General features: G+C 42.6%; 104 protein-coding genes and 1 CRISPR repeat array (2 of these 105 cut by a window edge). Of the genes, 30 read left to right on the top strand and 74 right to left on the bottom strand.

All coding sequences use genetic code 11. The annotated features are described in order from the left end of the window. The 18 genes from NYR25_02105 to NYR25_02020 all read right to left on the bottom strand — a co-directional run. Nucleotides 1-355 carry the start of an NAD(P)H-dependent glycerol-3-phosphate dehydrogenase gene (locus tag NYR25_02105; GenBank protein ID UWF34225.1) on the bottom strand. It extends 662 nt beyond the left edge of the window, so only the first 355 of its 1,017 coding nucleotides appear in the window; it begins with the start codon at nt 353-355; its stop codon lies off the left edge, out of view. 76 nt (nt 356-431) lie between these two features. Beyond that, nucleotides 432-1,277, bottom strand: coding sequence for a prolipoprotein diacylglyceryl transferase (lgt, locus tag NYR25_02100; GenBank protein ID UWF34224.1), 846 nt, complete (start codon nt 1,275-1,277; stop codon nt 432-434). 12 nt (nt 1,278-1,289) lie between these two features. Beyond that, nucleotides 1,290-2,228, bottom strand: a complete 939-nt coding sequence (gene hprK / locus NYR25_02095; GenBank protein UWF34223.1) for an HPr(Ser) kinase/phosphatase — start codon at nt 2,226-2,228, stop codon at nt 1,290-1,292. Nucleotides 2,229-2,243: 15 nt separating this feature from the next. Further along, nucleotides 2,244-2,603 (bottom strand): phage holin family protein, encoded by a 360-nt coding sequence (locus tag NYR25_02090; GenBank protein UWF34222.1) that lies wholly within the window; start codon nt 2,601-2,603, stop codon nt 2,244-2,246. A gap of 18 nt (nt 2,604-2,621) precedes the next feature. Beyond that, nucleotides 2,622-2,945 (bottom strand): PspC domain-containing protein, encoded by a 324-nt coding sequence (locus NYR25_02085; GenBank protein UWF34221.1) that lies wholly within the window; start codon nt 2,943-2,945, stop codon nt 2,622-2,624. A gap of 200 nt (nt 2,946-3,145) precedes the next feature. Beyond that, nucleotides 3,146-3,808 carry a phosphate signaling complex protein PhoU gene (phoU, locus tag NYR25_02080; GenBank protein ID UWF34220.1) on the bottom strand — a complete coding sequence of 221 codons (663 nt, stop codon included), beginning with the start codon at nt 3,806-3,808 and terminating at the stop codon, nt 3,146-3,148. A 12-nt stretch (nt 3,809-3,820) separates the two neighbouring features. Then, nucleotides 3,821-4,579: a phosphate ABC transporter ATP-binding protein PstB gene (gene pstB, locus NYR25_02075; GenBank protein ID UWF34219.1), complete on the bottom strand. Its 759-nt coding sequence runs from the start codon at nt 4,577-4,579 to the stop codon at nt 3,821-3,823. 12 nt (nt 4,580-4,591) lie between these two features. Continuing rightward, on the bottom strand, nt 4,592-5,389 hold the full coding sequence (gene pstB, locus NYR25_02070; protein UWF34218.1) for a phosphate ABC transporter ATP-binding protein PstB: 798 nt from the start codon (nt 5,387-5,389) through the stop codon (nt 4,592-4,594). Nucleotides 5,390-5,400: 11 nt separating this feature from the next. Beyond that, nucleotides 5,401-6,288 carry a phosphate ABC transporter permease PstA gene (gene pstA / locus NYR25_02065; GenBank protein UWF34217.1) on the bottom strand — a complete coding sequence of 296 codons (888 nt, stop codon included), beginning with the start codon at nt 6,286-6,288 and terminating at the stop codon, nt 5,401-5,403. Beyond that, the gene (gene pstC / locus NYR25_02060) at nt 6,285-7,196 is read right to left on the bottom strand and encodes a phosphate ABC transporter permease subunit PstC (GenBank protein UWF34708.1); all 912 of its coding nucleotides are present in this window, start codon (nt 7,194-7,196) and stop codon (nt 6,285-6,287) included. Before pstC ends, pstA begins: the two co-directional genes overlap by 4 nt. Then, on the bottom strand, nt 7,192-8,073 hold the full coding sequence (locus NYR25_02055; GenBank protein ID UWF34216.1) for a phosphate ABC transporter substrate-binding protein PstS family protein: 882 nt from the start codon (nt 8,071-8,073) through the stop codon (nt 7,192-7,194). The genes pstC and NYR25_02055 overlap by 5 nt, the downstream gene beginning before the upstream one ends. A gap of 337 nt (nt 8,074-8,410) precedes the next feature. Further along, entirely contained in the window at nt 8,411-9,799 is a 1,389-nt protein-coding gene (locus tag NYR25_02050) for an ATP-binding protein (protein UWF34215.1), read from the bottom strand. Beyond that, nucleotides 9,771-10,475: a response regulator transcription factor gene (locus tag NYR25_02045; GenBank protein ID UWF34214.1), complete on the bottom strand. Its 705-nt coding sequence runs from the start codon at nt 10,473-10,475 to the stop codon at nt 9,771-9,773. The genes NYR25_02050 and NYR25_02045 overlap by 29 nt, the downstream gene beginning before the upstream one ends. A gap of 11 nt (nt 10,476-10,486) precedes the next feature. After that, nucleotides 10,487-11,603 (bottom strand): peptide chain release factor 2 gene (prfB, locus tag NYR25_02040; protein ID UWF34213.1). Its coding sequence is split into 2 segments (ribosomal slippage): nt 10,487-11,530 and nt 11,532-11,603, totalling 1,116 coding nucleotides; the frame shifts between segments, so codons are not numbered across the junction. Between the two features lie 77 nt (nt 11,604-11,680). Next, nucleotides 11,681-14,041 carry a preprotein translocase subunit SecA gene (secA, locus tag NYR25_02035; GenBank protein ID UWF34212.1) on the bottom strand — a complete coding sequence of 787 codons (2,361 nt, stop codon included), beginning with the start codon at nt 14,039-14,041 and terminating at the stop codon, nt 11,681-11,683. Nucleotides 14,042-14,190: 149 nt separating this feature from the next. Next, nucleotides 14,191-14,745, bottom strand: a complete 555-nt coding sequence (gene raiA, locus NYR25_02030; protein UWF34211.1) for a ribosome-associated translation inhibitor RaiA — start codon at nt 14,743-14,745, stop codon at nt 14,191-14,193. Nucleotides 14,746-14,873: 128 nt separating this feature from the next. Further along, nucleotides 14,874-15,548, bottom strand: a complete 675-nt coding sequence (locus NYR25_02025) for a phosphoribosyltransferase family protein (GenBank protein UWF34210.1) — start codon at nt 15,546-15,548, stop codon at nt 14,874-14,876. After that, a complete protein-coding gene (locus tag NYR25_02020; GenBank protein UWF34209.1) occupies nt 15,548-16,864 on the bottom strand; it encodes a helicase-related protein in 1,317 nt (438 codons plus the stop codon). The genes NYR25_02025 and NYR25_02020 overlap by 1 nt, the downstream gene beginning before the upstream one ends. Before the next feature lie 32 nt (nt 16,865-16,896). Here NYR25_02020 and NYR25_02015 point away from each other — a divergent pair, with 32 nt between their 5' ends. Next, nucleotides 16,897-17,535 carry a YigZ family protein gene (locus NYR25_02015; GenBank protein ID UWF34208.1) on the top strand — a complete coding sequence of 213 codons (639 nt, stop codon included), beginning with the start codon at nt 16,897-16,899 and terminating at the stop codon, nt 17,533-17,535. A gap of 26 nt (nt 17,536-17,561) precedes the next feature. Here the strand turns inward: NYR25_02015 and NYR25_02010 are convergent, their stop codons facing one another. From NYR25_02010 to groES, 4 genes are all read right to left on the bottom strand, one after another. After that, a complete protein-coding gene (locus NYR25_02010; protein UWF34207.1) occupies nt 17,562-18,737 on the bottom strand; it encodes an undecaprenyl/decaprenyl-phosphate alpha-N-acetylglucosaminyl 1-phosphate transferase in 1,176 nt (391 codons plus the stop codon). Between the two features lie 223 nt (nt 18,738-18,960). Continuing rightward, nucleotides 18,961-20,793 carry an APC family permease gene (locus tag NYR25_02005; GenBank protein ID UWF34206.1) on the bottom strand — a complete coding sequence of 611 codons (1,833 nt, stop codon included), beginning with the start codon at nt 20,791-20,793 and terminating at the stop codon, nt 18,961-18,963. Between the two features lie 299 nt (nt 20,794-21,092). Continuing rightward, a complete protein-coding gene (gene groL, locus NYR25_02000; GenBank protein UWF34205.1) occupies nt 21,093-22,715 on the bottom strand; it encodes a chaperonin GroEL in 1,623 nt (540 codons plus the stop codon). A 22-nt stretch (nt 22,716-22,737) separates the two neighbouring features. Continuing rightward, nucleotides 22,738-23,022 (bottom strand): co-chaperone GroES, encoded by a 285-nt coding sequence (groES, locus tag NYR25_01995; GenBank protein UWF34204.1) that lies wholly within the window; start codon nt 23,020-23,022, stop codon nt 22,738-22,740. 189 nt (nt 23,023-23,211) lie between these two features. On the opposite strand from groES, the gene NYR25_01990 reads away from it, so the two are divergent. After that, on the top strand, nt 23,212-23,859 hold the full coding sequence (locus NYR25_01990; GenBank protein ID UWF34203.1) for a CPBP family intramembrane metalloprotease: 648 nt from the start codon (nt 23,212-23,214) through the stop codon (nt 23,857-23,859). Between the two features lie 682 nt (nt 23,860-24,541). On the opposite strand, the gene NYR25_01985 is transcribed toward NYR25_01990, so the two are convergent. The 5 genes from NYR25_01985 to cas9 form a co-directional block, all read right to left on the bottom strand. Continuing rightward, nucleotides 24,542-24,754, bottom strand: a complete 213-nt coding sequence (locus NYR25_01985; protein ID UWF34202.1) for a hypothetical protein — start codon at nt 24,752-24,754, stop codon at nt 24,542-24,544. A 308-nt stretch (nt 24,755-25,062) separates the two neighbouring features. After that, a CRISPR array of direct repeats spans nt 25,063-27,078; the repeat unit is 36 nt; unit sequence GATCTTAACCTTATTGATTTAACATCCTTCTGAAAC. A gap of 28 nt (nt 27,079-27,106) precedes the next feature. After that, nucleotides 27,107-27,778: a type II-A CRISPR-associated protein Csn2 gene (gene csn2 / locus NYR25_01980; GenBank protein ID UWF34201.1), complete on the bottom strand. Its 672-nt coding sequence runs from the start codon at nt 27,776-27,778 to the stop codon at nt 27,107-27,109. Beyond that, nucleotides 27,775-28,080, bottom strand: coding sequence for a CRISPR-associated endonuclease Cas2 (cas2, locus tag NYR25_01975; protein ID UWF34200.1), 306 nt, complete (start codon nt 28,078-28,080; stop codon nt 27,775-27,777). The genes csn2 and cas2 overlap by 4 nt, the downstream gene beginning before the upstream one ends. Then, nucleotides 28,058-28,963: a type II CRISPR-associated endonuclease Cas1 gene (gene cas1, locus NYR25_01970; GenBank protein ID UWF34199.1), complete on the bottom strand. Its 906-nt coding sequence runs from the start codon at nt 28,961-28,963 to the stop codon at nt 28,058-28,060. The genes cas2 and cas1 overlap by 23 nt, the downstream gene beginning before the upstream one ends. Before the next feature lie 217 nt (nt 28,964-29,180). Beyond that, nucleotides 29,181-33,281, bottom strand: a complete 4,101-nt coding sequence (gene cas9 / locus NYR25_01965; GenBank protein ID UWF34198.1) for a type II CRISPR RNA-guided endonuclease Cas9 — start codon at nt 33,279-33,281, stop codon at nt 29,181-29,183. Nucleotides 33,282-33,464: 183 nt separating this feature from the next. On the opposite strand from cas9, the gene NYR25_01960 reads away from it, so the two are divergent. After that, nucleotides 33,465-34,028, top strand: coding sequence for a hypothetical protein (locus tag NYR25_01960; protein UWF34197.1), 564 nt, complete (start codon nt 33,465-33,467; stop codon nt 34,026-34,028). A 226-nt stretch (nt 34,029-34,254) separates the two neighbouring features. On the opposite strand, the gene NYR25_01955 is transcribed toward NYR25_01960, so the two are convergent. The 3 genes from NYR25_01955 to NYR25_01945 form a co-directional block, all read right to left on the bottom strand. Next, entirely contained in the window at nt 34,255-36,789 is a 2,535-nt protein-coding gene (locus NYR25_01955) for a M1 family metallopeptidase (protein UWF34196.1), read from the bottom strand. A gap of 26 nt (nt 36,790-36,815) precedes the next feature. Beyond that, nucleotides 36,816-38,225: an MFS transporter gene (locus NYR25_01950; GenBank protein ID UWF34195.1), complete on the bottom strand. Its 1,410-nt coding sequence runs from the start codon at nt 38,223-38,225 to the stop codon at nt 36,816-36,818. A gap of 192 nt (nt 38,226-38,417) precedes the next feature. Continuing rightward, nucleotides 38,418-39,062, bottom strand: a complete 645-nt coding sequence (locus tag NYR25_01945) for an SDR family oxidoreductase (protein ID UWF34194.1) — start codon at nt 39,060-39,062, stop codon at nt 38,418-38,420. Between the two features lie 468 nt (nt 39,063-39,530). Between NYR25_01945 and NYR25_01940 the strand changes: the two genes are divergently transcribed. Together NYR25_01940 and NYR25_01935 are read left to right on the top strand one after the other, a co-directional pair. Continuing rightward, nucleotides 39,531-40,280 carry a hypothetical protein gene (locus NYR25_01940; protein UWF34193.1) on the top strand — a complete coding sequence of 250 codons (750 nt, stop codon included), beginning with the start codon at nt 39,531-39,533 and terminating at the stop codon, nt 40,278-40,280. Nucleotides 40,281-40,344: 64 nt separating this feature from the next. Further along, the gene (locus tag NYR25_01935; GenBank protein UWF34192.1) at nt 40,345-40,782 is read left to right on the top strand and encodes a hypothetical protein; all 438 of its coding nucleotides are present in this window, start codon (nt 40,345-40,347) and stop codon (nt 40,780-40,782) included. Nucleotides 40,783-40,891: 109 nt separating this feature from the next. Here NYR25_01935 and NYR25_01930 read toward each other — a convergent pair whose 3' ends face one another. Genes NYR25_01930 through NYR25_01920 form a run of 3 tightly spaced genes read right to left on the bottom strand, consistent with a single transcriptional unit; the run spans nt 40,892 to nt 45,061 of the window. Next, the gene (locus NYR25_01930) at nt 40,892-41,296 is read right to left on the bottom strand and encodes a hypothetical protein (GenBank protein UWF34191.1); all 405 of its coding nucleotides are present in this window, start codon (nt 41,294-41,296) and stop codon (nt 40,892-40,894) included. An 18-nt stretch (nt 41,297-41,314) separates the two neighbouring features. Continuing rightward, nucleotides 41,315-42,340 carry a DUF4767 domain-containing protein gene (locus NYR25_01925; protein UWF34190.1) on the bottom strand — a complete coding sequence of 342 codons (1,026 nt, stop codon included), beginning with the start codon at nt 42,338-42,340 and terminating at the stop codon, nt 41,315-41,317. A 33-nt stretch (nt 42,341-42,373) separates the two neighbouring features. Then, complete coding sequence (locus tag NYR25_01920) at nt 42,374-45,061, bottom strand: SEC10/PgrA surface exclusion domain-containing protein (GenBank protein UWF34189.1); 2,688 nt, start codon at nt 45,059-45,061, stop codon at nt 42,374-42,376. 246 nt (nt 45,062-45,307) lie between these two features. Between NYR25_01920 and NYR25_01915 the strand changes: the two genes are divergently transcribed. Beyond that, a complete protein-coding gene (locus NYR25_01915) occupies nt 45,308-45,613 on the top strand; it encodes a helix-turn-helix domain-containing protein (GenBank protein ID UWF34188.1) in 306 nt (101 codons plus the stop codon). A gap of 540 nt (nt 45,614-46,153) precedes the next feature. Here NYR25_01915 and NYR25_01910 read toward each other — a convergent pair. The 6 genes from NYR25_01910 to NYR25_01885 all read right to left on the bottom strand — a co-directional run bounded on the left by NYR25_01910 (nt 46,154) and on the right by NYR25_01885 (nt 54,281). Further along, nucleotides 46,154-48,928 (bottom strand): N-6 DNA methylase, encoded by a 2,775-nt coding sequence (locus tag NYR25_01910; GenBank protein ID UWF34187.1) that lies wholly within the window; start codon nt 48,926-48,928, stop codon nt 46,154-46,156. Beyond that, nucleotides 48,921-49,802, bottom strand: coding sequence for a site-specific DNA-methyltransferase (locus NYR25_01905; protein ID UWF34186.1), 882 nt, complete (start codon nt 49,800-49,802; stop codon nt 48,921-48,923). The genes NYR25_01910 and NYR25_01905 overlap by 8 nt, the downstream gene beginning before the upstream one ends. Before the next feature lie 168 nt (nt 49,803-49,970). After that, on the bottom strand, nt 49,971-51,524 hold the full coding sequence (gene guaA, locus NYR25_01900; GenBank protein UWF34185.1) for a glutamine-hydrolyzing GMP synthase: 1,554 nt from the start codon (nt 51,522-51,524) through the stop codon (nt 49,971-49,973). Nucleotides 51,525-51,596: 72 nt separating this feature from the next. After that, nucleotides 51,597-53,513 (bottom strand): heavy metal translocating P-type ATPase, encoded by a 1,917-nt coding sequence (locus NYR25_01895; GenBank protein ID UWF34184.1) that lies wholly within the window; start codon nt 53,511-53,513, stop codon nt 51,597-51,599. Further along, nucleotides 53,506-54,051 carry a ferritin-like domain-containing protein gene (locus NYR25_01890; protein UWF34183.1) on the bottom strand — a complete coding sequence of 182 codons (546 nt, stop codon included), beginning with the start codon at nt 54,049-54,051 and terminating at the stop codon, nt 53,506-53,508. Before NYR25_01890 ends, NYR25_01895 begins: the two co-directional genes overlap by 8 nt. Further along, nucleotides 54,051-54,281, bottom strand: coding sequence for a heavy-metal-associated domain-containing protein (locus tag NYR25_01885; GenBank protein UWF34182.1), 231 nt, complete (start codon nt 54,279-54,281; stop codon nt 54,051-54,053). The genes NYR25_01890 and NYR25_01885 overlap by 1 nt, the downstream gene beginning before the upstream one ends. A gap of 114 nt (nt 54,282-54,395) precedes the next feature. Here NYR25_01885 and NYR25_01880 point away from each other — a divergent pair, with 114 nt between their 5' ends. Beyond that, on the top strand, nt 54,396-55,073 hold the full coding sequence (locus NYR25_01880; GenBank protein ID UWF34181.1) for a Crp/Fnr family transcriptional regulator: 678 nt from the start codon (nt 54,396-54,398) through the stop codon (nt 55,071-55,073). A gap of 150 nt (nt 55,074-55,223) precedes the next feature. Here the strand turns inward: NYR25_01880 and NYR25_01875 are convergent, their stop codons facing one another. From NYR25_01875 to NYR25_01855, 5 genes are all read right to left on the bottom strand, one after another. Beyond that, nucleotides 55,224-56,609 (bottom strand): cation:dicarboxylase symporter family transporter, encoded by a 1,386-nt coding sequence (locus NYR25_01875; GenBank protein ID UWF34180.1) that lies wholly within the window; start codon nt 56,607-56,609, stop codon nt 55,224-55,226. 845 nt (nt 56,610-57,454) lie between these two features. Then, nucleotides 57,455-58,372, bottom strand: a complete 918-nt coding sequence (gene coaA, locus NYR25_01870; protein UWF34179.1) for a type I pantothenate kinase — start codon at nt 58,370-58,372, stop codon at nt 57,455-57,457. A gap of 36 nt (nt 58,373-58,408) precedes the next feature. Next, entirely contained in the window at nt 58,409-59,113 is a 705-nt protein-coding gene (gene budA, locus NYR25_01865) for an acetolactate decarboxylase (GenBank protein UWF34178.1), read from the bottom strand. Nucleotides 59,114-59,124: 11 nt separating this feature from the next. Continuing rightward, nucleotides 59,125-60,801, bottom strand: coding sequence for an acetolactate synthase AlsS (gene alsS, locus NYR25_01860; GenBank protein ID UWF34177.1), 1,677 nt, complete (start codon nt 60,799-60,801; stop codon nt 59,125-59,127). Nucleotides 60,802-60,942: 141 nt separating this feature from the next. After that, entirely contained in the window at nt 60,943-63,240 is a 2,298-nt protein-coding gene (locus tag NYR25_01855) for an AAA family ATPase (protein ID UWF34176.1), read from the bottom strand. 139 nt (nt 63,241-63,379) lie between these two features. Between NYR25_01855 and NYR25_01850 the strand changes: the two genes are divergently transcribed. The 4 genes from NYR25_01850 (at nt 63,380) to hflX (ending at nt 67,941) form a co-directional block, all read left to right on the top strand. Continuing rightward, entirely contained in the window at nt 63,380-64,027 is a 648-nt protein-coding gene (locus tag NYR25_01850; protein ID UWF34175.1) for a histidine phosphatase family protein, read from the top strand. A gap of 47 nt (nt 64,028-64,074) precedes the next feature. After that, a complete protein-coding gene (locus NYR25_01845; protein ID UWF34174.1) occupies nt 64,075-65,706 on the top strand; it encodes an APC family permease in 1,632 nt (543 codons plus the stop codon). A 4-nt stretch (nt 65,707-65,710) separates the two neighbouring features. Next, nucleotides 65,711-66,391, top strand: a complete 681-nt coding sequence (locus NYR25_01840) for a histidine phosphatase family protein (GenBank protein ID UWF34173.1) — start codon at nt 65,711-65,713, stop codon at nt 66,389-66,391. A gap of 257 nt (nt 66,392-66,648) precedes the next feature. After that, a complete protein-coding gene (gene hflX, locus NYR25_01835) occupies nt 66,649-67,941 on the top strand; it encodes a GTPase HflX (GenBank protein ID UWF34172.1) in 1,293 nt (430 codons plus the stop codon). Nucleotides 67,942-68,031: 90 nt separating this feature from the next. Here the strand turns inward: hflX and NYR25_01830 are convergent, their stop codons facing one another. The 8 genes from NYR25_01830 to NYR25_01795 form a co-directional block, all read right to left on the bottom strand. Next, nucleotides 68,032-68,685, bottom strand: coding sequence for an amino acid ABC transporter permease (locus tag NYR25_01830; protein ID UWF34171.1), 654 nt, complete (start codon nt 68,683-68,685; stop codon nt 68,032-68,034). Next, nucleotides 68,685-69,335, bottom strand: coding sequence for an amino acid ABC transporter permease (locus NYR25_01825; protein UWF34170.1), 651 nt, complete (start codon nt 69,333-69,335; stop codon nt 68,685-68,687). Before NYR25_01825 ends, NYR25_01830 begins: the two co-directional genes overlap by 1 nt. After that, the gene (locus tag NYR25_01820) at nt 69,332-70,165 is read right to left on the bottom strand and encodes a glutamate ABC transporter substrate-binding protein (protein UWF34169.1); all 834 of its coding nucleotides are present in this window, start codon (nt 70,163-70,165) and stop codon (nt 69,332-69,334) included. Before NYR25_01820 ends, NYR25_01825 begins: the two co-directional genes overlap by 4 nt. Nucleotides 70,166-70,177: 12 nt before the next feature. Continuing rightward, on the bottom strand, nt 70,178-70,912 hold the full coding sequence (locus NYR25_01815) for an amino acid ABC transporter ATP-binding protein (GenBank protein UWF34707.1): 735 nt from the start codon (nt 70,910-70,912) through the stop codon (nt 70,178-70,180). Between the two features lie 148 nt (nt 70,913-71,060). Then, nucleotides 71,061-71,909, bottom strand: a complete 849-nt coding sequence (locus NYR25_01810; GenBank protein ID UWF34168.1) for a hypothetical protein — start codon at nt 71,907-71,909, stop codon at nt 71,061-71,063. A gap of 12 nt (nt 71,910-71,921) precedes the next feature. Then, on the bottom strand, nt 71,922-72,443 hold the full coding sequence (locus NYR25_01805; GenBank protein UWF34167.1) for a hypothetical protein: 522 nt from the start codon (nt 72,441-72,443) through the stop codon (nt 71,922-71,924). A 117-nt stretch (nt 72,444-72,560) separates the two neighbouring features. Further along, complete coding sequence (locus tag NYR25_01800) at nt 72,561-73,013, bottom strand: transcriptional repressor (protein ID UWF34166.1); 453 nt, start codon at nt 73,011-73,013, stop codon at nt 72,561-72,563. A gap of 60 nt (nt 73,014-73,073) precedes the next feature. Next, nucleotides 73,074-73,643: a guanylate kinase gene (locus NYR25_01795; GenBank protein UWF34165.1), complete on the bottom strand. Its 570-nt coding sequence runs from the start codon at nt 73,641-73,643 to the stop codon at nt 73,074-73,076. A gap of 120 nt (nt 73,644-73,763) precedes the next feature. Here NYR25_01795 and NYR25_01790 point away from each other — a divergent pair, with 120 nt between their 5' ends. After that, a complete protein-coding gene (locus NYR25_01790) occupies nt 73,764-73,940 on the top strand; it encodes a hypothetical protein (GenBank protein ID UWF34164.1) in 177 nt (58 codons plus the stop codon). 94 nt (nt 73,941-74,034) lie between these two features. Here NYR25_01790 and NYR25_01785 read toward each other — a convergent pair whose 3' ends face one another. Then, a complete protein-coding gene (locus NYR25_01785; GenBank protein ID UWF34163.1) occupies nt 74,035-74,454 on the bottom strand; it encodes an NUDIX domain-containing protein in 420 nt (139 codons plus the stop codon). Between the two features lie 152 nt (nt 74,455-74,606). Between NYR25_01785 and NYR25_01780 the strand changes: the two genes are divergently transcribed. Next, the gene (locus NYR25_01780) at nt 74,607-75,995 is read left to right on the top strand and encodes an amino acid permease (protein UWF34162.1); all 1,389 of its coding nucleotides are present in this window, start codon (nt 74,607-74,609) and stop codon (nt 75,993-75,995) included. A 72-nt stretch (nt 75,996-76,067) separates the two neighbouring features. Here the strand turns inward: NYR25_01780 and NYR25_01775 are convergent, their stop codons facing one another. Then, the gene (locus NYR25_01775) at nt 76,068-77,375 is read right to left on the bottom strand and encodes an NCS2 family permease (protein UWF34706.1); all 1,308 of its coding nucleotides are present in this window, start codon (nt 77,373-77,375) and stop codon (nt 76,068-76,070) included. Between the two features lie 280 nt (nt 77,376-77,655). Between NYR25_01775 and NYR25_01770 the strand changes: the two genes are divergently transcribed. Then, nucleotides 77,656-80,112, top strand: a complete 2,457-nt coding sequence (locus NYR25_01770; GenBank protein UWF34161.1) for a Xaa-Pro dipeptidyl-peptidase — start codon at nt 77,656-77,658, stop codon at nt 80,110-80,112. Here the strand turns inward: NYR25_01770 and NYR25_01765 are convergent. Then, nucleotides 80,057-80,839 (bottom strand): biotin--[acetyl-CoA-carboxylase] ligase, encoded by a 783-nt coding sequence (locus NYR25_01765; GenBank protein ID UWF34160.1) that lies wholly within the window; start codon nt 80,837-80,839, stop codon nt 80,057-80,059. The two genes, NYR25_01770 and NYR25_01765, sit on opposite strands and share 56 nt — an antisense overlap. Nucleotides 80,840-81,023: 184 nt before the next feature. Here NYR25_01765 and NYR25_01760 point away from each other — a divergent pair, with 184 nt between their 5' ends. Next, on the top strand, nt 81,024-81,938 hold the full coding sequence (locus NYR25_01760) for a proline-specific peptidase family protein (protein UWF34159.1): 915 nt from the start codon (nt 81,024-81,026) through the stop codon (nt 81,936-81,938). A 160-nt stretch (nt 81,939-82,098) separates the two neighbouring features. Next, nucleotides 82,099-82,950, top strand: coding sequence for an aldo/keto reductase (locus tag NYR25_01755; protein ID UWF34158.1), 852 nt, complete (start codon nt 82,099-82,101; stop codon nt 82,948-82,950). A gap of 80 nt (nt 82,951-83,030) precedes the next feature. Here NYR25_01755 and NYR25_01750 read toward each other — a convergent pair whose 3' ends face one another. Further along, nucleotides 83,031-84,578, bottom strand: a complete 1,548-nt coding sequence (locus tag NYR25_01750; protein UWF34157.1) for an ATP-binding cassette domain-containing protein — start codon at nt 84,576-84,578, stop codon at nt 83,031-83,033. A 118-nt stretch (nt 84,579-84,696) separates the two neighbouring features. Here NYR25_01750 and NYR25_01745 point away from each other — a divergent pair, with 118 nt between their 5' ends. Next, complete coding sequence (locus NYR25_01745) at nt 84,697-85,071, top strand: VOC family protein (GenBank protein UWF34156.1); 375 nt, start codon at nt 84,697-84,699, stop codon at nt 85,069-85,071. Between the two features lie 420 nt (nt 85,072-85,491). On the opposite strand, the gene map is transcribed toward NYR25_01745, so the two are convergent. Genes map through NYR25_01725 form a run of 4 tightly spaced genes read right to left on the bottom strand, consistent with a single transcriptional unit; the run spans nt 85,492 to nt 88,266 of the window. Further along, on the bottom strand, nt 85,492-86,274 hold the full coding sequence (gene map / locus NYR25_01740; protein ID UWF34155.1) for a type I methionyl aminopeptidase: 783 nt from the start codon (nt 86,272-86,274) through the stop codon (nt 85,492-85,494). 40 nt (nt 86,275-86,314) lie between these two features. Beyond that, entirely contained in the window at nt 86,315-87,175 is an 861-nt protein-coding gene (locus tag NYR25_01735; GenBank protein UWF34154.1) for a DegV family protein, read from the bottom strand. Beyond that, complete coding sequence (gene trxA / locus NYR25_01730; protein ID UWF34153.1) at nt 87,162-87,491, bottom strand: thioredoxin; 330 nt, start codon at nt 87,489-87,491, stop codon at nt 87,162-87,164. The genes NYR25_01735 and trxA overlap by 14 nt, the downstream gene beginning before the upstream one ends. A 40-nt stretch (nt 87,492-87,531) precedes the next feature. Beyond that, complete coding sequence (locus NYR25_01725; protein UWF34152.1) at nt 87,532-88,266, bottom strand: TerC family protein; 735 nt, start codon at nt 88,264-88,266, stop codon at nt 87,532-87,534. 108 nt (nt 88,267-88,374) lie between these two features. Between NYR25_01725 and NYR25_01720 the strand changes: the two genes are divergently transcribed. Further along, nucleotides 88,375-89,313: a magnesium transporter CorA family protein gene (locus NYR25_01720; GenBank protein UWF34151.1), complete on the top strand. Its 939-nt coding sequence runs from the start codon at nt 88,375-88,377 to the stop codon at nt 89,311-89,313. Nucleotides 89,314-89,597: 284 nt separating this feature from the next. On the opposite strand, the gene NYR25_01715 is transcribed toward NYR25_01720, so the two are convergent. Genes NYR25_01715 through NYR25_01705 form a run of 3 tightly spaced genes read right to left on the bottom strand, consistent with a single transcriptional unit; the run spans nt 89,598 to nt 91,895 of the window. Then, nucleotides 89,598-90,362 carry a YibE/F family protein gene (locus NYR25_01715; protein ID UWF34150.1) on the bottom strand — a complete coding sequence of 255 codons (765 nt, stop codon included), beginning with the start codon at nt 90,360-90,362 and terminating at the stop codon, nt 89,598-89,600. Then, nucleotides 90,355-91,464 (bottom strand): YibE/F family protein, encoded by a 1,110-nt coding sequence (locus tag NYR25_01710; GenBank protein ID UWF34149.1) that lies wholly within the window; start codon nt 91,462-91,464, stop codon nt 90,355-90,357. Before NYR25_01710 ends, NYR25_01715 begins: the two co-directional genes overlap by 8 nt. Beyond that, nucleotides 91,464-91,895, bottom strand: a complete 432-nt coding sequence (locus NYR25_01705; protein ID UWF34148.1) for a GNAT family N-acetyltransferase — start codon at nt 91,893-91,895, stop codon at nt 91,464-91,466. Before NYR25_01705 ends, NYR25_01710 begins: the two co-directional genes overlap by 1 nt. A 186-nt stretch (nt 91,896-92,081) precedes the next feature. Here NYR25_01705 and NYR25_01700 point away from each other — a divergent pair, with 186 nt between their 5' ends. Further along, nucleotides 92,082-94,238 carry an LTA synthase family protein gene (locus NYR25_01700; GenBank protein ID UWF34147.1) on the top strand — a complete coding sequence of 719 codons (2,157 nt, stop codon included), beginning with the start codon at nt 92,082-92,084 and terminating at the stop codon, nt 94,236-94,238. 223 nt (nt 94,239-94,461) lie between these two features. Here the strand turns inward: NYR25_01700 and NYR25_01695 are convergent, their stop codons facing one another. Next, nucleotides 94,462-95,445 (bottom strand): NAD(P)/FAD-dependent oxidoreductase, encoded by a 984-nt coding sequence (locus NYR25_01695; protein ID UWF34146.1) that lies wholly within the window; start codon nt 95,443-95,445, stop codon nt 94,462-94,464. A gap of 160 nt (nt 95,446-95,605) precedes the next feature. Between NYR25_01695 and NYR25_01690 the strand changes: the two genes are divergently transcribed. Together NYR25_01690 and NYR25_01685 are read left to right on the top strand one after the other, a co-directional pair. Continuing rightward, entirely contained in the window at nt 95,606-96,562 is a 957-nt protein-coding gene (locus NYR25_01690; GenBank protein UWF34145.1) for a nucleoside hydrolase, read from the top strand. A gap of 92 nt (nt 96,563-96,654) precedes the next feature. Further along, nucleotides 96,655-98,631 (top strand): sodium:proton antiporter, encoded by a 1,977-nt coding sequence (locus NYR25_01685; GenBank protein UWF34144.1) that lies wholly within the window; start codon nt 96,655-96,657, stop codon nt 98,629-98,631. A 109-nt stretch (nt 98,632-98,740) separates the two neighbouring features. On the opposite strand, the gene NYR25_01680 is transcribed toward NYR25_01685, so the two are convergent. Beyond that, the gene (locus NYR25_01680; GenBank protein ID UWF34143.1) at nt 98,741-99,673 is read right to left on the bottom strand and encodes an alpha/beta hydrolase; all 933 of its coding nucleotides are present in this window, start codon (nt 99,671-99,673) and stop codon (nt 98,741-98,743) included. A gap of 174 nt (nt 99,674-99,847) precedes the next feature. Between NYR25_01680 and NYR25_01675 the strand changes: the two genes are divergently transcribed. From NYR25_01675 to NYR25_01665, 3 genes are all read left to right on the top strand, one after another. Then, nucleotides 99,848-100,267, top strand: coding sequence for a helix-turn-helix domain-containing protein (locus tag NYR25_01675; GenBank protein ID UWF34142.1), 420 nt, complete (start codon nt 99,848-99,850; stop codon nt 100,265-100,267). Nucleotides 100,268-100,270: 3 nt separating this feature from the next. Beyond that, on the top strand, nt 100,271-101,122 hold the full coding sequence (locus NYR25_01670; protein ID UWF34141.1) for an SAM-dependent methyltransferase: 852 nt from the start codon (nt 100,271-100,273) through the stop codon (nt 101,120-101,122). 336 nt (nt 101,123-101,458) lie between these two features. Next, on the top strand, nt 101,459-102,103 hold the full coding sequence (locus tag NYR25_01665) for a VTT domain-containing protein (protein ID UWF34140.1): 645 nt from the start codon (nt 101,459-101,461) through the stop codon (nt 102,101-102,103). Nucleotides 102,104-102,139: 36 nt separating this feature from the next. Here the strand turns inward: NYR25_01665 and NYR25_01660 are convergent, their stop codons facing one another. Genes NYR25_01660 through NYR25_01650 form a run of 3 tightly spaced genes read right to left on the bottom strand, consistent with a single transcriptional unit; the run spans nt 102,140 to nt 103,509 of the window. Beyond that, nucleotides 102,140-102,370 carry a hypothetical protein gene (locus tag NYR25_01660; GenBank protein UWF34139.1) on the bottom strand — a complete coding sequence of 77 codons (231 nt, stop codon included), beginning with the start codon at nt 102,368-102,370 and terminating at the stop codon, nt 102,140-102,142. After that, nucleotides 102,357-103,031 carry a L,D-transpeptidase gene (locus tag NYR25_01655; GenBank protein UWF34138.1) on the bottom strand — a complete coding sequence of 225 codons (675 nt, stop codon included), beginning with the start codon at nt 103,029-103,031 and terminating at the stop codon, nt 102,357-102,359. Before NYR25_01655 ends, NYR25_01660 begins: the two co-directional genes overlap by 14 nt. Before the next feature lie 13 nt (nt 103,032-103,044). Then, nucleotides 103,045-103,509 (bottom strand): hypothetical protein, encoded by a 465-nt coding sequence (locus NYR25_01650; protein ID UWF34137.1) that lies wholly within the window; start codon nt 103,507-103,509, stop codon nt 103,045-103,047. 125 nt (nt 103,510-103,634) lie between these two features. On the opposite strand from NYR25_01650, the gene NYR25_01645 reads away from it, so the two are divergent. Next, nucleotides 103,635-104,498 (top strand): NAD(P)-dependent oxidoreductase, encoded by an 864-nt coding sequence (locus tag NYR25_01645; protein UWF34136.1) that lies wholly within the window; start codon nt 103,635-103,637, stop codon nt 104,496-104,498. 45 nt (nt 104,499-104,543) lie between these two features. Here the strand turns inward: NYR25_01645 and NYR25_01640 are convergent, their stop codons facing one another. Next, nucleotides 104,544-105,470 (bottom strand): LysR family transcriptional regulator, encoded by a 927-nt coding sequence (locus tag NYR25_01640; GenBank protein ID UWF34135.1) that lies wholly within the window; start codon nt 105,468-105,470, stop codon nt 104,544-104,546. A 118-nt stretch (nt 105,471-105,588) separates the two neighbouring features. Here NYR25_01640 and NYR25_01635 point away from each other — a divergent pair, with 118 nt between their 5' ends. Next, the gene (locus NYR25_01635) at nt 105,589-106,326 is read left to right on the top strand and encodes a DUF554 domain-containing protein (protein ID UWF34134.1); all 738 of its coding nucleotides are present in this window, start codon (nt 105,589-105,591) and stop codon (nt 106,324-106,326) included. A 130-nt stretch (nt 106,327-106,456) separates the two neighbouring features. Here the strand turns inward: NYR25_01635 and NYR25_01630 are convergent, their stop codons facing one another. After that, entirely contained in the window at nt 106,457-107,329 is an 873-nt protein-coding gene (locus tag NYR25_01630; GenBank protein ID UWF34133.1) for an ROK family protein, read from the bottom strand. 224 nt (nt 107,330-107,553) lie between these two features. Between NYR25_01630 and NYR25_01625 the strand changes: the two genes are divergently transcribed. The 3 genes from NYR25_01625 (at nt 107,554) to NYR25_01615 (ending at nt 109,615) form a co-directional block, all read left to right on the top strand. Further along, nucleotides 107,554-108,015 (top strand): universal stress protein, encoded by a 462-nt coding sequence (locus NYR25_01625; GenBank protein UWF34132.1) that lies wholly within the window; start codon nt 107,554-107,556, stop codon nt 108,013-108,015. Nucleotides 108,016-108,081: 66 nt separating this feature from the next. Continuing rightward, nucleotides 108,082-108,996, top strand: coding sequence for an RluA family pseudouridine synthase (locus NYR25_01620; GenBank protein UWF34131.1), 915 nt, complete (start codon nt 108,082-108,084; stop codon nt 108,994-108,996). A gap of 25 nt (nt 108,997-109,021) precedes the next feature. Next, on the top strand, nt 109,022-109,615 hold the full coding sequence (locus tag NYR25_01615; protein ID UWF34130.1) for an NUDIX hydrolase: 594 nt from the start codon (nt 109,022-109,024) through the stop codon (nt 109,613-109,615). 118 nt (nt 109,616-109,733) lie between these two features. On the opposite strand, the gene NYR25_01610 is transcribed toward NYR25_01615, so the two are convergent. Both NYR25_01610 and NYR25_01605 read right to left on the bottom strand, forming a co-directional pair. Next, nucleotides 109,734-112,097 carry a phosphoketolase family protein gene (locus NYR25_01610; protein UWF34129.1) on the bottom strand — a complete coding sequence of 788 codons (2,364 nt, stop codon included), beginning with the start codon at nt 112,095-112,097 and terminating at the stop codon, nt 109,734-109,736. A 237-nt stretch (nt 112,098-112,334) separates the two neighbouring features. Continuing rightward, nucleotides 112,335-113,057, bottom strand: a complete 723-nt coding sequence (locus NYR25_01605) for a GntR family transcriptional regulator (GenBank protein UWF34128.1) — start codon at nt 113,055-113,057, stop codon at nt 112,335-112,337. Nucleotides 113,058-113,165: 108 nt separating this feature from the next. On the opposite strand from NYR25_01605, the gene ybaK reads away from it, so the two are divergent. Beyond that, the gene (gene ybaK / locus NYR25_01600; GenBank protein ID UWF34127.1) at nt 113,166-113,669 is read left to right on the top strand and encodes a Cys-tRNA(Pro) deacylase; all 504 of its coding nucleotides are present in this window, start codon (nt 113,166-113,168) and stop codon (nt 113,667-113,669) included. Between the two features lie 52 nt (nt 113,670-113,721). On the opposite strand, the gene NYR25_01595 is transcribed toward ybaK, so the two are convergent. After that, nucleotides 113,722-114,897, bottom strand: a complete 1,176-nt coding sequence (locus tag NYR25_01595; GenBank protein ID UWF34126.1) for a pyridoxal phosphate-dependent aminotransferase — start codon at nt 114,895-114,897, stop codon at nt 113,722-113,724. Between the two features lie 40 nt (nt 114,898-114,937). Continuing rightward, nucleotides 114,938-115,343, bottom strand: the 3' portion of a protein-coding gene (locus NYR25_01590) for a PTS glucose transporter subunit IIA (protein UWF34705.1). It continues 14 nt past the right edge of the window; only the last 406 of its 420 coding nucleotides appear in the window; its start codon lies beyond the right edge, outside the window — the gene reads right to left on this strand; it ends in the stop codon at nt 114,938-114,940.

Here is a 115,343-nt window from a genome sequence, read left to right as displayed (position 1 = left end):
GTTTGTGAGTTCCTAACTCAAGTCCCTTACTTGCATGAATAATTACTGGTTGTTGCTTTGTTTTTTCTAAAACGGCAACCATTTGTTGAGCAACTAAGCGCATTACCTTAGTAGGAACAACGAAAAGTACCGCGTCAACATCCTTCAACGCGAATTCCAAATCGGTTGTCGCTACTAAACGTTCATCATACTTAAAACCTGGCACGTAATGCTCGTTAGTGTGTTGGTCGTTAAGTTCTTGAGCTTGCGCCTCCATGTTTGTCCAAGCAACTACATCATTGCCATTTTGAACCAACATGTTTGCTAAAATACTGCCCCATGAACCGGCTCCTAACACTGCAACTTTTTTTGCCATTATTAATCCCCTTACAATCTATAAAATATAATTATTAAAAAATATGTACCCCTTCATTATCGTATATAAAGGTACTTTACTCAAGGTCTTTTGGTGCGAACTGGTTTCCATCCAAGTAGTCGGGGACCGAGTTTTGGACCCGCGTCCGACGCCAAATTAATAGAACAATTGCACCCATAAATAACGCTACCGACAGCCACTGGGAAACCCGAATTCCTAATAACATAAGGCTATCCGTTCGCATTCCTTCCACGAAGAACCGTCCGAAAGAATACCAAATCACGTAGCTCAAAAAGATTTCACCTTGTTTAAAAAGTTTTGGAACGTGACGCAAACTCATTAACACAATAAAGCCTAAAATGTCCCATACGGATTCGTACAGGAAGGTTGGTTGGCGAAACGCACCGTTGATCCACATCTGCTGAATGATAAAGTGCGGCAGGTGCAAACTTTGTAGAAAAGCCAGGCTGGTCACCCGGCCGAAGGCTTCTTGATTCATAAAATTGCCCCACCGCCCAATTCCTTGAGCCATGATCAACACCGGAGCGATGATATCCAACATCAACCAAACCGGAATCCAGTAGTACCGACAAAATAGGTAAACCACGATTCCGGCCCCAATCAACGCGCCGTAAATCGCAATTCCACCATCCCAAACCCGAATAATTTCGGAGAGGTGGTTTTGATAGTAACCCCATTCAAAAATCACGTAGTAGGCGCGTGCACTAACAATGGCCACCGGTAGCGACCACAAAATCAAATCGTAAATGCGATCAGGGTCGACGCGCCGTCGTCGTGCCTCCCGAACCGCTAAAATGGTTGCCAAGACTACCGCGGACGCAATGATAATTCCGTACCAATGCACCTGGAGACTCCCCCACGTAAACGCAATCGGATTTAAAGCTCCGACACTTAAATTCACAAAATCCACTTCCTATGCTTGCGAGTTATCTTTAATCAACGCGTTAAGGTTTTGGTCGAAAACTTTCGTAGCGTCGTAACCCATATTTTTAGCCCTAAAGTTCATTGCAGCGGCTTCAATGATGTCCCCGAGGTTCCGTCCAACACGAACCGGAATCGTAATTTTGGGGATGTCTAAATCAAAGAAATGCCGGGTTTGTTCACCATTACCGAGCCGATCAAAATGGGTTTCTTTATCCCAATTTTGCAAGTGGACGATTAGGTTAATATCGGTGCTGTTCTTAACTGAACTAGCCCCGAACAAATTCATTACGTCGATAATTCCCACTCCCCGAATTTCTAACAAATGACGCAGAATGCGGGGTGCTTCCCCAATTAAGGTCTGTTCATCCTGTTGGTAAATATCGACCCGGTCATCCGCAATCAACCGGTGACCGCGCTTAATAAGGTCGAGAGCCGTTTCACTCTTCCCGATTCCGGAATCACCAGTAATTAAGACCCCTAACCCGTAAATTTCCACGAGTTCGCCATGCACCGAATCCCGTTCAGCTAAGCGATCCTCTAGGTAGTTGGTCATGTTACTTAATAATCGGGAAGTCGGCAGGGTCGACGTTAAAATCGGCACCCCGTTGTCCTTCGCCGCCTTAATTAACTCCTTAGGAACCGGCAGGCCCCGCGAAATTACAAAGGCGGGGGTTTGCTTATCGGCCATTTGACTGTAGACGACCGTGCGATCCGCACTCGTCATACTATCCTTTGCGTACGAAATTTCAGTTTGACCGAACAACTGAATTCGCTCCCGCGGATAGAACTTAAAGTAGTTAGTTAATTCTAGCCCTGGACGCGAAATATCGCTGACCGTAACCTGTTTTTTATCTAACAGATCCTCCCCGTAAAACACGTCGAGCCTGATTTTTTTTACTAATTCTGTAATTGAAACACTATCGGCCATTACAATGGGCCTCCTTTAATAACGATTGGAAAAATGATTTGAAATAATCATGTTACAAATCGACAAAATCACCGATATCAACATCGTCATCCCGAATGACGAAAAATAAAAGTTAGCGGGACCAACCAGTGCCGACGTAAACGTCAGCATCAACGCGTTAATCACGATGCTGAAAAATCCTAAGGTCAATAACGTGATTGGTAGCGAAATAATTTGTAAAACTGGCCGGACGCTAGCATTTAAAATTGCCAACACGAGGCTTGCCGCTAACGCAATCCAAATGTTAGAAACGTAGAAATTTCCACTATTTTGGAAAAATCCCGTTAAAGCGACAAATAAAATTCCATTCACTAATACTCGTTGCCAAAAGCGCATTTGCATTCTCCTAATCTTTTATTCATCGACGTCGTGTACTTCGGCGTCCTTAATTTCTTTTCTTTGCCGTGATTGCTTTTGTCCGGGAGCTTTTCCCGAAAAGCCAGTCCAGTTGGCAAATTGTTGAAAGAATCCCGTATTTTGGCTTGGCATGTACCAAGCTAAAATAAAGTACGGAATCAACAACAACCCGTGTGATAGTAAAATTAGTACTAACGCAATGATTCGGGTAAGGGACTTATCCCAGCCAAAATGCTCCGCAATGCCGCCACATACTCCAGCAACAAAACGGTCGTTAGACTTTGTAAACTTTGATTTGAAATCTGATTTCAAACATTTCACCTCTAAGCTTTTTAATTATCTGTAATTTTACAGCTTTTCACTTTCGATTAGCAAACTTTATCCCCATAAAAAGTACGGGTATTACCAAAATTTTAAATTAATTTGCTTTTAAAGGGAACACCGCCCCATTATGGTTGGTAGTTTTCTTACCTAAAATAAAAAAGCAGAAATCACCATCGCAATTTCCACCCCGTTTAAGCCTAATTATCCCCAGACAATTCTGTAATTCTTCCAGTTTGGTTGTACATGATCCACTCCACCACGTTAATTACGTGGTCGCCGATCCGTTCCAAATAGCTAGCAACCATCAAGTATCCGGTTCCCCCGGTAACCACTTTGGCATCGCTCTTCATTTTACTAGCAATATTCTGACGTATTTTCTTAAAGCTCGTTTCAATTTGGTGGTTAGCCGCAATAATTTCCTTAGCTAACCGCCCATCCTCCTTAACGTAAGCGTCAATCGTGGCATCCAACATTCCACGTACTAAGTGAGTCATCTCCGCAAGCTCTGCTTCAATTATCGCGTCTCGTTGATGGCCCTTGATTCGAATGGTTTCCTTAGCAATCCCCACTGCATGGTCGCCGATTCGTTCCAGTTCCGAACTTGCCTTTAAAACTACGATCACCTGCCGAAAATCATTAGCAACCGGTTGTTGTAAGGCCATCAAATTAATTGCCTGGTCTTCTAACCGCACTTCGGCAACGTTGACCTGCTCATCGTGATCAATCACGGATTGAGCTAGCTCGCGATCGTGGTCAATAAAAGATTTAGTCGCCTGATAAATTTGTTCCCCCACGTCCAGCCCCATTTCCGTGAACTGTTCTAACAACCGTTTGAGTTCTTCTTTAAAAATTCCTTGCATGCCAATTCCCCCTTAACCAAATTTACCGTTCAAGTAATCATTCGTTGCCGTTTGGTCTGGATTTAAAAATAGTTTAGCAGTCGGCCCCGCTTCCACTAACTGACCGTTTAAAAAGAACGCCGTCTGGTCTGAAATTCGAGAAGCCTGTTGCATATTGTGGGTCACTATCGCTAAAGTGTAATCTTCTTTCAAAGCCACCAAGCTTTCTTCCACCTTCCCCGCCGAAATCGGGTCTAGCGCACTAGTTGGTTCGTCTAAAAGAATAATTTCTGGTTGGACCGCTAACACCCGGGCAATGCAGATCCGTTGTTGCTGACCGCCCGAAAAAGAAAGGGCGTTGCTTTTTAAATGGTCTTTCGTTTCTTGCCAAACCGCTGCCTGTTTTAAACTCGTCTCCACCCGCTCCGCTAAAACTTGTGGGTCGGTGATTCCCGCAAGTCGGAGGCCGTAGGTGACGTTATCATAAACCGAAAACGGAAATGGGTTAGGCTGTTGAAAAACCATGCCGACCCGTCGTCTTAAATCCGCTTCGTCAGTTTGGGCATCGTAAATGTCTTTGCCCGCGACCCGAATCGTTCCAGTCACCCGTACATCTGGAATTAAATCATTCATCCGGTTCAAGCAACGTAAAAAGGTTGATTTACCACTTCCCGACGGACCAATTAACGCCGTAATTTGGTTTTGTGGCAAGTTAAGGTTAATCCCGTGCAAAGCCTCCGTTTCCCCATAAGATAAGCGCACGTCTTTTGCAGTCACCACGTTATTACTCATTACCCTTCTCCTTTAACCAAAGTTTCCTGAGATATAATCTTCCGTCAATTTTTCGCGGGGGTTGGTAAAAATATTTTTAGTGGTATCAAATTCCACGATTTTACCTAAATGCATGAACGCCGTATAGTCGCTTAGCCGCGAAGCTTGTTCCATGCTGTGTGTGACGATGATGATCGTATACCGCTTTTTCAATTCCCGCAGCGTGGTCTCAATCTTAGCCGTCGACACCGGATCCAGCGCGCTAGCCGGCTCATCCAACAATAGAATGTCGGGATTCATCGCCAACGCCCGGGCAATGCACAAACGTTGTTGCTGTCCTCCCGAAAGGGCTAAGGCGCTCCCGTTTAACCGGTCCTGCACTTCATCCCACAATGCGGCCTGCCGTAAGCTCGTTTCAGTTACTTCAGCTAATTGCGCAGAATCTCGCACTCCATGTTCGCGTAATGGAAAGGTAACGTTACGTTCAATTGACTTGGCAAACGGGTTCGGTCGCTGAAAAACCATCCCGATTCGCCGCCGCATTTGGTAAATATCGACGTTATCCGTGTTAATGTCTAACCCCCGGTACATGATGCTTCCAGTCACCCGCGCAATCCCATCATTCATCCGGTTTAAACTACGCAAGTAAGTCGATTTTCCCGAACCAGACGCACCGATCAACGCGGTAATCGAATATCGCGGGAATTGCAACGAAGCGTCGAAAAGTGCCTGCTTATCACCATAGAACACTTCTAAGCTATGTGTTTCCAACGCAATTTCACGGTCAGTTGGAAACTTCAAGATTGAGTTTTCATTTACGTTTGTTTGCATTCTGTTTCCCCCTATCGGCTCGCGGTAATCCGCCGGTATACCCAATTTCCTATACGACGGGCACTGAAGTTAAAGATCAGTACCACGATAATCAAGACTGCGGAAGCTCCCGCTGAAACTTGACTAGCATCGGGCATAATTCCTTCCGTGTTAATTTTCCAAATGTGAACGGCGAGGGTTTCTGCCGGGCGAAAAATGTTCAGCGGGCTAGTACTGCTGAGTGGATTCCAATCTGCGTAATTTAAGCTTGGCGCACTTTGTCCGGCGGTAAAGATTAGCGCGGCTGCTTCACCGAACACCCGTCCCGCACTTAGAATCACGCCGGTTAAGATTCCGGGCAAGGCAGCTGGAAGGATCACCTTAGTAATCGTGTGCCACCGGGAAATTCCTAACGCCAATCCAGCTTCCCGTTGCAAATCGGGCACCCCCGCCAGGGCGTTTTCAATACTTCGGGTTAACAACGGAAGATTGAAAAGCGTTAGGGCAATTGCGCCTGAAAGGATGGAAAAGCCTAACTGAAAGTGCACCACGAAAAGTAAAAACCCAAACAATCCCACCACCACTGAAGGTAGCGAACTTAAAACTTCGATCATAATTCGCATAATTTCGGTGATTTTATTTTGGGGAGCGTACTCATTCAAATAAATTGCCGCCCCTAATGCGATTGGGAGGGATAGTATGAGGGTCAATACTAACAAGTAAAACGAGTTAAATAGTTGGTCGCCAATGCCGCCACCCGCACTAAACGCGGTTGCCGAAGAGGTTAAGAACCGCCACGAAACGTGTGGCAATCCCGTCACTAAGATAAAGCCTAGCAACCCGATTAGAATCAAAACCACCAATCCCACCATTGCGTAAATCACGCCGGTCGCAATTCGGTCAATACGTTTCGCCTTCATTTAAACGCCCCCTTTTTACCAATCAACCGAATTAACAGGTTGAAAATTAGTGACATTATCAACAGTACCAGTGCCAAGGACCATAAGGCGTTATTTGGCAAAGTGTCTAATACCGTGTTTCCGATTCCGGTGGTTAGAACGCTGGTTAAGGTAGCCGCTGGAGTAAGAACGTCCTTTGGCAAAACCGCAGCATTCCCAATTACCATTTGGACCGCGAGCGCTTCCCCAAAAGCACGCGCCATTCCAAAAATAATCGCCGTCAACAACCCGGGTAAGGAAGCCCGGACCACCACTTTAGAAATTGTTTGCCACCGGGTTGCTCCTAGCGCTAGCGAGGCTTCTCGGTAGTGCCGCGGAACGGCTTGTAAGCTATCCACGTACATTGCGGTTACGGTCGGCAAAATCATCACTAATAAAACTAAGGCGCCGGCTAAAATCCCAAAACCGGTTCCACCAAAAATGCTACGCAGCGCGGGCACCACCACCGTTAAGCCCACGAATCCGTAAACTACCGATGGGATTCCTACCAATAGTTCAATCACCGCTTGAAGTAGTCCGCGGCGGCGTTTGTTCGCAATTTCTACCATAAAGATGGCCGTTGCCATTGCTAAAGGGGCTGCTAAAAGCGCCGACCCTAGGGTAACCGCAAAAGAGCCCACAATCATTGGTAACGCTCCGACTAACGGCGTTGGTTTAGCCGTGGGATTCCAAATCGTTTTAGTGAAAAATTCCCCCACGCTAATTTTATTTTCTGAAAAGGTGGCTAAACCTTTGGAAGTAATCATAAACAGGATGGCTAACACTACTAGCATGATTACCCCGACGCAAATCCGCGCAATCAACTTGCCAACTTGATCTTGCCGCGCCGCCCGCGACTTTTGCGTCAATTCTTTTTGGATTTCATCAATCATTTTGCTCCCCCCTGACTGGAATTACCTTTCCGTCCATGGTTCGTTTTACCTGCATATCATGAATCGAAATATACCCTAAATCACTCACCAAATTCTTTTGCACCGGTTGGGACGTCATGTATTTAAGAAAGTCTCGAGTCGCTGCATTGGTCTTTAACTGCGTATACATGTGCTCATAAGACCAAATCTTCCACCGGTTCGTTTGCACGTTTGCCGCGGTGGGCTGGACTCCGTCAATCGCTACCGGTTGTAATTGCTTGTTGAAATACGAAAAGGATAGGTAACTGATGGCTCCGGGAGTTGCTTGTACCACCTTTTGTACGGTACCGTTAGCATCCTGTTCTTGAGCATTTACCGCTCCGCCATTAGGTAGGACCGTCTGCTCAAAAGTCTTTCGAATTCCGCTACCTTGCGCCCGGTTAATTACCACAATCTTTTCGTCCGGCCCGCCCAACTGCTTCCAGTTCGTTAGCTTTCCGGTAAAAATCTTTTGCAGCTCGGACATGGTAAGGTTCTTGATCCCCACGTCCTTATTGACTACCGGTGCCACACCAACCACTGCCACCCGGTGGTCCTTTAATTGGCTAGCCCGGATTCCATCTTGTTGTCCGGCATAAACGTCAGAGTTTCCAATCTGTACTGCACCTTGTTGCACTTGTCCCAGACCAGTTCCTGAGCCCCCGCCCTGCACGGTAATTTGTGCTTCTGGGTGGGTGACTTGGTAGTCGGCCGCCGCCTTTTCCACTAAAGGTTGCAACGCGGTCGAACCAACAATCGTCACTTTTTGGGTTGCATCCTTATTTTGACAACCCGCAAGTAACCCGATCCCCAAAATCAATCCGCAACTAAGCAGCAATTTTAGCCATTTATTCATTAGCGAACCTCCCGTTTTCCTGTTCCTTGCTTACATGATTAGCTTACGTAAACTAGGTAAAGGTTCGATATGGGTAATGTAAAGATTATGTAAAGATGTTAGCAGGGGGAAAGCCGAAAATTTTAACGAGTACGAATACTTAGCTAGCATCCGTTTAATCGGAATTGCCCCAAATTGGAGGGATAACCAGCACCAACTAGTTTTTCCCCATTTTGGCCGTACAAAAACAAAAAAAGCGCTCCTCAAAAATTTTTTAGATTCTTGAGAAGCACTAATTTTGCATTTTTTATAAGAAACGTCGGAATTTTCCAACGCTTTAATGGCACTAATTATTGCATTAAACTCGTCGCTTAAACCGAACCACGACGGTAGTACCATTGTCGTCATCCCCCGATTCAATCCGTACGCTACCGCCCATATCTACAACGGCTTCCTTGACAATTGCTAACCCGAGGCCGGTACCGCCCTTCACCGCGTTGTTAACCCGGTAAAAGCGTTCGAAGACCCGTTCGGACTGGTCTAATGGAATACCAATCCCGGTATCACTGACCGACAATTCCCAACTATCATGGTGCGAAGCGTATTCGACCTTAATTTTTCCACCATGACGGTTGTAACTAATCGCGTTAGTAATTAAGTTCTTGGTAATTTGGAAAAGGTCGTTTTCTACCACGGTTTCCATTGCCGTTTCCGGAATTTTATTTTCCACCGTCAACTGCATTTCTTGTAAATTGTTTTGTAACATGTGGAATTGCTGTTCCACGTAGGCGTACAAGTTAACCTTTTTCCACGTTTTCGGCTCGTTTTTAACCTGTGACATGGTTAGGATGTCATCTGCCAAACGCACCAATTTATCACTTTCAGATTTGATGATGTGTAGAAAATTATCCAGCGTTTCGGGGTCATCCTTGGCACCTTCCAACAACGTTTCCGCAAATCCGGCAATTGAGGTAATTGGGGTCCGTAGTTCATGAGAGGCATTGTTAACGAAGTCTTGTTCAATTCGTTTGGACCGTACGCTTTCAGTTACGTCATAAAGTAACACGATAATTTCAAATTTGTGGTGCACCTTGGGGCTGTAAACCACGTTAGTTTCAAAAATATACGATTGACCGCCGTCTTCTAATTCAAGCGTTTTGGTGACGCTTTGCCGACTCTGGAAAACTTGGTCAACTAGGTTTCTTAACTCCTGGTTTCGGACATCCAGCGTATAGGGATGCGGAATGTCTAATCCCGTGATGCCCAACCGGTTAATGGCGTACGTATTTGCCACTTGTAATTCCCGGTGCCGGTTAATTACTAACACCCCTACCGGCAGGTTATCCATAATCGCCTTCAATTCGTTTTGCTGATTGGTCAGCTCGTGAATTTGGTGGCGCTCGTGTTTGCTAATCTCATTAACAGCCTTCGATAATTTATAAAACGGGTCGTCCGGGTCCAAGTAGATTTTAGGAACCTTATTTCCCTTAATGGTTTCTTCCAGATTAATCCGGAATTGGTGTTGCCGTTCAATGATGTTCTTTTGGTTACTCCAAAAAACAATCACTTCAATTACGGTAATCAGTAAAATTACCGCAATCATCAAAGTCATGTCGACCCGGGTAACCCGCGGATTTTCCTTGACAATTAACTTATAAACCAGAAAGGCCATGAATGCATTTCCAATCAAACTTGCTAGCCCAAACTGGATGGTTTTTCTAATGCCCTTCTTTTGTGAAGAACTCATAACCGAACCCCCTAATAGTTTTAATCAGCCGTGGATGTTTTGGATCGTCTTCTAGCTTATCGCGTAAATGGCTAATGTGCATATCCACAATGCGCGTTTGTCCGCCATACTCATATCCCCAAACTTGTTCAAGGATTTGATCCCGTGATAAAACTTGGTTACTATTTTGAAACAAAAATTTCAGTAATCGAAATTCATTAGGCGTTAAAGCCACCGGCTGCCCATTTTTTTGTACCGTTAGTCGCTTAAAGTCAATCGTAATCCCCGTCGCGGGTAATTCAGGGGCGATTTCCTTTAAATCAACCGCCCGGTTAGTGCGCCGCAAAATAGCTTTAATCCGCGAAATCAATTCTTGTGGGCTAAACGGCTTGGTTAAGTAGTCGTCCGCTCCTAACTCTAACCCTAAAATTTTGTCCACTTCGCTAGATTTAGCCGTCAACATAATTATGGGGATTTGTTCATTGAACTTACGAATTTGTTTGGTGGCTTCGACCCCGTCCAGTTGGGGCAACATCAAATCCATGATTACAAAGTCAACCTTCCCGTGTTGCACTTCTTTAACGGCATCAACTCCGTTATCTACACTGATCACTTGGTAATTAGCCTGCTTTAAATTATACGTTAAGAGCGTAACGATTGCCGGTTCATCATCGACCACTAAAATTGTCATTGCCATGAAAAAATCTCCTATTTAGGATTACGTTTCTGCAACTTCCATTGTAAATACGCGTTAATAAAGTCATCTAAATCACCGTCCATCACGCCCTGAACGTTCGCGGTTTCTAGGTTAGTTCGGTGATCCTTGACCATCGAATACGGATGGAAAACGTAAGAACGGATTTGAGAGCCCCAGCCGATTTCTAGCTGGGTGCCCTCTAACTTAGCCTTTTCTTCAGCTTTCTTCTGTTCTTCTAATTCGAACAGCTTAGCCTTCAACATGTTCATTGCGGTAACCCGGTTTTGCAATTGGGAGCGTTCTGCTTGGCTAGCGACCACGATTCCGGTTGGCAAATGGGTAATCCGAACGGCTGAAGAAGTTTTATTAATGTGCTGTCCACCAGCCCCACTAGAGCGGTAAACGTCCACCCGTAAGTCATCCGGGTTAATGTTAACTTCTACCGAGTCGTCCAATTCGGGCATTACGTCTACCGAAGCAAACGAGGTGTGCCGTCGGCCAGCTGAATCAAATGGTGATAGCCGTACGAGACGGTGCACCCCTTTTTCCGAGCGAAGGTATCCGTAGGCATTATGACCCATCACCCGAATTGTAACACTACTAATTCCGGCAACTTCGCCGGCTTGGTAATCTTCAATTTGTACCTTAAACTGGTGTTGTTCTGCCCAACGGGTGTACATCCGTAGTAACATGGACCCCCAATCCTGAGATTCGGTTCCGCCCGCTCCCGGATGGATTTCCAAAATAGCGTTATTGGCGTCATACTTTCCGTTTAACAATAATCCTAGTCGGTAATCGCGTAATAGTTTAGCCGTTTGCGTAAGCTCATCTTCAAATTCTGCCTGCACGTCGGCGTCTGCTTCCATTTCTAACAGTTCCAGAGTTACCTCTAAGTTTTCCACATGGTCAGTTAAATTTTTAAAATTATCATACTTCGCTTTTAATACATTGGTTTCGTTAATTATTTTTTGGGCTTTTTCCTGATCATTCCAGAAATCAGGTTCTGCCATCTTAGCCTCGTTAACACTGATGCTTTCGTTCAACGCATCTAAGTCAAAGAGACCTCCCGAAGTCTGCGACCTCTTTTTGCATATCTTCAATTTGATGTTTTGCGTCCGTTAGCTCCATTTCATCTACTCCTTTTTTCGTTTAACTAAAAAAACTGGGTCAGCTTTGCCGCCTCCCCAGTTTATATTATAAAGCTACTATCGTTCAAGGTTTTGTCGAATTTCTGACTTCATGAATAGTCGGGTAGTTTCGTATTCAATATCCGTAACCATTTCGTTGAACATCCGGTAACCTTCTTGTTGGTATTCAACTAGTGGGTTTAATTGGCCGTAACCCCGTAGCCCAACTGATTGACGCAATTGATCCATCGCATCAATGTGGTCGGTCCAGTGTTGGTCAACCACTCGTAAAATAACTACCTTTTCAAATTCAAGAATTTGTTCAGGAGCGTACAACGCGTCTTCCTTTTGTTTGTACATTTGGTCCGCCAACTGCTTCAAGTAATCCTTGATTTCGTTAGCCGATTTGCCTTCCAAATCCTCACGCTTAATGTCATTTTCGTTTACTAAGGTGGTCCGAGCAAATTCCACAATCGTGTCTAGGTCATAGCTCTTCTTCGTCTTGGCCGTATGTGCGTCCACTACCCGGTCAATCGTCCGGTAAACCATTGGCATTAACACATCTTTTAGACTATGTTCTTCCATAATCACTTGTTGCCGTTCCGCGTAGATAACTTCCCGTTGTGCCCGCATTACGTCATCATATTGTAAAACGTTCTTCCGGGCATCGTAGTTGTTACCTTCAACCCGTTTTTGGGCTGATTCCACTTGCCGACTAATTAGCCGACTTTGGATAACCGCATCTTCGTCCGCAACCTTCATCCGGGAAAGTAAATCTTTGATTCGTTCAGAACCAAACCGAATCATCAAGTCGTCTTCTAGGGAAAGGTAGAATTGTGACATCCCGACGTCCCCTTGACGTCCAGAACGTCCCCGCAACTGATTGTCAATCCGGCGAGATTCGTGACGTTCGGTACCAATTACGGCTAACCCGCCTAGTTCAACTACGCCAGGTCCTAATTTAATATCGGTTCCCCGACCAGCCATGTTAGTCGCGATGGTTACGGCACCTTTTTGACCCGCATTGGCAACAATTTCAGCTTCCCGAGCATGGTTTTTCGCGTTCAAAACTACGTGAGGAATCCGTTCACGGTCTAGCAACCGCGATAGATATTCGGAAGTTTCAACCGCTACGGTACCAACCAACACTGGTTGTCCCTTAGTGTGCAATTTTTTAATTTCCTTAACTACGGCTTTAAACTTGCTTTCCAAAGTTGGGTAAAGTAAGTCAGGACGGTCATCCCGAACCACTGGCCGGTTAGTTGGCACACTAACTACTTCCATGTTATAGATTTCGCGGAATTCTTCCGCTTCGGTTTGCGCCGTACCAGTCATCCCGGACAACTTCTTGTACATCCGAAACAAGTTTTGGTAGGTAATGTTAGCCATGGTCTTAGAACCATCTTGAATTTCAACGTGTTCCTTAGCTTCAATTGCTTGGTGAAGGCCGTCAGAAAAACGCCGGCCCTCCATTACCCGTCCGGTAAATGAATCAACGATCAACACTTCCCCGTCGGAAACTACGTAGTCCTTATCTTTGGTCATAATGTAGTTGGCCCGGAGTGCTTGGTCAATATGGTGATTTAAAGCACTGTTTTCCACGTCATATAAGTTATCCGTGTTGAAGTACTTTTCCCCGCGCCGAATTCCGTTTTCGGTTAATGAAATTGACTTAGATTCCCAATCAATCGTGTAGTCGCCGTCAGTAAGCGTCTTTACAAACCGGTCTGCACGTTGGTAAAGGTTAACTGAGGGTTCGGTCTGTCCAGAAATAATCAACGGAGTCCGCGCCTCATCAATCAATACCGAGTCGACCTCATCAATTAACGCGAAGTTTAATGGTCGTTGTACCATATCTTCCTTATATACAACCATGTTATCCCGTAGGTAGTCGAACCCGATTTCACTATTAGTGGAGTAGGTAATGTCGCAATTGTAGGCTGCCCGCTTTTCGTCAGGAGACATATCGGCAGTATTCACTCCGACTGTCAAACCAAGCCACTTGTACAATTCACCCATTTCAGTGGAGTCCCGTTCCGCCAAGTATTCGTTAACAGTAACTACGTGAACCCCTTCGCCACCTAGGGCATTTAGGTAAACTGGCAACGTAGCGGTCAAAGTCTTTCCTTCACCAGTCTTCATTTCGGCAATGTTCCCACCGTGAAGAACCATTCCACCAATCAACTGAACCCGGAAAGGAAAGAGCCCTAACACACGTTTTGCGGCTTCCCGTGCGACCGCGAAGGCTTCAATTAAAATATCATCAAGGGTTTCCCCGTTTTTTAAACGTTCCTTAAATTCTGGCGTTTTTGCCTTTAATTCTTCGTCACTTAATTGTGCCATTTGGTCCTTAAGGGCATCAATTTTGTCGGCTTTCTTTCCCAGCCGTTTGATTTCACGGGCATCACTTTCAACCCATTTTTTTAAAATGTTTGCCATGTATAATTCCTTCCGTACTCTTTTAAATCGTATCCACGATAAACTTGTCTAAGTTTATCATTTTTTTCTATATTATCAAAGTTCATCAAAAAAAGCTTAACAAACCTTGTGTGGTCTATTAAGCAATCCTTATTTTTTAACATTTACAATTATTCGTTAGCGGATTCAATTAAACCATAGCGACCGTCGTGACGCCGATAAACAATGTCAACCGATCCTGTATCAGCGTCTTCGTAAATAAAGAAGTTATGACCTAACATGTCCATCTGCAAGATTGCTTCTTCAGCTCCCATTGGTTTCAAGGATACTTGCTTAGTCCGCACAATGTCAAATTCATTGGTCTCTTCTTCGTCTTCGCGAGTGTCTTCTTGAGGGATTTCAACACCCTTATAACCCGTTTCCCGTGACTTGCGATTAATTTTAGTTTTGTATTTACGAATTTGTCGTTCCAATTTGTCCGTCACTAAATCTACGCTAGCGTACAAATCAGGCGATGTCTCTTCTGCTCGTAATACCAAGTATGGTAATGGAATGGTAACTTCTACTTTAGCTGTCCGATCTTGGTATACCTTCAAATTTACGTGTGCTTTTGGATTAGCACCTTGATCAAAGTACTTTTCGATTTTACCAATTCTCTTTTCAACGTAATCTCGAATTGATTCTGTTACTTCAATATTTTCACCACGTACATTAAAATCAAGCATAAGACTCTCTCCTTTCAACTGTGAACAAAGTGCGTCCACGTGCAGAAATATAAGTTTTACTTCATGTATTTCTGTACACTTATATTATAAATGAAAACGCTATAATAAACAATTGATACACTCAAAATCTATCGGCAAAGCGTAATCGAGCGGACGTGGCGGGCCCCATGGCTGCTAAGCACTGCTCCCGCCTGGCGGACGGTCACACCGGTAGTGTAAATATCATCAATAATTACCCATTTAGTTCCCGCAATTTTTTGCGGCTCAACGACCCGAAAAGGATTTTCCCGTTGAAGTCGTTCCTGCCGGTTGCGCTGGAATTGATGGCGGGCTTTTTCAGAGCGATGACTGGTTAAAACCGGCTCAAATTTCAAGCCTTCAATTAGACCAATCACCTGGTTAAATCCCCGCACCCTCATTGTACCTTGATCAACGGGAATTGGTACTAAATGTTCGTCTTCTTTAACTAAACTTTGAATAAAATTGACAAATTCGTTGCAAAACGCGCGCCGTAACCAATAGTCTCCTTGGAATTTATAACGTTGAAAATATTCCTTCATTATCGCATTGTACTGAAAAAGAGCGTGATTAGTAAATTGATCAGCCCATTTTTGACAATCGGCACACTGTAACTGATTAGCCAGTCGGCCACAACTTACGCACACCTTCCGTCCCCGCAAATCTACCAACTGTTCTTGACAGTCCTGACAGAGCACCCGTGGCTTAGCTCGTCGAAAGCTAAGGATAAAGGACAAATTGACCCGCGAGTTAAGCCGCCGGTTACATAATAAACACTGTTGCATTACTTAAAAGCCTGCCGGTTCATAAATTTAATTTGCCGCTGAGCCCTTTTAATTCGACGAGTGAGCATTTGACAGATAAACAAAACGGTCCCCGTTGGCCGTTGGGGACTCCGTCCTACCCGACCGGCGATTTGCACAAGGGCTGCCATTGAAAAGACCTCGTCGTCAGCTCCCAAAACCGCTACGTCGATTCCTGGAAAGGTAACCCCCCGCTCTAGAATTGTCGTCGTAATTAAGCCGGTCAACCGCCCTTCTCGCATTGCCGAAACCTTTTCAAGGCGTTCGGGATCTTCCGCGTACACCGTTGCTAGTTTAAGGTCTGGAAATTGCTTTTGCACGGCTTTCAAAACCAAGGGTAACTGTTCAATTCGCGGAACAAACAGCAAAAACTGGTGCTGGGCGCTAACTTGAGCAGCTAAAAACTGCCGTAATCGTTGCGGGAGTCGTTGTTGATGCATTAATTTTAACCAGTCTCGTCCACTATCCACCTTAATTTTAGGAAGCGGGTGTCCGTGAAACCGGCGAGTCAAATAACTCGTGGGCAGCCGGTGTGCACGACTATCCTTTAACAATTGCCCGTCTGGCGTGGCCGTTAAGTAGACGGTGGTGCCCGCTTGCTTGCGTGCGTGGCGAGCCGCATAATGTAGCTCCGGATTCATCGCAAAAGGAAACGAATCCACCTCATCAATGATTAAAACATCAAAGGCGTGGTAAAATCGAAGTAGCTGGTGCGCGGTACATAAGACTAGCTGCGTATACGTATACGGAGCCGTGGTGCGACCGTGCAACAACGCAATGGCAACTTCCGGGAAGGCCGCTTGGATTCGTGGGTAGAGCTCCAGAACCACGTCAATACGCGGTGATGCAATTGCGACCCGAAGTGCCTTTTTTAAGGCAAAATCAATTCCCGGAAAAAGCATCTCAGTTTTTCCGGCCCCCGTTACCGCCCATAATAAGCGGTCATTTTTTTGGGTGATCGACGCAATAATTTCATTGGCACAGCGTTGTTGCGCTTTGGTTAACTGACCTTTCCACTTCAAATACGACCGCCCCGCAGGAAAATGGTTCGGTTCGGGTAAAGTCCCTAATTGCACTAATGTAGACATCCGGCCGAGGTTTAGACAATGTCGACAATAATACTGTTGATTAGGTAAGCTGCCCTCCTTTAACGAAGTGGTAGCCCCGCAGCGTTGACACTGGATGCGTTGCTTTTGCACGATAACCGCGGGAAAATAATTCAACGTCGGATCGGTAGCCTCCGCCCGGTTAACCGGTACTAGCCGGCCATAATACTTTTCTTTAAGATTTGCTTCCATACTATAAAGATACTTAAAAAGGAGACCTTTTCTTGAAATTAATTTTATCCGTCAAAGAAGCGGTTATTACCGAACAAGATATAAAAAAATCGCGCTTCATCAGCCGGATCATTCCGGTAAAAACCGAAGAAGATGCCCAAGCTAAAATTGCGGCTATCCGAGAAACCGAAGCTAAAGCCACCCATAATTGCTTTGCTTACGTGCTTGGCGACCACCAGGATATTCAACGCGCTTCCGATGATGGTGAACCTTCTGGTACGGCGGGCGCTCCCATCCTGGAAGTTTTAAAACGTGAACACCTTACTAACGTGTTGGTGGTGGTCACCCGGTACTTCGGTGGAATTAAGTTAGGCGCCGGCGGGTTAATTCGGGCTTATGGTTCAAGCACGTCCCTTGCCGTACAAGCCGCTACCCTAATGGAGTCGGTAGACCAAGAATTGCTAATAATTACCGTTGATTACCAAAATAACGACCAATTAACTTACTATTTAGAACAACATCAAATTACCCAGGTAGATCATGAATATACCACCCAAGTGATTACTACCGTCGCGGTGGACCAGGATCAAGTGACTAATTTGAAGAAAGAATTAACCGGACTCTTTAGCGGCAACGTTAGTTTTAAAGACGGCGGGCAACAACGGGTTCAAGTCCCGTATCAACCCCAATAGTTACTTAACTAAAAAAGCATCACGACTTAATCGTGATGCTTTTTTTGGTGGTGCCGTTCACTACGCGAACGCACCCGGTCTTTTAAAGTATCTTCTTCTTTAAATTCATTGCTGGCAGTTTTAGAAGTGGTCGTTCGGACGAGCCGTTTGATCCAACTTAACATTGGGGTCCGATTTTCTCCCACTAGGCCAATTGCTTCAACAAATAATTCAATTCCAACTAAAATTCCCACCGTTAGCAGTACCGAGCCCCACAATGTGGAAAGTGGATAAAGTAACGCGATGAAGGAAAAAATCATTGAAATGCCATAAATCACCAATACAGTTTGTCGATGGGTGAGCCCCATTTGCATTAAGCGGTGGTGTAGATGCCGTTTGTCGGCGTGAGCAATCGACTGTTTATTTAACAACCGCCTTAAAATCGCGTATATCGTATCGGTCAACGGTACTCCCAAAATCATTACCGGAATCAATACCGAAATGAAGGTGGCGTTTTTTAATCCTGAAAGTGAAAAGACCGCGATCATAAATCCAATAAATAGTGCCCCGGTATCTCCCAAATAAATGCGAGCCGGAAAGAAATTATAAGGTAAAAAGCCCACTTCTGCAGCAACTAACGTAAAAATCATAATTACGATGTAAATATTTGTGGATGGTAAAAAGAACAGGCCGGTGAACCCGGTCGTAAATAGCGCAATGATGGTGACCCCGGTAGCCAAACCGTCCAGGCCGTCCAACAGGTTAATTGCGTTAGTAATCGCCGCAATCCATAGCAAAGTAATTGGAAGCGATAGCCATCCTAAGCTAACGATCCCGATAAACGGTAAGGTCAAGGTCGTCATTTGCACTTCCGCGAACCAATACACTACCAAAGCCGCGAGTAAGATTCCAATCATTTTCTGCGAAGGTTTTAATTCAAAAATATCATCAATAATTCCGGTTAACATAATTATACATTCGCCGAAGAAGATTCCGTAAAATTGCGGGTTAGGAATTTGATTTCTTAACAAGAAGAAAAGTGAAAAATTAAACGCCATAAAGATTGCTAACCCGCCCATCGTTGGCATCGGCACTTTATTAACCCGTCGAGCATTCGGCTTATCAACCGCCCCAATTTTAAAAGCAATTCTTCGGACAAATGGTGTTAAAATCGCCGAAATGATCATGGTTGCAAACAAACTGACCACTATTTCAAATCGCATAATTTGTCCTCTTTTATGTTCATAATAAGTTCATTATACCGAAATTCGCATGCCTTATACAGTAACTTCACTGAAAACTCACATAATTTAACGGTATTTTTCATTTTAAAACGACAACGTTTCCCCCAGAAAAACAACATCTATTCACTTCAACGAAGCTTTTCCCGGAGTCTTTGCACAAAAAAACGGACCAAGCAGGTTGCCCTTCTCGATCCGTTTACTTTTATTTCAAATGATAATTATACGTAGAAACAATGATATTTTCCCGTGAATTTAATGCTGCCCGTAACCGTAAACCAGTTTGGTTATGCAAGATGTTTTGCCATGGCTTGCGTGGGACGAATTGTGGGACCAATACCGTCGTGGTGTAATTTCGTTCTGCCGCCCGCTTAGCGATTACGTCACAGAAACGAAGTGTCGGATTGGTAATCGAACGGTATGACGAATGAATATCGATAAACCGCACATCCGGATATTCGGCTTTGAATTCCATTGCCGTTTTATGCTCTTTTTCTGGGTTAGCATCAAACGAAACGTGCATGGCGATTACGTAGTCCCCGATTGACCGAGCGTAGTTGATTGCACCCGAAGTCACTTGGGTAACGTTGCTAACCAACACAATTACGGTTGAACCATCGTAGTCGTGTAAGTTAACCTTGCCCTTTTCCACAACCCGCAGTTGATCAGCAACTTCGTCGTAGTGTTTACGGATCTTGTAGAACATCCGTAATAGTAGTGGCATAACCACGAAGTATGGCCAAACGTTGCTAAAGTGTAGGAATAGCAAGCAGACTACTAAGACTGCCGATAGTAGCGCTCCTAATAAGTTAGCAGAAGCGTTTATCCACCAATGAGCGCCGCCTTCCCGTTTCCAATGCACGATCATTCCGGATTGTGACAGTGTGAACGGTACGAAAACCCCGATTGCATAAAGAGGGATTAAGAGTCCGGTTTGTCCACCGAAGATCAAGATCAACACGATTGCACCCGCCGCTAACGAAATGATTCCGTTAGAGTAGCCGAGTCGGTCGCCCCGATCCATATAAGCATGGGGCATGAACTTATCCTTGGCCAAGTTGTAGGCCAACATTGGAAAGGCCGAGAACCCGGTGTTTGCGGCTACCGCCAAAATCAACGCGGTTGACAATTGTAGGATATAGTAGAAAATCCCGTGGCCGAAGACCGTAACCCCGATTTGGGAAAGCACGGTTTGCGAACTCATCGGCGTAATTCCGCTGTAGTAAGCTAAGAACGTGATTCCCGCGAAGAACGAAGCCAAAATCAACGACATGATTGCCAAAGTAGCTGCCGCATTTTTCCGCCGGGGTTTCTTGAAGTTAGGCACCGCGTTACTAATCGCTTCCACCCCAGTCAGGGAAGAAGAACCAGAAGATAACGCCCGCATGAAGAGCACGAAGGTCATTCCCGGCACGGTCGAGCCAATTGCTGCCGCCGCGTGATAAGTAACTTGTCCGGTAACGATGTTATATAACCCTACGATAATCATTATCGAGATTACCACTACGAACAGGTAAACCGGGATGGTAAGGAAACTTGCCGATTCCCGTAACCCCCGCAAGTTCAGGGCCATAATTCCGAGAACAATCAGCACCGCGATGGCCACGTGGTACTTCTGCAACGCCGGAATTGCCGAAGTGATCGCTTCGGTCCCGGAAGTCACACTTACGGCCACCGTCAGCATGTAATCAACTAACAGTGACCCCCCGGCGACTAGCCCGGCTGAAGTCCCCCAGTTCTTACTAGCAACTACGTAAGCACCGCCTCCCGAAGGATACGCCTTAATAATCTGACGATATGACACCGTAATTGCAAATAATAGCACTAACACAATTGCTGCGATCGGGATTGAATACCAAGTTGCCGCAGCTGATAAAACAATTAAAACCGAAAGAATTTCTTCGGTACCATATGCGATAGATGATAAAGCATCTGAAGATAGCAGAGCGAGCGCCTTAAATTTCGTTAACGCTTGGCCACTTTCATCTAACGTCTTCAGTGGTTTACCAATTAAAATACGTTTCAAATACGAAAACATTTTTTACTCTCCGTTTTTAAAAATATGCAAGTGAAATTCTACTCCAAAACCAGTAAATTAGCTAGCATATTTTTGGATTCTCACTCATATACTGATAATAACAGAATTTAGGCAAATAAAACAAAATTCCTGATTAACTTTTGAGGAGATTTTGCGATAGTCCTCTATCCCGGCATTTGGACACAAAAAAAGACGCGAAATTCGCGTCTTTTCCTGGATTATTCAGTTGCCTTCAGTGATTAATTGCGGGGATGGTTTACCATTTTCGGTAAGCATCTCCATCAGTCACGAAAGTTTGATTACATCATTCCGCCCATACCTGGGTTTGGAGCTGCTGGAGCTGCCGGCTTTTCTTCTGGTAAGTCAGCAACTACCGCTTCCGTTGTTAATAACAATGCGGATACACTAGCAGCGTTTTGAAGTGCTGAACGAGTAACCTTAGTTGGGTCAACGATACCAGCTTCGATCATATCAACCCATTCGTCAGTTGCGGCGTTGTAACCAACACCATCTTTTTGTGTCTTAAGTTTTGTAACGATGACGGAACCTTCTTCACCAGCGTTTTCAGCAATTTGGCGAACTGGTTCTTCAAGAGCACGACGAACGATGTTGATACCAGTTAATTCGTCGCCTTCTGCGTCAAGATCTTCCAAGGAAGCAATCACGTTAACAAGTGCTGTACCACCACCAGGAACGAATCCTTCTTCAACAGCAGCACGAGTAGCGTTCAAAGCATCTTCGATACGGTACTTCTTTTCCTTCAATTCGGTTTCAGTAGCAGCACCAACGCGGATAACTGCAACCCCACCAGCTAACTTAGCAAGGCGTTCTTGAAGTTTTTCCTTGTCAAAGTCAGAAGTTGTTTCACTGATTTGTTGCTTGATCATTGCAACCCGTTCAGCGATTTGTTCTTGGCTACCAGAACCTTCAACGATGGTTGTGTCGTCCTTAGTAACCGTAACCTTGTTTGCTTGACCTAATTGTTCGATTGTAACATCCTTCAAGTTCAAGCCAAGGTCGTCAGTGATAACTGTACCACCAGTTAAGATGGCAATATCTTCAAGTTGTTCCTTACGACGGTCACCAAAGCCAGGTGCCTTAACAGCAACCACGTTGAAAGTACCACGCATCTTGTTCAATACCAAGGTTGGCAATGCTTCACCAGTGATGTCATCAGCAATGATCAAAAGTGAACGGCTTTGTTCAACCACTGATTGAAGTAATGGCAAGATGTCTTGGATGTTAGCAATCTTCTTGTCAGTAATCAAAATGTATGGGTTGTCGAGGTTAGCTTCCATCTTGTCGTTGTCAGTAACCATGTATTGTGACATGTAACCACGATCGAATTGCATACCTTCAACAACGTCGAGAGTTGTGTCAACTCCACGAGATTCTTCGATAGTGATAACTCCGTCGTTACCAACCTTTTCCATTGCATCCGCAATCAACTTACCAACTTCTGGGTTAGCAGAAGAAATTGAAGCGATTTGTGCAATGTCATCCTTTGTCTTTACTTCGTGTGACATGTTGTGCAATGCGGCAACTGCTTTTTCAGTAGCCTTTTCAATACCACGGCGAATACCAACTGGGTTAGCACCAGCAGTAACGTTCTTCATACCTTCGTTAACAATTGCTTGGGTAAGTACTGTCGCAGTTGTGGTACCATCACCAGCAATGTCGTTTGTCTTAGAAGCAACTTCGGATACTAACTTAGCACCCATGTTTTCAAAGTGGTCTTCTAATTCAATTGACTTAGCGATTGTTACACCATCGTTAGTGATTGTTGGTGAACCGTATGATTGTTCCAAAACAACGTTACGTCCTTTTGGTCCAATAGTCGACTTAACGGTATCTGCTAATTTGTCAACCCCTTTTAGCATCTTTGTGCGTGCATCTTCTGAAAACTTAATTTCTTTAGCCATGATCAACACTCCTTTAAATTAATTATTCAACAACTGCAACTAAGTCCTTTTCATGGACAACTAAATATTTTTGGTCTTCGTATGTTACTTCTGTTCCTGCATATTTATCGTAAACTACTGTGTCGCCTACTTTAACGTTCATTGGTAATGTCTTTCCGTCATCTAAAACGCGACCGTTACCTACAGCGACAACTTTACCGGTTTGGGACTTTTCTTTAGCATTGCTTGCCAGAACGATGCCTCCGACAGTTTGTTCTTCTTCGTCTTTAGCTTCTAAAATAACGCGATCTCCTAAAGGTTTTAACACGTGAATCCCTCCAAATTTCTGATAATTAAATGCATGATTGATTTAGCACTCGTTAACCCTAAGTGCTAACTACACTGATAACTATATCATGTTTTTAATAGAATGCAAGTGTTTTTGACCAATATTAACCAATCAAATATAACAACCGTTCAAATATGCTATACTTACAGGAAATAAAGGAGTGTCATGATGAAAATTAGTAAAAGTTCTTTATTAACTTTAATCACTTATTTAGCAATTTTCTTGCTACCGAGCATCATCAACCTGTTCGTTCGATTAGGAGCATCATTCATTTGGGTGGAAACTATCGATTACCTTGTCGGAGCTGCCCTACTGGTGATCATTAACCTAAAAAATAGCGAAATCAATCAAATTGAAACCCGGCGAATTCCCTTTTTCCGAGCAATTGCGTGGGGAATCATCGGAACTGCGTTAGTAATTGTGCTTCAATTTGCAGTTAGCTACCTTACCTTCGTCCTTGGGCAAAACCCTGCTTCCGCAAACACGGCTACGTTAGTTACCCTAGCGAAAATCAATCCATTTTTTGTGTTGGCAATCACCGTCGGGGCTCCCATTATGGAAGAGTTAGTTTTTCGGAAAGTTTTGTTTGGCAATTTAAGTACTCTGTTCGGGATGCGCTCGAACTTAGGTTTGACGATCATGGCGATTATTTCTAGCTTAGCGTTCGCATTTATGCATAACGACAGCCACATCTTTTTGTACGCCGCGATTGGGCTGCTATTTTGCTGGCTGTACCATAAAACGGGACGCATCCAAACTTCAATGATTGCGCACATTTTGATGAACGGCCTAGTGGTATTGCCGCTGGTGATGTAGGAAATTTTAGACGGTCTGACTGGATTGGGATTCGGTTGGGCTGTTTTTTATTGTCTGTAGGGGGTTCTTGCTTTTAGTTATGGTTCGATCACGATCTACTAAATGAAATATAAAGTTGCTACACTCACTTTATTGCGGTTTTTTAGTTTAAAGGGTATACTAACAATTAAAATGATGTTTACCTTTATTAGGAATTTACTAAGGAGACAACTTATTATGAAAAAACATTTTAAATTAGGATTTGCAAATAAACTTATCTTTCTCCTATTTTTCTTTGAGGGGTGCTCAAAAATTGATGTTAATTTCATCTTTAATTTTAAATAACGTTGTTTATCATCTAATATGGTACACATCTTTTCAATTATTTAATACTCCAGATACACAAAACGCTCCTAAAGTTAAAGCAAACTATAGGAGCGTTTATTTTTGCAAATAAAGCTTTCCAACCTTATTCTTATTGATTTAACATCCTTCTGAAACAATAAAGGTAACTTATTTTTATAGTGTAAATGCGTATCTAATAAAATCCGTTCCTAATTGTTATTATGAATTATAACAAAACTACACAAAATTTACATTATAGTATCAATCTTATGATCTAGTGTTCCTTCGAAACTATTAATAGGACCTCGGTCGTTAATGTTCAGCCTCATTGTTTGTTTTCGTCCCCTTTTGAAACAAATTAGGGAATGAAATCTATTAATTTTTCAACTAATAACCCAATGTCGTTCAGTTCGTCGTTAGATGTACGGCCCTTTAAAACTAGAATGTCATGTAGCTTGTCGTCTAATATACACCAATCATCATCAGTATACTCACTGCCAATATCAATATCTGGAATGAACTTTAATAAAGCTTCTAATTCAGCTTCAGAATAAACGTCTTTAACTTTCATTATCGTTCCTTACACACTTGTTAATTTTGAACACTATTATGATTTTTCCAGTTTCAAGGTTGAAAATTACAATAGCTTGCTTTTCTTATAGAAGCGTTTCGCTATTCTTTCTAGAGCTATCTTCAATGTACATTGTTTTTACTGATTTAACAATTTTATCATTGTACGTACACCTTTGATATATTTTCTCGACAGTATGCGTACTTAAGCCCTTTAGTCCGACACCCTTCTGCATCCTCAACTTTTCGATTTTATCTTCGTATCACTATACAGTTCTCTTTACCAAAAACGTCGCTCTTCGCCATTATGATCCTAACCTTATTGATTTAACATCCTTCTGAAACAAAATAATCAGCGAACGTTTCTTGCTGATCGATCTTAACCTTATTGATTTAACATCCTTCTGAAACATCGTTGGCGACATCCTTCCAGAGCCGTTCGATCTTAACCTTATTGATTTAACATCCTTCTGAAACCAATAAACCTCTCTAAATCGCTAATTGGTAGATCTTAACCTTATTGATTTAACATCCTTCTGAAACTCATTGCAATTAACAGCCCACAATTTTGGGGATCTTAACCTTATTGATTTAACATCCTTCTGAAACCACCCGAATTAGCGTTATTCATTGTAATTAGATCTTAACCTTATTGATTTAACATCCTTCTGAAACGGATGATTCCTTTTCTGACTGCGAAACGGAGATCTTAACCTTATTGATTTAACATCCTTCTGAAACCCAAGATAAAACTATAACATGGTCAAGATTGATCTTAACCTTATTGATTTAACATCCTTCTGAAACTGAAGCGATGGAATTTATAGAAAAAGTGAAGATCTTAACCTTATTGATTTAACATCCTTCTGAAACTTGTTTTAAAGCTTGATAGTCGCCTTTCTGGATCTTAACCTTATTGATTTAACATCCTTCTGAAACTGGCGATTACACCGACGTGATGAAAGGACGGATCTTAACCTTATTGATTTAACATCCTTCTGAAACCGATATACAATTATCAGTGTTAAGAAATGTGATCTTAACCTTATTGATTTAACATCCTTCTGAAACCGATATACAATTATCAGTGTTAAGAAATGTGATCTTAACCTTATTGATTTAACATCCTTCTGAAACCGATATACAATTATCAGTGTTAAGAAATGTGATCTTAACCTTATTGATTTAACATCCTTCTGAAACCATCTAATCCCTCCTCCCCAACTAAATAATGATCTTAACCTTATTGATTTAACATCCTTCTGAAACCATCAGTATAATCAATGTGTAGTTCATCCAGATCTTAACCTTATTGATTTAACATCCTTCTGAAACGACAACGAGAGCAATGAACCGTTATTAAAAGATCTTAACCTTATTGATTTAACATCCTTCTGAAACGCCAAAGGTAGATGGCGCTGAAGGTGAACGGATCTTAACCTTATTGATTTAACATCCTTCTGAAACTGTAAACCTAGCTTATCAAGCTATGACAAAGATCTTAACCTTATTGATTTAACATCCTTCTGAAACGCCAAAGGTAGATGGCGCTGAAGGTGAACGGATCTTAACCTTATTGATTTAACATCCTTCTGAAACTTTCCATTCTGCCGACTTATAGTCGATTACGATCTTAACCTTATTGATTTAACATCCTTCTGAAACTTTCAGACCGTTTACGCGGTGTTCCAACCTGATCTTAACCTTATTGATTTAACATCCTTCTGAAACCACAGTATAAAGTTTACGAGCAACACTCAAGATCTTAACCTTATTGATTTAACATCCTTCTGAAACAGACTTTATCTTATCTATAAACAATAAAAAGATCTTAACCTTATTGATTTAACATCCTTCTGAAACTAGCATGTTCACTAGGAACATCATTACTAAGATCTTAACCTTATTGATTTAACATCCTTCTGAAACATCAAAATCCAATATCTACCAAAACAACTTGATCTTAACCTTATTGATTTAACATCCTTCTGAAACAGCCGATGTGGAGCTTCTCACGGCTTTAGTGATCTTAACCTTATTGATTTAACATCCTTCTGAAACACGACATGACCGAAATTGAACAATTGGAACGATCTTAACCTTATTGATTTAACATCCTTCTGAAACTCTGGAGTGTATTCAAACATGCTATCCGTAGATCTTAACCTTATTGATTTAACATCCTTCTGAAACTTATCCCAATTTCCTTTGCTAACCATTTTTGATCTTAACCTTATTGATTTAACATCCTTCTGAAACGGATTATCACCACAATTTACATGATTCCAAGATCTTAACCTTATTGATTTAACATCCTTCTGAAACCGTTATTTTCTAACTAAAATTTCATCAATTATCGATGCCAATCAACAAAGTCATTGTCAATGTAGTAGAATTCGCTATTTCCATAGGCCTCCTGATTGCCTATTTCTGTGAATTCGATTAGTAAGAGTGCTTGATTCGTTTGACTTACTAGCTGGGTAAGTTCTTCAATTTGGGTTGCCGTTAAATAATGCGCGACATTAGTTAACACAACACACGAATTAATCGCACACTCCTCGTGGATCTTCAAAATCGCTTCAATTATACCATACGGGTTACCAGAACTTAGCGGATCAAAGTGCACTCCACAATATTTCAATAATTTTTTCAAATCAAAATCATAATTAACGCTAATCGGTAAATCTAGCATAAATAATTGTTCAGCAACCGTATTAAATAGTTGGTTGACTTGATCGTGAATTTGGTTACGTTGCTCATCCACCAATCCTTCGGCAAAAACCCGTTCAATCTTAGTTAAATACTTTTGAATAACTAAGTCTTGGGTTCCTACGTCGCCAACCCAATCGAAAACTTTACTAATTTCGAGCTCTTTGTAGTTTTCATCAAAAGCTAAAATCAATTCGTTGCGTTCCTGCATGCCATTTACTAAATCGGTATAAACCGTGGGATTATTGGTTCCTAAAACCGTAATTGCTTGAGGTTTAAGTTCCACCGGTTCATGGGTTCGATACGTTAGCTTCATAGGATCACCGTCCGATCAGAGGTATTACGCACGTCTTTTACCCGTTCACCAACCAAAAAGTGCATGTCATTATATTGCTTTTCAGTTAACGTGAGGGCCTGAATTGTGCCATTTTCGGGTAAATAAGTTTTGATGCGGTTTTCCATAAACGTCGCCGATTTTTTATTCACGCATACGCGAACATAAACAGAATATTGAATCATCAAAAAGCCTTCGTTAATTAACGCTTTTCTAAACTGCCGGTATTGTTTTCTTTGCGCCGCTGTCTCAACTGGTAAATCAAACATTATCATTAATCGCATTATTCGGTACCTCATCGCTTAACTCCATTTCAATCGTAAAACTGTTAGCTTTCCCCGCTAAATACTTCAAACAATTCCGTACGTGATCGGTAATCGCATTACGTAAAATCGTCTTCTTACCGTTGTACTTAAGTTCCAAACTCAAAAGTTCCACCAACCCATACTTAATGTCAGGCGTAAGTTGATTAAATTTTTGATTTGCCACCCAGCAATCCACAACCGGCCGAAAGGGTTCCATCAAGTCTGAAGCCAAGTTAAACTGGTTTTCCTCGCTATCATGATGAATCCCTAAATATGTAACGTAGCCATTCGCCACGATTTCCTGGTTTACGGCCGATAATAAAATTGAGTAACCATAATTCAACGCCGCGTTAACAACCGAACCGTCCCTCCTCGTAAAACCGCTTTCAAACAATAACGGAAAATATTTGTGCGCTACCACCGCTTCCCGATTGGTTAAATCATTCAATTCCAATTTTTCCAATTCCGCTACTAGTTCATCGGTCGAATGATCTAATAAATTCAAAACGTTAATTTGATTGATGATTTTATTAGCCACTAACTTCGTCCACAATATTTGTTGTAACTGTGAGTCCCAGTTAACTTGTTCTCGTAGCAGCTGGGCGGTCCGGTTAGCGGGATAATAGCCGTAAATTTCGCTAATCGGTTCCCGCGCTTCATCGGTAAATATAATTTTGACGTTTTTCTTTGATAGCTCACTAATTAACGCCGTCGTGATTACCGCTTGCGTCGTTGAAATTAGCAACAGACTAACGTCGTCAACCGGAATTTGATTAATTCCGTCGTTGGTCTGCACGATCATCGCATGTGCCGAATACGACAATTTAGCGTGCTGGGTGATGATTACTGATCTCCATCCCATATTTTTAAAACCTCCTTGATTTTACCAGTATTCTGGTTTATATTAATGGTGTTGGGTAGCTCCCAACTTTTAACCTTATTGATTTAACATCCTGTTTTTTGAAATCAAACAATGCACTTTGTGCGGAGTTTATCCATTTGTTCCAGCTATCTGGGCAATACATAGTGAAAGAGGAACCGACCCTTAATGGGACGGCTCCTCTTTTTTGCTGCTCTCATTAAAGATCGCTTAATTTAATTTTACGTTCAAATAATCCTGATGGTGATTGGTGAATTAGAATCGCATTTTCTGATAATTCAATACCATTTTGCGCTTGCATTTTACCAAATGGAGTCGCAATTCCAATTGGCTTTAAATTGCCAAGTGTTGCGTTAGCATGCAATCCCTTCAAAATCTCCAGAATCATTTCACGCTTACCGTGTGCAACTACTTTCCGTCCCTCATACTTGGTTTCGGCTGGTAAATCAATAAATTGATTCCGATTATCGTTTAATTTCTTCCGGAAACCGTTGATATCGTATAAATCAAAAGATTGATTAACAATTGATAAGATTTCATCGTAAACTGCGATTAAATTATCGTCTTTCTGCGTCTCATCAAATTTTCGGTCATCCTTAATTACTTGCAGAGCTTTTTCTGACAAAACTAGTTGCTTAGCATTATATTTATACGTCGAACTGCCCAACATCATTTTAACGGGACCATCTTGAACTAATTGCCGGTAGTGCACCTTATCCAGTACTATTCGGAATTCTGTTTTCTTGATTCCCTTTTTAGTACTCTTTGTAAATTGTGGCGCGATAACTTCATGAAGCGCCTGTAAATACTGCTGTGAATCTTGTTGCTTTAACTTCTCTAATTTGGCAGCCGCCCGAGTTGGAATTCCGACCACCTTGAAATATTTGCCCTTCTTTTTATCTTCTAAGGCAACGATTGCAAGATAGGCGTCCGTATTTCCACTATAACCACCATATAAATCCGTAGGCCGGTCTTCTTTAATCGGAATTAGTTTTCCACGGTAATTCTTTGGATAAACAGTTTGGTTAAATAATTCTGCTCTTCGAGTGGTGATTTCCCGAGAAACAATCATAAACTTATAGTTATAAACCTTCTTAATCTGCTTGATGGTCTCATTCGGTGCCACGTTTGACCACAAGATTTCACCAGTTTCGGGATCTGTAACATTTTTCAACCGTTCGATCCGATTCAAAAAGTTAAATCGTCCGTCTCCAACCTCGATATCTTCATTGTCACTAAATTTTTTGAACTTGCCATAGACAAAGTATGGCCGTAATTTTGGATAACATTTATACAGATAATTTCCAATAAAGATGGTTAAATAAGCGTCAAAGGCATGGTGATAGTCGTTAACTTCCCGCACCTTAACCAAATCAAACATTTTCCGCATTTGAGAGTTCATTTTCGCTGGAACTTCGATAATTTCGGTATCCTTATCGTAAATCCCATTTAAAATATTAGCCGTCAGTTTGATAACTTGACTGGTTTCCACAAGTTGCCGGTTAATAAATCCCTTTTGGGCGTATTTACTGATATTATCCGGATCGGTAATTAAGTTATTATACTTTCGTTTGGAAATCATCCCATTATCCAGCAAGCGTCGCCAAAACGAGCTCATTTTCTTACCAAACAGTTCAACTGGTACGTTATCGCTTTTTCCGTTGTTAACCGCCCGAATCGTCAATACCCGGTTGTCCAAACTATCGTCTTTAATAAACGACTGCGGCAAAATGTGGTCAACATCGTAATCGTTCAACCTATCTAGACTAATAGTGTCCCCAGTATAAACATCCCGGCCTAATTGAGTAAAGTACAGGTAGTACTTATCTGATAAAACGTGCTTATTTTCCTTAAATTCAGCTAGTTCGGCAGTTAACCCCGCATCTACAACTTCTTCGGCACTTTCATAAAGTTTTTCCAAGGTCCGCAAACGGCTTTGCGTCCGTTGAGGGTTCGCCGCGGCTTCACGGGTAAACTCAATCGCGATTTTTTCAGGTGGGTTACCCACTGCTTTTTCAATATCTTGGACAACCTTCACCACTTGACGGATTGCCTTCTTATTTTGTGGCGAAGTGTACGCATCCCCCAAAATATTTTCAATATTCTCCCAAACATTATTCGGGTCATTGCCCTCAAATTGTTTTTCGTTGGCCTGTTGAATCAGTGCCGCAAATTCTGGGCGACTTTGAATTTGCATGAAGTTTTCGGTCGAACGCCACATTTCGTCTAAAATTGAGTATCCTTCCGCGTTCTTTAGCCCAGTTAAGAGCTTCTTGGAAAGCCGGCCCCATCCTTTGTAACGTTTAGCCACCAGTTGTTGAATCTGCTTTTCAGATAGCCAACCCAGGGCTTGTAATTTTGCCTTGAAGATTCCCCGATCCTCAAAAATTGTCGACCATTCCACGATTTGTTCTAAATCCTCTTGGAATTGTGGATCGTTTACCCGCTCTCCAAACATGTCTTTGAAACCAATATAAGTTGACAGACTTGATAAAAATTTCTTTGGATCGGCCAATCCGCCCACGGTAGGCGCGGTCGCAGCCTTCTTTTCGTTAACGTAATAATTTTGGAGTGCTTTAATGGAAACCGTTCTTTGTTGCTTAAACAAATCATTATAAACGTCTTGCTTATCCTTAAGTGTCAAATGCCGCCCATTAATTTTTAAATTATTCAGTTCATTAAGCACCACAAATTTTTGATAAATCATGCTTTCCGCAGGTAAGACATCTTCGCCAAAAAGATACGTATCTTTGGTAGTCATCCGACGAATAAATCGGTTTGCGGATTCCATCCGGTCAACTTTTTCGTCAAAATTCCATGGTGTAATTGGGCCAGCAGCCTTCCGTTTCATCCATGCAAACACGTTTTCTTTATTTTGAGCTTGTTCTTCCGGCGTTACCAACGGCCCCACGTAGTACGGGATCTTAAAGGCAATCAATTCGTCTAGTTTGTAAGGGGCATCTTTACGGCGCTTAACGTTCGGATTCGGCTCCGCCAAAAATGGATAATATTTAGATTGCTTTTCAATAATTTGGTCGAGCTCCTGTTGATGCAGTTGATGAGGGATTGCCCCATTTTGCCCAGTCCGTTGCTTAGGCATGAACTGGTCTAGCTGAATTAAACGTTTAATTTCTTTTGCTTCTGTTGAATCATCTAAGTTCTTTTCCACAGCCTTGTAGAAATCGTCTTTGTTTTGGGTTTTGTCGTCCGTCTTACCAACATAGGCCGTGTACGTTTCCTTCAGCGCTTTTGCTTTCTTAGCATCCGGATGATACTCAATCACCTTTTTCAATAGTTCTAGATGGTGACGGTGGTCTTTATATTTTTCAACCATCGCCGCAGACAACGAATTACCATCTTTTGTAATTTCATTTAATGAAAACCAGTTATGTAATCTTTGCAAAAGGTCAACAATTTCCAAACGGTTTTCATCTAAACCGGCCGTAAATTCTTCTAATTTATCGTCCGCCCCCTCGTCGTTTAACTTCAAGGACCAGTCCATGTCCGTCTCAACTTGGAGGAGCACGTCAAGCTTGAACTTATAGTTCAAAATCGCATTAACAAACTGCGTAACGATTTTCTTGTTTTCACTCTGTAACGCCTTGTTGCTTGCGGGAAGCAGCATCACCTTTACTAGTTGTTTTTTCTTATCCATTTTATAGATGGTTGTGCTGCTAAGAACTTCCTTAACATCCGCCACTTGTTCTAAATCAAAGGCCAGCTCATTGTCGGGAATAATCTCTTCATAAAGCTGGTTTAGCCGATCAAATAACGTATCGAGCTCAATATTTTCTACTTTAAACGACCGCATCGGCGTTCCGTTTAAGAAATTCCCCCGATACTTAATAATGTGATGGACCGCTAAATAAATTTCCCGAATATCAAACTTCCGGTCTTCTTCCATCAACGCCTTTCGTAAATGGTAAATTGTGGGATATTCCTCATAGAATTGATAATCTTTCCGTTCTGGGAATAAAAGTGAGCCCTGAAAAGACTTCTTTGGATCCAAATTTGACCGGTTCGATTCTTTTAGCCGTGCCAAAAAGGTGGGGTCCACCTCGGCAAGGTGCGCATCAAAAATTTCATTTAATAAATTGATCCGCCACCGGCGCCGGGATAATCTCCGCCGCGTAGTCCGAAAGCCACGCCGATCCGCCGCCGTTTTGCCCTCTTCAAAAAGGCGTACCCCAATTGCCGTCTTTCCCTTAACTCGAATGGGTTGGTTATTTTCGTCAACTGCCGCAAAGCCAATTGATGACGTCCCGATATCGAGACCAAGGTTATACTTTCTGTCACCCATATAAAATTCCTCCTCAACGTTATTAATCTCACTATATCGTTTTTTCCCCGATTACTCAACGGATTTTAAGCGGTTTCAACGTTATTAAATTAATCTTTTGCGTACCTTGAAGTTTTGCTTGAGTATGCTAGAATTAACTAAATTATTAGCATTAAATTCATCGATCCGGGGGAGGATTTTACCATGAAAAAAATCGCGTCAATCGCTATCTTAGCAGTCCTACCATTAACTTTGGCAAGCTGTGGCACCCATTCTACTTCTAACTCTGATACATCTTCCAAGTCTAGTAAGACCGAAAAGGTGGCCAAGTTATCAAGTAAGTCGGCGGCTAGCAAGGACACTAAATCGAGTTCAACTGATAAAGATACTAACTCGTCGGCTAGCGCAAATTCTTCAAAAAATTCGACTAGCTCCAGTTCCGCATCATCTTCGAAGAGTGCAACTACTAACTCAAGTAGTTCTACCGACAACCAAATGTCCCGTAGCGACTTAACGAAGGCAGAAAAGAAGAATGGCAATCGGCCCCTTGCTGACGAAAAAATTCAAAATGAACAAGCAGCAGTTGCCCTCCTAACTGAAAAATACGGCAACCAAAATTGGAAAGTGGCCTTTAGTTCCATTGGCAAGTCTTCACCAATTTATTTCCACATCACCTCCCCTAAACACGGGTCTTACTACGTTTACGCAAATGGCGACGTCCAAAGCGCGGACGGGGACCTTTCCAACCACCAAATCGTTAACAAATAACTACACCGCACTTTAGGCAAATTAAAAACGAGCGCATTGGCCAAAAGTCGGGTAGTTTGCAAGCACTAACTAAAAAGCGACCATTATTATGTCTAAATTTAGCATAATAATGGTCGCTTTTAGGTTAAGCGGGACAAACTAGCTTTTGGTGTGTGTTGACTCTAATAGAACCAACCCGCAAAAGGAACTTTCAGTTTTTTCGCAGTCGCTCGCTTTATTTATCACGTTACTTAATTGCTTGGGCTACCGCAGCTTGTACAGCATCCCTTTCTGTTTCAATTAGTGCGACTCGGGTTTCAATTACCTTAATATCCATCGTAATTTCCCGAGTTAATCCTGGAGTTGCTAGTTTTGGTTCAAAGAATGTTTTGAATTCGGCTAGACGCGTCGGTGTTTGGAAAATTCCCGCAATCACCGTAATGTAGGTGGCAAATTCCATGTCGCCGCCCACCGTGTCTTCTAGCCATTGCCATTCGTCACGAATCCAGTTCCATGCCGGGCCTTGTCCTTGAGGGTTAGCCAATACGCCACGGAACCACGCCCGCAAGTCTTGCGGTTTGATTACTTGCGCATTTTCAAACTGTTGAACTAGTTGTTGAATCAATGGTAAGGATGGTGTGGACGTAAGCGCCTGGCAAAGGTCACTCTTGTAGCTCGCGTCGCTTGTCCGTTGATATTCTTTAAGCAACCGATCAAAAAGCTCAGGGCTACCAAAGTGTTCAACTTCATTTCGGATCACTAAGGAACGAATTGCAGCCGGTAATTTTGGCAACTGCGCTTCATTTTCCACAAATAATTGGTGAGCTTGTGCGGTAACTGCTGGATTTTCCGCATACAAAGCCGCCTTCAACACCATCGGACGCATCAACTGGTCGTCGTTGGTTTCACCAGCCGCCGCTTGCCAGCCTAACCGTTGGGCTGGTGCTTGACTTAATTCATCAAAGAACTTCTTAAGTTGTTTTTCTGCCGAACTTTGTGGAGCAACGAACTTCTTTAAACCATTTGCCACCCGGTATAACATCTCGGTTACGAGCGCAGAATCGGTTTTCGCAAAGCGTGGTAATAAAGGCACGATCTCCGCGTAGGAAATCTGTTTGCCTTCCGCCAACAAACGGAGGTCTTGCAACAGTTGAAGCTGGTCGATTGCGGTCAGTTGCTCCCAATCAGCTAAAATATCGTCTAATAACCGTTGGTCGTAGCGCACGATGAAATGCGAACTGTTGCCCACGTTCAAACGGAACGGTTGTTGGTTTCGGTCTCGTAAGTCTTGGTAATCTCCTAAATTCAAGGTTTTCGTCTGTAGTAAGGCCGGAACCTCTGAGTAGTTTCCGTTCAGCGGAATCTGCCATAGGCGTTGTTGATCTTGTCCTTCACCAATGAAGAATTGTTGTTGTTCAAGTACCAGGTCACCATTTTCAACTTGGGCGGTCACCACTGGGTATCCCGGTTGATCTAGCCACGTATGCATGATGTCGCCAATTGGCATGTTCGCGGCTTCCCCGAGTGCTTGCCACAAATCGTTTCCGGTAGCATTTCCGTACTGGTGGTTTGCAAAGTACTTTTGCAGTCCTTGACGGAGAGCGTCGTCGCCAATCAAAGCGCGGACCATTACCAACATTCGGGCTCCCTTTGCATAAACGATGGCTCCATCAAAGAGGGCGTCAATCTCAGCCGGATCATTGACTTGGACGTGTACGGATTGCACTCCGTCCGTGGCATCCCGTTGCAAGGCTGCGCCTGCTTCAGAATTTTGGAACAATTCCCAAATTTGCCAATCGGGTTCCAAAGCGTCAACGGCCACGTATTCCATCATGTTGGCAAAACTTTCGTTTAACCAAAGGTCGTCCCACCACTGCATGGTTACTAAGTCACCAAACCACTGGTGCGCTAACTCGTGAGCAATTACCGTGGCCACCACCTGTTTAGTGCGTAAAGTGGTGTTCTTTGGATCGAGCAAGAGGTAGGCTTCCCGATAAGTTACCAAGCCCCAGTTTTCCATCGCACCGGCTGAAAAATCTGGCAAGGCTAGTTGCCATGAATGTGGTAGTGGATACGGGGTTTGGTAGAAGTCTTCGTAAAATTCAATCGCTCGTTTGGCAATGTCCAAAGCAAAATCCAATTCTTGCGGTTGATGAGCCTTCGTAGCGAAAACGCCCACTTGAACGCCACTCTTAGTTTTAGTTTGCTTACTTTGCAAATCACCAAAGGCAAACGCGATTAAGTACGTAGACATTTTTACCGTACGTTCAAAATAGTGGTAACCATCCTCGACCTTAGTTTCTGGCATGTTGCTCAATACCACTTCGCCCGGATGTTCGTCGAACTTAATTGCTAAATCAAAGGTGGCCTTGGCTTCCGGTTCGTCCACGCACGGAAAGGCTTGCCGCGCAAAGGTGGTTTCAAACTGGGTTCCCACCAATTGCTTGGTTTCCCCGTTCACTTCGTAATATGAAGGATAAATCCCCATCATCGTGTCAGTTAACTTGGTGGTGTATTTGATTTCCAAAGTTACCGTTCCGGTCTGCGGTAATTTAACGTGAATTGCTTCCGCGGCTTGATCAACGGTAAAGTCGCCTGTTGCACCATTTACCTGCAGTTCTTCAATTTGCAGGTCCTTTTGGTGGATGTCAATTTGGGAACTTAACGCCTCCCCAGTAATGGTGGTCGTTCCTTTAATTTCCTTTGTTTCCCGACTAATTGCTAACTTAATTTGATAATTAGTTGGGTGAAATTTAGTATAAAATCGTTCAATATTCGCCATGCTGCTCCTCCTATTTTGCCCGGCGCCTATAAATCAACGCCCTTTTCTTCTGGCAAATTCTTTAAATTAACCAAATGGTGGAAAAACACAAAGATTACGCAACCGAAAATCACTAGCAAAATAAATGCTAGCTGACTCCCTGCGCTTACGTTTTGCGCGTGGGTGTAGCCCGGGCGCTTAACCGATCCCATCAATAGCGCTAAGATAGTCGTTCCGATTGCTCCGGTAACCTGTTGCCCAGTATTATACAACGCGTTGGCGTCGTTTTGAAATTCTTTGTCAATATGTTTTAGTCCGTACGCGACCGAATTTCCAAACGCCATCGAGCGGCCAATCGCAAAAATTAAGTAGGCAATCGTGATTCCAACCACCCCTAATTGAGGTCCCCAGCACATTAAGCCGACCAGCGCTAAGGTAAATAAAATGTCTCCGGTATACAAGGGCACTTTTCCGCCAAACCGATCCAACAGCCATCCATACAATGGTTGTCCAAACCCGTTAAACAAACTCCCCGGCAGTAAGATTAGCCCGCCAACTAACGAAGTCGCCTGAAAAACATCCTGCACGTAATTAGGTAACAGGAAGTTAATCCCTACGTTTGCAAATTGCAGCATTATATATGGTAGAAAACTGTATAAAAAGGCCGGTTGTTTAAAAACTTGCAGTGAAAATAAAGCTTTGGTTGCGGTGTGCGAGCGTTTAACAAATAGCATGGTTAAACCAATGCTGACGACCAGCAACCCTACAAAAGTCCCCAATTGCATTTCTCCGAGGGCGTTCAATCCGACAATCAAACTAACTAACGCCAGCCCCAACAAAAGGAATCGGGTCCAGTCAAACGCGTAGTGCTGGTCAGTAGGCGCGTACTGCTTGATGACCTTCATGCCAAGCAACATTAGCACTAACGCAACGGGTAAAGTTGACCAAAAAATCATCCGCCAACTGTTGAACGCGACTACCGCCCCGCCAAACGTGGGACCAAGTGCCGGTGCAATCAAAATAATCAAGTTTGCCATTCCAATGTAAGTCCCCAATTTATGCTGGGGGACTACGTCTAGAATGATGTTGACCATCAAGGGCGTGCATAGCCCCACACACCCTGCCTGAATTAACCGACCGGCTAGTAAAACCCAAAAGTTAGTCGCAAGCCCACAAATTAGATCACCGCTACTAAATAAGATTGCCGCAGCGGTGAACAACTGCCGGTTGGTAAATCGACGTTTCATGTAAGCTGACGTTAACATTACTAAGGCCGCCATCAATAAGTATCCAGCGGTCACCCACTGAACCGTGTTGAGGGATACGTGAAACTCTTTCATTAAAGCTGGGAAAGTTACGTTCATTGAGGTTTCCGTCAAAATCCCCATAAAGGACATCAACGCCACTACCGCCACCACGATCATCGGATTGGTGTGCCGCGTATTTTGTGCTTCCATATTTTTCTTCCTCTCTCATTTTCATCAAACGTGCTTCTACCATAATGAAAATAATTCAGGAAAATGTCAAATCTATAATGAAAAGTCCAATTCATTTTCACAAACAAAATATTTTATGGATAAAATATAAAACGCCAAGAATCACGTTAATGGATTCTTGGCGTACTGGGGGATATTCTAGTTGGTTAAAATTTATACGTTAGCCAACGCTTGGTCGATCGTTTGACTACCACTGCTCATCATAAATACTTTTTTAACAGTATTTGGATGTTTCAAAACGTCTGCTAGAACCTTTGCCACGTCTGGAATTGGGTTGGTCTTTTGTGGGAAATCTTTACCGATGTAAATTTGGCCAGTTCCCTCTTCCTCGGTCAAACTAGTTGGCTGAACAATGGTGTAATCCAAATCAGTGTCATGAACGAGGTAGTTGTCCGCAAAGAACTTGGCAGTGGTGTAATCCAAGAGGTCTGCCAAACCGTCTTCATGCCACTTACGTTCCGATTCCAATGTGTATAGTGAACTTAGCATGACGTAGCGTTTGATTCCTAATTTTTCCGCCGCTTGCATGGTTTTAACTGCGCCCATTGCGTCAGTTTGCAATAAGTCGGCGCCTCGCGAACCAGCAGTGAAGTAAACGGCGTCGCTTCCCTTCATTAAGTCGGCGATGGCATCTACCCCGTCGTGCAAATCAAGTTTTACCGCAGACACGTGATCCATCTCAACAACGTTTTCAGGATGCCGCGCTCCAGCAACCACTTCGTTACCATCCGCAACTAAATTCTTAATTAAGGCGGTAGCAACCCGACCAGAGCCACCCGCAATAAATATCTTTGCCATTTTCCGTTCCTCCTAATTAGCTAATCTTAATCTACGCTATCTATGATAGCTAACTTTTTGTAAGCATTCAAGCAACTACACTTTGGTAACTTAGTTTTATCGTAGTAATTATAAAAAGTCAGTTAATTAATGCTGACGATATCACATTAGTTCATTTTTAATGATCTCGCGTTTTATAAACTATATAACTTAAGTTTTCATGAATATATTAAGTGATTTTTGCACATCAGTAGAAAATTCCGGCAAAACGATATTTAAAAACCACAACATTGCGCTGATTTTTCAAACCGTTTTGGGTTATTGTTATATCATTTTCATTCTAATTTTTATATGCATATATTATTTGATATACTAACATTATAAAATTAGGCAATTATCTTTTTGAAAGGAGTTGGTTTTGAAAAACATTTATTGCTACGTATTTTAGAATCCACTCGTATTAACTATTTACTTTTTGGAGGAGTTTAAATGAAGAAAAGTTACGTCTTAGTCGCATTACTTACCATTCCATTAATGTTGGGATCCTGCGGCAGCCAAGCTAAAACAAAGCAATCATCTTCAGTAACTAGTAAAACTAACAAAGTCGCTAAACAATCGCGGTCAAGTAGTTCAACAACTACTAAAAAGGCCCGAAAGCATTCTGCCCAGAACACTGCCATCAAAACTCAGGATAAAGAGAAAATTGCGGTAATGCTTTTCCAAATGTGTTACCCCGATGATGATATCATGCAAGAAATCAATTTTGGGATTTGGCAAAATGATGGCGGAAACTTTGTTGGAAATGGTGGGCCCGTTTGCATCGTTTCATATCAAATTGAAGGCAACAACGTAAAATATTCTCGCAAAGCTAATAAACACTACCCCCCATTTAAAACTATTAGTTTAGCTGAATTAGAACAACGCTACTACTCTACACCTGCACAGGTTAAGCAGGTCGACGACATCATCGTTAAAATTCACCAAGGTCAAAAAAGTCCCCAAAGTTTTGACAGTACCCACGGCAAGGTTCATCTGACTACTGACGCTGAAGCAATTGCTTACGCAACCAAAAAACAAGGTGATCAAGGCTGGACCGTCCACGTAAAAAACGTTGAAGGTGGTAACACATATTGGTCTTTGGACAATGCCGATGGAAAAAACATTGGGTTAAAATCGGATGGTACTTTTGCTTCTGATACTGACGGAGACGGCAGCTATAACGTACCTGCGGGTTGGTGATCCCGCACATCTCAACTTAAGATATACCATGTGAAAATACATAAAAAGAACGGAGAAATGATCAATGGATAAACTTAAAGAAACTTTGAACGGAAAAAATGGCAAGACTATCAAGCTTGTTGGAGTGATTGTTATAGTACTCTGTGTATTTTTTGCATTTAAAACGCTGAATAACCCTGCGCGGGACTTTAATGGGCATTCTTATTATGTTGTAACTGAAAGCGAAAAGCCTGAAAGTTATGATGATGCTAAAAATGATAGTGAAGGCTACGTACGTTTTCATAACGATGGAACTACTAGTGGCTTCTTAGCTAGTGGAGACTGGAAAATTAAAGATCACAAAATGTACATCCATTTTGATGCTGAAGAAGAAACTGGCTCAGAATCGGAAGACGATGACTACGTCGATTTAAGTGCTAAAACTAAAATTAATGGTCATGTTGCTTTTCCAGAAAAAGATTCATCTGGAGAGATCAGTGAATGGTGGGTTCAAGCAAAATAAGGATGAACAACATCAACACCTCACTCTAGCCCAGCTTAACTTATAAAAAAATGCACGCCGAGAAAATATTATCGGCGTGCATTTTATTTGGGATTTATATCTCTTTAATTTAATCCTTTTTTACATATTGGTCCCCATCTTGGAGGGTCAACACTCTTTTATCTTTGGATAATTTTGCCGTTGCTGAATGTGGGAAGTCACCCGAAAAAGTCACTTCTCTATCAGTAACTTTATAAGTTCCAGAATATCTTTTTACTTCTTTTGATTCTGACCCCCCAAATAAACCTGTATCAACTGTAGTTACGGTTTCTCTATAGTTTTTTCCACTAAAAACAATTGTATCCGTATCCTTACCAACCACGTAATTTTTACTTAATTCATAAGTTCCATTTAAACCCTTAGGCATTAGGGCAAAAATTACCCCAATCACTAAAATAATTCCCGCTAAAATCTCAATAATCTGCTTTTTTGACAGATTCTTTGATTCTACCCAATTTTTTAACTTCGAATCCATAATCTACTCCCATATAATTTAGTTTTCAGCGATCCGGTTAAAACCGGCATTTAATTGAGCATTTTGTGTCTCAGTAAGATCCGGCGTACCATCTCGACTTTGGTCGACCAATACTACCGGTTCGCCATTATGATAAGCAAAGAAATAAGTAATATGGTTTGGTAATGGCGGCACGTCTCCATCGTGATTGTAAATCGCCACTACATTATATTCATAATCACCTTTTCCATCTTTACTCCATCCAATTGAACTGCTCTGTCCGTTAACCGTTACATTAGATAAATCGCGTGGATAGGTGGTTCCCGTCGAGGTTTCTATATCATTTACCCCATCATATTTATCGTAATCTTGATCCATCGTTACCGACCATTTGTCAATAAATGACGATAATTTTTCGTCCTTGCTAGCGTTCCATAAACTACTGCTTTTTGTTTTTTTCTTAGTCATGAAACTTGATTTACTGTTATTATCCGAATTTTGTTCCTCAAAGACCTCGGTGTAATTATCATCACTCATCCAAACAGTAATTAAGTTTTTACTGCCATTGTTGTACTCATTTGATGTACCTGCTGGATAGAAAGTTACAGACCAGTTTTTTTCATCAGTATTGTTAGTTGAAATAGATAACGTCTTTCCGTTATTTTGGACCTCGGCAATTTCTTCATTACCATCAACCGATACGCTATTACGTTTTAGAGTTAATGGTCCATCAACAATCTTATCCCTCGTGATTGATATTTGACCATCTACTTGGCTTCGATCAAATTCAAGGCCATTCCCCTTATGGTAGTTAACCTTAGCTCCAATCATTTTCCAATCACCATGAAGTAAACTACTATAATCACCCTTTTGAATCTGTTTAAGATTCATTGTGATATCTTCATGTTTTTTTACCGATTCATGACTACTTTTTGATGAAGACTTAGTAGCCGATGATTGTGTAGACTGAGACTGCGTATCGTTACTTTTTGAACTTTGTTTACCACAAGCTGCCAACAGAACCATTGAGCAAATCATAACTGGAAGTAAAATTTTTTTATTCATATTAATGAATCCTCTCAAACTAATCTACTATTATTAATGCATCCGACGCCGGCTAGTTTTTGCCAGTCCAAACGCACCTAATAATGAAAGTAAAGCCAGTCCAATCATCGAGCCTTCGTTATTATTAGTTTCACCAGTTTGAGGTAATATTGAAGCTTTAACCACTTGAGGACGTGAACGATTCGACATTGCACGGGCTGCAACCATTGCTGGGGTAACTACGGCAGATGAGCCATTAGATATTGCACTGTTGTTTGATACGGTTGGATCATCCCATATATTGCTTGTGTTTGATGAATTTGATTCGTTAGAAGCATTTGAACCATTGTGGTTACTGTTTCCATCCCGATTCTTGTCGGAATCTTTTGAACCGTTATCAACATCGTCAATCGCATCGTTGATGTCGCGTTGATGTTCTAATTGAGCCAAACGAGCTTTCGCATCCGCCAAGGCTTTGGCAGCTTTATCAGCAATTGATTGAAGACGTTCATAAGTTGCTTCGTCAGCATCAGCTTGAGCTTGAGCCTTGTCAACTGCAGTCTTAGCATTGTCATAAGCCTTTTGAGCCGCTTCAACAGCCGCTTTAGCATCAGCAAGAGCCTTATCAGCGTTCTTCAAGTCATTTAACTTAGCTTCTTTATCCGCTAAAGCTTGTTGACCAGCGGCAAGAACTGCTTGGGCAGCTGCTAATTTAGCTTTCGCATCATCTAATGCCTTATTAGCTTTCGCGAGTTTAGCGTTCGCGTCATTTAAAATGGCATGCTTTTGAGCTTGGTTGGCTTTCGCAGCCGCCAATTTAGCTTTGGCATCATCCAACGCTTTTTGCTTAGCGGCATGGTTAGCATTTGCTTCATCAAGAGCCTTTTGAGCCGCAGTAACCGCTGCTTGAGCATCTTTAACGGCAGCTTGAGCTTGAGTTAAGTTAGCATGGGCTTTAGCTTGGTTAGCTTTAGCCGCATTTAAAGCTGCATTAGCGGCATTTAGGGCAGCTTGAGCTTTTGCGTTATTAGCTTTAGCGGTTGCCAAAGCATTATTAGCAGCACTTGCATCCGCTTGCTTTGTTTTCAAGTCGTTCGTTAATTGGTCAATCGTCGATTGGGAAGGGACGTCAGACTTGATTGGGGTGGTGTCAAATTCCGAGTTTTCTGGAATCATGTAATCATAAGTTAAATTCAACATCGTATCTAACCGGAACATACCATCGCTGTTTGGAATTCCCATATAATCGCCATCCGGATTAAATTTCCAGAATCCAATTCCAATATATTGTGTGTAATCGGAATCCAAAGTATCCAAGCCAGCAACACTAGTAGCGTGACCCCATTCACTAATTTCATCATCAAACATCCACTTAATAACCGAATCATATAAAGCTTTCATAAAGTCATCGAGTGTGAAGCTCCAATCCCCGTGTGTGTTAGACGTGAAAAAACCAGAAGCAAGGTCTTGCGCACTGCTACCATCAAGTCCCATTCCATTAGCGACTTCAGTATTTGTAGTAGCATCATGACCATTAGCCATGCCATCCCAATTGTTATTTGTGTATGCATCAGATAACCGGCGGCTTAATTCTTCAGAACCCTTTGAAAGTTCAACACCTTTAGTGCCCAATTGGTCACGGATACCATTAATCAATTGTTGAGCATATTGGTTTAATTCGTTAAGATACTTATCCAAATCAGCTTGACTGTTAATTTTGATTTGGGTATTACCATCAACGGAAACATACCCAGTTGCTTCATAATTCTTTTGAGCAGCCTTTGCCAAGTTATCTAACAAAGTTTGATAATTTGGGTCACCATAATAAGAATTACTAAAGGCTTTTAACGCATCAAGATAATCTTGACTTAAATGCACTTGATTTGGATTACCTTGATGACTCTTAGCATCATCCAACGCCTTTTGAGCATCATCTTTAGCCTTGTTAGCGGCATCCGCCTTATGTTGGGCATCGTTTTGCGCTTTAGTAGCATCGTCAGCTTTCTTCTTCGCATCATTAGCTTTCTTAGCCGCATCATTTTCAGCTTGGTCCGCTTGATTGGCACCGTTTTCAGCCTTAGATGCGTTGTCTTTAGCACGGTTTAAATCATCTTGCGCTTGGTCTAAATCCGCTTGAGCATGGTTGCCCTTATCAAGGTCAGCTTGGGCATTATTCACATCATCTTGCGCTTTAGATGCCGCATCATCCGCTTGATTAGCATCGTTTTGCGCTTGGTTAGCATTTGACTTGGCGTCATTGACGTTGTCTTGGGCATGGTTAACGTCATTTTGGGCGTTTTCAACGTCTTGGTTAGCTTGGTCATTTTGCTTCTTTTGGTCATCAACATCATTTTGCGCTTGGTTAATGGCGTCATCAGTAGCATGGTCAGCCTTATCTTGAGCGGCTTGTTCATTAGATTTGGCGTCATTTAAATCGTTTTGTGCTTGGTTAGCTTGGTCAGATGCTTGGTCAGCATGCTTTTGAGAATCATCAGCAGTTTGCTTAGCATCGTTAGCCGCGTTTTGGGTTTGATCAGCATTCTTTTGAGCATCGTTAACGTCGTTTTGCGCTTGGTTGATGTCATCATCTAGTTTTTGGTCTTGGGCCTTAACCGTTTGCACTTGTTCAGGGGTGGATGCTTTAACCGTGTCCGCATGCACATTTGTACCAGTGCCAACTACAACCGCGCCAGTAGCAGCAATCGTAGTAGTTAATATAGTAAGATTCGATTTATTCGACATATTATTCCTCCAAAATAAAATATTGTCTTTATGTATTTCCAACTTTTACCGTCAAGTGCGGGTTAAAAAAAGCATAAATTAAGCAAACAAATTAATATGCTTAATTTGTTTGCTACTAATAACAAAATAACCAACACTTAATACCCTTTATACTATCAAAAAAGAAATTTTATATCAATATTACATGCATTTGATACATGCAATGCTTGTACATGTTTTTGCTAACCTGAACGGAGGGCAAAACATATGAATATTACTTCTTTCAATACTCGCTTAAAATCTGTTAGAAAATTAAAACATTTCACACAGCTTGATTTAGCCAAAAGATTAGATGTTAGTAAAGGTACAATCTCAGCATACGAACAAGGATTGTCATATCCATCACTAGAGACACTTGTAAAAATATGTAACATTTTAGATACATCAGCCGATTACCTTTTAGGGCTTTCTGATGAGTTACCCTTCAAAATGGGTGGCTTAACTGATGAACAGACCGAAAGCATCTTACAATTTATATCCCTTATTGAAAAAGCCAATGAAACACTTCAATAAAATATCTATGAAAGTACAAAACAGGAATTTAGAATGAAAAATTTTTCATTCTAAATTCCTGTTTTTATTCTTAGGTATATTTAAATCTTAAAAAAGCTTTGACAAAATAATTGTCAAAGCTTTTTATGAAGGTAACCCCGCACACATTCCCACCAATTTTGGCAAGGTTTTGGTAGGGAAATATATAAATCTATTGGGAATCGATCATTTTCGAAATATAAAACGTTGATTTATAAGCCTTTCCCATTCACCTAAATTAGATGTTTATTCTCATACTATGGCGACTTCTTTTACGGAGATTTTGACGAATTTTTATTGGATAACGATGCATTAGCTCTGGAGGGCATGATTAAGGATTTATCCGTTAACATATTTGAAGCAAAAAAATCAATACCAGCTACATTGAATTTCTATCAAAAATAAAAATGGAATTTAATTCGTTGTTAAACGTAATGCCTTCCTTAGTAGCTTCTATACACACCCATTGCTATTGCTAGATAACCCATTTATTGTCCATACTGTATTTTTATTTTGACAAAATTAACCAACAATATTTTTAGCAGATGCTCTTCGTTCAAGTAATTCCAACAGGTTTCTTGACATTTTCTTAAAGTTATCGAAATCGACTTTGTATAAATTAAAGACAATCCTATTAAATTCAATCCAATCGGGATCATAAACTTGTTCTTCTACTGTCGGAACAGGTTTTAATTTAACTTTTTGCCAGGCTTTAATCAGCATTTTTTTGTCTAAAAAGTTAAGCTCATCTAAACTAGGAATATAGATTTGCATAATACCATCTTTAGTTAAATCTGTCACTCCTTGTCCTCGCCCAAAACCCGAAGCCGCTAGCATATATTGTACTGGTAAACTATTTAGCAAAGCATGTAGAGATTCTATATCCTTTGCATACTCTTCTTTTATTTTAAAGGCCGTCACACGTTGATTAACAGCAATCTTCGCGTTTATTCTACTCCAAAAGTATCTATTTTGAGGATTAATAGAAGTAATAAAATCAGCGTACTTAGGGGCCTGATCAGCATTAAACCATTTATCTCCCAATTTTTTCTTTCTACTTATAGCTATTTTAGAGTTCTTTACTGTTTCTAAGTATTTAATTGTTTTATACATCCCTTTTTGCTTAAGAGTTTGCATATCGTCTTTTAAATAGAAATAAAAATACTCTGTTTTGTTAATTTCAAAAGTTTGGACATCCTGAATAGTTTTTAGATACGGAATCATATATGTTTCATCTACATTCTGATTTTTCATGATAAAAAGCTGATCGCCACCAGTTCGTGTCCCTCGTCCCCCTTCCAAATATCTATTAAGGGGTGCCATTTTTGTTTTGAATTCATCAATCCAATCTAAATTATCGAACATTGCTTCAACAGAAATCCCTAAATTAATTTTCTCAATAACGTTTGAAGCATCAATCTGTTGTTCTATATACAAGTCATTTTGCTCTCCTAATTTAATATCATCAAGCAATTCTCCAAAATGTCCTCCATATTTATCAGGAGACGTTAATCCATTTTTTATCATGATAAATCTTATTGGTTTCGAACGCTCTTTGGACTTACGCTTTAAAATAAGGATATTCGCCACTACCTTCGCATTTTGGAACCACCGCCCTCTTAAAGGTTGAATAATAAATTCAATATCAAAAATAGAATTTAGGACTTTAAAAAAAGATTTGTAGTCTCTTTGGACTTTAGTCCAAGAATTTGAAACTATGACTCCAATTCTAGCACTATCTTCTTTGCTTAGTAGAGTTTCTAAATGGAGTATAATTGCTTGATATAAATCAATCTTGTCATCTAACTCAGAATATTTTTCTAAAATCGCATTAATATATCCTTGATCTTCCTCATTTCGATTGTTGCTACCAACGAATGGTAAATTTGAAATTATATAATTAAATGCAGGGATTTCAATGTTTTCATTCATACCTGTTGAAGGATTCACAATACTTATCTTCTCACCAATTTTTAAATCAAGAGCATTATGTTGAAATACTATATTTTTCAAATTGAGACTGTCTGATGTAGTAAGATTAAGATTAGCAATCTGAAGGGGATACCCATATCTATCAGATGCCCAAATATGGTCATGAATGTACTCTTCAGATTTTGAATAATTCCTAAGTAAATTTTGAATGGTGTGCGCGATCGTTCCTGAGCCAGTTGTTATATCTGCAAAATTTCCATCTGCATTTTTAACCGTTAAGCTAACAAGTAATTTGGCTAAATTTGGTGGAGTCGTGTATAACCCCATCAACTCACGAGTTGTTACACTAATCACACTTTCTAATAGTTGTGATACAAATGTTCTACTCATTTTTGAAAAATCAGTGTTCGCAAGATATTTATTAAATTCATTTAAACTTGCAGTGACTCGTCCAGGTAACCGATCCTCATATTTATTCACATGAAAGATTGTATAAAAATCGGTTTTCTCCACTACTGAATTTAAATCGACAGTTAACCTATGTATATCTGACGTATTAGAAAAATGAACTAATATGTCATTAACAATATTTTGCTTGTCACGAAGTAAATGAGCAAAAATAATTCGATTAACCCAACGAATCACAACATTTCTAGCAAATGAATTAGCTATTTTGACATCAGGTTCGTTTTCCTTTACTAAAGTGAGTTCAGCTTGTTCTGTTCTACGCCACTTTCTCATTCTTGCTTTTAATTCCGTATCTGAGCTTTGAAGATAATTGACCGCCACTGCAGGAGTTAGTACATCAGCAATTGTAGAAATATAATTTCCAATGTTAAATTCAATTGGTGCAGACTCAAATTTTTCTGCTATCAATTCATTATTCAAATATACAAGGACATTAAATAATTGTTTCTTCCATAAATCCTCATTTTCGTGCACAGACTTCCTACTTACTAATTTGTCTGCATAGTCATTAAAAAACTTTGTCGGCTGAGAACTCCATTTCCCATTTTCCTTTATATATATTGCCACATATTGAAAATTCCATAGCACAAAAGCTTGTGTCCCCATTCGGTTCGCTTTGTCCAACGCATTTTCATACAATTCATCATCATTAATAGAAACGTCAGGCATCTTAAATTCCCATCCCATGAGAGCTTCACTTTTTGCGTTGTCAGCAAAAATAACAGCATCGGGAAAAAGTGTTCCATTTCGATTATCACTTGCAAATTCTGTTTTAAGTGAAAGTTCGCCAACAGCTGACTTCATCCCCCAATTGTAGCGATTAAATAGTAAGTTCATTTCTACAATTAATTCACCTCCCTCACTACGCTCATTAGCTAGTAACTTGGACTCATTCATTGATATGCGCCTCCTTAGTCAAGTTTACAGCAATAACATTTTTTAAAGTTTCTTTTTCATTTATTTTCATTGTTGTAATCGCTTCTTTTATTCTACGCTTTGTCACTTCAATATAGTCTACCGGATGCTTCTTAAATAAAGCAACATCCTTATTTTTTTCAATACCAATAAAATTACGCCCTTCTTTCAACGCAGCTACTAAGAACGATCCTGATCCAGAAGTATTATCAAGAACTATATCGCCAGGGTCAGTGAATGTTCTAATAAGATATCGACCAAGTTCTACAGGTTTCTGCGTAGGATGCAGAACTGGGCCTTCAGCTTCTGCAGTTTTAAAATAAAGTACATCAACCGGGTATCGACTACCTTTGCTTTTAACAAACGTCGGTTGAAAGTCACCATATGATCCAGTTACCTGATCTTTTCGTATTCCTTTAGAGTAGGCTTCTCCATAAGTCATCTGAGGATGATATGTTGGTTGTCTTCTATAAAATACAAGAATATCTTCATGCTTTCTCAAAGGTTGCTTTTTTGCATTTAAAAAGTTCGTAGCTTTAGACTTTTCCCAAACATATTTATACTTATATTCATTTACATTTGAAAGCATTAAACGGGCAGTAAACACCCCAGATGCCGTAAATACCATAGCTCCATTCAACTTTACAATCCGATGATATTGTTCCCAAAGTTTATCCAAGGGTATAACACTATCCCATTTATTTTGGGTTGTTCCGTAGGGTAAGTCAACTAAAACCATATCCACGGAATCATCTGGAATTTTAGACATTTTTTCTATAGAATCACCTTGTATAATGTTATTTAAAAAGCCTCTTTTGGCTAGTGTTTCTTGAGATTTTGTTCTAAATTCTATCACGTCGACTTTTCCTCCGTATCCTAAACTCATTGATCATATTTTATCATGATATACATATCTAAAAAGCCGTAATTACTAGCGTAACAACGGCTTTTTTCTTATAAAATTTATTAAATTCACTAACAAAACGTCTAATTAACTTATAAAATATTTTTTGTCACTTACCAATTATTCCCATTCCACTGTTGCCGGCGGCTTGGACGTAATATCGTACACTACGCGGTTAACGTGGTCAACTTCGTTTACGATTCGTACCGAAATTTTTTGGAGTACATCCCATGGGATCCGCGCGAAGTCGGCGGTCATTCCGTCGATTGAGTTAACTGCACGAATTCCGACTGTGTAGTCGTAAGTCCGGCCGTCACCCATTACCCCAACACTGCGAATTCCTGGTAATACGGTGAAGTATTGCCAAATGTCGCGGTCTAAACCAGCGTTCTTGATTTCTTCACGTAGAATCAAGTCACTATCGCGAACGATTTGCAATTTATCTTCGGTGATTTCACCTAACACCCGAATTCCTAGACCAGGACCAGGGAAAGGTTGCCGCCAAACTAGATCTTCTGGCATTCCCAACTTTTCACCTAGGTCACGTGCTTCATCCTTAAACAAGGTCCGAAGCGGTTCGATTAGTTCGAAGTGCATGTCTTCTGGCAATCCACCCACGTTATGGTGGGATTTGATTGTTTGCGCAGTATCCGTTCCACTTTCAATTACGTCAGTGTAAAGGGTACCTTGAGCTAAGAAATCAATCCCCTTAAGCTTTTGAGCTTCGTCATTGAAGACTTCGATGAATTCGTTACCGATAATCTTCCGTTTTTGTTCAGGATCAGTAACTCCGGCTAACTTGCTTAAGAAGCGGTCTTGTGCGTCAACCTTGATAATGTTCAAGCCGAATTTGCCTTCTAGGCTATCCATAACTTGCTTTGCTTCACCTTTACGTAACAAACCGTGATCCACAAAGATACATACTAATTGATCGCCAATGGCTTTGTTCAACAATACGCCGACAACGCTTGAGTCAACCCCACCAGAAAGTCCGAGAAGCACTTTACGATCGCCAACTTCTTCGCGAATCTTTTCCACTTGCATGTCAATGAAGTCGTTCATCGACCAATTTGCTTGAGCTTGACAAACATCAAAGGCAAAGTGCCGTAAAATATCGTTACCGTATTGTGTATTCCGTACTTCTGCGTGGAATTGAACCCCATAAAACTTCCGTTCGTCATCCGCCATGGAAGCGATTGGACAGTTTGCGCTAGTAGCCACCGTCTTAAAACCGGCTGGAACTTCGCGAACCAAGTCACCGTGGCTCATCCAAACCGTTTGGGTAGCTGGCAGGTCTTTAAACAACGCTGCTTGGTCGTCAGTCACGTTAATGTCTGCATGGCCGTATTCACGGTTATCCGCAGATTCAACCCGACCGCCCAAGTTGTAAGCCATCAATTGCATTCCGTAACAAATTCCTAAAATTGGAATTCCTAATTGATAAATTTCAGGATCAACTCGAAAAGCATCGTCATCATAAACACTGTTCGGTCCTCCAGAGAAAATAATTCCCTTAGGATTAATCTGCTTAATTTCTTCCGCAGTGATTTTATGAGAAAGAAGCTCTGAGTAAACCCCAAATTCACGGATTCTGCGTGTAATCAATTGGTTGTATTGACTACCAAAATCCAAAACAATGATTTTATCAAAATTTGATAAATCTGTGTTTGCCAAGTCCTTCACCTCATCTTTTCATTCTTATCCTCTATCATACAGGAAAATTGTGAAAAACCATAGCCCTATCACTTAGATAGTTTCACTGGAAGGGCTCTCACCGCTAGTTTTTGTGGAAAAAACTTCCCAAGTTGGCCGTCTTAATTTCAGCAAACGCATCGCGTTGAAAATTACTACTAAAATGCTAACCTCGTGAAAAAACATCCCGCTTGCCATATTTACCCAACCTAAACTGACTCCTAACATTAATAATGCCACCGTACCAACCGCAATTATCACGTTTTCCATCATGTTACGTACCGTCGCTTGCGCAAGTTGTCGTGCAAAAACAATGTTTTTAAAATCGGGATTAATCAGCACCACGTCCGAGGTTCCGATCGCGACGTCGGTACCGCTCCCCATCGCAATTCCCACCGCCGCCTGGGCAATCGCGGGACTATCGTTAATTCCGTCGCCAACAAACAGTACTGGTTGGCCGTTTGCTTGGAGTTCATTCAAGAATTGGGCCTTTTCGTTGGGCAACTTGCCTGCCTTAACCTGGGTCACCCCTACCGCCTTTGCAACGGATTCGGCAACCATTTGCTGGTCGCCAGTTACCATCCATTGATCCGTCACTCCAGCTTGACGAAGTTGCTTAAGCGCGCTAGCTACGCCGGGCCGAATTTGGTCGGATAAGCCGATTGCCAATACTAAAAGACCGTCTACCGTCATTAAAATTATCGATTGTCTAGCTTCCTGCAGTTTTTGTAAATCAGTCGCCTGTTTTTTTGAAAGTGGCTGGGAACCTAGTTCTAAAATTCGCGGACTTCCTAATTTTACCTGATGGCCGTGCCAAGTTGCGGCAATCCCGATTCCCTTAATGGTGGAAATCTGGACATCTTGGTTTTGCACAGACTGGGCCGCCCGTTGTTCATAAAATTCCACCACGGCCGCGGCTAAAGGATGGTTAGTTTGTGATTCTAATTGGGCCGCCACCATTAACCAATCTTGTTGCGTATATGGATAAAAGCTCTGAACACTTGGCTTTCCGGTAGTCACCGTTCCGGTTTTATCCATGAGAATGGTATTCACCTTTGCCAATTGATCAATGACTTGGCCTCCCTTAATCAAGATCCCGCTTTGGGCTCCTCGTCCAATCCCCGCAACGTTGGAGACCGGCGTTCCAATTACTAATGCGCCTGGACACGCTAATACCAAAATCGTAATCGCTAAACGAAAGTCTTGGGTCACCAATCCCGTTAAGATCGCCAACACTAAGACTATTGGCGTATAAAACCGGGCGAAGCGATCAATAAATCGACTGACCGGAGCCTGATTATCCTGTGCTTCTTCTACCAATTCAATTATCTTGCCAAACGTGGTGGCTTCCCCAACCTTCTGCGCTTCAACTACGATTGAGCCGTTTTCCACAACCGTCCCCATGTACACCAAATCTGTAGGCACTTTGTTAACTAACCGTGCTTCCCCAGTAATCACGGCTTCGTTGACGGTTGCCGTTCCTGAAACCACCTGTCCGTCGACCGGGATTTGATCACCAATGCGTACTAACAAATGGTCGCCAGCCGCAACATCGTCAACCGCAATTGCCCGGGTTTGCCCCGCCTCCACTAGGATCGCCTGCGTGGGTTGCATTTCGGTTAAGTTGGTTAACGCTTGGTGGGTCTTTTTTAAAGTGCGCTGTTCCAGGTAATTTCCTAAGCCAAATAACAAGGTCACCATCGCCGCCTCTTCAAATTCTCCAATTGCCAAAGCGCCCACCACGGCAATGCTTACCAACAGCTCAATGCTAATTATTCGGGCGCGCACCGCGCTGATTGCCTTTAAAAGAATTGGCATCCCCGCTGCTAACGTGGCTAAGCTGTACGCAATCATTCCCCATTCTAGAGAAAATTTGCCGTGTTGTAATAGCCAGCCCATTACGGTTAAAACAGCCGCCATTCCCGTCAACCAATTACCGTTTTTAGCAAACCACTGTTGGATTTTAATCATCGTCTTCGTCCTCTTCTAGGCCCTCCAACGGTTCCTTTCCTAACCGGGCTTGTAATTCTCGTGAGACTTGGTTAAATTGCCCGTTAAGTTCAATTAGAAAGTTAGCTAAGGGGAGCTTATTTTCCTGGTTAGCCAAGGTCACGGCCCGTTGAATAAACATCAAACTAGTTTGACAATCCGCTACCAGCTCCTCCAAAATGGCTTCCGTCGTATAATACTTGATCCGCGGATCCTCGCTTAGCATACTATATTCACTAAATTCCGCAGTGACCGAGGCTGGCTTGGCACCCACGGCCCGGAGCTGTTCACCTAACTCAAGAAAGGCACGGTCAACTTTTGGCTGCCACCGGAGTAAGAATTCGCGATCCGCAAAATAGTTTGGTCCCTTCACATACCAAACCGCCTGGATTAACTTGTTAGATAACACCCGTAAATTTGCTAAAACGTGGTCAGTCATCGCTCCAGCCGTTGGTTGGTGATGATCAATTTCAGCTTGCTTTTGTTCGGCTAGGTACTGTTCTTCAATTGATTGAGCCATTATCCAACAACCTCCCTTGTTTTCACGTTTTGCACCTGATAGCCCAGCTTTTCAACCGTCCGTTTTAAGTCTTCCCCGCTCAGCTGGTCGTCAACTAGGACTTTAACCTTGCTAGCGTTAAATAGGACCTTAACGTTTTGGACCCCTGCTAATTTAGTAATCGCACTTTGAATTTTTGTCATGCAACTTGGACAGGTTAACGTATCCAACTGCAGAATAACTTTAGTCATTTTATATTTCCTCCTTGCTTTGATATATTAAGCATAGAAGCGAACGTCCGGACTGAAATTGACCCCGGTCAATTTTTGACAAAAATTTGGTTCATTAAACAAAGGAGAATTCTAATGACCACTCTCGTCGACGCACACCACTGCGTACCTTTAGTTCCCATCTTTAAAAATCTGTCCGCTGACCAAAGTCAGCAAATCGAAGCAATTGTCCATCACCATCACGTTGCGGCTCAGCAAAATCTCTATCACGCCGGCGATTCCGTGGACGCCCTCACCATCATTGCTAAGGGACAGGTTAAGGTGGTACGCCCTGCTGAAAATGGTAAAGAACACCTGCTGTACCTATTGCAAAGTGGCGACATCAATGGCGAAGCCGCCTTATTTAACCAGCTTGAACACCACTCTACAGCTACGGCCCTGACCCCGACCACCGTTTGTACGATTGCTCGCACGGATTTTCAACGTTTATTGACCCAAAACCCACAAATTGCCGTAAACGTGATGAATACCCTCGGCAACCGGTTGTTAACTCTCGAGGCCCAAGCAACCAAGACCAATACGGCTTCGGTCGCTGAACGCCTAGCCGATTACCTTATTGAAACTTCAGCTGGCTTACAAGCCAACCCCTTCACCCTACCGCTCAAAAATAAAGATTTGGCGACGTTGTTAGGAACTACTCCAGAAACCATCAGCCGTTATTTCAAGCGTTGGGAAAACCGCCATTTGATTAAAAAGCTCCCCGGCCACCAACTACAAATTCTTGATACAACGGGCTTAACGTTAATTGAATAGGTTATTTTTAGTTATCCCATCAATACTTCATCGAACTAGCATTTAAGAAATAACGTTTTTAGTTAAAATAAAAAAGACCCTTTCAGAATCTAAAAATTCCTGAAAGGGTCCTTTAATTAAGATTATAAAAAACTAATTCATTTCACTTAACTAAGCTTGCTCAATTTTTTCTTTTCCGTTGAAAACGTCCTCGTTAAACATATCGCTTCGTTTAGCGGTTACCAATCCTGCTAAGATACTATCGTTAACGTTCACCAGCGTGCGTCCCATGTCGATAATCGGATCAATTGCCAACACAATTCCCATAACCCCCACGGGTAAGTTTAAGGTCCCTAGGACGATTAAAGCGGCAAAGGTTGCACCGCCGCCCGAGCCCGCGACCCCGAAGGATGAGATGGTTACGATAACGATTAGCGTTAGAATAAACTTCACCGAAACAATGTTGATCCCCACTACGGGAGCCGTTATTGACGCAATCATCGCTGGATAAATACCGGCACACCCGTTTTGCCCAATGCTAAGTCCTAAACTGGCCGAAAAATCCGCGATTGCCTTGTTAATTCCCAATTGCTTAGTTTGTACCTCGACGTTCATTGGTAACGTCCCCGCGCTATTTCGTGAGGTAAATGCAAAGATCAGGGTCGGCCATACTTTTTTGTAGTATTCAATTGGGTTAGTGTGCATGAAGAGCAAAATGATGGTATGCACCATTAACACTAGCAATAGGGCTACGTAAACAGCCACAATAAAGTACGCCAAGCCCATAATAGTCTTAATGCTATTCACCGCAATCGTCTTCACCATCAACGAAAAAATTCCGTACGGGGTCAAATTAATAACTATGCGTACCATTCTGGATATCAATTTATCCAGAATATCGGTGCCCCGTGCAAAAGCCGCGGCATCGTTAGGATAGTGTTCTTTTAACCATATATACGCCATCCCCACGATTAAAGAGAAGATCACTACCGCAATCGTACTGGTTGCGCGCGTACCGGCAAGGTCTTCAAAAATATTTTGTGGCAAGAAGCTCACAATTTTTTGCGGGATCGTCAACTCGCTCAGCGCGTGTTGGTGTTGTTGTAAGAAGGCCAGGTTATCTTTTGACGCCGTTCCCTTTACAAACGACGCTCCTTGCAAATTAAAAGCGATAACGGTAATTGCTCCAATAAACGCTGCAATTGCAGTGGTAGACAATAGTACCGTTAACACATTTCTCGCGATTTTTCCCAGATTTTTAGCGTTTCCTAGCTTAGTAAACGCACTGATTAAGGAGATTACGATTAACGGAATCACGAGCATTTGCAGCAACGAAATGTAGCCATTTCCCACAATTCCGATCCAATCAACTGCCGTAGTGACGATTTTACTCGTCGCCCCAAAAAGGACCTGGTTGATTGCCCCAAAACTCAATCCAAGAATTAATCCCAGCAGCACTAATTTGTTAAAGCTGACGTTCTTTCGCTGTAAAAAAGCCAAAATAAACAGTATCAGGGCGGCACTTCCAACAACCGCCATGGTTATCAAATCATTCATATTATACTCATTCCCTCTTATTAATTAAGTTATTATAAAAGTCGTTTAAATTGTTTTATAGCTAGACTTAATCAACAAGTTTGGCCTCCACGATGCTTACCCAGTAGTTTAACTAATCTTTTATTTACCATAATTTTTCTTCCTAACAAAAAAGAGTTGGGATCTATTCAAATAGACACCAACCCTTATTGCACAGTAAAAAAATTAATAGAAGGTATGTTGATGATCGATATGAATTTCCCTTGAAATGAAAACAAGTTAGTTCGCTAACAAATAAGAGAATCCATATTTTGATCACTTATTTATTAGACTGATATCAAACAACAACACATCTTCATAGTAATTAGCTCCCTTAGCGTTTTTATGTATTTTTAGTAAGTTTAGCATCATCATCTTAAAAAGAAAAGCATTTAGTACTCTCTAGTTAATAATTCCAACCGGGTTGGTCTTTCGATTTGTGATGCTAAGCCTTATCCAGAGTACCTAATTAAAAGAGTTCGTAAAGCCCCATCTCCTACCGTTCAAGCTGGCTAGCACCCCTAGATAGTTTAATCTCCATTGAGTTTTTGCACAAAAAAGAAGCCGAGAAAAAAATCGTTTTTACGGATGCAAACTCTTCTAAAAATCGTTTTGGCGTTTCACCTTTAATCCAGCCAAATATCAGTCTGATCTGCTTAACCAAAAACGACCACTATGCTAAATTCAAGCATAATGGTCGTTTTTCAGTAATATTCACAAACTCCCCAACTGTTGTGCCACTTTCTTCTCTAGTTAAGTTAGCCCACTTTTGGATAGCCGTCAGTACGGGGAGCCATTTTTTGTACCCATTTAGACACCGGTGTTGCCTACACCCGCACTAAAATATTATCCATCACGTGCCCCTCCGTTTTATGCAGGATCATGTCCGCTCTAAAACGGGTTGGCAAAATGTATTCCTTTAAATTTTTCAAATCGATGTCACGCCAAATCTTTTTCGCGTAGGCAAAGGCTTCCTCGCGGGGCATCTGGGCATACTGATAGTAATAGTTGCTCGGATCGTGGAATGCCGTATCCAATAACACGCCGAACCGCTCCAAGAACCACTTTTCAATCAAATCCGCCTCTGCGTCCACATAAATCGACCAATCGAAAAAGTCGCTGACGTAAATGGTTTCGTTAGCCGGCAATTGGAGCACGTTAATGCCTTCCACAATTAAAATATCGGGCTGGTCAATTACGTCGTATTCGTCCTTAATAACGTCATAGACTTGGTGGGAATACTTGGGCACCTTAATTTGCTTTTGCCCCGTTTTCACCGCGTTTAAAAAGTGGATCAATTCCTTCATGTTGTAACTTTCAGGAAATCCTTTCCGACTCATTAGGTGGCGTCGCTTTAATTCAGCGTTGGGGTACAAAAAACCATCCGTGGTAATCAACTGGGTCTTCAAATCACTAAACCAGTTGCTTAATAGCACCTGCAGCAGACGGGCAGTGGTGCTTTTGCCTACCGCCACGCTCCCCGAAATTCCCACAATAAACGGTGTCTTTTTAACCGGAATTTGTAAAAAGTCCAATTTATCGCAATTCCATTTTTCAAAATCAGCGTACTTCTTTTGCAGTAACCGTACCAACGGAACGTAAACGTCCTGGACGTCTTCTAAGGAAATCCGGTCGTTAAGTGCCTTAATATCGGCTAATTGCTGCTGAGTCAGCGGTAATTCGGCCCGATTTGATAAATTTTGCCACGCGGTACGGTCAAACGTGAAATATCCTTGTGCCTGCATGATTACTAAATCCTCGTCTTCGATTAATTCCTTTAACTATTCTGACTCAGCGATGGATCGTTGAATCTCCCGGATATCGCTAGCTTGGTGTTTCATAAATTGAGAATCTTTAATCGGTAAACTCAAGTCAATGCCGTCTAGCAGCTGCCAGGAAAGTTTAACTTGATCAGCCTTAAAATCTAACAAGTGACCGCCAAATTGGTGCTGATCATCGATGAAATGCAAATGCATTCCGGCAACGCTTGCTCCGTGGAATAGTTTCGGACTATAGTATCCCACAACGGTCCCCTTAATGTTTTGTGCATCAAAGACTTGTTGCTTCGCGGCGGTCTCGCTTAGCGTTGGGTAAGGACGCTGTTGGCCCTTAACCACGCGGGTTTGCACCCGCGAGAAGGTCCCACTGATTTTAATTGCCACAAACGTATTTTGGTATGACAATTCCTTAGCTAGTGTCGCAGCTACTTCAGTCATTTCAATTTCTGGCAAAACCACGTGCCCTTCGAAATCTGCCGGGTTAACGTCGGCAAAGGGCAACATGGCGTCGGATGCCAAAATTCGGACGGTGCCGTCAGCTAAAGCTTGGTAAGCCACTCCGTCTAAGATAATGATTTCCCCATCGAGACCTTCAGCAGTCCCAATTCCAAAATCGCCATGTTTTAGTAACTCTTCGGCAGTCAACGTACCGCCAAAAAGGCCGTCCACTAGCATTGCTAACGTACCGTGTTGAAATAATTTTGCCATATTTAATCCCCCTATAGTTGATCTGGCAGCAAAGATTGTCCTAACTTCACGTTGTCCCGATAATCAACTGGAATGTCGACCACTACCGGTCCCTTTGTTTGAAACGCTTCGTCAAGCTTCTTTCCTAAATCTGCTGGTCCATCAACTCGTAAGCCTTTGGCGCCGTAACTTTCAGCCAGTTTAACAAAGTCAACTGGTCCGAAGTTTACCCCCGCAGCCTTACCATATTTTAGTTCTTCTTGGAACTTAACCATGTCGTAGTGCCCATCGTTCCAAATAATGTGCACAATATCTAGATTTTCCCGCACGGCCGTTTCTAATTCTTGGGCGGAGAACAGGAAGCCCCCGTCGCCTGAAACGGAAACTGACTTGTGTCCTGGACGTAACAATGCCGCTGAAATCGCCCATGGTAAGGCAACTCCTAGAGTTTGCATTCCGTTACTAAATAGGAGGTGCCGTGGTTGATAACTTCTAAAGTGCCGCGCCATCCAAATGTAGAAACTCCCCACGTCTACCGAAACCGTCATTTCATCGTCGACCCGGTATTGTAGCGCCGAAATTAGTGATAACGGATGAATCCGTTGGGTATCGGCCTCTGCTTCGGGTGGTAAGTCCTGTTGGTTTTGTTGTTCCCGTAACTGCTCTAAGTACTGCTCTCCGTCATTACTAATTTGGTAACCCGTAAGGTGTGGTGTTAAGAGGTTAATAGTTTGGGCAATGTCGCCCACTAATTCTTTTTCAGGTTCAAAGTTATGATCAATTTCGGATGGTGAGTCATCGATTACGAGAATCTTGCCATCCCCTTCCGCGTTCCAGTTGCGCGGTTCATATTCGATTGCATCGTACCCGACCGTAATAACCAGGTCACTATGCTTCAACAGTTTATCCCCAGGTTGGTTGCGGAAAAGTCCGACCCGACCGTAGAAGTGATCTTCCAAATCATGGGAAATAATTCCCGCCCCTTGGAAAGTTTCCACAACCGGTAAATCAGATTCCTTGACTAACTGGCGCACTGCTTGGGTAACCTCTGGTGAAGAAGCCCGCATTCCTAGTAATAACACGGGGAGTTGGGCGTTTTTAATGGCTTCCGCCAATTTCTTGATTTCATCAGGACTCGCCGGCCCTAAAATGGGCTTTTTCAAGGGCTGGATTGGCTGGGTGCTAACTGGCGCGTTCACCACGTCTTGTGGAAAACTCACAAAACTTGCCCCTTGTTTAGACGACTCGGCTGCCCGATAAGCATTTGCCAAGACTTCCGAGATGTTTTCTGGTTCTTGCACTTCCACACTGTACTTGGTGATTGGTTCAAATAAGGCCGCGTTGCGCATGCTTTGGTGGGTTAACCTCAAAAGGTCGTTACGCGGAACTTGTCCACCGATCGCTAACACCGGATCCCCTTCTGCCGTCGCGGTAACTAATCCGGTAGCTAAGTTTCCCACGCCGGGACCGGAGGTGGTCAAGACCACTCCTGGTTTTCCGGTAATCCGGCCGACCGCAGCCGCCATAAAGGCTGCATTTTGTTCGTGCCGGGTAATAATTAACCGTGGCTTACGCGCCCGATTAGAATGCTCTAACTGCTCGAATAGTAAGTCGATTTTGGCACCTGGAATCCCAAAAATATAATCCACATCGTGGTTGATGAGGCTGTCCAAAATCGAATCCGCTCCCGTATAACTGCTTTGAATCATCATTTTCCTCCTTAGGGGGTCTTGAAAGTGTTTACATAACTACTATATCAGAATTTTATTACCGTGGATCGGGTAAATGCCGCTTTTTTAACTTCTACTAACTCTATTTGCTAGAATCCCATTTATCCACCTGTGAAAAACCTAGTCGATCGTTTGGTATAACGATTGGGGAATTTTTGCGATCAGCGGACTTAATTGTCCTTCTGCCACCACTAACAACCGGTGCATAGCCCGAGAACAGATGGTGTATAACAACTGCTCGTCACGATGACTTTGGTAATTCTTCGCGTTCGCATCCCAAACGATTACCGAATCAAATTCCAATCCCTTCGCTAGGAAGGAAGGTACCACGAGGGTTCCTTCAACCAACCGTTGATTTTCCGTGCGAATCAAGGTGACCTTTTCGCCCGCAGCTTGCAATTGCTTCGTAATTTGCTCGCACTCTGCTAAACTCCGACCAATAATTGCGGTGGTTTCATGGTCTTGGCGATCGCGGGCTAATTGAGCTTGGACCACCTTAAGCATTTTAGCTTGGTCTTGCGTAACGGCGACTCGGGGCAATTCCCCTTGGCGATTAAACGCTTCGATTGCTTCGCCTTCTTCTAAAATTTCCTTGGTGAAGTCCGTAATTGGTTGCGTTGAACGGTACGACTTCGCCAATTGAACTACCTTAGTCTTTTCTGGATCAAACATGGTCGAAAGTTCCGCTAAGAGCGTCTTGCTGGTTTCGTTTGCGTAAATTGACTGGTTTAAATCCCCCAGTAAAGTAAACTTCGCCCGTGGGAAGTTGTACCGCAAATAAGCTAACTGAAAGGCGTTATAGTCTTGAATTTCATCAATAAATACGTAGCGCATTGAGCGGTCGCCCCGTTTACCAGTAATTAAATCATATAGGTAAAGGTAGGCCGTGGTATCCACCATCGATAGTTGCCGATTTTTGAGGTTTTCCACCATTTTTTCCACGTGGGCTTGCCATTGTGCTTCGGTAACCCCAATTTTTTCCAGCTTATACCACTTTGGTAAGGTACGAAGCATGTGTACGTACTGCGCGTTAATGCTTAAGAAGCGGTTCCGCATAATTGCATTACGAACCGGTTTTAACTCCTTAACCACGATTTGCCGGGCTAAAAACTTAAATTCTTCGTCATTATCCTTGAACTCACGGGGTTCGTTCTTAAACAACTCGTGGATTTCTTCCTGACTCAAGTTTTGCACCGCTTCTTCAACCCACTTCGTCCGCAGTTCACTGCCGACCTTTTGGTTAAGCATCCGAATTAGGGCTTCTCGGGTGCCGTCAATTCGGTTGCTCAAACTATAGGTATCGTTAAAGGAGTAGTAGATTTCCTTGATCTTCTCTTTACTAGCGAAGGGTTTGTCCTTAAATAGGATGTTTCTAAACCGCATCCCACCCTTTCCAAGGTGTTGTGCGTAACGAGTTAACGCTTTAAAGAACTGTAAACTTCCCTTAAACTGGTCAATTTTTCGTTCCGCGTCGGTAAGTTGTTTATCAAAACGCTGCTGCAAGTTTTCCACATCTAAGTTAGGAATCCGCCGCCGGGCAAATTGGTAATAGGTCATTTGGACCATGTTTTGTTCCCCTAATTCAGGCAACACTTGGTCTACGTAGTCGTTAAACAGCTGGTTTGGCGAGAACATAATAACTTGGCCCGCCGTTAGCTTTCCCCGGTAACGGTATAACAAGAACGCGACCCGTTGTAAAATTGCCGCCGTTTTTCCTGAACCAGCCGCCCCTTGGACAAATAAAAGGTCCGCGGACGTGTTTCGAATAATTTGATTTTGTTCCCGTTGAATAGTGGAAACGATGCTCTTCATCTTCACGTCCGATTGTGAACCTAAAGCGTTCAATAACATTTGATCGCCAATCGTTTCGTCCGTGTCGTAAACCGAAATTAGCTTACCGTCTTCGATTGTAAATTGCCGTTTCAACTTTAGATCCACGGATTGTTGCCCATCCGGGGTTGAATACTCAACGTGGCCCATTTTGCCATCATAATAGACGCTCGAAATTGGCGCCCGCCAATCATAAATTAAGAAGTGGTCTGGAGTATCCGAAAACGACCCCAACCCAATATAGATGGTTTCGTCGTTCTTCTCGCCCTCTTCGTGGAAATCAATCCGTGCAAAATAAGGCCTTTTTTTCATTTGTTTAAGTGTTTTAATTTGTTTGGTTGCGTGTTGCCAACTATTTTCACGCTCTTCAAGTAGTTGTTGCTGTTGGCGAATTGAAATTGCTGTATCCATCATTCCCGAATAACTAGAAGTGTTGATCCGGACATCGTTGTAAAAATTATCTTGGATTGCTCCGCGATCATTTTCGGCATTCTTAGCATCTTTTTGGGCCTTTTGCATGGCAATATCCACCTTGTCCAAGACCTCTGCTAAATGTTTTTCTTCATATTTAAAAATTTCGTCTGCCAATCTATCTCACCTCTCGGTTTTGTTAGACATAAATTTTACTCCTTTTTATGCGTTTTCACAAAGAAATAAGCCATTTTGGGAATTTATTTTATGATAGAATGATTGAGGTTTTACAAAAAATAAGGAAGGACAGAAGCTGATGAAACAAGTAAAGCTGTACTTTGTTCGTCACGGACAAACCATTTTTAATAAGTACAATCGGATGCAAGGCTGGTCCGACTCCCCCTTAACCGAAAAGGGGTACGCAGACGCCCACCAAGCTGGCGTTCGCTTAAGTGACACCAAGTTTGACGCAGTATACGCATCAGATACCACTCGGGCAATGAACACCGCCCGGGCCATTTTAGCTGAAAATAAGCAAACTACCGCCGAAATCCAACCGAAATCTGAATTTCGGGAAGAATTCTACGGTTATTTTGAAGGTAACGATTCAGCCCAAACTTGGTTCGAAGTTTTGATGCCAATCTCTGGGAAACGCTCGTTCCACGAATTTCTTGAAGAACGCCCCATCGCGGAAACTAAGGACGCTATTAAAGCTGCCGATCCTTTTCACGATGCAGAAAATAACGCCGAGTTCTGGGAACGAATCAACCGCGGATTTAATGATTTGCTAACGTCCGCTAACGATGGCGATCAAATCCTCATCGTCAGCCACGGAACGACAATCCGTTCGATTGCTGCGAAGGCTGATCCCGAACTAGATATTACCTGGGGGCCTAAAAACGGAAGCATTACCCGGTTTACCCTCGATGACGATGGAATTCATTTAATTGAATACAACAATTAAGATAGTAGATTTAGGATCTAAAAAATTTACATAGGAGAGACTTAAGAATGGAAAATTCACCTTTAGATGCAAAAAAAAGGTACATTAGCTGGCCGGTAGTTGCTCTAATGGACTTTGTTACCGTAATTGGCTTTGACGATTTAATTTATAATTTTCACAACCAAGGTTTAGCAATTGTTTCTACTTGGGTTTTAATGATTTTACTTTTTGTTTGGCCTTACGAAATGATGGTTGGCCAACTTGGCGGAACTTTCAACGAAGACGGTGGTGGTTTAGCGTCCTGGGTTCGCGCAACTAACGGGGACCTCGCCGGATACATCGTGGCCTTCTTCTATTGGATTGCGGGATTACCATACGTAGTTGACGTTGCTAACTCCGTGGTGGTTTCGATTAGTTGGTTAGTTAAGGGTAACGGAGATTTACAATCCTACATGCCCACGATTGCCTTTGCCCTCTTCACCGCGGTAGTCTTCTTAGTTTTCATTTGGTTCCAGCACTTTTTCCGCAACCGCTCGTTGGAGATCCTTAGTACTTTGGGCGGCGGGGCCATGTTCGTAATGACGATCCTCTTCGTGGTAATGACGGTTGCTGCTTTGATGCACGGTCGCCACATTGCCACACAACCCTTTAACGTAAAAGCATTCATCCCTAAAATTGACGGTCATTTCCTTTCTACCTTTGGGTTGTTAATTTTCGCGATTAACGGTGCTGAACTAGCCGCCCCATACGTTAAGGAAATGAAGGATGGTAAACGGGACTTCCCGAAAGCCATGATGATGCTCCTATTAATGACGATTTTCCTCACCGTCTTTGGTTCGTTCTCGTTAGCGGTGTTCTTTAACGCTCACCACCTCCCTTACGATTTGAAGATGAACGGTTCCTACTACGCCTTCCAAGCGTTAGGAAAGGAATTTGGAATTGGGGACACCCTCATGTACATCTTTGCAGTGAGCCAAGCCCTTTACATGTTTGCCCAGTTGGCGGTTATTTTGGACGCCAGCACGCGGATCTTCTTGTCTGACGTCGCTATGAAGTACCTGCCTAAATCATTAGGTAAGTTAAATAGCGATGGTTTGCCAATCAACGGATACTGGTTAACTACCGGAATCGTTTCGCTGGTACTCTTCCTCAGTAACTGGCTACCAAGCATTAACGACATGTTCAATTGGCTTTTGAACATCAACGGAATTGTTTCACCGTTCGTAACCAGTTTTGTCTTCTTTGCCTTCATGCGCATTCGGCAAAAGAGTAAAGAATTCCACAGTGATTACGTCTTCATTAAAAACGACGTTCTTGCTTGGTTAGTGGGAGCTTGGTGCTTTGTAATCACCATCGTCTTCTCATTATTAGGGGTTCGTCCAACCGACGCGACGCCAGGAACCGCTTTGTACGATAAGGAATTAGCCTTGAACATTATCATACCGGTAATTTTCATTGCCCTATCCGCGTTGCTTCCTTACATGGCCTGGGTAGAACGGAACCATTTGAAGAAGACTTCTCGGGCTTCCTACCCATTTGCAATCTTAACCTTCATTGTGGGCGCCTACCTAGTAATTAAGGGTCACTACAGTGCCGACGTTTGGTCTGGCGTGATTGCTTGGGGAATTATCGTGGTCATTACCTTAGCGGTTTACTTCCTCTTCTTTAACATCTTTAGAAAATCATTTAAGAAAGCATAGATTCATGAAAACTGTTAACTATTACTTTGTACGTCACGGACAAACCTTATTCAACCGGTACCGTCATTTACAAGGCTGGTCCGATTCACCACTTACCGAAAAAGGGGTGCACGACGCCCAACAAGCAGGTGATTTCTTAGCGAATGTGGATTTTGCCCGCGCTTACTGTTCGGATACTACCCGGGCAATTAAAACAGCTCGGTTCATCAACCAACGAAATCACCACCCGCTACCCGAAAAAAGCATTGAACCAATTGCAGCTTTTCGGGAACAATTTTTTGGTTATTTCGAAGGTGCTAATTCGGTAGAAACCGAATTTAAACTTTATCAACAACATTCCACAATTGAACCGACCCTGAACGCCATGACCGCTTTGCATGGTATCAAGGCGGCCATCGACGTGTGGAAAAACGTGGATCCGTTCCACGATGCCGAAAGCTATACGGAAATCACCACCCGTTTGCAACAAGGCTTGGACTACACATTTGACCAAGCTAACGATGGTGATAACGTGTTAGTGGTATCGCACGGAACTTTGATTCGAATTTTGACTTCTATGTTCAACCCAGAAATTGACGTGTCCCATAGCCCCCGCAACGGGAGTGTTACCAAATTGAAATTGAGGGACCAAGATGGAGTGGTGGAATATTTTGGCAGAGTGTTCCCAGCCCCGGGTAACTCGTGAGGATTAACTGAGAAATAGATCTAATTGTCGAGACAATTAGGTCTATTTTTTAGTTAACCGGAAGGAGTTGGGGCTGGGAACACGTTTCAACTGTACCTCCACGACCCCAAACAAATACAGCCACCGCCACACTGCTCGTTTTTGATCACTTAACGAATTCGCAGTTTATCACCCCATAAAATGCTTATTTTTTTACGCCCGCTTAATCCATGATATAATTATATAAACGTTTTCAATAATTTGGAGGCCATTCTTATATGAACGAAGAAATTAACGAAGAACCAATTATTATTGCCGGTCTAGAACTTCCTGGCGTTAACTTGGATTACGCCATGGCAGAGCTTAAGTCGTTAGCGTCTGCTAACCACATGAGTGTGATGGACCAGCTTACCCAAAAGTTAGAACGGCCTAACGCCGCAACCTATTTTGGTAAGGGAAAGATTGAAGAATTAACCCAAGTAGCTGCGGCTCGCGAAGTCGAAACCCTGGTGGTTAATGACGAATTAACCCCTAGTCAGCTTAGTAATTTAGAAAAGGAAACCCAGCTGCGGGTTATCGACCGCACCGGTTTGATTTTAGAAATCTTTGCTAACCGGGCTCGTTCAAAAGAGGCCCGTCTCCAAGTTGAACTTGCCAAGTTGCAATATCAGCTCCCCCGTTTGCGGACTAGCGCTACCCAGCGTCTTGACCAACAAACTGCCGGAAATACCGGCGGTGGCTTCACTAACCGGGGGGCTGGTGAAACTAAGCTAGAATTAAATCGGCGGACGATCCGCAACCGGATCAACCACATCAACCAGGAACTTAAAGAAATGTCCACTTCGGCCAACGTGCAACGCCAGCGCCGGGATAAAAAGGACATCCCTAGCGTGGCCTTGGTGGGGTACACCAATACTGGAAAGTCGACCACGATGAATGGATTGATTAGTATGTACGGCCGCAATGAAGACAAGCAGGTGTTCGAAAAGGACATGTTGTTTGCCACCTTGGACACTAGTGTGCGTAAACTAACCTTCCCGGACCAAAAGGAACTGATTCTCAGTGATACGGTTGGGTTTGTCAGCAATTTACCGCACCAGTTGGTAAAGGCCTTTCGTTCTACCCTATCGGAAGCTGCTAAAGCGGACCTCCTTGTGCAAGTTGTGGACGTATCCGACCCGCATTATCGGGAAATGATGCAAACTACTGCAGATACCCTCCAAGAAATCGGGGTTACCGACGTTCCCATGATCTACGCCTTTAACAAGGCCGACCGGGCAGGCATCGCTTACCCTACGCTGGATGGAACCGAACTCACCTACTCGGCCAAGCAGCTTCAATCACTTGAAATGCTAACTTCGTTAATTAAAAAGCAAGTATTTAAAAACTACGTACGTGCTGATTTCTTAATTCCTTTTGATGAAGGTCAAGTGGTCAACTTCTTAAACGGCAACGCCGACGTAAAGAAAACTTCCTACACCGATCAAGGAACTAAAATCACCGCCGAACTAAAGGACAGTGATTATCAACGGCTTGCCCAGTACGTTGTCCAACCGGAAGATCAAATTTAAAATTTCGTTAGCACTTAACGCAAAAACGGCATTCAACCCTGTTTCGATAACGAATGGGTTTGAATGCCGTTTTTATTAATCTTAAAAAGCTTAGGCTAATTTCTTCTCTAGTTTTCGCGAGACGATCGACAACGTATAGCAGACCACGAAGTACATTCCTGCTAGAGCTACAAACATTGGAATAATATAGTTTGTGTTTTGCCCGTAAATGATTTGCGCGTGATACATCATCTCCGGAAGCATGATGATCGTCGCTAAAGAGGTATCCTTAATCAACGAAATGAATTGGCTAACCAAAGCGGGAATCATCCGGACCTGCGCCTGTGGCAAAATAATGTAACGCATTGCTTGCCAATACGATAACCCGTTCGCCCGGGCGCCTTCCATTTGGCCTTTATCGATCGAAACAATTCCGCCCCGAATAATTTCCGCAATCATGGCTGATTCAAACACCGTTAGTGCCAAAATTGAAGATGGTAAGATTCCCAACCGAATTCCTAAATTAGGCAATCCAAAGTAGACGAAGAAAAACATTAGCAAAAGGGGTAAATTCCGAATTACGTCGATCACAAGCCCCACAAATGCTGATAAATAACGCACGTTAAGGTACCGAATTAATCCAAGAATACCACCGAGCACGTAGCTAAAAATAATCGAAATCACCGAAACTTCAATAGTTATCCACAGCCCCTTTAACAAGAACGCTAAATTTACCGCGGAATAGGCTTCCATAAATGCGTGCATTAGGCGACACCTCGATTCGTCCGTTTTTCTAGGTACCGCATGTAGTAACTTAGCGGCATCGTAATAATTAGATACAGTACTCCCACTACTAGGTAGGAGTTAATCGTGTCAAAAGTGGTGGAGGCAATGTCGTTACCCACGTACATTAGGTCAAATCCAGCCACGAAAGCTAACACTGAGGAGTTCTTAACTAGGTTAATAAATTGGTTCCCGAGGGGTGGAATCACGATTTTAAAGGCCTGGGGCAAAACAATATAACGCATTGCTTGGCTAAACGTCATTCCGTTTGACCGGGCTGCTTCCATTTGGCCCCCACTTACCGATTGAATTCCCGCCCGCACCGTTTCGGCAATGAAAGCCGAAGTGTAAATGGTCAATCCAATGGTTCCGGCGGTAAAGCCGTTCACGGCGGGAATGTACCGGGGAATCACGATGTAAAAGAACATGGTCACTACCAGTAGCGGAATGTTTCGAACCACTTCCACATAAATACGTCCAATGGTCCGTGCTAACCGGCTGGGTAAAACTTCCATGATAGCAAAAAGGGAACCGATTATTAAACTAAAAAATAACGCAATCAAACTACAAAGTAGCGTTTGTCCGAGTCCACTAAAGAGCTCTGCACTATGATTAGTTAAAATGTTAATCATCGTTCCACCTCCCGGTAATTAAATCCAGGAATATCGCCAAACCATTTCTTGATGAGTCGGTTATACTCCCCGTTTGCAATAATTTCTTGCAACGCTTGGTTAATGTGTTTCTTCAATGCTGGTTGGTTTTGGTTAATGGCGATCCCATAAGGTTCCTTAGTGAACGCCTTCCCGACTACTTTAAATTGGGGGTTATCAACCGCCATCCCAAATAAAATACCGTTATCCGTAGTTAAAGCCGCTCCCTGTCCGGATTTTAGTGCCGTAAGTGCTTGAGCATAATCTTGCAGCTGAATTACCTGTGCCTTAGGAGCAACTTTTTTAACGTTGCTGACCGAATTAGCACCAACCACTCCAATCACCTTAGTCCCCGGATGGTTTAAATCCTTTACACTGTGGATCTTACTGTCTTTAGGAACTAACAGGGATTGTCCGGCATCAAAATAGGAGTCTGAAAAATCAACTACTTTTTGCCGGTCCTTAGTGATCGTCATCGTCGCAATCACTGCATCCAAATTACCATTCTTCAGCAGTGGAATCCGGGTTTGACTAGTTACTTGAACAAACTTAGCCTGCGCGTCTTTTCCCAGCATTTGCTTCGTCAACGCTTTAGCAATGTCAATATCAAACCCCTTAATTTGGGAGTCCTTTACGTCCATTAACCCAAACAGCTTGGTATCGGCCTTCACGCCCCAAGTAAGGGTTTTAGTTTGCTGAGCGGCTTGCCAAGCGTCACGTTGTTTTGCTTCCTGCTTTGTACAACCGCTTAAAAAGCCTAGACAAAGCAACGCCGTCAGCCCCATAAAAAGCATTTTAAAACGTCTGCGCATGGGACCCACCTCCTAGTGTTTGATAATTTTACTGAGAAATTGCCGAGCCCGTTCGTTAGATGGTTGCCCGTCAAAGAACTCTTCCTTACGGTCATCCTCTAGAATTCGTCCGCCGTCCATGAAAATTACCCGATCCCCTACTTCGCGAGCAAAGCCCATTTCGTGGGTTACTACCACCATCGTCATGGCCGAATCACGAGCAATTTGCTTCATTACGTTTAAAACATCGTCGATCATTTCGGGATCAAGCGCAGAAGTTGGTTCGTCAAATAAGATGCATTTGGGTTGCATAGCTAAACTGCGAGCAATCGCAATCCGTTGCTTTTGACCTCCTGACAACATGGCAGGCATGCTATCAGCCTTTTCTGCTAGTCCCACTCGGTCAAGCAATTCCATAGCTAACTGCCGGTTCTGCTCTTCGGGCCGTTTAAGCACGACCCGGGGAGCTAACATAATGTTTTCTAAAACGGACTTGTTATCGTACAAGTTAAAATGCTGGAAAACCATCCCCACTTCTCGCCGAATCTTATTAATATTGGTTTGTCGGTTAGCCAAGTCAAATCCGTTGACAATTAATTGACCACTATCGATACTCTCTAAACCGTTAATGGTTCGAATCAAGGTACTTTTTCCTGAACCAGATGGTCCAATCAACACCACCGTTTCTCCCTTTTCAATGGTTAGATTAACGTTGGTTAAGGCATGAAACTTTCCGTAATACTTTTCCACATTATGAAATTCGATCATCGACATCTTGATCCCTCCATTTCCATTTACCCGTTTGCATTAATAAAAGATTAAAATTAGATAAATTTTTGGTTATATTGACTATACTGGACAAAAAAAGACCTGTCAAAGTAAATACATTGACAGGTCTTAATAATTACGCGCCTAATCACTTAGAAAGTGAGGATTGGCGCCGTTTATAAGCAATATTAATTTTTAAGCGGTATGGTTCATTTTCCACAATCATTCCAGAACGACCGCGCACTTTTTTCTCGCCACCAACTAAAAAGGCGTTTGCTAAATACAAATGGTTTTCAGCTTTAGCAGCTTGATAACTAGATAAGCCAACTTTGGTAATTTCCCCCACCGGAACGGCTTCCATTCGGTTCATTCCGGCCATGATGGTGGGTTTACCATTGACAAGTTGAACTTCTGCATACGGGATGGTGACCCCCATATCACCGATTGCGTACGTCTCAGTTTGTTGCGCAGGCATTTCCGTCCGTAACTCATCGTCAGTACGTCCTCCGTAATCCACAAAGGCCATTCCCGTTTGGATCATCTTTTCCGCAATTTGTTGAATGTTTTTTTGTTGCTGAGCAGATGAAGTGATGGTTGCCGGCAGTAACGCCTTTTGGTCAAAAAACCCGCCTGGGCTTGCAACTTGGCGACTTTGCCTTTCTACCCGCGAAAGGCGGCGCCGAAACTCTTCTTTTTCCCGCACTTCTTCAGGTGCGCCCCCGATGTATTTTTCCAAAATTGGAGAAATATCAAACGGCGCTTGCTTATTGGTGAAATAATAGTAAATGTTCATAATTGAGAAATAAAGGAAAATCAAGAAAATTGCTAGTAGCAATAATCCTCGCGTATATCCGCCATTTTGGATAAAGCGAATCCCAATGTATAACAAATACCAATTTCCCACAAAGGCCATGATGGTGTAAATTTGGTTTTTCAACTTACTCTTAACGCTAATCATGCCCATGTAATGGCTTAATAATGTTAGAAATGAAATCACATTTATCCCCCCTTATTGGCCGGCATTCGCGGTGTTAGTATTGGTAGTCGTAGCCTTTTGGACGGCAGCTTTTTGATTCGTTGCTGGTTGGGAACTGCCTTGACCTTCTGAAGTAGCTGCCCCCGATCCTGAACTAGCATCTGCTGAATTATCCGTCGTGGTTTGGTCATCATTGTTTGCGCCACTCGTTGTATTATCGTTTCCATTGGCGTCTTTGGTCGTTGTTGAGGAAGAGTTGTCCTGGGTTTGATTATCAGTCGGTTGAGAACTTTCCTCACTGCTTGAAGTATCTTCACTCGGTTTGCTGCTCTCTTCAGCACTAGATGATGATTCTGCTGATTTATCCTTAGAATGTTCATCATCACTCGAAGGTTTCTTTTCTGGTTCGCTGCTTTCAACAACTTTTGAAGAACGCACTGGAGCCCCTTCAGAAGTATTAGTAGCTTTATTAACAATTACGTTCGTCGCACTCAGCGCAATTACCATGGTAACGATGGCAATTGGCGTTAAAAAAGGTGGTGTTCTGTATGCCATTCTATCTCCCTCCATATTTCCAAACGTTAGCATACCAAAAAAACGCGCTTGGGTAACCAAATCTTCCCCAAGTTTGCAATAACTTTAAAACTTTCTTCGATAAAATTGACAATTTATTTATTTTGTTACGCGGGCATTTTCTGCACACTCCGCACAAACGCCGTACAATTCAAAATGGTGTCCGGTGATCTCAGCACCTGGGAGCTGATCGCTAAAAAAGCTTAATGGACACATTTTTAACTCCTGTACTTTTCCACATTGGTTGCAGATAAAGTGATGATGGTGCGCGTGGTGTTCGTTACAATCCAACTTTACTTCCGTCTTTCCATCACTTTCATTTTGGTTTTCTTCAACAATCCCCAGCGCCGCAAATTCTTTAACGTTTCGGTAAATCGTGTTGTGACTCATTTTTGGAAATTCTAGGCGCATCAAGCGGTCTAATTCGGTTAATTCCAGATAACGATCACCACTTTGTGCAAGTAGCTCTAACAAACTCTGCCGTTGACGCGTAATTTTATAGCCATTCGCTTTCAATATTTTAATCGCAATCGCAATTGGGCTTTTATCCACTGTTTGCCACCTCGTAAATAGTAATTATTACGCTTTACATTAACATATTTAGGGGCGCATTTAAACGTCCAACGTCTGCTTTTTAATTTCCATATAAAATGCATCAAGCTTTTGTTTAGTAGTTTGCCAATCATCGTTGTCGATTACGGTTGCTTTCCCTTGTAGTTCTTTTGGCAATTCCATATCACGACGATATTCGGGACTATTAATTCGTTTAGTAATTGATGCTAAACTATCGCCCCGCTTTAACAACCTTTTTTTCAGCGTGTCCTCTTTTTGAACTCGCAAAAATAAAATTGCTACTTGATCACCTAATTTTTGTTGGTAGGTAATCGCACCGGCCGTATCCAACACTATGCAAGCAACCGGATTCTTTTGCCACGCTTGGGTGAGCCCTTCATAAGAGGAACCGTACCGGTAATGCGCGTATTGAACTTGTTCCAAATAATGATTCTGGTCGAACGACTCCGCCGTTTCAAAATAATAATCTACCCCCTGCCTTTCGTTAGTTCTTTGAGGGCGAGTGGTGTGGGTAATTACTTTTGCAACTCCGTAACGTTGGTTAAAATAATCTGCCACCGTGGTTTTTCCCGAACCCGTAGGCCCTGCTATTACAATAATCTTATTCATTTCCCTTACTCCAAGCTTAAATATTTGCATTTTTGTTTAAAATATTGTAAATTAAGGTATCGTATCAATTGGAAGCGCTTTTCCCGCTTCTAAAATTCATGATTTAGGAGGTTTATCATTATGCAATTTAAAAAGTACAGTACAGCTTGGTACAGTATCGCACTTGATACTGAAAAACAGGTTTTTATCGCTAATGATAAAGCCCAACCAGAGTTTCAAGCTACAGGCGTAACCATTGAAGAAGCGATTCAAAATCTTCAAAGCCTCGAAGAAAATTCATTCAGCAAGTTAGCATAACTTTAACTCTTAAAAAGCTTTATCAAACGCAAGCAAGGAGGCCATGACCCGCGATGTCATGGCCTCTTTTTGTTTGCTTTGAAAGTCGAAGCTCTTATTGCTGCTCGGCTTTCCGAACATATTGGTCTGCGTTGTCTAACGCCTGCTTTAAGTTGAGGTAGGTTAGCCTTTTTCTCGCAGCTGCATAATCAAGCCACGCCGCCATACTGATTTCTTCTTTTTGCAAACGCACCACCGTGTCTTCTGGAACCCGGGCCGTAAACAAAGTTACTTTTTTATCATTTTCGCCAACCCGATAGTTTAAAACATCGTAGAACCGGTCGTCGACCCTAGTAACAATGCCCGTTTCTTCCCTAATTTCTCGTTCGGCCGCTTCAATCGCTGATTCCGTGTTTTCTAAATGTCCCTTAGGAAAGCCCCAAAAGCCGCTTGTAGCGCTCTTTAATAATAAATAATACGGAATTCCCGCACGCATTTGGTAAACTACTGCTCCACCATCCAATTCTAAAGCCATCGCCATTCCTCCGTTTTTTGCTTACTTTTTTAATTATACCAGTCTCTAATTGCACTAGTTTAGCAAATTTAACCTGCACAGATTTTTGGTTTCCGTTGACAGCCTTAACTTTGTCCCGTATTATTAGAAAAACATTAGAGAGGAAGTGGCCTATGCAACTAAAACATAATATTTTTCGTAAAGAATCGTTAGCTAATTATCTGAAAGTAGATTCTCAATTTGAAAAGACGCTAGGTGCTAAGGATCTCTTAGCCTTAGGAATTGGTGCGGTGATTGGGACCGGGATTTTTATCCTTCCTGGAACCGTGGCGGCGTTAAAAGCCGGTCCTTCAATCACCCTTTCATTCGTGATTGCTGCCTTAGTTTGTGCTCTGGCAGGGATGTGTTACGCAGAATTTGCCGCTTCAATTCCCGTTGCAGGAAGTGCCTACTCCTACGGAACCATTATTTACGGCGAACTACTCGGCTGGCTGCTAGGTTGGGCATTGATTTTAGAGTACGTCCTGGCGGTGGCGGCAGTTTCCACCGGGTGGTCCGCTTACTTCGGATCTTTAGTTAAGGGATTTGGTGGTCATCTGCCCGCCGCGATTGCTGGACCATTTGATCCGCAACACGGAACCTATATTAATTTATTTGCCGTAATCATCGTACTTTTAATCGGTTTTCTACTCAACCGAGGTTTTAAATCTTCGATTCGAATTAATAATTTAATGGTTTTCGTCAAAATTGCGATTATTTTGATCTTTATCGGTGTGGGTATTTTTTACGTTAAACCAAGTAACTGGCAACCGTACTTTCCATTTGGAATTCACGGGACCTTGGCCGGTGCATCCACCGTCTTCTTTGCTTACTTAGGTTTTGACACCGTTTCGGCATCCGCAGCAGAAGTTAAAAATCCAGCTAAAAACATGCCTATTGGAATCATCGGTACATTGATTGTTGCCACAATCTTTTACGTAGCGGTAGCAGTGGTCCTAACTGGAATGGTGCCTTATAGCCAACTCAACGTGGCCAACCCCGTATCCTTCGCCTTACAACTAGTCCACCAAAATTGGATTGCTGGATTGCTATCTGTAGGTGCCTTGGCTGGGATGACCACCATGATGATTTCCATGATTTATGGTAGTTCTCGTTTAGTTTACGCAACCGGGCGGGACGGTCTCTTGCCGCGCTTGCTAGGCCAACTAGAAGGCCCGCACCGGTCTCCTAAAAACGCTTTGGTAGTCGTTACGATTTTCATCGCGCTACTCGGCGGTTTCGTTCCCCTTGACCAGCTTACCAACCTAGTAAACATGGGAACGCTGTTTGCCTTCGGACTAATTTCGTTAGGGGTAATCCCCTTACGTCGCCGAACTGACATCCCAGGGACCGGCTTTAAAGTACCTGGTTACCCAGTGATCCCAATCATTTCAGTTATCGCGTGTGTTTACTTGATTTCGACCCTTTCATTAGAAACTTGGATTGGTTCGGCAATCTGGTTTGCAATCGGCTTAATCATTTACTTTAGCTATGGCATGCGACATAGTAAATTGGCTGAATAACCTATATAGATGCGAAAGAACAGGCTCCTCTCCTAAATTTAGGAGGGGAGCCTGTTCTTTTTATTGGTTTAATTATTTTGGTAACATATTCAATACGTAAAGCATTAACACGAAGGCAAACATTAATATCCAAACAATATAGTTAACTTCCTTGCGCCGACCTGCTACGGTCATAAGGATTGGGTAAGTTAGAAAACCAAATGCCATCCCATAGGAAATATTATACGTTAATGGCATACCGATAATTGTCAAGAACGCTGGCATCGCAATTTCAAACTTATCCCATTGAATCTCTCTTAATGCTGAAGCCATCAACACCCCAACAATAATTAATGCTGGTGCAGTAACTTGCGTGGTAACTACCGTTAATAGTGGAGAAAATAGCATACTGAAGACGAAGAGCACTCCCACCGTTAATGAGGTTAATCCAGTTTTCCCACCTACGGCAATTCCCGCAGAAGACTCTACGTAAGCTGAGGTAGGGGTCGTTCCCATTACGGAACCAGCAAGCATTGAAAATGAGTCTGCCATGAGCGCTTGACCAATCCGAGGCATCTTATTATTTTTCATAATTCCAGCTTGTTGCGCCAAACCAATTAGTGTCCCTGCAGTATCAAAGAAAGCAACTAATAACAAAATCAGCACAACTGCCCACATTTGTGGGTCAAGGATCGAAGGCAAGTTGTGAATTCCTACTCCAAAGGTTGGTTTCATACTAGGAGCGAGTGAAATGATGCTAGTTGGCATTTTAATTAAACCCGTAATTAAGCCTAATAATGCGGTTGCTACTAGTCCAATAAAAATTGAGCCAGGAACTTTACGCGCCATTAAAATTGCAATTACAAACACACCAAAAATTGTTAGCCAAGTCGTTGGCACCGACAATGACCCCATTTCAACTAGGGACGTTTTACTAGCCGTGACTAATCCCCCACCTTGTAGGCCAATAAATGCAATAAAAATACCAATTCCAGCAGCCATTGCCAACTTTAAATCTTGCGAGATTGCGTCAATCACCATTTCACGAACTTTCACCAAAGAAAGAATCGTAAATAACACCGAAGCAATAAATACTCCAGCCATTGCCTTAGGCCACGGAATCCCCATTCCTAAAACCACGGAAAAGGTAAAAAAGGCATTATCCCCCAAACCGGGAGCGACCGCGATTGGATAATTAGCTAAAAACGCCATTAGTACACAACCAATAATTGCGGAAAGTGCCGTTGCAGTAAATACTGCACCCTTATCCATCCCAGCCTGCCCCAAAATACTAGGATTTACAAATAAAATATACGCCATCGAAACAAACGTTGTTAACCCTGCTAAAACTTCCCGTTTCACAGTGGTTTGGTTTTCACTTAGATGAAACGTTTTGTCCAAAATCCCTAATGATGAGACTTCCTTTAAGTTTTGTTCCACGATTTGACCCTCCGTGTGATAAATTGTTTTATTTACAAACTGATTATTCCATACTTTATTTCATTTATCAACCTCTATAGTTCGTGTTTTACTATAAAACGGATGTTTTTTTGCATTATTTTTATAAAAAATCAGCATTATATAAACTTTTTTATTCTTCCCGAACTGTAAACTTCCTAAATTAGCTGTTTTATCAGTAAGGCGTATAATATGAACCATAAACCACTGTGGAGGATTTTTTATGAAAAACAATCAATTTGGCCGAATCGATATTGACCAAGATGAAGAAATTAAAGAACTAAAGGCAATTCATTTTATCGATCAGGAATTGCTTGCCAATCCTAAGGCACAGTTTGAGGATTTTCTCAGACGCTCCTTTTTAATCAGCACCCAAGAGTCCACTTTTCAACAAAAGTTAGGCAACCTACTTGCAACGCCTAACCAAACTGCGGCAGATTTTTTTGCGGGTGCCGAACCCTTAACTCTGGACATTTTTTATTTGATCTCTTTGCAGCTTTTACAATTCGAAGCCGGAATTGATTTTGCAGTTACCGACCCCCGAGCCGCAGTTGCTAAAATCAACTTACCTCGGATTGCTCTTGATGCTCTTGAAACTAGCGCAGACGTCGCCCATGCCTGGTACGCCATTTTAACGACTCACACCAAAAATGGAGAAACCTACCTTGATCACCTTACCCAACAAGGTTATTTCACCCCATTTTATGCAACCACGACCGCTCCGTTATTCTTTAATGGAAAGGCTCAAGCCGTTTTTGATCCTCACCAGATTATTCGGGAGGTCGTTTACGTAGAAGCTCCGTTAGATACCGACCACGATGGCAAACGTGATTTACTAAAAGCAGAAATTTTACGCCCAGCTCAAACTAATCAGGATTACCGAGCTCCGATTTTGTATACCGCAAGCCCCTACAACCAAGGAACTAACGACCATTGGGGAGAGCAAGTAACTCATGATGTTGACGTACCTTTAACTGAAAAACCAGTCAACCGCCTCACTCGTGAAGACGTAACGGCTAAACCTTACGCTCCAGAACTACCACCCGAACGACAAGTTAAGGGGCAAGCTGAACATGCTTGCGAACACTTTGCCCGCGAACAACCTTACACCTTAAATAATTATTTTCTAACTCGTGGGTTTGCGGTAGTTTACGCGGCGGGGATTGGAACTCGTGATTCAGAAGGACTTCGAGATACCGGTTCGGTTGCGGAAACCATTTCTACCACGGCAATTATTGAATGGCTTGCGGGAAATCGGCGAGCGTTCACTAACAAAACTGATAACATTGAGATCAAGGCGGACTGGTGCAACCATAAAATCGCCATGACCGGTCGTTCTTACTTAGGTACGTTAGCCACTGCGGCAGCCACTACCGGGGTCGAAGGTCTCGAAACCATCATCTCGGAAGCAGCCATTTCAAGTTGGTACGATTATTACCGGGACGGCGGTTTGGTAGCAGCTCCCGATACTTTCCAAGGTGAAGATATGGACGTCCTCGCTGCCGAAGTCTTTAGTCGGCAAAAAGACCTTGGGGATGCTTTGAAAGTTCGTGGAAAATTTGATCAAGTTCTAAACCGTATCAACCATGATCAAGACCGGCAGAGCGGTAACTATTCCCGTTATTGGGATAGTCGCAACTACCTTAACCAAGCCAAAAACATCAAGGCTGACCTAATTTTAGTGCACGGCTTGAATGACTGGAACGTTAAACCTCGCAACGTTGCTAACCTGTGGGATGCCGTTCGTGATCTACCAATTAATAAAAAAGTTATTCTTCATCAAGGGCAGCACATTTACATCAACAACTTCCGGTCCATCGACTTTACCGACATGATGAACTTATGGTTGAGCTATAAATTGTTTGGCGTGGAAAATAACGCTCCTGAAGTATTGCCAAACGTAATTATCCAAGACAACGTGGAACCCGAAACTTGGCATACTTATCCCGATTGGCAAGATGCAAATGACGAAGTGCGCGAATTCACTCTTCAAGCCAAAACCCTTGTGGACGCCAACTTGCCAACTAAAAACGAGGCCGCCTCGTTTAAAGACGTCCTCGATCCGGAAGTTTTTGAAATGTACAAAAATAACCTTACGCAGTGGCATACCGACCTTCTTAATACGGAACACGCCACCAATGGTAAAAATCAAATGCGGGATAACCGGTTGATTTTCAAGTCGGCTCAACTTGATCGCGACTGGTACATTGATGGTGCGGCCGAAGTTAAAGTTAATGTGGCGGTTAATAAACCATTTGGGATGCTTAGTTTTCAACTAGTTGATTTCGGCGATGCCCGGCGCCTAAACGTTTCTCCAAGCCTAATCCAGCCCCGTTCATTAAGCGGTAGTTACGACTGGCGAACCGACGACTTGCGAGAATTTACGCAACAAAAGAGCGTCACCCCGTGGAAAATGATTAGCAAGGGCCACATTAATCTGCAGAACCGGACTAACAACTACCGGGTTGACAAGGTTGTTCCTAATCAATTCTATGACGTAACGCTCCAATTGCAACCAACGTTCTATCACCTACCTGCAGGCCACCAATTAGGATTGGTAATTTACGCCACCGACTTTGAAACCACCATTCGGGGTAACCAAGACCTGCAATATTCGTTGCAACTTAATCAAAGCCACTTAAAGGTGCGGCTTGCCAACGTAATATCCGACCGTTCGTAACGGTCCGCACTTGATGACCATCGTTAATTACCAGTTCGTTTTCGGGTGTGATCCCCGTTACTTTTCCAGTAAGCTGGCCTTCAGGTTGGGCAATGATCACCCATTGATTTTGTAAAATCGACAGCTCTAAATACTTTGCATCAATTGCGTCAGACGCGAGTGTCTGGCGCTTTTTTTGGATAGCTTGGTTAATTGCAATTAATAGGTCGGTTGCTTGTTCGGGATTAGCTTGGGTAGCAATCGGCCCTCCCGTTCGTAACATCGCTTGGGGAAAGGTCGTTGTTAAGATATTTAGCCCCATCCCAATCACCAACCCAATTAGTTGGTTATCGTCACTGGATACGGCTTCGCATAGGATGCCGCCCACCTTTTGGTTATGTAAATATAAATCATTAACCCATTTAATACCGAGGGGTTGCCCAAAAACTCGGTGCACCGCTTCGGCAACGATTACGCCCACGTTTGCCGTTACGCGCCCGGGATGTAAAACATCCTTGGTACCTAAGGGGAGGTAAATCGAACAGTAAATTCCCGTCGTTGGTGAATAAAATTGGCGTTGGTTAGTTCCCCGCCCGGCGGTTTGTTGGTTAGCAATCACCATTCCCGCCACTCCAGGGTTTTCTTGCACCCGCGCAAAAGCTACGTCATTGGTAGAGCCGACTTGGTCAAAATATTCAATTTTTTCATCTGGAAATTCATTTTGTAGTCGTGCGACATTAATTTGCATTAAAATTACTCCTTAATCAGCTGCAGAAAATAATTAATTTTTTCTAATTTTTTAATTTAAGCACTAAGTCGGTTATACCAGCATTTCCGCGATTTTTTACGCTTAAACGCTTCTCATTTAATCTGGTCACTTTCTAATAAATCTGCTATTATAGGCTTAAATTTAAGAAACTAGGTGAAATATCTTGAAACAAGGTACAACAATTTTAACACTAGATAACGGATATCACTTATGGTCACATACGGATGGTACTAACGACTCCATCCACCTCTTGGCCCTTCATGGTGGTCCCGGTGGTAACCACGAATATTGGGAAAACTTCCACGACGAACTTTTAAAACAAGGTTTGGACGTTCAAGTTCACTATTATGACCAACTGGGTTCGTGGTATTCTGACCAACCCGACTACTCCGACCCTGAAATTGCTGAAAAATACCTCAGCTACGACTACTTCCTCGATGAAGTGGAAGAAGTTCGCCAAAAACTTGGCATTGACCATTTCTACTTGATCGGTCAGTCTTGGGGTGGCGCATTGACCATGATGTACGCATTGAAGTACGGTGAACACTTAAAGGGTGCCATCATCTCTTCCATGGTTGATAATATCGATGAATACCTTGAACATCAAGACGCAATTCGGGACGAAGCTCTTGCTCCTGAAGATGCTCAATTCATGCGTGACTGCGAAAAGTCCGGAGACTGGGATAACGAACGTTACCAAAAACTAGTTGACGTGCTTAATGCTGGTTACGTAGATCGTAAACAACCAGTGGCAATTCGTCACTTGGTTCCAACCATGGCAACTCCCGTTTACAACGCTTTCCAAGGCGACAATGAATTCGTTGTTACTGGTAAGTTGAAGGAATGGGACGTTCGCGACCAAATTCATAACATCAAGGTACCAACCTTGTTAACTTTTGGTGAACATGAAACAATGCCATTGAAGTCGGCACAACGGATGGCTGAAGTAATCCCTAACGCTAAGTTAGTTACTACTCCGGACGGCGGTCATCATCACATGATCGATAACGCTCCCGTTTACTTCAAGCACCTTGCCGACTACCTTCGCGAAGTAGAAGCAGGTACTTTTAATAAATAGTAGTTTCTAAATAGAGGACCGGATTTTTTCCGCCCTCTATTTTTTATTCCCACCACCTTTTTTGCATATCCCCTGGCAAATTTTCGGGCTTATGGCTGGTTAATTCTAGGCAAAAAAGCTATCATATAGTAAGTAAGGTTAAATAAAGGAGGAATTTCTCATGAATAAACTCACCGATACCTATACTTTAAATAACGGGGTTAAAATTCCCGTAATTGGTTTTGGAACTTGGCAATCTAAAGATGGTGAAGAAGCATACCAAGCAGTTAAAGCTGCTTTAGATACTGGTTACCGTCATATCGATACTGCTGCAGCCTATGGCAACGAAGAAAGCGTGGGAAAAGCCATTAAAGACAGTGGCGTTGCCCGCGAAGACCTCTTTGTCACCTCTAAGCTATGGAACGAAGACCACGGTTACGAAGCAACGAAAAAAGCCCTTGATTTAAGTTTGCAAAAGCTTGGTCTAGACTACCTTGACCTGTACTTAATTCACTGGCCTAACCCCGTTAAATTCCGTGATGAATGGCAACAAAAGAACGCTGAATCGTGGCGTGCAATGGAAGAAGCTCTAGAAGCTGGCAAAGTTCGGGCAATTGGAGTTTCAAACTTCCGGCCCCATCACTTGGATGAGTTATTGAAAACTGCTAAGGTAACTCCCGCAGTTAACCAGATTTTCCTCAACCCTAGCGACACCGAAGACGAAGTGGTTGCTTATAACAAAGAACACGGCATCCTTTCCGAAGCTTACAGCCCACTAGGAACTGGTAAAATCTTCAGCATTCCCGAACTTAAGGAAATTGCTGAAAAGTACCACAAGTCGGTGGCCCAAGTAGTTATTCGTTGGTCATTGCAACACGGCTTCTTGCCATTACCAAAGTCTGTCCACGCGGATCGTATTCAACAAAATACCGAAGTATTCGACTTCGAACTATCTGCTGACGACATGAAAACCATCGATGGCTTCCATGGTCAAGCAGGTGCCCCAACCGACCCCGATACAGCAACGTTCTAGTTAATATTACTAATCGCTAAACAAAACGGAGCCCAACATCTTGTTGATGTTGGGCTCCGTTTTTTTGTTGTAATTAAGTTTTAGCGATCCAAACGTAATTTTTCCACGTTGATCACTTTATCAATCCAACCGTTATAAAAACTACTTTCATGAGACACCACGATTAAATTTCCTTTAAAGCGTTGCAAAGCTTCGCTTAGGGCTTGCTTGGTTTCATCATCAAGGTGGTTGGTCGGTTCGTCCATGATCAAGAAGTTGGATTCAATTAATTCCATCAAAGCTAGCTTAACCTTAGTTTGCTCACCACCACTTAGTTGGTGCATGGGCTTTTGGGTATCCGCTGCGTTGATTCCACACTTAGCTAACTTAGTCCGAATTGTTTTTGGTAACATGGTCGGATATTTTTCTTGAATCGTTTGTAATGGCGTTAAGTCAGGGTTATCCCAAACTAATTCTTGGCTAAAGTAATTTACCTTAGCTGATGGTGAAAAATGAGCTTCCCCACCTAAAGCCGGAATCAAACCTAAGATACTCTTAATTAACGTCGACTTTCCGGCTCCGTTAAACCCAGAGAAGGCCACTTTTTCACCCGCCACCATGGAGAAAGTCACTGGTTCCAAAAGTTGCTTTTTACCATAACCAACGGCTAACTTATTAACCGCCACGGCATTTTGCGAGCCCGTATCTAGGTATGGAAAATCGAAATGCCCCTTCAAGTTTTCACTAGGCGGATCGATCTTTTCCATCCGATTAAGCATCTTTTCCCGGGATTTCGCCATTGTCGAGCGTTGGCCAGCCTTATTCTTGCGGATAAAGTTTTCGGCCTTTTCAATGACCACCTGTTGCTTTTCGTAAGCCTTTAGTTGTGCTTCTTGCCGCGCTTCCTTTTGCCGCATTGCGGATTGGAAATCGCCCCGGTACTTAGTAATTTTGTTAAACGAAACGTCGCAAATACAATTGGTTACCTTTTGCAGAAATTCATAATCGTGAGAAACCACCATGAAAGCTCCCTCGAAGCCGTTAAGGTAGTCTGCCAGCCAATTAATGTGCGCAGTATCCAAATAGTTGGTCGGTTCGTCTAAAATCAATACGTCGGGATCTTGCAGTAGGAGCTTTGCCAAAATAATTTTGGAACGTTGGCCCCCACTCATTTCACTGACAATGTGATCTTTACCAATGTCATCAAGTCCTAAACCGGTCATTACCCGGTTAATTTCGGTATCGATTTCGTAAAAATTGTTGGCATCCAAATTTTCTTGGATTCGGCCCGCCTTTTCCAACAATTTGTCATCCAAATTTTCGGCATATTCGGCGTAGTATTTTTCCATTAAATCACGTTGCTTAAACAAATCTGCGTACGCAGTGGTTAAGAACTCATACAACGTATCATTTTGCGGAATATCCGCATACTGGTCTAAATATCCGTAAGTGACCTTATTTTGCCAAACAATCCGGCCTTTATCTGGTAAAGTTTCGCCAGTCAAAATTTTAATTAGCGTACTTTTACCGGCACCATTTTGCCCGACAATTCCCATGTGATCTTCTTTATTCAGTTCGAAACTTGCATCTTCATACAGTTCTTTGTCCGCAAAACCGTGGCTCAGATGTTCAACTGATAGCAAACTCATTTTTTTCACCCTGTCTTTTTAAAATAACTAGTAACCACCGTAGCATGAACTACCACAAAACGTCAATTGAATTTACCTATGCTATACTTGTACAGGTTACAAGGAGGATTTATAGATTATGAATATTCGAGAAATTGATCATATTACCCTAACCGTGGCAGACGTTGCTCGCAGTGAACGTTTTTACCACGAGGTCTTTGATATGCCAATCCTAACCGACGCTCCATTCCCGGGAGTACGTGCGGGGAAGCAGCGAATCTATTTTACAACTAAGGACGCACAACCGGCAATTGCTCCGGCACAACCAACTTCCGGAAGTATTGCACTGTCACTGGTTGCCAAAAATCCGATGGACGAAATTGTCAACCATTTAAAGAGCTACTTTGTGGAAATCATCGATGAACCAAAGCAACGCCAAGGAACTCACGGAAAGGTCCAATCGCTATTGATAAAGGACCCGGACGGAAATGTGGTGGAAGTGGCGAATTATTAAATCAGAGTGCTCCCAGTGCCGGGTAGCTCCTGAGGATTAACTGAGTTTTAAGCTTAATCGTGGATTTGGCGATTGAGCTTAAAACTTGGTTAACCGGAAGGAGTTGGGACTGTGAGCACGTTTCGACTTTGTCGCAGTAGAACACGCTCCTCTAACTTTGGGTTCTGCGGTTAAGGATCAAATCTGGTTATCCGCAGAACTCTGAGGGCTGGAACACGTCTCGACCATCTCACAGTAGAACAAGTTTCATTAATCGTGGGTTTAGCGATTGATGAATTAATTTGGTTAACCGCAGAGAGTTGGGGGCTTAGTGCACGTTTCGACCATCTCGCAACCTAACAAATCTACACCCATATTACAAAAATAGAGGCTGGGAACGCCAAATTCCCAGCCTCTATTATTAATAATTAATCATTTGTATTAAAGGTACTTAGCGTCCCCCACTGGATCCTGTGAAGTTAAAATCTTAGGGCCATCTGGCGTAACCACTAAAGTATGTTCGTATTGGCAAGACAAACTGCCGTCCATGGTAGTAACCGTCCAACCGTCTGGAGCAGACGTATCACATTGCCAACTTCCGGTATTTACCATTGGTTCAATAGTAATGGTCATTCCGTTCCGGAGCCGTGGACCGTGACCAGCTTCGCCATAGCCCGGTACCATTGGATCTTCGTGCATCGTTGGTTGAATACCATGACCAACAAATTCACGAACATCACCGTATCCCATTTCATCTTCCACGTAAGTTTGAATTGCGTGGCCAATATCACCGATTCGGTTTCCTTCAACGGCTTGATCAATTCCAAGGTACAAAGCTTTCTTGGTAACTTCCATTAATTTCTTAACTTCGTCACTAACTTCGCCAACCGCAAATGCCCAGCAGGAATCTGCCATATAGCCGTCTACGCTGACTACGGTATCGACTTTAACTAAGTCGCCTTCCTTTAAAATTAAATCTTTGCGCGGAAAACCGTGACATACTTCGTTGTTAACACTCACGCAAGTTGCGTATTCGTAACCTTCAAAGCCCTTTTCTTCCGGAACTGCGCCGTGTTCGTCTAAATAGCGAAGCGCGAATTTTTCGATGTCCCAGCTAGAAATTCCTGGCTTAATTACATCGCGAAGTCCAATATGCATCCCCGCTAAAACTGCGCCTGCTTTCCGCATTCCTTCAATTTCACGTTCTGATTTCAATGTAATCATTTCATCCACCCGTTTCTTAATTAACCTAATTACTATGGTATCACAACTTTGGCGACCAAATTAACCCAATTGCCTTGCTTCCCGTATAGGTCCCCACGTAAGGGCCAATTGTGCAGGAGTCCACGTGCAATCCTGGGTACTGGACTTTCAACTCACTTTGCCACTGCATACTGCGATCCGCGTCGTCAGCATCAACTACCGTAACCGTCAAATGGCGGTAGTCAACCACTTGTTGAGCGAAAATTTCACTAATTGCTTCCATGGCATTCTTTATCTTGCGCTCTTTACCGACCATCTCCAAGCGACCTTGCCGATTAATCGTTAAAATTGGGCGCATACCAAAAAATGAGCTTACCAACGACGTCCGACTGGCAATGTTCCCAGAAATTTGAAGCTCTTTAACGTTGTTGACCGCCAAATAAACCTCCGTTTGACTACGGTACTTGCGCAACTGCCGCAAAACTTCGTGGATGTCCACACCGCTTTCTAACAGGTTAGCCGCCAAAATAGCTGCGTTACTTTGTCCAGCTAAAATTGAGCCCGAATCATAAGGATAAACTTGCAATTCTTTAATTACCGGCACAGAAGCGGAAAGGCTGTTGATGAAGCCACTCAAGCCGCCTGACAATCCAATGCACAGAGCCGCCGTATAGCCTTGTGCAGCAAGTTTTGCAAAAACCTTTTGCATTTCCTTAATCGGAATCTGCGAAGTGGTGGGATGGTACTTTTCTAATTTCAACATGCGGTAAAATTCATCCGCATCAATATCAACGTTTTCGTGATAGACGTGCTTTCCAAACATAATTGGTTGATTAACTACCGTAATGTTATACTTCCGCGCTATCGCAGGATCAAGGTTAGCCGAACTATCGATCACAATTGCCGTTTTACTTTGATTCATTTTCATTAATCTTCTTCTCTATATATTTCGCTAGTTTTGCTTCGGGATAAACGCCAGTAACCTTTTCGATTGCCTTGCCATCCTTAAATAAAACTAATGAAGGAATACTCATTACTTTAAACGATTGGGCCAGTTCTTGGTTGTGGTCAACGTTAAGCTTGCCAAAATGAACTTGGTCCCCGTAACTTTGCTCCAGATTTTCTAAAATAGGTTCCATCATCTTGCAGGGACCACACCAAGGGGCCCAGAAGTCAACAATGGTTAGTCCATCTTTAGTTACTTCAGCTAAATTTTCACTTGTTACCGTAGCTGCCATGAGGAGTCTCCTTTTTGTTTATAGTATATAGATTATAGCATTATTTGCGTGCGCTTTTTTTGAGGTAGTGAATCGCAATCGTAATCAAGAATGCAAGCATTACGATTCCGGCAAAAATTCCCGAGTTAATTTCAATGTCAATTGCGGGAATCGACAAGAAAAGCTTCAAGGCAATAATTCCAATCAGCACGTAGGCCATTGTCTCTAGCTCCGGAATCCGGTGCATTAATTTCATGATCACTTCGGCAATTCCCCGCATCGCTAAGATTCCAATTAATCCACCCAGCAACACAATGACTGGATTAGAAGAAATCGCCAACGAAGCCAGTACCGAATCAATTGAAAAGACGATGTCCATAAATTCAATTTGGATTACCACCCGCCAAAAAAGTGAAATTCTACCTTGTGGTTTCACTAATTTGCGGGTTCGACGCCCCCGTTTGCGCTTGTCGAAATATCGGAATACTAGGTAAGCAAGGTAAAGTGCCCCGATGATTTTTATTTCCCATAGGTGAATGAGGTACGTTCCAATTCCAATGACTAAGAATCGGAATAGGTACGCGCCCCACAAACCGTAAAATAATGATTTCTCCCTTTCCACCTTATCTCCCAGTACTTGAGTCTGGGTCGCAAGGACTACGGCATTATCCACCGATAATAAACATTCAATCATTACCAGTGATAAAATAACCAGCCAGTCGGAACTGGACTCTAGTACCGTCTTCCAATTGTTGAGGTCGAAGAAGGGACCGTATAAATTTGTTAAAATGTTCAATATAGATTTCTCCCTTAAGCTCCAAATAATATATTTTAATCGATTTAGTATATTTTTTCACCCATTAAGGGTTACACTTAGGTTAATACAAACAACGAGGACCAGATTATGTTAAAAGTAAGCAAAACCGTGAATGATTTTTCGCTGATCCAAGTCTCGAATCCGAGCACTTTGGAATTACAGACCTTAGTAAAAACTTACCACGCCACTTCCGAAACGCTAAGTTACGCGATTGACCCTAACGAACGTGCCCGTGCGGAAATTGACGAAGAAAATAACAGTTTTTTGATTATTTTCCACGCTTTAAGTTCCCAGTTTAACGCCGGAATTCAGACCGAACCGGCGGCTTTTCTATTTCTGCCAAAGGCGCTGGTAATTTTTACTCACGATTCTACCCACTACGTTAATAAAATTATGGATCGTAATTTAAAAGCTTTACTTCGAAAAACGCTCAATAAGCCCGTGCAGCTGAACAGCTCCCTAATGGTGAATGCCGTTTTCAACACGATTTATGAACTCACCATGCGGTTTAACGACGCGGTCTCCCGAATTAATTACGATCGCCAAGCAATCCAAGATAAATTTAAAACCCGCCTAAACCATAGTGGCATTCAAAGCATGTTGCAATTAGAAACTAGTTTAATCTACCTATTGACTTCTTTAAAGTCCAACACGTCGTTGCTTAATAGCATGATGCGTCTCCCCAACCTCAACTTGACTAAGGCCCAACGCAATCGGTTGGAGGAAATCATTATTGAATCTGAGCAAAGTCAAGAAATGGCCCAGCTATCTTCAGACATTATCGAACAAGTTTCTAAATCCTATTCGGATATTTTAGACAATAACTTGAATAATACCATGAAATTCTTAACAATTCTCTCGATTGTTTTAGCGGTTCCTAACATTGTCTTTGGCTTCTTTGGGCAAAACGTTAAATTACCGCTAGCGGATCAGGATTGGAGTTGGCTCGTCACCTTAGAAATTTCTTCCTTATTAATTCTAATTGTTTATCTAATCGTTAACTGGAGTAACTTCTTCAAAAAATAATTCCACAAAAATACAGTATTTCAAACCGTTAAAAAATTTCTTCATGCTGGTTTGAAATACTGTATTTTTTATTATGGTTATCCAATCATTTTGCCGAAACGTGCAAAAAACTCAGTCTTTTCCGGCTAACCAAATTAAGGCATCAATCGCTTAAACCGCGATTAATGCCTTGGCGCTTCTTTGCTACCTTGCCGAAGCGTGCTCCGAAACCCAAGACTCTCCGGCTAACCAAATTACGGGACCAATTGCCAAACTCGCAATTAGTCCCGTAATTCAGTTAGTCCTCAAGTCTTATCCGGGTTTCTCCGCACTCTTAATTGCGTTACCCACGCCGTCAACGGCACCGTACTAATTACTCCGATGAAACCAATCAAAATCATCGAAAATTCTGCCGCAAAAATTTTGTTATTAAAAAATTCGCTAAAGCGGTAATTTAACTTGACGTACCAGATAAATAAGCCTAAAAAGCTACCAAAGAAACCGAAAAACAAAGTATTCAAGGCGGTCCCAATAATTTCTTTTCCAATTTCGTAACCGTGGCTAAAAAGTTTGGTCAAATCTAAATCTGGCGTAGTTTCAATTAGTTCTTGAATTCCCGTCGATACGGCAATCGAAGCTTCCGCAACTGCCCCTAATGAACTAATAATCATTGTTGAAGTAATTACGTCACTAAACTTAATGCCAATTAATAACGACATTCCTTCAAGGTCTTCGTTGTTTTCGTTACCAAATCCCTGAATCATTAAGTGGGGGTGAATAACTAAAATTAACCCAATCAAAACCAACAAAACTAATACTGAACTATAAAATGCGTTTTGCGTAATCTGATCGTCGTCGCTCCCCATGAAAATTGTAATTGCTAAAATTATTAGACTGCTGATAATGGTCACCGTCAACGCCGGAAAGCCCCATGAAATTAAGGCAATGTTTACGAACAGTACCGCAAAATTTAAAATAATGCTTAAAAAGGCGCGCAATCCGGTTGCTCCGCCAACGATAACCATTAAGATTGCCAAGATGATCATTAAAATTAACGTTGCACTAACCATTAGTCGGCACCCCCTTAGTTTTAAAAAAGACGCCCGTTAGCCAACTCGCAATTGGCACCGTCAGTACGATTCCAATCCCACTGATTAAGCTTTGCACAAAGCCTAACTGCATGTTCATCTCGAAGGCGTACTGCCAACTGTTCCCGTTGCGCAAATAAAGTACCATCATAGAAAAGGTGTCGGCCATAAAAATCATGAACAATACGTTCAGGAGGGGGCCCATAATGGTTTTCCCAATGTTGCGTCCCGAAATCCACAGTTGTTTCATTGAAATCTGTGGATTTTCTTTTCGCAGTTTTGCCAAACTAACGATGATATCGGTAGACTCATCCATTACGGCACCCAGCGATCCCAGCACCGTTTCTGCTAAAAAGAGTGGTTCGGGATTTTGGGTCACGTACTCCATGGTTTCAAAATGAAGTCCACCGTTCCCCGTCAAACTAAATACAAGTCCACCAATCAACATTGCGCTGAAAGTTCCCGCCAAAGTTGTTAATAGACTAACCAACATTTTTTTGTTCCACCCTAACACTAAGGTAAGGGTGATGCCGCTAAACAACACCGCGACCACGCTAAAAATTGCCAATACTGCATATCCAGATTCTTGCACATCAATTTCCACGGCAATAAAAAAGAGCACCATGTTTAATAACACACTGACAATTGCGTGAATTCCGGTTCGCCGCATTAAAATCAGTAGCCCGACCGCAATCACTACTAACACCGTGATGGCGACGTCCCGCTTCAAGTCTAATATCGTTGCACCCTTCACCCGGCGTCCGTTTCCGTTAAAGTGCAATAGCACCGTCTGGCCTACGCGGTATTTTAAATCGGTCGCTTGCGAACCACTGTACTCGTTCTTTACCGACACCGTTTGCCCCCGGTGTTTCCCGTTTAAAATTTTAATCTGGAGGCGTTGCTTAGCACGGTAATCATGATTATTAAAGTTGTCGGTTTGCGAGACCTTTTTTAAATTAGTAACCCGTTCAATTCGGCCTAACGGAGTCCGGTAAATCGCGTCGTCATGCTGTACCATCCCAACTACGAAAAGGCCGGCTAATATAACCACTAGTATTAATCCAATTTGAGATTTCCACCGCATTAGAGTTTTTTCTCCATCCAATAGTGTAATAACCCTGCTTCCATTTCTGGACCACCAGTACGCTCATAATTCATTGCAAAATAGAACGGCTCCGCAGTTGCTTGAGCGTGCAAACGGATCTTTTCAACACCGGCTTGCCGCCCTTGCGTTTCAATGTATTCAAAAAGTTCTTGAGCAAGGCCATGGCGTCGTGATTCTTTTGCGGTGGCCACCCGTTGTACTGTCCAAGTGTTTTCTTCCGTGCGTCGGGTACGAGCCGTCACTACTGGTGTTTCGTCTTCGTAACCCACAAAATATGTATAAAAATCTTCGTCAGCGCCAAATTCAAGTGCGGGATCGATTCCCTGTTCCTCCACAAAAACTTGTCGCCGTAACGCCAACGCATCCATGTAGACAGGGCCCGTTGCTCCCTTAACCATTTTAGCTTCCATCATGACCTTCCTTTCTAAAATCAAATTATTAAGCCCATCTTACAACAATTTCTTCACGGATTTGAAAATTTATTAAAATTTTATTTTATTCTTTCTTTAGAACCGACCCCTTAAGATTTCTTTAAACAATCTATGGTAAAATTGCATTTATATTTGTAATGAACGCACTTTGAAAGGTCTTTGAAAATGAAATCTCTTAAATCAAGAATCGACACGCGATTTGGGTTCTTTATCCTGATCAGCGTCCTATTTTGGTTAAAAACTTTATTCGCTTACTTTACCGACATTTCCTTAGGGGTGTCTGGTATTTTTCAGTGGATCATTTTGCTAATCAACCCCATTGCCACCACCATGATAATTTTTGGGTTAGCCCTTTATGTGCGACCCAAGCGTGCATTTTATTGGACGGCAATGCTTTTAGATTTAGCTAATACGGTCTTACTTTACTTAAACGTAATCTACTTTCGGGAATTTTCCGACTTTATGACCGTTAACACGATGCTTGGATATTCCAAGGTAAATCAAGGCCTTAGCGCAAGCTCAATGTCGTTAACCAACTTCCACGACATTTTTTATTGGTTAGACTTATTAGTCATCTTTTTACTATTAGTTCTGAAGAAAATTAAGATGGACCCCCATCCGTTGCCGAAAAAATTCGGTTTCCAAATCACTTCGGTAGGGATTTTATTCTTTGCGTTTAACCTTATGCTTGCCGAAATGGACCGCCCTCAATTAATCACCCGGACTTTTGACCGCTCGTACGTGGTTAAGTATATGGGGATTGACGCTTTTACGGCTTATGATGGAGTCCAGTTGGAACGCAACATCAAGATGCGTTCCGAGGCCAAAAAGAGTGAACTTACTTCGATTGAAAAATACGTTAAACAACATTATGCCAAGCCATCCGACGTTAGTTTCGGGAAGGCCAAGGGCAAAAACGTCATCATCATTCATCTAGAAAGTTTCCAACAATTTTTAATTGACGATAAGGTTGAAGGACAGACGGTGACCCCGTTCCTGAATAGCATTTACCATAGTAAATCGACCTACTCCTTTAGTAACTTCTTCCACCAAGTTGGTCAAGGAAAGACCAGTGACGCGGAAAACATGCTGGAAACCAGTACTTTTGGGACCCCTCAAGGATCCCTGTTCGCCCAATTAGGTTCGGATCAGACTTTCCAGGCCGCGCCGGCAATTTTGAAACAGCATGGTAACTATACTTCTGCAGTTTTCCATGGTAATACCGCTTCGTTCTGGAACCGCAACAATACTTATAAAAATATGGGTTACGAAAACTTCTTCTCCGCTAGTGATTTTGACGTTTCTGGGGATAAATCCACTACTTACGGTTTGAAGGATAAACTATTGTTCAAGGATTCCGTGAAGTATCTCCAGCATCTCCAACAGCCGTTTTACGCTAAGTACATTACCGTAAGTAATCACATTCCGTACACGTTAGACGCGGAAGACAGTGATTTTAAGACTCCCGATACTGGCGATGCCACCGTGGACGGATACTTCAAGACTGCTAATTATCTTGACCAATCCATTGAAGAATTCTTTAATTTCCTGAAAAAATCAGGATTGTACGATAATTCAATGATTGTGTTATACGGTGACCATTACGGGATTTCGAATTCATCCAACAAAGCCTTAGCGAAAACCTTTGCGCAAGATCCGAGTCATTTTAAACAATTTGGCGATAACCCAACCGAAAACTGGAATAGTTGGGATAACGCTCAGTTACAACGAGTTCCCCTAATGATTCACATCCCCGGAATGAAGGATGGTGGAATTCAAAACCAATACGGAGGGGAAATTGACGTATTGCCAACTCTCCTACACTTGTTGGGAATTTCGACTAAAAACTACATCCAATTTGGTACCGACTTGTTATCCAAACAACATAGTCAAGTGGTGGCGTTCCGCAATAATGACTTTGTAACGCCTACGTATAGTTCGATTGGCAACACCTTATACGACCAAAATGGTAACGAAATTACCGACCCTAGTGATGCATTCTTAAAGAAGGTTAAGAGGGATCGTAAGGCTGCCCATAAACAATTAGAAATGTCGGATTCTTTGAATGAAAAGAACCTTTTACGTTTCTACAAGAATCCCGACTTTAAGAAGGTCAATTCCGCGGATTACAACTATTCTGATGGTTTGGACAAAGCCATCAAGATTGAGGATAAGTTGAAGTTGAAATCTACTTCAATGTATTCGCGTAATCAAGATAAGTCGTTGGAAGACCTTTATAAAACTGACGCGCCTGAAGTAAACCATAAGTCAACCAGTGAAAATCGGATTAAGATTACTAATCCGGATTCAAATGGTAGCTGATTTTAAATTTAAAAGAGGATTTTCGTTGCGTGATGCAACTGAAAATCCTCTTTTTTTGTGGTTTGGTTTAGTTAATTTCGGCATTCTACTGCTATGTAGCCAAAACGCGTGAAAAATCCCAGCTCTCTCCGGCTAACCAAATTAAGGCATCAATCACTAAAACCACGATTAATGCCTTAATTCTGTTAGTCCTCAAGAGCTACCCGGGGATTTCTACGCTCTATCACTTAAACATCGACGTACTATGAACCGGGCCCCTCTTTCCTGGATACAATTGCTTCATAATCTGGTCCACCGCCAGCGGGCCCTCCCCAAACGCCGTTGCAATCAGCCTTAATTTTCCTGGATATTCGATTCCGTCACCAATTGCATAAACGTTTGGCAAATTTGTTTTCATGAGATGGTCTACCGCAAACATGCGGTGTTCTTGCTCTAACTCCACGTCCCATTGCTTAATAATTTTATTACTCGACGTAAATCCGTAGTTAACCACCACTTGGTTAAACTTCCGGGTCGTTAACTCTTCCGTGCCAACTTCCTTTAAGTCCACCGCTACGCCCGCGTCTTCTTCCCGAACGTCGTGAATTAGGAAAGGCGTTAAAATTTCTACCGAAGAGTCCTTCAACTTTTGCACACTTAGTTCAAGCCCGCGGAATTGTTCCCGACGGTGTACCAAGCTAACTTGGTGGGCCACCTCCTCGAGCATCAACGCCACGTCAATCGCGGAGTCACCACCGCCGGCAACCAACACGTCTTGATCCTTGAACTGCGCTAATTCCGGAACGTGGTAAAAAATCTTGTCCCCTTCTAATTTTTCAAGGCCCTTCACCGCCAATTTGCGCGGGTTAAACGCCCCGTTTCCAGTCGCTAACAAAATTGAACGTGACTGATACTTCGCCTTGTTGGTTTCCACTTCGTAGATGTCCCCGTTAGGCGTGATATTGGTGACCGTTTCGTTAAGTCGAATCGGTACGTTTACCAAACGAGTTTGCTGCTCTAGTGACTTAGCTAAATCAGCCGCTTTCACGCCCGCATAGCCACCCACGTCATAGATGACCTTTTCTGGGTATAAGGCTGCCGCTTGCCCACCCACTTGAGGTAAACTTTCGATAATTTGCGTTTTGGCGGTTCGCATCCCCGCGTAAAAACCCGCAAACAACCCTGCGGGACCGCCGCCCACAATCGTAATGTCATATATTTCAGCCATGATTTATACTTCCCTTTTAGCACAATAATTTTTTAGTTTACTAATTATCTTAACAGTTTCTTTCGCAAAAAAGAAAGCCAAGCATTGTTTTTTAACAATGAGTTTCGTATGATTAATTTGTAATACAGTACATAAACGTTTATTTAACGGAGGGGTTCTTTTGGCAAGTAAAAAAATGATTCTAGATCTCGACACTGGTATTGATGACGCAATGGCGATTGCCTACGCGCTAGCTGCTCCAGACGTTGATTTGATTGGTATTATTTCCACGTACGGTAACGTACTAACACCTGATGCAGGGATTAACAGTTTGAAAATCCTTGAATTACTCGGACACACTGACATCCCCGTTTTCTTAGGTGACGAACATTCCCAAACGACCGACCACTTTGAAGTAATGCCAATTAGCGCACAAATTCACGGAAAAAACGGGATTGGTGAAGTGGATCTTCCCACCCCACAACGTCCGCTGGAAAAACAGTCGGGAATCGACTTCTTGATTGAAGCTGCTCACCAGTACAACTCGGACTTAATCTTAGTTCCTACTGGTCCGTTGACTAACCTAGCCGCAGCAATTCGGAAGGATCCGGAAATCACCAGTTTGATTGGCAAAGTTACCTTAATGGGTGGCGCCCTGACCGTTCCAGGAAATGTGTCCCCCGTAGCTGAAGCCAACATTAACCAAGATCCACATGCAGCTAATGAAGTCTTCACTCGTCAAAAGAACCTCACCATGGTTGGTTTAGACGTCACCCTAAGAACGTTGCTTACAAAAAAAGAAACCCAACAATGGCGTGACTTAGGTACCAATGCTGGAAGCAAATTTGCCGACATCGTTGACTATTACATTGACGTTTATAAAATCACTAGCCCTCACCTTGGCGGCTGTGCCCTTCACGATCCGCTAGCGGTCGGCGTGGCCTTAGACCCAAGCTTGGTTCAAACCTTAGCCCTAAACATGTTTGTGGACACTACTGATGCCATGTGGGGTCGTACAATTGGCGACCCTGCTCGCTTAACTGATCCAGAACCTAACGTCAACGTCGCCATTAACGTCGATGCTGACCGTTACCTCCAACGTTTCATGAAGTACTTAACTAACTTATTCAACAAATAATGAAATTATTACTAATAAAAAACGCGAAAATCGATTTTTTCGCGTTTTTTTGTTACGCTAATTAACATAAAATAACGAAAGGAGGGCTCACTTTGGACGTTTTATTCTTCATCTTGACCTTGATGTTGGCGGTTATCGTGGCGAATATTTTGGACTACCGGATTAAGTTTCTTCCCCGGGCAATCGTTCAAATCTTAGTGGGATTATTGTTATCATTTGTCCCCAATTTCAACCACTTTGTTCTCGAACCCGAAATATTCATGCTGGCAATTATTGCACCGTTGATGTTCCATGATGGTGCTAGTACCGACATTACCAAATTAAAGCTAACGATTGGTAACACGTTCTCGTTAGCGGTAGGACTGGCTTTAACAACCATCTTAGGCGTGGGTTATTTAAGTTACTTAATGCTTCCCCACATTCCCCTTGCGCTAGCGTTTGCCCTAGCAGCCATTATCACCCCTACCGATGCGGTGGCCGTCTCGTCCGTCACTGACAATTTAGAAATCCCCCCAGACGCGATGCTTAACTTGAAAAACGAATCTTTGTTTAACGACGCCAGTGGTATCGTAGCTTTTGACCTAGCTTTGGCAGCCTTTCAAACCGGCCGCTTTTCACCCCTGCTAAGTTTTTTTGATTACTTATACGTATTTTTGGGTGGTTTAATAATTGGCTGGATAATTGGTTGGGTATTTTTACGCCTTCAATTCCTACTAATTGAATCTAATATCGACGACGCCAACATTGTGGTCCCCATTAACTTAATCAAACCCTTTGCCATCTACTTAGCTGCTGAACTTTGTGGGACTTCAGGAATCTTAGCCGTGGTTGCCGCGGGATTAGTTCAAAGCACCCAAACCCCATTTTTACGCTTAACTTCGACTAAAATTCAGTTGGTTTCTAAAACTACTACCGAAAATTTAAACGAATTACTAAACGGGTTTGTTTTTATCCTGTTAGGAGTTTCGCTACCTACCGTAATCTACGACATTGTTAATAACAACCGGCAAGTAGCTTCGTTAACGGATTTAATTTTAATTGGAATTGTTTTATACGTTACCATGATTGTGATCCGTTACGTCTGGGTAAGTTTACGGCTGGCTAGTATCCGGATTCGACCACAAGAACGGTTACTTAACCACTTCTTGATTGCCATCAACGGAATTCACGGTACCATTACCCTAGCGATGGCTTTCTCGATTCCATTAGTTTTTAAAAAGGCGGATTTTCCGTTTCGTAACGACCTAATTTTTATCGCTGCTACAGTGATTGTCCTTAGTTTATGCGTTCCCAGCATTATCTTACCGCTCGTATTGCCTAAGAAGACCGTCTCTTACAGCAACGATGACATTAGCAAATACCGGCAGCAGATGATCAACTACGCTATCCAGCGGGTTAAGGAAGCTAATGAGGACCCGATTGAAACGCAAGCCGTTATCGCCACCTTGCAAAGCCAAGAGTCGATGTTCCAACGGCCTAAACGACGAACAATTTTTAAATTACTACAAAAATGCTTTAATTTAGAAGAACGGTTGCTGCAAGAAATGGTGGACCGGGGCGAAATTAGTTCGAAGTTACAAACTCTATACGAGCGGATGACCTTTTTCCAAAGTTACCAACTTCGGCAATCGCTGTTCTACCAGATTTTGTACCGGATCAAGTATTCCTTCATCCGGTTGAAACACCGGATCCGGCATAAACCCGTCCACGTTAATAACCAAACCATCAAACGAAAAATTAAAATTGCTCGTGATGACATTGCTGCCGTGGAGGCTAAAATCATCCCCCGAATCTTAGAGGAATTACGCAACCAGATTAATGATGATAACCAAGCAGAAGTTCATTGGATTGAAAGTTATTATCGTGAGCGACACCGGCGGTTGCAAAATAACAAACAGGCCAATCGGATTCAAGAAGAACTCTTTATTAGTGCCTTTCAAAATGAATACAACTTTATTCAAAACCAGTTAGCTAAACAAAACATTTCTCGAGAATTAGCTAACCTCCTATACGAACAGGTTGCTAACGATGAGTGGATTTATATGCAAAACGATTATATCTACGCGTAAAAAGAGTCTTAAAAGAATTGTCGTTTAAAACGATTCTTTTAAGACCCTTTTTCTTTTTAATTTATCTGTAATTTGCTAGTTTTCAACAGCTCCCGGTTAAAAACTTGGGTTAAACATTTTTCTCTAAAAAGTTTTTAACCCGGTCACGGTATTGCTGATAGTCCGCTTGCATTGCCTTGGCGTGTCCCGCATTCTTTACCACGTACTTTTCTTTTGGTCCCTTTGTGGCCGCGTACAATTGGTCAATCATTTTAGTAGGGACGAAATCATCCTTACCGCCGTGAATAAACAGCATTGGTTTGTGGTTTTTGGCCAATTGCTTCATAGCACTAGCTTCGCCATAACTGTAGCCCGCCCGAATCTTCGAAATTAAACTGACCGTCGGCACCAGTGGCCATTTGGGGAGGTGGTACATTGATTTGGCTTGATAAGTAATTTCATCTTCCACGCTCGTATAGCCACAATCCTCGATATACGCCTTTACTTGGTGCGGAACGTCGGGCTCACCACTAAGCATCATCGTGGTTGCGCCTCCCATGCTAACCCCGTACATCACCAACTTTTGATTTGCACCTTTCTCACGCAACAGTTTTTGCATCCATTTGATGTAATCACGTCGGTCTAACCAACCGTACCCAATTAGCTTTCCCTCACTCTTGCCGTGAGCGCGGTCATCCGGAGCCAACACGTTGTATCCTAAATCATGAAACATGGCTGCCGGGGCGCCTTCACCGTCTTTATTTTGTAGAAAACCATGCGCTAAAATGACCGTTTTGTTTGTGGGATGGGCTGCTGGAATGTAATAAGCTTCCAACTTTAAATCGTCCGTTGCCGATTTCATCGTCCACTTTTCCTTCTTCACCCGTTGGTACCACAATTTCTGAGTTCGCAACGGATCATTTTTAGTGATTTTCCCGTCGTTATTAATAAAACTTTTGGTACCACGAACTTCCGCAACGTGGAAAAAGTACATGCCCGCACCTACATCCACCACGAGCAAAATCGCTAGTACCACTAAAAGCCATTTCCAAAATTTTTTCATCGTAATCCTCCTAAATCAACTTTTTTAGTATAGCGTTTTTTAATTAGTCCCGGTGGAAATTTAAGCGAATCCCAATTTTTGCCCTAATTTACTTGTGACATTTACTTTAATTTGTCGCATACCCTCGAACTGTATTAAAATAGGTCTAGAATATTATTCACAGGAGGACGGTCTATGTTTCCAGAACGTTTGCGCGCTTTACGCCACGGTAAACACATCACTTTGGAGGTGCTTGCCCAAGAATTAAATGAATTATTCCCGGATGAAAATCCAAATACTGCTAACCAAATTGGGAATTGGGAACGGGGCATTCGGACCCCGTCCTACCTAGAAGTAAAAAAATTAGCCGAATATTTCGACGTTAGCATGGACTACTTATGTGGCCGCTCCGCACTTAACGCCTATGATTTAAGCAAATTATTCCTATCTGGCCGTCAATTAAGCTTTGATCATAAAACGTTAAGCAGTGACGACCGTTATGAAGTTTTTCAATTAATCAACGGTTACTTCCACGGCAAGAAGCGGCGCCCAATTAACTCGTCCACGGAACAAGAAGAGCTTGATTTAAATTGGCAGAAAAGGAACGATGACTAAGTAATGAACCCGAAAAAATTGAAAAAGCTGCGGCGACAATTAAAAAAGGCGCAAACAGCGCAGCCCTCTGATCGCTACCTTCGCCAGTTAACCAACTACCGGGAATTGTTTAAAGACTACGGCTCAATCGTTTTTTTAATCAATCAAGTATTGGAAAGCGAGCGTTTGGTTCGGCAAAACTTGTTGCCCCAACAATTACCACTTTTAGAATTACCTGACGACGTTCAAGAACAAATTTTTAACCACCTTAAAGAGCGTTACCCACTGGGCGACCCCCGTGGCGACCACCTTTGGGAAAAGCTGACCCGGGAGCTTCCTAAGCTGGATAAGCTTTTACGCTCGTACCGGGATTTCTTAGAAGAAAAATACGGAATGTGGGCTTACGTTTCCGCTCCGTTAATTAACGATCTGACCGCCTATTTAGCTGGACGTCCAACCTTAGAAATTATGGCGGGAAATGGCTATATCAGTCATGGCTTACGGATGAAAGATCAACCCGTAATCGCTACGGATTCGCTTGCTTGGCAGTCCGAAAACGAAACGGGCCGCCATTTAGTAACCGAAGTAGAACCACTAGATGCTTTAGCCGCCATCGAAAAGTATGGTACGCAAGTTGACTACGTAATTATGGCGTGGGCGCCCGATGGGATGGACATCGACGTTCAAGTTTTGGAAAAGCTGCGTAGCTTGCCTAACCAGCCCCTATTGATTTGCATTGGTGAACAAAATGGGGCCACCAACAGTAATGAGTTTTGGCAAACTGCTCAACTAGTTGAACCACAGGCCACTGCTAAATTAAACCAGCATTTTCAACCGTTTGATTTAATCCACGACCAGGTATATCTAATCAAATAAACAAAAGAGAACAAAAAAAGACCATGACGCAACCGAAATCACGTCATGGTCTTTTATAAACCGGTCATCAGCAAAATTTTGCTGAATTGGTCGTTGAGTGGCTCACACACCCAAATTGACCCACACCTACAAAATCCGGTAGTTAATGTGTGCCGGTGAAATGGTCACTAGTCGCCGCAGCGAAACAGCCGAAGCTGCCTGACCCATCTCGACTCATCGCATGTAACTAATGTATCACAAAAATGATTGTACAACAACCAACTCGGGCCTAAAAATTGCAATCTTGCCTAAAAAACTCTATCATGAGACTACCACAAAACGACAAGGAGGTGTACGATGCTAAATTTAGTATGGGGATTTTTAGTTCATCCGTTAGCTTACCTAACCCCCTTAACGACGCAATTAAATCAGTGGGTTTACCTGATTTTATTTATTTGGATATTTTTAGAAACTGCTTTTATTTTCTTTTCATTTTTACCAGGGCAATCAGTTTTATTTTTAACCGGCACAATTGCTGCCACGGCGCCAACCCATCTCAACATCTTTTTGTTGTTACTAACCTTCATCGCTGCCGCAACCACGGGAGCCATGGTGAAGTACTGGTATGGCGTGAATTTGGAATCAAAAAATAAAATTGCCCAAAAAATCAGTGATTCTCCCCAACTGGACCAAACTCAAAAGCTATTTGATAAGAATACTAAAAAATCGCTGGTCTTTTCCCGGTTCATCCCCTTCGTGGGGTTGTTTGTTCCCATTATTGCGGGAACGACCCAGATGGATTGGCGCCGTTTCAATAAGCTTAACTTTGCTGGCGTGTTGTTGTGGGTGTTAACTTGCTGCTTTGCCGGTTACTTTTTCGGTCGCACCACCTTCGTTCGTCAATACTTCACCTTAATTTTCTTAATGCTAATTTTTGTTCCGTTCATGATTGAATTAATTTGGCGCAAAATAAAAAGACGGGTTCAAACCGATGCCACCTAGTAACTTATCCGGTGGCTCAAAGAACCCGTCTTTTTTTTATTTGCGTAATTTAATTTCCACGGCACGTAAGCCAAAAACAATTATTAGGTAAAGTACCATCACACCTAGGATGGTGCCAAAGCTAATGAAGGTAGTGTGCAAAACTAAACGGCCAATAATCTTCACCACTAGTAGCAAACCTAGTAAAAGACCTAGCCCCCACTCTACTTCTACAAGAAAATGCCGCGGCCGGTGTAACCATTCTTGAATTATCTTAATGTATTTCAACTTTCATACCCTCCGGAACGTTCTTATAAATCCACTTTGCATCTGGAACCGATAACCTTACACAGCCATGTGACTGAGCTTCCTTACCCAATTGTTGTGCTTCTTTGGGGATAAATTTGCCATTCTTATCCGTCGGAACGGTGTGGAAAAGGTAAATCCCGTGATCCTTAAACGAGACCCAATATTTAGCACCTTCTTTAGAAGCGGCATTATAGAAGAAATCGCCCCGTTCTTTTTGGATGTGGAAAGTTCCGGTTGGCGTCGGACTATCCTTAGACCCAGTTGACGCATACATGGTATACAAGACCTTTTTTCCGTCCATTACGTAAACCCGTTGCTTAGGAATGGAAACTTTTAAATAGGCCTGGGGATGATTGTCTAAATCCGGATAATCATTTTTCTGCGAAGACTTTTTCCAGTTTACCGGATTCATTTTTGCCTTGGTAGACGCTTTCGCAGTTTCCGCCGTGGGGGCCTCGTCCCCAGCTAACCCCGTATCTTTACCAGAACTTTTAGGCAAGGCCTTTTTCTTAGCTGATTTTTGCAATTCAACCTTAGCCTCGTGGCGAACCTGCTTATGGTATGCCCGTGCACTAACGAAAACCGCCCCAACAAACAAGACGATTGCCAAACCAATAATCAATTCAAATCTTCTTTTCATAATCTCCCTCCTGCTATTCGGTGGCCGATTTTGCAGCTGGTTGATCTAAGCGTTCAAACTGTTCTTTGACCCAGTCCCGGAAGTTTAGACGCAAATCCGGGTTATCATTTAGCAAATCATCCGCCGTGCCAATCTGATCAATTCGTAAATGAGAAGAATTAATCTTTTCAGCTTCGATGACTGCGTATACGTTCAAATCGTAATTTTGATCAGCTTCGGTTAATTTTTCTACAGCCGCGGGGTATAATAGCGGTAGGTTAATCACGTTCGATTGTAGCTTAATCACCACGTCCTTATTGACGTTAATGACCGCTTCGGCAATCCCATGTTGGTCAACCGCCGATTTTAAGTAATCAAACGCCTCATTTGCGCCGGTCCCATCAGCTTTCTTAAGCGTTGCTTTTCCGATTTTAAACGTTTGACTAGCAAAGTCTCCCGCTTTTAAGGTTTGAATCACGTCGTTGGCTAGAATTTTCATTTTATCCCTCACTAGTTAAGTTTCTAAATAAGAGTTTAACATTCATAACTCGTTTTTTACATACATACATTGTTTTCCCATTGCGCTTATTTAACGCGCACGATTAAAGTTAGGAGGTAGTTCACATGAAAATTGGATTTATTGGTACAGGAGTAATGGGTACGGGAATTATTAATAACCTGTTAAAGCACCATCACCAGGTCTTTGTCTACAACCGGACTAAGGCCCACGCCCAAGAAGTAATTGATCACGGGGCAATTTGGGTCGACTCGCCCGCCCAGTTGACCACCCAAGCACCCATCGTCATTACCATGGTTGGTTTTCCACAGGACGTTAAGGAAATTTACTTTGGGGATAACGGAATTTTTACAACGTTGAAAGCTGATCAGTTAATTGTGGATATGACCACTAGTTCACCGACCCTTGCTGAAGAAATTGGTCACCGCGCCGAAGAAATCGGGGCGTTAGCGCTTGATGCACCCGTTTCTGGCGGCGATATTGGCGCTAAAAACGCTACCTTAACCGTCATGGCCGGTGGACATAAGGAAGCGTTCGAAAAAATGAAACCCCTCTTCCCCGAAATTTCACAAGCCGCTAATTACTTCGGAAGCTTTGGAACTGGACAACACGCTAAGATGGCTAACCAAATCATGATTGCCGGCACAATGACTGGTCTAACCGAAATGTTGGTTTACGCGAAGGCCGCCAATTTAGACTTACAAAAAGTTTTGGACACCGTTTCCCATGGGAGTGCCGATAACTGGAGCCTCGACAATTACGTCCCTCGGATTCTTAAGGATGATTACACGCCAGGTTTCTTTGCTAAACACTTTTTAAAGGATCTCAACATCACCTTAACCGAAGCTAAACGAATGCATATTGATTTACCAGCCACTCGCTTAGCTACCCAGCTTTACGACAATTTAGTTAATGCTCAAGGTCTTGGGGACGACGGTACCCAAGCCTTAATCAAACTATGGTGGAAATAACCCGTAATTACTTAATTAAACGCCCCTCATAACTAGGTGCTTACCTTAGTTATGAGGGGTGTTTTTTAGGTCTAGTTTGTTGCTATTTTGCGCTTGCTCAATTTCCCGTTTAGCGAAATCCCAAAACAAATTAACCACCGGCGCAGTGCGGTCCCTTCTTTTTAAGAAAACTAGCCGGCTACAGATTTCGGGAACTAGTGGCACAGCCTTAACGTTATCAAATCCCGTCAAATCAAACGATTTATTCATTACTACCGAAACTCCTAGCCCCTGATTTAACATTTCTAAAATCAGTTCAATCCGCTGTCCTTCATACACAATCCGCGGGGTAATTAACGAGCGTTTTAAAATTTCGTTCAACGGGTTCGCAACGGTAACCGTGTTTCGGAGTAAAAGCAGTTGTTGATCCTTGATCATCTCGATGCTTAGTTGTTTAGCTTGCGCCAACGGACTGCTTTTGGGCACTAACACCACGTAATGGTCCGCTTCGTTAACGATTGTGTCATAGCGTGGATCGTTATCCTCGTAAATTCGAGTAAAAATTACGTCAACGTCCTGTCGTTCTAAATCCTCGTTTAGGTCCTGTACCTCAGCTTCGCTGAACTTCAACTTTACGTTCGGATACTGGCTAGTAAATTTGGTAATGATATTGAAAGCTTGGTATTGCGCAATAGAAGCAATTCCGTGAATAACCAGCGTCTGAGCGTGGTTTGCACTTGCGATTGCCACCGTGGTTTGTAGCTCTTTTTCTTGCCGCAATAACTTTCGCACCGCGGGCAAAATCTTTTTACCCGCCGCAGTCAACTGCACTTGGCGGTGAGCACGGGAAAAGAGCTTAACGTCCCATTCCCGTTCTAAAGCCATAATGTGTTTTGACACGGTTGACTGCGATAAAAATAGCCTTTCCGCACTTTCGCTGTAACTTTGGGTTTCAGCTAAATCGACCAACGTTGTTAATTTTTTAGTATCCATTACTTTCTCCCGAACTATTCCTATTTGGAATATTTTAGCACATAAAAAGGAATTGCGCTTTTTCGAGTCAATGACTAAACTAATCATTTGTGAGTAAAAAAATGAGGGAGGACTTAATTTGCCGATTGGAATCATAGTTAACGTTTTAGCAATTTTCTTTGGGGGCATTATTGGAGCCTTGAGTGGTGAGGCAATGTCCGAACGATTTAAAGAAGGACTAAACATGGCCTTTGGGATTTGTTCCATGACCATGGGAATTTATGCCATCGCCCCCATGAAAAACCTTGCCGCAGTGATTTTTGCGGTAATCATCGGAACTGGATTGGGTCTCCTATTCCGACTCGGCGTGTTGATTAACCGGGGTGCAGAAAATATGCAACGCTTAATTTCACGCTTACTCCCCTCCAATAAAGCGGGTAACGGTAGTTTAGACAAGATTACTTATGACGCTAATTTAGTTACCGTCATCGTCCTTTTTTGTGCTAGTGGTACTGGTATTTACGGTTCCTTGATTGAAGGAATGAGTGGCGATCCGTCAATTTTGATTTCCAAAGCCATTTTGGATTTCTTTACGGCATTAATTTTTGCGGCCAACCTGGGCTTTGTAGTTTCTCTAATTGCGGTCCCACTCTTAATCATTCTAACCGTCTTATTCCTAGCCGCCCACGTAATCTTCCCCTTAACCACTCCGGACATGATCTTGGACTTTAAAGCTGGAGGCGGAGTTTTAATGTTAGCGAGCGGTTTTCGGATTATTCAAGTCAAGATGTTTCCGACTGCCGACATGATTCCGATTATGATCGTCATCATGCCAATTTCTTGGTTATGGATGAACGTGATTTTGCCGTTATTGTAGGCAAATTAGTCCATCTAAAAAACGCTCTAAACACTCAGTACAAAAATAGTCGCTTAGTTACCGCTAGAGTTGTGGTAGCTAGGCGACTATTTTATTTTTCATCGTTATTTATGCGACTAAATTTAAGTTGTTAAACTTCTAACAACTTTTCAGCTAACGCAAAGTTACCCAGGGTAGCCGAACCATTATTAGCCACTTCTGGCATCACAATGTACTTATCCAAGTCGGGGACTTGTACATAGCCGTTTAACAGCTTCTTAAATGATTTCCGCACCTTTTCCAAGAAGTCGGGGTTAGTTACCCCACCACCAAACACAATCTTTCCTGGACGTAGCGTGAGGGTCGTCTGGATGGCTGCTTGCGCCGTGTAATAAGCCATAATGTCCCAAACCGGGTTCGTATGGGGCACTTCCGCTCCCTTAATTCCCAAACGGGCTTCAAAAGTTGGCCCGGCAACTAAACCTTCCAAACAATCCCCGTGGTACGGGCATACGCCCTTAAAATCTAAGTCATCGGGATGCCGTTTAACCAGCACGTGTCCCATTTCGGGATGCCCAATTCCACCGATTAAGCGCCCGTCCACAATGGCACCCGCTCCGACACCGGTTCCAATTGTATAGTACGCTAACGAGTTGATTTTTTCGTTAGCAAGGGTGGCCATCACGTACTCCCCATAAGCTGATCCATTAACGTCCGTCGTCCAAAAGATTGGAATATCAAATGCCTTTTTAATGTAGCCAACAAAATCCGTATCGGCCCAGCCTGGCTTAGGCGTTGTGGTTACGTAACCATATTTTGGTGAACTATGCCGGATTTCAATTGGTCCGAACGAAGCAATGCTTAACGCCGCAATGTCAAACTGCTTAAAGTAATCAACCGTCCGTTGCAATGTTTCTTCTGGCGTAGTGGTTGGAAATTGCGTTTGATCCTGCACTTGATAATTTTCGTTTCCCACGGCACACACAAACTTGGTACCGCCGGCTTCAATACTACCCAATAACATTATGTATCTCCCCTAATTCAGATTAGTACGGGGTTAATTCGCCCCGTTACCCGTTTACCATACCAATATACCACTGTTTCGGGCGTTATAATAAAACGATTTCATTTTTTATTTTTTGGCCTTCGCTAAAGCGAAAATATCCAGAATTTAAAGGTAAAAAGGCTTACAATTGATTGCGAAAATGATATTATTAGTATAAGAAATGATGATTGGATGGTGGGAACATGCTACAACAATACAAAAATATCTTGGCGCCTGTTGACGGTTCAAAAATGACTGAGGTTGTCGTTGACCGGGCAATTGAGGTTGCTAAACGGAATAACACTCATCTAGATATCCTAAATGTCTTAGAAGTTAACCAATTTAGTGACACGTATGGTGGAGCGGTTAGTGGAGATGTAATCTACAAGCTTTCTGAAGACGTCCAACATCGCTTAGAAGAACTAAAGAAAAGAGCTGAAGATGCTGGGGTTACCGACGTTAGCATTCATATCCGCTTTGGTAATCCTAAGCCGGTAATTGCTCGTGAATTTCCAAAGGATCACAAAAACGAATTAATTATGATTGGTTCTACTGGTCTAAATGCTTTAGAACGTTTAATGGTTGGTTCAGTTGCTACTTACGTAAGTCGGAACGCCGTGTGCGACGTGCTAGTAGTTAAACCCGAAAAGAAGGCCAAAAAATAATTAAGTATGTAAAAAAAGCGGTCCATAATTTTATGGATCGTTTTTTTATGGCAAAAAGGAGTGCTTATGATCTGGACTTACCACATTAAACTCGACCAATCTTATTCCGCCGAAACCTTACGAGAGCTACTCCAAAAAACTTGGTGGCTTTCTCGTAAGGTGGTTCATTTTTTGCGAACCGAACGGCGGGTTTTGGTGAATCAGCAATACCAACCGGTCAGCACCATTGTCCATGAAGGAGATTTGATTTCGCTATCGTTCAAAGAAAGCGACTTTTCTACCCCGCTTCCGCCATTTGACCCGGACCCTTCCCAAAGTCCTGAGGTTTTATTTGAAAATGACGACCTTCTTGTAGTTAATAAACCCGCGGGGATTAAAACTCACGCTAACCAACCACACGAGTTGGGAAGCATGATCAACTTTTTACAGGCGTACTTTGCCAAGAAAGATGCCAACGCATATAACGTTCATCGTTTAGATCAATGGACCAGTGGCGCCCTTTTGGTAGCCAAAAATCCGGTTGTTGTCCCGGTGCTTAGCCGCCAAATTAGTCAAAAATTGATTCAGCGAACCTACCTTTGCGTGGTGGAAGGCCACTTAACAAATGACACGGGAACCATCACGCTGCCCATTGGATTGGACCCGGATGACCAACGCAAACGCCAGGTTAACGGTCCTAACGCCCAACCCGCCGTCACCCATTACCAAGTAATTCGCAAATTTAGCGAGCGGACACTACTACGCGTTCAGTTAGCAACCGGACGCACCCACCAAATTCGGGTTCACCTTGCAGCCTTAGGGCATCCCATCGTGGGAGACCCCTTGTACAATTCACTTGCTGACAAAGCCCCCATGCGGTTGCACTCTTGGCAAGTCAAATTCCCCTTACCCTTTAGCCAAAGCTGGCAAACGGTAACTGCACCGGTACCCGATTACTTTGGAATTTCATTGACTGCTCCAACCTTTGATGCTGGAGATTAATTTGTAAGTAAAGGTGGCATTTATTTTGGAAGAACTTTTTTTCATTCGTCGAATATTAGCAATTAGCGAAGCTGGATTAGCTTACGCAAGTGACCGCTTTGATATCGAACGCTATCAAGATCTCCGTCAACTTGCTTTGCAACGTTTGGGTGAGCTTGGAAATGAGCAAGTAACCACCGTGGCGGAACTCTTTAAGGATGAGGCGGGATATCCAACTCCCAAAGTAGACGTGCGAGCCTTTATTCGCCAAAAAAATCGGGTGTTGCTTGTGGAAAACTCACACGGTGAATGGGCCCTCCCCGGTGGTTTTGCAGAAATTGGCTGGTCCCTAAAAGAAAACGTCATTAAAGAAGTGCACGAAGAAACCGGGCTGACCGTAAACACGGCTACCCTGCGCGCTGTCTATGACACCTCCCTAAGAAAAGACGTCCCGCAAACTTTTCAGTATTATAAATTTATTTTCGCTTGTACGGTGGGAAGCGGTGAATTCGTTAAGAATAGTGAAACGGTCGCGATGCAATGGTTTGATAAAGACCAGCTTCCACCGCTTTCCATGAAGCGAACCACTCCTGAACAGATTGCACAATTATTTAACTCTGTAGATTTACACGTGGATTAACTACCCTAAGTCTTCGTTTACGATAGTTATTTACCCTTACCACAACAAAAAAGCTGAAAGCAGCCGCCCCGTATGGGCTTTTGCTTTCAGCTTTTTTTGTTTAATCTTTAAGCTTTAATTATTTAACGTCTTTCCATACCCAGTCTTTAACTTCTGGAAGGTCGTCACCATGGTCACGAATGTATTCGTGATGGCGAGCAAGGATATTGTCCATTTCTTGGGCAAAGTCTGCACCCTTTTCGTTAAATTCTGGAATTGAGTTGATAACGTCTTGAGCCAAGTGGAAGCGGTCAAGTTCGTTAAGCACCCGCATGTCAAATGGAGTAGTAATGTCCCCTTCTTCACGGTAACCATGAACGTGTAAGTTATGGTTGTGACGGTCAAAGAAGATTGAACGAATCAAGTCTTCGAAACCATGGAAGGCGAAGATTACTGGTTTGTCCTTAGTGAAGTAGCGGTCGAATTCTTCATCGCTCAAGCCGTTAGGGTTAACCTTTGGACTTTGTAACTTCAATAAGTCAATAACGTTGATAAAGCGAATCTTCAATTCTGGGAAGCGGTCGTGCAAGATGTTAATTGCAGCCAAGCTTTCCATGTTTGGTTCAGTACCAGCAGCAGCGATAACTACGTCTGGTTCTTCACCATTCGTGGTGCTTGCCCAGTCGATGATTCCCAAACCGTTGTTAGCAAGCATTTCTGCTTCAGCCATTGAGTAGAATTGTGGACGTGGTTGCTTAGATGCAATGATCAAGTTAACTTTACCACGATCGTTCATTACTAATGGGCTGATTGCAAGCAATGAGTTTGCGTCAGCTGGCAAGTATTCGCGAATGAATTCTGGTTTCTTTTCAGCTAAGTGAGTTAAGATACCTGGGTCTTGGTGAGTGTAACCATTATGATCTTGTTGGAAACTTGTTGAAGTTGAAACAATGTTCAATGATGGGTAATCACGACGCCAGTCTAATTCAGAAGCTTTCCGTAACCACTTGAAGTGTTGGGTAAGCATTGAGTCAACTACCCGAAGGAATGCTTCATAACTAGTGAAGATTCCGTGACGACCAGTTAAGGTGTATGCTTCAAGCCAACCTTCTGCAGAGTGTTCGGAAAGTTGTGCATCAAGAATGCGACCTTCTGGAGCAACTGCTTCATCCCAGTCCTTCTTGATTGAATCCATCCATTGACGGTTAGTTACTTCGAATAGGCCGTAGAGACGGTTTGACATCGTTTCGTCAGGACCAAACATTCTGAAGTTCTTTGGATTCTTAGTAACCACGTCACGCAAGTAGTCGGACCATACCAACATATCTTGTTTCATGTTGAGACCACGCTTGCTTGTATCAACCGCGTATTGACGGAAGTCAGGCAAGTTCAAGTCAGTTGGGTGAACCCCACCATTTGTGATTGGGTTAGCAGCCATCCGCTTGTCACCCTTTGGCACGAAATCAAGGATGTCTTGGTCGATGTGACCATCTTCGTCAAACAATTCTTCTGGTTTGTATGACTTCATCCAGTCAACTAGTGCATCAACGTGTTCCATGTTGTTTTGGTCAACAGGAATTGGAATTTGGTGAGCACGGAAAGTACCTTCGATAACCTTACCGTCCCAAGTCTTTGGACCAGTCCAGCCCTTTGGTGAACGGAAGACGATTACTGGCCAGTATGGCAATGATTCGTCATGGTTTTCACGAGCATTCTTTTGAATTTCTTGGATCTTTTCGATTGCCTTGTCCATTACTTCAGCCATCTTAGGATCCATTGCTTCAGAATCGTCGCCTTCAACGAAGTATGGGTCCCAATGTTGACTGTGGAAGAATTCAGCTAATTCTTCGTCCGTCATCCGGGAAGTAAGGGTTGGGTTACTCAACTTGTAACCGTTGATGTCCAAGATTGGCAATACCGCACCGTCAGTAATTGGGTTGATGAAACGGTTGTGGTTCCATGATGTTGCCAAAGGACCAGTTTCAGCTTCCCCATCACCAATTACTACTGCAGCAATTTGGTCTGGGTTATCTAAGATAGCACCCACACCGTGAGAAAGTGAGTAACCAAGTTCGCCACCTTCGTGGATTGAACCTGGTGTTACAGGAGCGGCATGAGAAGCAACCCCACCTGGCCAAGAGAATTGTTTGAAGAGTTTCTTCATTCCTTCTTCATCTTGGGTAATTGCTGGGTAAGCTTCGGTGTAAGAACCGTCAAGGTATGAAGTAGAAACCATTACTTGTCCACCATGACCTGGTCCTTCAATATAGAACATGTTAACGCCGTACTTGTTAATAACCCGGTTCAAGTGAGCATAAATGTAGTTTTGACCAGGAATCGTTCCCCAGTGTCCGATTGGGTGAACCTTAACGTCGGAGGCCTTAACGTCACGCTTCAATAATGGGTTGTCTTTTAAATACAATTGACCAACTGAGAGGTAGTTAGCTGCGCGCCAAAACTTTTCAAGTTTGTCAAAGTAAGCTTTAGATGAATAGTCTGTCATCGTAATCTTCCTTTCGTGAGCGAAAAACTGATTAATTAATTTACGAGATAAGTATAACCGCTTTCTCGAAAAAGGTCAATCATTTTATAAATTGATACGGTCCAATTTTTAAAAAATAAAAATAGCCGCGTACAAACAGCGCCGTTACAACGATTATGGAGGTTCTAAAAACCTTCTTTGTGCTGCATACTCGGTTAAAAATGGTAATTTACCGTTATTTATTTTTAAAAATTAAACCTAATCTACTGATACAAACGTGCTGTAATTCATATGCCGATAATGAATTCGCATATTTGAAATTTCAAAGGGGGTCCCATCATCCATGAAAAAAATTCCGGACATAATGCCGACCGGTTCGTTAGCGGTTAATCCTAGTAATTCTTGGTCTTCTTGGTTAGAGGGCGCTACTTGAATCGACATATATGAACGGGTTACTTGTTGCCCCTTCGCATCTTCCAAGTAATTAAAAATTGATTTTTCCACAATGGCCTTGGATAATTCTGGCGCGATTTTAATGGGAATGTAGCCCGTTTCAATCATGATCGGTTCCTCATCTAATAAGCGCAGGCGCCGAATTTTATAGACAAAATCCCCGTCATTTAAGAACAGATCGGTCTTCATGCTTTTGGTGGCTGGAATCACGGAAAAATCTAGCACCTTAATCCCCTGCTTTTTTCCGTTGGATTTCAGACTGTCGGTAATCCCGATGTTGGAGCCTTCGTAATTAAACGACGATTGGCTCTTTAAGTACAGCGGATTGATAAAGGTTCCCGATCCCCGTTTTTTAAACACGATTCCCTCTTGCGCCATCGAACTAAGCGCCCGCTTTACGGAACTACGGCTAACGTTATATTTTGCCGTTAGAGAGCGTTCGTCTGGCAAACGCATTGACGGAAATTCATTATTAAAGATGCGTTTTTTCAAATCATGGATGATTTTTCGGTAAATCAGATCTTTCATTAAATTATCTCCTGTAGATTAGTTGCTATATCATTATAGCAAACTTACCACTTTCATTTTGTGAGGGATTCGCTCAATGTGCTAAAATACATTGCTGGGTGATAGATTATGTCGAAGAAAAAGAAAAAGGGAAAACTTTCCAAAACCTTAGTAGAGCAAATTTTAGATAAGCATAAAATTGAGTACCAACAATTCGTTTTTCCAACGTACCAAGATGGGGACGTCAAGCAACTCAACGTTGACCATATCGGAATCGATGACCACGTTATTTACAAAACCCTCGCCTTAACCGGCAGCCAAACCGGCCCGCTGGTTGGGGTAATCCCCGTGGACGAACACCTTAGCTATAAAAAATTAGCAAAGCTGTCCGGAAATAAAAAGGTCGGCATGATTCCGTTAAAGAATCTGGTGGCAACGACTGGGTACGAACACGGCGCCAACACCCCGATTGGTATTTACGAAACCAAGGGCTTTCCAATTTACATTTCGGACATTGCCCAAACTCAGGGTACCATTATCGTATCTTCGGGTAAAATTGGGCGTTCCGTTCAATTAAAAGCTACGGACCTCGCTGACTTAGTTCACGGAACCTTTGGCGACATTACTGAATAAAATAATCCCCCGAACCGTGAGCAGTTGCCATCAAGTTTGGGGGATTATTTTTTTATTGGAGGGCTGCGGTGATGCTTTGTTGCAACCGTTCTAAACCATCTTGAACCTTAGTTTTCGGACATCCAACGTTAAGCCGTAAGAATTGCTTACCGTTTCCGCCATAAATGCCGCCACCCATGATGGCTACCTTTCCTACTTCTACACAATACTTCTGGATAGTTTCCATGGAAATTGGCAGGTCGGTCACGTCTAACCACAGTAGATACGTTGCTTCCGATTCTACCAGTTTAACTTGGGGGAGGTGCTTTTTTAAATACGTACGAACTAGTTCCAGATTGGCTTCCACGTACTCATTTAACTCGTCCACCCACCCTGATTCATTTTTGTACGCAGCCATCGTAGCTTCCATTCCTAATATACTGCACGAGGACAGACCGTCCTTGTTTTTTAAAGCGTAGTTAAACTGGGCTCTTAACTCTGGGTCAGGGATTAACAAGTACGAAAAAATCAATCCTGGAAAGTTAAAAGTTTTAGTCCCCGAAGTGAGTAGCGCAGCATTTTGCTCCACGTACTTTAAAATATTTTGGTGGCGCACATTTTTTCGTACGACGTCCATGTGAATTTCATCCGCGATGATAAAAACGTGGTACTTTTCGCATAGCTGAACCATTTTTTGTAGTTCTGCCGTGGTCCAAACCCGGCCAGTGGGATTATGAGGCGAGCAAAGCAACATAATCTGGTTATTAGGATCGGCTAACTTTTCTTCCAAATCCGCAAAATCAATCGTGTATTTCCCATTTTGATACCGCAACGGATTCTCAACTAATTTTCGTTGGTTAGCACGAATAGTCTTAAAAAAGGCATCGTAGGCAGGAGTTTGCATTACCACTCCCTCACCTGGTTTTGACTTTATTTGTAATAGTTGGGAAATTGAATAGATTACCGACGGACTGTACACAATCCACTCGCCGTTCACCCGCAATCCAAAGCGCTTTTGAAACCAATGCTGCGTGGCTTGCTTAAAATCAGCGTGGTTCCACCGGGTGTAACCATAAATTGGGTGTTGAATCCTCTTTTGAATCGCCTCATTTACGCTAGGTGGCACCGCAAAGTCGGTATCTGAAATGGTAAACGGCAATAAGTCCGCCTTCCCAAACCGATCTTGTACATAATCCCATTGTGTACAATAAGTACCTTTTCGATCAATTACTTCATCAAAGTTAATCAAAATTTCCACGACCTTCTTTTTCAATCTCTGCTTTTAGAACTTAGGCACTTTCAACCTCAATGATTGGCGTATTTTTCGCTACCATCCCCTGAGCAATCATCCCGACGTTGGTATACTCGGCAAAATTAGTGACCACCACTGGGGTAACGGTAGCTAGCCCCGCATCCACTACCATTTGCCAGTCTGCCGTAGCTAATAGATCACCGGCCTTAACCTGTTCATCAACGGCAACCTTGGTTTCAAATGGCTTTCCATCTAGTTTGACGGTATCAATTCCCAAATGGATTAAAATTTCCATTCCGTTAGTCGCTTTAATTCCAATTGCGTGTTTAGTAGGAAAGACCGTCGTGACCACTCCGTCTACTGGGGAAACCACTTGGCCGTCAGTAGGCTGGATTGCTGCACCTTGTCCAATCATGCCGGTTGAAAAAACCGCATCCGGAACT

The sequence above is a fragment of the Pediococcus acidilactici genome, assembly GCA_024970065.1.
In the GTDB taxonomy this organism is placed as follows: Bacteria; Bacillota; Bacilli; order Lactobacillales; family Lactobacillaceae; genus Pediococcus; species Pediococcus acidilactici_A.
The sequence above is the reverse complement of the archived record's forward strand: the minus strand, read 5'-3'. Positions and strand labels throughout refer to the sequence as shown.

Bases quoted from the DNA above. Each gene is read 5' to 3' on its own strand.
- NYR25_01895 (UWF34184.1), bottom strand. From the start codon at position 53,513: ATGATTAAAATCCAACAGTGGTTTGCTAAAAACGGTAATTGGTTGACG.
- NYR25_01915 (UWF34188.1), top strand. From the start codon at position 45,308: ATGAATATTACTTCTTTCAATACTCGCTTAAAATCTGTTAGAAAATTA.
- NYR25_01680 (UWF34143.1), bottom strand. From the start codon at position 99,673: ATGAAAAAATTTTGGAAATGGCTTTTAGTGGTACTAGCGATTTTGCTC.
- NYR25_01610 (UWF34129.1), bottom strand. From the start codon at position 112,097: ATGACAGACTATTCATCTAAAGCTTACTTTGACAAACTTGAAAAGTTT.
- NYR25_02090 (UWF34222.1), bottom strand. From the start codon at position 2,603: ATGCGCTTTTGGCAACGAGTATTAGTGAATGGAATTTTATTTGTCGCT.
- phoU (UWF34220.1), bottom strand. From the start codon at position 3,808: ATGCAAGGAATTTTTAAAGAAGAACTCAAACGGTTGTTAGAACAGTTC.
- cas9 (UWF34198.1), bottom strand. From the start codon at position 33,281: ATGGGTGACAGAAAGTATAACCTTGGTCTCGATATCGGGACGTCATCA.
- NYR25_02020 (UWF34209.1), bottom strand. From the start codon at position 16,864: ATGGAAGCAAATCTTAAAGAAAAGTATTATGGCCGGCTAGTACCGGTT.
- pstB (UWF34219.1), bottom strand. From the start codon at position 4,579: ATGAGTAATAACGTGGTGACTGCAAAAGACGTGCGCTTATCTTATGGG.
- NYR25_01650 (UWF34137.1), bottom strand. From the start codon at position 103,509: ATGAAAATTCTAGCCAACGACGTGATTCAAACCTTAAAAGCGGGAGAC.
- NYR25_02025 (UWF34210.1), bottom strand. From the start codon at position 15,548: ATGCAACAGTGTTTATTATGTAACCGGCGGCTTAACTCGCGGGTCAAT.
- alsS (UWF34177.1), bottom strand. From the start codon at position 60,801: ATGATTCAAAGCAGTTATACGGGAGCGGATTCGATTTTGGACAGCCTC.
- NYR25_01940 (UWF34193.1), top strand. From the start codon at position 39,531: ATGAAGAAAAGTTACGTCTTAGTCGCATTACTTACCATTCCATTAATG.
- trxA (UWF34153.1), bottom strand. From the start codon at position 87,491: ATGGCAGCTACGGTAACAAGTGAAAATTTAGCTGAAGTAACTAAAGAT.
- NYR25_01890 (UWF34183.1), bottom strand. From the start codon at position 54,051: ATGGCTCAATCAATTGAAGAACAGTACCTAGCCGAACAAAAGCAAGCT.
- NYR25_01820 (UWF34169.1), bottom strand. From the start codon at position 70,165: ATGCGCAGACGTTTTAAAATGCTTTTTATGGGGCTGACGGCGTTGCTT.
- NYR25_01665 (UWF34140.1), top strand. From the start codon at position 101,459: ATGCTAAATTTAGTATGGGGATTTTTAGTTCATCCGTTAGCTTACCTA.
- NYR25_01910 (UWF34187.1), bottom strand. From the start codon at position 48,928: ATGAATGAGTCCAAGTTACTAGCTAATGAGCGTAGTGAGGGAGGTGAA.
- NYR25_01950 (UWF34195.1), bottom strand. From the start codon at position 38,225: ATGGAAGCACAAAATACGCGGCACACCAATCCGATGATCGTGGTGGCG.
- NYR25_01840 (UWF34173.1), top strand. From the start codon at position 65,711: ATGAAAACTGTTAACTATTACTTTGTACGTCACGGACAAACCTTATTC.
- NYR25_01750 (UWF34157.1), bottom strand. From the start codon at position 84,578: ATGAGTTTGCTATCAGTTGAACATCTGAGCCACGGTTTTGCGGACAAA.
- NYR25_01805 (UWF34167.1), bottom strand. From the start codon at position 72,443: ATGGCATACAGAACACCACCTTTTTTAACGCCAATTGCCATCGTTACC.
- NYR25_01825 (UWF34170.1), bottom strand. From the start codon at position 69,335: ATGATTAACATTTTAACTAATCATAGTGCAGAGCTCTTTAGTGGACTC.
- NYR25_01715 (UWF34150.1), bottom strand. From the start codon at position 90,362: ATGGTTAGTGCAACGTTAATTTTAATGATCATCTTGGCAATCTTAATG.
- NYR25_01670 (UWF34141.1), top strand. From the start codon at position 100,271: ATGAACCCGAAAAAATTGAAAAAGCTGCGGCGACAATTAAAAAAGGCG.
- hprK (UWF34223.1), bottom strand. From the start codon at position 2,228: ATGGCCGATAGTGTTTCAATTACAGAATTAGTAAAAAAAATCAGGCTC.
- NYR25_01710 (UWF34149.1), bottom strand. From the start codon at position 91,464: ATGCGGTGGAAATCTCAAATTGGATTAATACTAGTGGTTATATTAGCC.
- raiA (UWF34211.1), bottom strand. From the start codon at position 14,745: ATGCTTGATTTTAATGTACGTGGTGAAAATATTGAAGTAACAGAATCA.
- NYR25_01960 (UWF34197.1), top strand. From the start codon at position 33,465: ATGAAAAAAATCGCGTCAATCGCTATCTTAGCAGTCCTACCATTAACT.
- NYR25_01875 (UWF34180.1), bottom strand. From the start codon at position 56,609: ATGAATGATTTGATAACCATGGCGGTTGTTGGAAGTGCCGCCCTGATA.
- NYR25_01695 (UWF34146.1), bottom strand. From the start codon at position 95,445: ATGGCTGAAATATATGACATTACGATTGTGGGCGGCGGTCCCGCAGGG.
- NYR25_02010 (UWF34207.1), bottom strand. From the start codon at position 18,737: ATGCGATTTGAAATAGTGGTCAGTTTGTTTGCAACCATGATCATTTCG.
- NYR25_01780 (UWF34162.1), top strand. From the start codon at position 74,607: ATGCAACTAAAACATAATATTTTTCGTAAAGAATCGTTAGCTAATTAT.
- NYR25_02005 (UWF34206.1), bottom strand. From the start codon at position 20,793: ATGTTTTCGTATTTGAAACGTATTTTAATTGGTAAACCACTGAAGACG.
- cas1 (UWF34199.1), bottom strand. From the start codon at position 28,963: ATGGGATGGAGATCAGTAATCATCACCCAGCACGCTAAATTGTCGTAT.
- NYR25_01630 (UWF34133.1), bottom strand. From the start codon at position 107,329: ATGTTATTGGGTAGTATTGAAGCCGGCGGTACCAAGTTTGTGTGTGCC.
- pstA (UWF34217.1), bottom strand. From the start codon at position 6,288: ATGAAGGCGAAACGTATTGACCGAATTGCGACCGGCGTGATTTACGCA.
- NYR25_01955 (UWF34196.1), bottom strand. From the start codon at position 36,789: ATGGCGAATATTGAACGATTTTATACTAAATTTCACCCAACTAATTAT.
- NYR25_01885 (UWF34182.1), bottom strand. From the start codon at position 54,281: ATGACTAAAGTTATTCTGCAGTTGGATACGTTAACCTGTCCAAGTTGC.
- NYR25_01765 (UWF34160.1), bottom strand. From the start codon at position 80,839: ATGCAAATTAATGTCGCACGACTACAAAATGAATTTCCAGATGAAAAA.
- NYR25_01705 (UWF34148.1), bottom strand. From the start codon at position 91,895: ATGGAAGCTAAAATGGTTAAGGGAGCAACGGGCCCTGTCTACATGGAT.
- NYR25_01935 (UWF34192.1), top strand. From the start codon at position 40,345: ATGGATAAACTTAAAGAAACTTTGAACGGAAAAAATGGCAAGACTATC.
- NYR25_01920 (UWF34189.1), bottom strand. From the start codon at position 45,061: ATGTCGAATAAATCGAATCTTACTATATTAACTACTACGATTGCTGCT.
- csn2 (UWF34201.1), bottom strand. From the start codon at position 27,778: ATGAAGCTAACGTATCGAACCCATGAACCGGTGGAACTTAAACCTCAA.
- NYR25_01755 (UWF34158.1), top strand. From the start codon at position 82,099: ATGAATAAACTCACCGATACCTATACTTTAAATAACGGGGTTAAAATT.
- groL (UWF34205.1), bottom strand. From the start codon at position 22,715: ATGGCTAAAGAAATTAAGTTTTCAGAAGATGCACGCACAAAGATGCTA.
- NYR25_01745 (UWF34156.1), top strand. From the start codon at position 84,697: ATGAATATTCGAGAAATTGATCATATTACCCTAACCGTGGCAGACGTT.
- NYR25_01845 (UWF34174.1), top strand. From the start codon at position 64,075: ATGGAAAATTCACCTTTAGATGCAAAAAAAAGGTACATTAGCTGGCCG.
- NYR25_01945 (UWF34194.1), bottom strand. From the start codon at position 39,062: ATGGCAAAGATATTTATTGCGGGTGGCTCTGGTCGGGTTGCTACCGCC.
- NYR25_01815 (UWF34707.1), bottom strand. From the start codon at position 70,912: ATGATCGAATTTCATAATGTGGAAAAGTATTACGGAAAGTTTCATGCC.
- ybaK (UWF34127.1), top strand. From the start codon at position 113,166: ATGTCGAAGAAAAAGAAAAAGGGAAAACTTTCCAAAACCTTAGTAGAG.
- NYR25_02055 (UWF34216.1), bottom strand. From the start codon at position 8,073: ATGAATAAATGGCTAAAATTGCTGCTTAGTTGCGGATTGATTTTGGGG.
- NYR25_01925 (UWF34190.1), bottom strand. From the start codon at position 42,340: ATGAATAAAAAAATTTTACTTCCAGTTATGATTTGCTCAATGGTTCTG.
- NYR25_01930 (UWF34191.1), bottom strand. From the start codon at position 41,296: ATGGATTCGAAGTTAAAAAATTGGGTAGAATCAAAGAATCTGTCAAAA.
- NYR25_01880 (UWF34181.1), top strand. From the start codon at position 54,396: ATGACCACTCTCGTCGACGCACACCACTGCGTACCTTTAGTTCCCATC.
- cas2 (UWF34200.1), bottom strand. From the start codon at position 28,080: ATGCGATTAATGATAATGTTTGATTTACCAGTTGAGACAGCGGCGCAA.
- NYR25_02045 (UWF34214.1), bottom strand. From the start codon at position 10,475: ATGGCAATGACAATTTTAGTGGTCGATGATGAACCGGCAATCGTTACG.
- budA (UWF34178.1), bottom strand. From the start codon at position 59,113: ATGGCAAAATTATTTCAACACGGTACGTTAGCAATGCTAGTGGACGGC.
- pstB (UWF34218.1), bottom strand. From the start codon at position 5,389: ATGCAAACAAACGTAAATGAAAACTCAATCTTGAAGTTTCCAACTGAC.
- NYR25_01990 (UWF34203.1), top strand. From the start codon at position 23,212: ATGAAAATTAGTAAAAGTTCTTTATTAACTTTAATCACTTATTTAGCA.
- map (UWF34155.1), bottom strand. From the start codon at position 86,274: ATGATTACATTGAAATCAGAACGTGAAATTGAAGGAATGCGGAAAGCA.
- NYR25_01605 (UWF34128.1), bottom strand. From the start codon at position 113,057: ATGAAAGATCTGATTTACCGAAAAATCATCCATGATTTGAAAAAACGC.
- hflX (UWF34172.1), top strand. From the start codon at position 66,649: ATGAACGAAGAAATTAACGAAGAACCAATTATTATTGCCGGTCTAGAA.
- NYR25_01790 (UWF34164.1), top strand. From the start codon at position 73,764: ATGCAATTTAAAAAGTACAGTACAGCTTGGTACAGTATCGCACTTGAT.
- NYR25_01985 (UWF34202.1), bottom strand. From the start codon at position 24,754: ATGAAAGTTAAAGACGTTTATTCTGAAGCTGAATTAGAAGCTTTATTA.
- NYR25_01830 (UWF34171.1), bottom strand. From the start codon at position 68,685: ATGCACGCATTTATGGAAGCCTATTCCGCGGTAAATTTAGCGTTCTTG.
- NYR25_01700 (UWF34147.1), top strand. From the start codon at position 92,082: ATGAAATCTCTTAAATCAAGAATCGACACGCGATTTGGGTTCTTTATC.
- NYR25_01655 (UWF34138.1), bottom strand. From the start codon at position 103,031: ATGAAAAGAAGATTTGAATTGATTATTGGTTTGGCAATCGTCTTGTTT.
- NYR25_01770 (UWF34161.1), top strand. From the start codon at position 77,656: ATGAAAAACAATCAATTTGGCCGAATCGATATTGACCAAGATGAAGAA.
- NYR25_01850 (UWF34175.1), top strand. From the start codon at position 63,380: ATGAAACAAGTAAAGCTGTACTTTGTTCGTCACGGACAAACCATTTTT.
- NYR25_01645 (UWF34136.1), top strand. From the start codon at position 103,635: ATGAAAATTGGATTTATTGGTACAGGAGTAATGGGTACGGGAATTATT.
- secA (UWF34212.1), bottom strand. From the start codon at position 14,041: ATGGCAAACATTTTAAAAAAATGGGTTGAAAGTGATGCCCGTGAAATC.
- NYR25_01785 (UWF34163.1), bottom strand. From the start codon at position 74,454: ATGGCTTTAGAATTGGATGGTGGAGCAGTAGTTTACCAAATGCGTGCG.
- NYR25_01720 (UWF34151.1), top strand. From the start codon at position 88,375: ATGTTAAAAGTAAGCAAAACCGTGAATGATTTTTCGCTGATCCAAGTC.
- NYR25_01735 (UWF34154.1), bottom strand. From the start codon at position 87,175: ATGAATCAAAGTAAAACGGCAATTGTGATCGATAGTTCGGCTAACCTT.
- NYR25_01620 (UWF34131.1), top strand. From the start codon at position 108,082: ATGATCTGGACTTACCACATTAAACTCGACCAATCTTATTCCGCCGAA.
- NYR25_01675 (UWF34142.1), top strand. From the start codon at position 99,848: ATGTTTCCAGAACGTTTGCGCGCTTTACGCCACGGTAAACACATCACT.
- NYR25_01795 (UWF34165.1), bottom strand. From the start codon at position 73,643: ATGAATAAGATTATTGTAATAGCAGGGCCTACGGGTTCGGGAAAAACC.
- NYR25_01640 (UWF34135.1), bottom strand. From the start codon at position 105,470: ATGGATACTAAAAAATTAACAACGTTGGTCGATTTAGCTGAAACCCAA.
- coaA (UWF34179.1), bottom strand. From the start codon at position 58,372: ATGCAGGCACAAGGATATTTCACGTTTGACCGTACCGCGTGGCAAAAT.
- NYR25_01625 (UWF34132.1), top strand. From the start codon at position 107,554: ATGCTACAACAATACAAAAATATCTTGGCGCCTGTTGACGGTTCAAAA.
- NYR25_02050 (UWF34215.1), bottom strand. From the start codon at position 9,799: ATGAGTTCTTCACAAAAGAAGGGCATTAGAAAAACCATCCAGTTTGGG.